At 64.0% G+C, this 112,936-nt stretch carries 107 protein-coding genes and 2 tRNA genes (1 of these 109 running past the window's edge); 62 read left to right on the plus strand and 47 right to left on the minus strand.

What is annotated here, in order from left to right; genetic code table 11:
- Nucleotides 1–468: the 3' end of a TDT family transporter gene (locus F3J43_RS06485; protein ID WP_166883991.1), read on the plus strand. It extends 672 nt beyond the left edge of the window; the window shows 468 of its 1,140 coding nt (coding positions 673–1,140); its start codon lies off the left edge, out of view; the stop codon is at nt 466–468.
- Nucleotides 469–679: 211 nt separating this feature from the next.
- Complete coding sequence (locus F3J43_RS06490; RefSeq protein ID WP_166883992.1) at nt 680–2,554, plus strand: MFS transporter; 1,875 nt, start codon at nt 680–682, stop codon at nt 2,552–2,554.
- Nucleotides 2,555–2,572: 18 nt separating this feature from the next.
- Here the strand turns inward: F3J43_RS06490 and sugE are convergent, their stop codons facing one another.
- The 3 genes from sugE to rdgC all read right to left on the minus strand — a co-directional run bounded on the left by sugE (nt 2,573) and on the right by rdgC (nt 5,047).
- A complete protein-coding gene (gene sugE / locus F3J43_RS06495; protein ID WP_166883993.1) occupies nt 2,573–2,890 on the minus strand; it encodes a quaternary ammonium compound efflux SMR transporter SugE in 318 nt (105 codons plus the stop codon).
- A gap of 157 nt (nt 2,891–3,047) precedes the next feature.
- Nucleotides 3,048–4,007: a bile acid:sodium symporter family protein gene (locus F3J43_RS06500; protein ID WP_166883994.1), complete on the minus strand. Its 960-nt coding sequence runs from the start codon at nt 4,005–4,007 to the stop codon at nt 3,048–3,050.
- Nucleotides 4,008–4,126: 119 nt separating this feature from the next.
- Complete coding sequence (gene rdgC, locus F3J43_RS06505) at nt 4,127–5,047, minus strand: recombination-associated protein RdgC (protein ID WP_166883995.1); 921 nt, start codon at nt 5,045–5,047, stop codon at nt 4,127–4,129.
- 217 nt (nt 5,048–5,264) lie between these two features.
- Here rdgC and F3J43_RS06510 point away from each other — a divergent pair.
- Nucleotides 5,265–5,340 (plus strand) — tRNA-Val (locus F3J43_RS06510).
- A gap of 13 nt (nt 5,341–5,353) precedes the next feature.
- Nucleotides 5,354–5,430, plus strand: a tRNA-Asp gene (locus F3J43_RS06515).
- A gap of 124 nt (nt 5,431–5,554) precedes the next feature.
- On the opposite strand, the gene map is transcribed toward F3J43_RS06515, so the two are convergent.
- Together map and F3J43_RS06525 are read right to left on the minus strand one after the other, a co-directional pair.
- Nucleotides 5,555–6,331 (minus strand): type I methionyl aminopeptidase, encoded by a 777-nt coding sequence (gene map, locus F3J43_RS06520; protein WP_166883996.1) that lies wholly within the window; start codon nt 6,329–6,331, stop codon nt 5,555–5,557.
- Nucleotides 6,328–6,531, minus strand: coding sequence for a ParD-like family protein (locus F3J43_RS06525; protein WP_166884396.1), 204 nt, complete (start codon nt 6,529–6,531; stop codon nt 6,328–6,330). Before F3J43_RS06525 ends, map begins: the two co-directional genes overlap by 4 nt.
- 343 nt (nt 6,532–6,874) lie before the next feature.
- Between F3J43_RS06525 and bamJ the strand changes: the two genes are divergently transcribed.
- From bamJ to F3J43_RS06545, 4 genes are all read left to right on the plus strand, one after another.
- A complete protein-coding gene (gene bamJ / locus F3J43_RS06530; protein WP_166883997.1) occupies nt 6,875–7,609 on the plus strand; it encodes a BamJ family beta-barrel-assembly machinery protein in 735 nt (244 codons plus the stop codon).
- A gap of 282 nt (nt 7,610–7,891) precedes the next feature.
- Complete coding sequence (locus tag F3J43_RS06535) at nt 7,892–8,332, plus strand: YkvA family protein (protein ID WP_166883998.1); 441 nt, start codon at nt 7,892–7,894, stop codon at nt 8,330–8,332.
- Between the two features lie 101 nt (nt 8,333–8,433).
- On the plus strand, nt 8,434–8,775 hold the full coding sequence (locus tag F3J43_RS06540) for a helix-turn-helix domain-containing protein (RefSeq protein WP_166883999.1): 342 nt from the start codon (nt 8,434–8,436) through the stop codon (nt 8,773–8,775).
- Nucleotides 8,772–9,140, plus strand: coding sequence for a hypothetical protein (locus F3J43_RS06545; RefSeq protein ID WP_166884000.1), 369 nt, complete (start codon nt 8,772–8,774; stop codon nt 9,138–9,140). Before F3J43_RS06540 ends, F3J43_RS06545 begins: the two co-directional genes overlap by 4 nt.
- 60 nt (nt 9,141–9,200) lie before the next feature.
- On the opposite strand, the gene F3J43_RS06550 is transcribed toward F3J43_RS06545, so the two are convergent.
- Nucleotides 9,201–10,946 (minus strand): bifunctional diguanylate cyclase/phosphodiesterase, encoded by a 1,746-nt coding sequence (locus tag F3J43_RS06550; protein WP_166884001.1) that lies wholly within the window; start codon nt 10,944–10,946, stop codon nt 9,201–9,203.
- Between the two features lie 107 nt (nt 10,947–11,053).
- Nucleotides 11,054–13,135, minus strand: a complete 2,082-nt coding sequence (locus F3J43_RS06555; RefSeq protein WP_502706598.1) for a carboxy terminal-processing peptidase — start codon at nt 13,133–13,135, stop codon at nt 11,054–11,056.
- Between the two features lie 142 nt (nt 13,136–13,277).
- Here F3J43_RS06555 and F3J43_RS06560 point away from each other — a divergent pair, with 142 nt between their 5' ends.
- Nucleotides 13,278–14,240 (plus strand): NAD(P)H-quinone oxidoreductase, encoded by a 963-nt coding sequence (locus F3J43_RS06560; protein WP_166884003.1) that lies wholly within the window; start codon nt 13,278–13,280, stop codon nt 14,238–14,240.
- A gap of 117 nt (nt 14,241–14,357) precedes the next feature.
- Here the strand turns inward: F3J43_RS06560 and F3J43_RS06565 are convergent, their stop codons facing one another.
- The 6 genes from F3J43_RS06565 to F3J43_RS06590 all read right to left on the minus strand — a co-directional run bounded on the left by F3J43_RS06565 (nt 14,358) and on the right by F3J43_RS06590 (nt 19,635).
- Nucleotides 14,358–15,011: an HAD family hydrolase gene (locus tag F3J43_RS06565; RefSeq protein WP_166884004.1), complete on the minus strand. Its 654-nt coding sequence runs from the start codon at nt 15,009–15,011 to the stop codon at nt 14,358–14,360.
- A gap of 13 nt (nt 15,012–15,024) precedes the next feature.
- The gene (locus F3J43_RS06570; protein ID WP_166884005.1) at nt 15,025–16,014 is read right to left on the minus strand and encodes an ABC transporter ATP-binding protein; all 990 of its coding nucleotides are present in this window, start codon (nt 16,012–16,014) and stop codon (nt 15,025–15,027) included.
- 1 nt (nt 16,015) lies between these two features.
- Nucleotides 16,016–16,810 carry an ABC transporter permease gene (locus F3J43_RS06575; protein WP_166884006.1) on the minus strand — a complete coding sequence of 265 codons (795 nt, stop codon included), beginning with the start codon at nt 16,808–16,810 and terminating at the stop codon, nt 16,016–16,018.
- Complete coding sequence (locus F3J43_RS06580) at nt 16,800–17,648, minus strand: ABC transporter permease (protein WP_166884399.1); 849 nt, start codon at nt 17,646–17,648, stop codon at nt 16,800–16,802. Before F3J43_RS06580 ends, F3J43_RS06575 begins: the two co-directional genes overlap by 11 nt.
- Nucleotides 17,649–17,650: 2 nt before the next feature.
- Complete coding sequence (locus tag F3J43_RS06585; protein WP_166884007.1) at nt 17,651–18,457, minus strand: alkaline phosphatase family protein; 807 nt, start codon at nt 18,455–18,457, stop codon at nt 17,651–17,653.
- A gap of 119 nt (nt 18,458–18,576) precedes the next feature.
- A complete protein-coding gene (locus F3J43_RS06590; RefSeq protein WP_166884008.1) occupies nt 18,577–19,635 on the minus strand; it encodes an ABC transporter substrate-binding protein in 1,059 nt (352 codons plus the stop codon).
- Nucleotides 19,636–19,962: 327 nt separating this feature from the next.
- Here F3J43_RS06590 and F3J43_RS06595 point away from each other — a divergent pair, with 327 nt between their 5' ends.
- The gene (locus F3J43_RS06595) at nt 19,963–20,676 is read left to right on the plus strand and encodes a UTRA domain-containing protein (protein WP_166884009.1); all 714 of its coding nucleotides are present in this window, start codon (nt 19,963–19,965) and stop codon (nt 20,674–20,676) included.
- A gap of 26 nt (nt 20,677–20,702) precedes the next feature.
- On the opposite strand, the gene F3J43_RS24280 is transcribed toward F3J43_RS06595, so the two are convergent.
- From F3J43_RS24280 to minC, 7 genes are all read right to left on the minus strand, one after another.
- Nucleotides 20,703–22,841, minus strand: coding sequence for a mechanosensitive ion channel domain-containing protein (locus F3J43_RS24280; protein ID WP_166884010.1), 2,139 nt, complete (start codon nt 22,839–22,841; stop codon nt 20,703–20,705).
- 44 nt (nt 22,842–22,885) lie between these two features.
- Nucleotides 22,886–23,056, minus strand: a complete 171-nt coding sequence (locus tag F3J43_RS06605; protein WP_166884011.1) for a hypothetical protein — start codon at nt 23,054–23,056, stop codon at nt 22,886–22,888.
- Between the two features lie 167 nt (nt 23,057–23,223).
- Entirely contained in the window at nt 23,224–24,513 is a 1,290-nt protein-coding gene (locus F3J43_RS06610; RefSeq protein ID WP_166884012.1) for a M18 family aminopeptidase, read from the minus strand.
- A gap of 139 nt (nt 24,514–24,652) precedes the next feature.
- The gene (locus F3J43_RS06615; protein ID WP_166884013.1) at nt 24,653–25,288 is read right to left on the minus strand and encodes an RluA family pseudouridine synthase; all 636 of its coding nucleotides are present in this window, start codon (nt 25,286–25,288) and stop codon (nt 24,653–24,655) included.
- Between the two features lie 115 nt (nt 25,289–25,403).
- Complete coding sequence (minE, locus tag F3J43_RS06620; protein ID WP_134689299.1) at nt 25,404–25,658, minus strand: cell division topological specificity factor MinE; 255 nt, start codon at nt 25,656–25,658, stop codon at nt 25,404–25,406.
- A gap of 3 nt (nt 25,659–25,661) precedes the next feature.
- Nucleotides 25,662–26,474, minus strand: a complete 813-nt coding sequence (gene minD / locus F3J43_RS06625; protein ID WP_110736460.1) for a septum site-determining protein MinD — start codon at nt 26,472–26,474, stop codon at nt 25,662–25,664.
- 96 nt (nt 26,475–26,570) lie between these two features.
- A complete protein-coding gene (minC, locus tag F3J43_RS06630) occupies nt 26,571–27,326 on the minus strand; it encodes a septum site-determining protein MinC (protein ID WP_166884014.1) in 756 nt (251 codons plus the stop codon).
- Nucleotides 27,327–27,426: 100 nt separating this feature from the next.
- On the opposite strand from minC, the gene F3J43_RS06635 reads away from it, so the two are divergent.
- Entirely contained in the window at nt 27,427–28,362 is a 936-nt protein-coding gene (locus tag F3J43_RS06635; protein WP_166884015.1) for a lipid A biosynthesis lauroyl acyltransferase, read from the plus strand.
- 88 nt (nt 28,363–28,450) lie between these two features.
- The gene (locus tag F3J43_RS06640; protein ID WP_166884016.1) at nt 28,451–29,593 is read left to right on the plus strand and encodes a patatin-like phospholipase family protein; all 1,143 of its coding nucleotides are present in this window, start codon (nt 28,451–28,453) and stop codon (nt 29,591–29,593) included.
- Between the two features lie 70 nt (nt 29,594–29,663).
- Here F3J43_RS06640 and F3J43_RS06645 read toward each other — a convergent pair whose 3' ends face one another.
- Nucleotides 29,664–30,479, minus strand: a complete 816-nt coding sequence (locus tag F3J43_RS06645; protein ID WP_166884017.1) for an MlaA family lipoprotein — start codon at nt 30,477–30,479, stop codon at nt 29,664–29,666.
- Complete coding sequence (gene mlaY, locus F3J43_RS06650) at nt 30,472–31,770, minus strand: lipid asymmetry maintenance lipase MlaY (RefSeq protein ID WP_166884018.1); 1,299 nt, start codon at nt 31,768–31,770, stop codon at nt 30,472–30,474. Before mlaY ends, F3J43_RS06645 begins: the two co-directional genes overlap by 8 nt.
- 216 nt (nt 31,771–31,986) lie before the next feature.
- On the opposite strand from mlaY, the gene F3J43_RS06655 reads away from it, so the two are divergent.
- On the plus strand, nt 31,987–32,343 hold the full coding sequence (locus tag F3J43_RS06655; protein WP_166884019.1) for a hypothetical protein: 357 nt from the start codon (nt 31,987–31,989) through the stop codon (nt 32,341–32,343).
- Between the two features lie 23 nt (nt 32,344–32,366).
- Here the strand turns inward: F3J43_RS06655 and F3J43_RS06660 are convergent, their stop codons facing one another.
- On the minus strand, nt 32,367–33,902 hold the full coding sequence (locus F3J43_RS06660) for a glycoside hydrolase family 17 protein (RefSeq protein ID WP_166884020.1): 1,536 nt from the start codon (nt 33,900–33,902) through the stop codon (nt 32,367–32,369).
- A 253-nt stretch (nt 33,903–34,155) separates the two neighbouring features.
- Here F3J43_RS06660 and F3J43_RS06665 point away from each other — a divergent pair, with 253 nt between their 5' ends.
- From F3J43_RS06665 to F3J43_RS06675, 3 genes are all read left to right on the plus strand, one after another.
- Nucleotides 34,156–34,998 carry a glycine betaine ABC transporter substrate-binding protein gene (locus F3J43_RS06665; RefSeq protein ID WP_502706599.1) on the plus strand — a complete coding sequence of 281 codons (843 nt, stop codon included), beginning with the start codon at nt 34,156–34,158 and terminating at the stop codon, nt 34,996–34,998.
- Between the two features lie 192 nt (nt 34,999–35,190).
- Nucleotides 35,191–35,502, plus strand: a complete 312-nt coding sequence (locus F3J43_RS06670) for a DUF485 domain-containing protein (protein WP_166884022.1) — start codon at nt 35,191–35,193, stop codon at nt 35,500–35,502.
- Entirely contained in the window at nt 35,499–37,163 is a 1,665-nt protein-coding gene (locus F3J43_RS06675) for a cation acetate symporter (RefSeq protein WP_166884023.1), read from the plus strand. Before F3J43_RS06670 ends, F3J43_RS06675 begins: the two co-directional genes overlap by 4 nt.
- Nucleotides 37,164–37,224: 61 nt before the next feature.
- On the opposite strand, the gene F3J43_RS06680 is transcribed toward F3J43_RS06675, so the two are convergent.
- Nucleotides 37,225–37,377: a DUF3309 family protein gene (locus tag F3J43_RS06680; RefSeq protein WP_166884024.1), complete on the minus strand. Its 153-nt coding sequence runs from the start codon at nt 37,375–37,377 to the stop codon at nt 37,225–37,227.
- Between the two features lie 207 nt (nt 37,378–37,584).
- Between F3J43_RS06680 and F3J43_RS06685 the strand changes: the two genes are divergently transcribed.
- The gene (locus F3J43_RS06685; RefSeq protein ID WP_166884025.1) at nt 37,585–38,394 is read left to right on the plus strand and encodes an SDR family oxidoreductase; all 810 of its coding nucleotides are present in this window, start codon (nt 37,585–37,587) and stop codon (nt 38,392–38,394) included.
- A gap of 122 nt (nt 38,395–38,516) precedes the next feature.
- Entirely contained in the window at nt 38,517–38,729 is a 213-nt protein-coding gene (locus F3J43_RS06690) for a carbon storage regulator (RefSeq protein WP_166884026.1), read from the plus strand.
- Between the two features lie 204 nt (nt 38,730–38,933).
- On the opposite strand, the gene F3J43_RS06695 is transcribed toward F3J43_RS06690, so the two are convergent.
- The 5 genes from F3J43_RS06695 to mnmC all read right to left on the minus strand — a co-directional run bounded on the left by F3J43_RS06695 (nt 38,934) and on the right by mnmC (nt 46,200).
- Nucleotides 38,934–39,161: a YheU family protein gene (locus F3J43_RS06695; RefSeq protein ID WP_166884027.1), complete on the minus strand. Its 228-nt coding sequence runs from the start codon at nt 39,159–39,161 to the stop codon at nt 38,934–38,936.
- 76 nt (nt 39,162–39,237) lie between these two features.
- Complete coding sequence (locus F3J43_RS06700) at nt 39,238–40,422, minus strand: osmoprotectant NAGGN system M42 family peptidase (RefSeq protein ID WP_166884028.1); 1,185 nt, start codon at nt 40,420–40,422, stop codon at nt 39,238–39,240.
- Nucleotides 40,423–40,502: 80 nt separating this feature from the next.
- Nucleotides 40,503–42,248 carry an N-acetylglutaminylglutamine synthetase gene (gene ngg, locus F3J43_RS06705; protein ID WP_166884029.1) on the minus strand — a complete coding sequence of 582 codons (1,746 nt, stop codon included), beginning with the start codon at nt 42,246–42,248 and terminating at the stop codon, nt 40,503–40,505.
- Nucleotides 42,249–42,251: 3 nt separating this feature from the next.
- Nucleotides 42,252–44,039 (minus strand): N-acetylglutaminylglutamine amidotransferase, encoded by a 1,788-nt coding sequence (locus F3J43_RS06710; RefSeq protein WP_166884030.1) that lies wholly within the window; start codon nt 44,037–44,039, stop codon nt 42,252–42,254.
- Between the two features lie 187 nt (nt 44,040–44,226).
- Nucleotides 44,227–46,200 carry a bifunctional tRNA (5-methylaminomethyl-2-thiouridine)(34)-methyltransferase MnmC2/FAD-dependent 5-carboxymethylaminomethyl-2-thiouridine(34) oxidoreductase MnmC1 gene (gene mnmC / locus F3J43_RS06715; protein WP_166884031.1) on the minus strand — a complete coding sequence of 658 codons (1,974 nt, stop codon included), beginning with the start codon at nt 46,198–46,200 and terminating at the stop codon, nt 44,227–44,229.
- Between the two features lie 124 nt (nt 46,201–46,324).
- Here mnmC and pap point away from each other — a divergent pair, with 124 nt between their 5' ends.
- Both pap and F3J43_RS06725 read left to right on the plus strand, forming a co-directional pair.
- The gene (gene pap, locus F3J43_RS06720) at nt 46,325–47,815 is read left to right on the plus strand and encodes a polyphosphate:AMP phosphotransferase (protein ID WP_166884032.1); all 1,491 of its coding nucleotides are present in this window, start codon (nt 46,325–46,327) and stop codon (nt 47,813–47,815) included.
- Nucleotides 47,816–47,981: 166 nt separating this feature from the next.
- On the plus strand, nt 47,982–48,941 hold the full coding sequence (locus F3J43_RS06725) for a DMT family transporter (RefSeq protein ID WP_166884033.1): 960 nt from the start codon (nt 47,982–47,984) through the stop codon (nt 48,939–48,941).
- A 63-nt stretch (nt 48,942–49,004) separates the two neighbouring features.
- On the opposite strand, the gene F3J43_RS06730 is transcribed toward F3J43_RS06725, so the two are convergent.
- Entirely contained in the window at nt 49,005–50,399 is a 1,395-nt protein-coding gene (locus F3J43_RS06730; protein WP_166884034.1) for a class II fumarate hydratase, read from the minus strand.
- Nucleotides 50,400–50,551: 152 nt separating this feature from the next.
- On the opposite strand from F3J43_RS06730, the gene F3J43_RS06735 reads away from it, so the two are divergent.
- The 7 genes from F3J43_RS06735 (at nt 50,552) to F3J43_RS06765 (ending at nt 58,399) form a co-directional block, all read left to right on the plus strand.
- Entirely contained in the window at nt 50,552–51,076 is a 525-nt protein-coding gene (locus tag F3J43_RS06735; protein ID WP_166884035.1) for a DUF2059 domain-containing protein, read from the plus strand.
- Nucleotides 51,077–51,086: 10 nt separating this feature from the next.
- The gene (locus tag F3J43_RS06740; RefSeq protein WP_166884036.1) at nt 51,087–51,383 is read left to right on the plus strand and encodes a BolA family protein; all 297 of its coding nucleotides are present in this window, start codon (nt 51,087–51,089) and stop codon (nt 51,381–51,383) included.
- Nucleotides 51,384–51,574: 191 nt separating this feature from the next.
- Nucleotides 51,575–52,507: an oxygen-dependent tRNA uridine(34) hydroxylase TrhO gene (gene trhO, locus F3J43_RS06745; RefSeq protein WP_166884037.1), complete on the plus strand. Its 933-nt coding sequence runs from the start codon at nt 51,575–51,577 to the stop codon at nt 52,505–52,507.
- Nucleotides 52,508–52,510: 3 nt separating this feature from the next.
- The gene (locus tag F3J43_RS06750) at nt 52,511–53,143 is read left to right on the plus strand and encodes a DsbA family protein (protein ID WP_166884038.1); all 633 of its coding nucleotides are present in this window, start codon (nt 52,511–52,513) and stop codon (nt 53,141–53,143) included.
- Nucleotides 53,144–53,186: 43 nt separating this feature from the next.
- Nucleotides 53,187–54,968, plus strand: coding sequence for an ABC transporter ATP-binding protein (locus F3J43_RS06755; protein WP_205297686.1), 1,782 nt, complete (start codon nt 53,187–53,189; stop codon nt 54,966–54,968).
- A 150-nt stretch (nt 54,969–55,118) separates the two neighbouring features.
- Nucleotides 55,119–57,575, plus strand: a complete 2,457-nt coding sequence (locus F3J43_RS06760) for an EAL domain-containing protein (protein WP_166884040.1) — start codon at nt 55,119–55,121, stop codon at nt 57,573–57,575.
- Between the two features lie 71 nt (nt 57,576–57,646).
- Nucleotides 57,647–58,399, plus strand: coding sequence for an iron-containing redox enzyme family protein (locus F3J43_RS06765; RefSeq protein ID WP_205297687.1), 753 nt, complete (start codon nt 57,647–57,649; stop codon nt 58,397–58,399).
- Between the two features lie 72 nt (nt 58,400–58,471).
- Here the strand turns inward: F3J43_RS06765 and F3J43_RS06770 are convergent, their stop codons facing one another.
- From F3J43_RS06770 to F3J43_RS06785, 4 genes are all read right to left on the minus strand, one after another.
- On the minus strand, nt 58,472–59,212 hold the full coding sequence (locus F3J43_RS06770; protein ID WP_166884042.1) for a YciK family oxidoreductase: 741 nt from the start codon (nt 59,210–59,212) through the stop codon (nt 58,472–58,474).
- 82 nt (nt 59,213–59,294) lie between these two features.
- Nucleotides 59,295–59,966 carry an N-acetylmuramic acid 6-phosphate phosphatase MupP gene (mupP, locus tag F3J43_RS06775; protein ID WP_166884043.1) on the minus strand — a complete coding sequence of 224 codons (672 nt, stop codon included), beginning with the start codon at nt 59,964–59,966 and terminating at the stop codon, nt 59,295–59,297.
- Nucleotides 59,967–59,968: 2 nt separating this feature from the next.
- Nucleotides 59,969–60,667: a bifunctional 2-polyprenyl-6-hydroxyphenol methylase/3-demethylubiquinol 3-O-methyltransferase UbiG gene (ubiG, locus tag F3J43_RS06780; protein ID WP_166884044.1), complete on the minus strand. Its 699-nt coding sequence runs from the start codon at nt 60,665–60,667 to the stop codon at nt 59,969–59,971.
- Nucleotides 60,668–60,730: 63 nt separating this feature from the next.
- A complete protein-coding gene (locus F3J43_RS06785) occupies nt 60,731–62,056 on the minus strand; it encodes a TRZ/ATZ family hydrolase (protein WP_166884045.1) in 1,326 nt (441 codons plus the stop codon).
- Nucleotides 62,057–62,167: 111 nt separating this feature from the next.
- Between F3J43_RS06785 and mtnA the strand changes: the two genes are divergently transcribed.
- The 23 genes from mtnA (at nt 62,168) to F3J43_RS06900 (ending at nt 91,051) form a co-directional block, all read left to right on the plus strand.
- Complete coding sequence (gene mtnA, locus F3J43_RS06790; protein ID WP_166884046.1) at nt 62,168–63,244, plus strand: S-methyl-5-thioribose-1-phosphate isomerase; 1,077 nt, start codon at nt 62,168–62,170, stop codon at nt 63,242–63,244.
- A 295-nt stretch (nt 63,245–63,539) separates the two neighbouring features.
- Nucleotides 63,540–66,302 (plus strand): DNA gyrase subunit A, encoded by a 2,763-nt coding sequence (gyrA, locus tag F3J43_RS06795; protein WP_166884047.1) that lies wholly within the window; start codon nt 63,540–63,542, stop codon nt 66,300–66,302.
- Nucleotides 66,303–66,503: 201 nt separating this feature from the next.
- On the plus strand, nt 66,504–67,589 hold the full coding sequence (gene serC / locus F3J43_RS06800) for a 3-phosphoserine/phosphohydroxythreonine transaminase (protein WP_166884048.1): 1,086 nt from the start codon (nt 66,504–66,506) through the stop codon (nt 67,587–67,589).
- A complete protein-coding gene (gene pheA / locus F3J43_RS06805) occupies nt 67,589–68,683 on the plus strand; it encodes a prephenate dehydratase (RefSeq protein WP_166884049.1) in 1,095 nt (364 codons plus the stop codon). The genes serC and pheA overlap by 1 nt, the downstream gene beginning before the upstream one ends.
- Nucleotides 68,684–68,800: 117 nt before the next feature.
- Nucleotides 68,801–71,041: a bifunctional prephenate dehydrogenase/3-phosphoshikimate 1-carboxyvinyltransferase gene (locus F3J43_RS06810; RefSeq protein ID WP_166884050.1), complete on the plus strand. Its 2,241-nt coding sequence runs from the start codon at nt 68,801–68,803 to the stop codon at nt 71,039–71,041.
- Nucleotides 71,038–71,724, plus strand: coding sequence for a (d)CMP kinase (cmk, locus tag F3J43_RS06815; RefSeq protein ID WP_166884051.1), 687 nt, complete (start codon nt 71,038–71,040; stop codon nt 71,722–71,724). The genes F3J43_RS06810 and cmk overlap by 4 nt, the downstream gene beginning before the upstream one ends.
- 124 nt (nt 71,725–71,848) lie before the next feature.
- Entirely contained in the window at nt 71,849–73,525 is a 1,677-nt protein-coding gene (rpsA, locus tag F3J43_RS06820; protein ID WP_166884401.1) for a 30S ribosomal protein S1, read from the plus strand.
- 230 nt (nt 73,526–73,755) lie between these two features.
- The gene (gene ihfB, locus F3J43_RS06825) at nt 73,756–74,055 is read left to right on the plus strand and encodes an integration host factor subunit beta (protein WP_166884052.1); all 300 of its coding nucleotides are present in this window, start codon (nt 73,756–73,758) and stop codon (nt 74,053–74,055) included.
- Between the two features lie 19 nt (nt 74,056–74,074).
- Nucleotides 74,075–74,299: a LapA family protein gene (locus tag F3J43_RS06830; protein ID WP_166884053.1), complete on the plus strand. Its 225-nt coding sequence runs from the start codon at nt 74,075–74,077 to the stop codon at nt 74,297–74,299.
- 368 nt (nt 74,300–74,667) lie between these two features.
- Nucleotides 74,668–75,717 carry a Wzz/FepE/Etk N-terminal domain-containing protein gene (locus F3J43_RS06835; protein ID WP_166884054.1) on the plus strand — a complete coding sequence of 350 codons (1,050 nt, stop codon included), beginning with the start codon at nt 74,668–74,670 and terminating at the stop codon, nt 75,715–75,717.
- A 140-nt stretch (nt 75,718–75,857) separates the two neighbouring features.
- Nucleotides 75,858–77,231, plus strand: coding sequence for a Wzz/FepE/Etk N-terminal domain-containing protein (locus F3J43_RS06840; protein ID WP_166884055.1), 1,374 nt, complete (start codon nt 75,858–75,860; stop codon nt 77,229–77,231).
- A gap of 63 nt (nt 77,232–77,294) precedes the next feature.
- Nucleotides 77,295–78,545, plus strand: a complete 1,251-nt coding sequence (locus tag F3J43_RS06845) for an oligosaccharide flippase family protein (protein ID WP_166884056.1) — start codon at nt 77,295–77,297, stop codon at nt 78,543–78,545.
- A 49-nt stretch (nt 78,546–78,594) separates the two neighbouring features.
- Nucleotides 78,595–79,602: a glycosyltransferase family 2 protein gene (locus tag F3J43_RS06850; protein ID WP_166884057.1), complete on the plus strand. Its 1,008-nt coding sequence runs from the start codon at nt 78,595–78,597 to the stop codon at nt 79,600–79,602.
- A complete protein-coding gene (locus tag F3J43_RS06855; protein WP_205297689.1) occupies nt 79,599–80,615 on the plus strand; it encodes an EpsG family protein in 1,017 nt (338 codons plus the stop codon). Before F3J43_RS06850 ends, F3J43_RS06855 begins: the two co-directional genes overlap by 4 nt.
- 29 nt (nt 80,616–80,644) lie before the next feature.
- Complete coding sequence (locus F3J43_RS24285; RefSeq protein ID WP_166884059.1) at nt 80,645–81,841, plus strand: glycosyltransferase; 1,197 nt, start codon at nt 80,645–80,647, stop codon at nt 81,839–81,841.
- Between the two features lie 14 nt (nt 81,842–81,855).
- Nucleotides 81,856–82,890 carry a polysaccharide biosynthesis protein gene (locus F3J43_RS06865; RefSeq protein ID WP_166884060.1) on the plus strand — a complete coding sequence of 345 codons (1,035 nt, stop codon included), beginning with the start codon at nt 81,856–81,858 and terminating at the stop codon, nt 82,888–82,890.
- Between the two features lie 4 nt (nt 82,891–82,894).
- The gene (gene wbjC, locus F3J43_RS06870; RefSeq protein ID WP_166884061.1) at nt 82,895–84,010 is read left to right on the plus strand and encodes a UDP-2-acetamido-2,6-beta-L-arabino-hexul-4-ose reductase; all 1,116 of its coding nucleotides are present in this window, start codon (nt 82,895–82,897) and stop codon (nt 84,008–84,010) included.
- A 22-nt stretch (nt 84,011–84,032) separates the two neighbouring features.
- Nucleotides 84,033–85,163: a non-hydrolyzing UDP-N-acetylglucosamine 2-epimerase gene (wecB, locus tag F3J43_RS06875; RefSeq protein ID WP_166884062.1), complete on the plus strand. Its 1,131-nt coding sequence runs from the start codon at nt 84,033–84,035 to the stop codon at nt 85,161–85,163.
- Nucleotides 85,164–85,167: 4 nt separating this feature from the next.
- The gene (locus F3J43_RS06880) at nt 85,168–86,427 is read left to right on the plus strand and encodes a glycosyltransferase family 4 protein (RefSeq protein ID WP_205297690.1); all 1,260 of its coding nucleotides are present in this window, start codon (nt 85,168–85,170) and stop codon (nt 86,425–86,427) included.
- On the plus strand, nt 86,427–87,392 hold the full coding sequence (locus tag F3J43_RS06885) for a UDP-glucose 4-epimerase family protein (RefSeq protein WP_166884063.1): 966 nt from the start codon (nt 86,427–86,429) through the stop codon (nt 87,390–87,392). The genes F3J43_RS06880 and F3J43_RS06885 overlap by 1 nt, the downstream gene beginning before the upstream one ends.
- The gene (locus F3J43_RS06890; RefSeq protein WP_166884064.1) at nt 87,389–88,399 is read left to right on the plus strand and encodes an MraY family glycosyltransferase; all 1,011 of its coding nucleotides are present in this window, start codon (nt 87,389–87,391) and stop codon (nt 88,397–88,399) included. Before F3J43_RS06885 ends, F3J43_RS06890 begins: the two co-directional genes overlap by 4 nt.
- 95 nt (nt 88,400–88,494) lie before the next feature.
- Entirely contained in the window at nt 88,495–90,480 is a 1,986-nt protein-coding gene (locus F3J43_RS06895) for a polysaccharide biosynthesis protein (protein ID WP_205297691.1), read from the plus strand.
- A gap of 238 nt (nt 90,481–90,718) precedes the next feature.
- The gene (locus F3J43_RS06900; protein WP_166884066.1) at nt 90,719–91,051 is read left to right on the plus strand and encodes a ComEA family DNA-binding protein; all 333 of its coding nucleotides are present in this window, start codon (nt 90,719–90,721) and stop codon (nt 91,049–91,051) included.
- A 55-nt stretch (nt 91,052–91,106) separates the two neighbouring features.
- On the opposite strand, the gene F3J43_RS06905 is transcribed toward F3J43_RS06900, so the two are convergent.
- Nucleotides 91,107–91,274, minus strand: coding sequence for a DUF2897 family protein (locus tag F3J43_RS06905; protein WP_166884067.1), 168 nt, complete (start codon nt 91,272–91,274; stop codon nt 91,107–91,109).
- A gap of 179 nt (nt 91,275–91,453) precedes the next feature.
- On the opposite strand from F3J43_RS06905, the gene pyrF reads away from it, so the two are divergent.
- Entirely contained in the window at nt 91,454–92,155 is a 702-nt protein-coding gene (gene pyrF / locus F3J43_RS06910) for an orotidine-5'-phosphate decarboxylase (RefSeq protein WP_166884068.1), read from the plus strand.
- A gap of 78 nt (nt 92,156–92,233) precedes the next feature.
- On the opposite strand, the gene F3J43_RS06915 is transcribed toward pyrF, so the two are convergent.
- A complete protein-coding gene (locus F3J43_RS06915) occupies nt 92,234–93,235 on the minus strand; it encodes an NADP-dependent oxidoreductase (protein ID WP_166884069.1) in 1,002 nt (333 codons plus the stop codon).
- A gap of 175 nt (nt 93,236–93,410) precedes the next feature.
- Here F3J43_RS06915 and F3J43_RS06920 point away from each other — a divergent pair, with 175 nt between their 5' ends.
- Nucleotides 93,411–94,172, plus strand: coding sequence for an SDR family oxidoreductase (locus tag F3J43_RS06920; RefSeq protein WP_166884070.1), 762 nt, complete (start codon nt 93,411–93,413; stop codon nt 94,170–94,172).
- A gap of 32 nt (nt 94,173–94,204) precedes the next feature.
- Here F3J43_RS06920 and F3J43_RS06925 read toward each other — a convergent pair whose 3' ends face one another.
- Complete coding sequence (locus F3J43_RS06925; RefSeq protein ID WP_166884071.1) at nt 94,205–95,362, minus strand: MFS transporter; 1,158 nt, start codon at nt 95,360–95,362, stop codon at nt 94,205–94,207.
- A gap of 119 nt (nt 95,363–95,481) precedes the next feature.
- On the opposite strand from F3J43_RS06925, the gene F3J43_RS06930 reads away from it, so the two are divergent.
- Complete coding sequence (locus F3J43_RS06930; protein ID WP_166884072.1) at nt 95,482–96,879, plus strand: aminotransferase-like domain-containing protein; 1,398 nt, start codon at nt 95,482–95,484, stop codon at nt 96,877–96,879.
- A gap of 117 nt (nt 96,880–96,996) precedes the next feature.
- Nucleotides 96,997–98,931, plus strand: coding sequence for a methyl-accepting chemotaxis protein (locus F3J43_RS06935; RefSeq protein WP_166884073.1), 1,935 nt, complete (start codon nt 96,997–96,999; stop codon nt 98,929–98,931).
- Between the two features lie 64 nt (nt 98,932–98,995).
- On the opposite strand, the gene F3J43_RS06940 is transcribed toward F3J43_RS06935, so the two are convergent.
- On the minus strand, nt 98,996–100,186 hold the full coding sequence (locus F3J43_RS06940; protein WP_166884074.1) for a benzoate/H(+) symporter BenE family transporter: 1,191 nt from the start codon (nt 100,184–100,186) through the stop codon (nt 98,996–98,998).
- Between the two features lie 144 nt (nt 100,187–100,330).
- On the opposite strand from F3J43_RS06940, the gene F3J43_RS06945 reads away from it, so the two are divergent.
- A complete protein-coding gene (locus tag F3J43_RS06945; RefSeq protein ID WP_166884075.1) occupies nt 100,331–100,933 on the plus strand; it encodes a glutathione S-transferase family protein in 603 nt (200 codons plus the stop codon).
- 70 nt (nt 100,934–101,003) lie between these two features.
- Here the strand turns inward: F3J43_RS06945 and F3J43_RS06950 are convergent, their stop codons facing one another.
- The 5 genes from F3J43_RS06950 to F3J43_RS06970 form a co-directional block, all read right to left on the minus strand.
- On the minus strand, nt 101,004–101,375 hold the full coding sequence (locus F3J43_RS06950) for a glutaredoxin family protein (protein ID WP_166884076.1): 372 nt from the start codon (nt 101,373–101,375) through the stop codon (nt 101,004–101,006).
- A gap of 59 nt (nt 101,376–101,434) precedes the next feature.
- On the minus strand, nt 101,435–101,980 hold the full coding sequence (folE, locus tag F3J43_RS06955) for a GTP cyclohydrolase I FolE (RefSeq protein WP_166884077.1): 546 nt from the start codon (nt 101,978–101,980) through the stop codon (nt 101,435–101,437).
- Nucleotides 101,981–102,049: 69 nt separating this feature from the next.
- Nucleotides 102,050–102,610, minus strand: a complete 561-nt coding sequence (locus F3J43_RS06960; protein ID WP_166884078.1) for a Smr/MutS family protein — start codon at nt 102,608–102,610, stop codon at nt 102,050–102,052.
- Between the two features lie 91 nt (nt 102,611–102,701).
- On the minus strand, nt 102,702–103,022 hold the full coding sequence (locus F3J43_RS06965; protein ID WP_166884079.1) for a hypothetical protein: 321 nt from the start codon (nt 103,020–103,022) through the stop codon (nt 102,702–102,704).
- Nucleotides 103,023–103,108: 86 nt separating this feature from the next.
- The gene (locus F3J43_RS06970) at nt 103,109–103,699 is read right to left on the minus strand and encodes a cysteine hydrolase family protein (protein WP_166884080.1); all 591 of its coding nucleotides are present in this window, start codon (nt 103,697–103,699) and stop codon (nt 103,109–103,111) included.
- 179 nt (nt 103,700–103,878) lie between these two features.
- Here F3J43_RS06970 and prmB point away from each other — a divergent pair, with 179 nt between their 5' ends.
- The gene (gene prmB / locus F3J43_RS06975) at nt 103,879–104,787 is read left to right on the plus strand and encodes a 50S ribosomal protein L3 N(5)-glutamine methyltransferase (RefSeq protein ID WP_166884081.1); all 909 of its coding nucleotides are present in this window, start codon (nt 103,879–103,881) and stop codon (nt 104,785–104,787) included.
- Nucleotides 104,788–104,846: 59 nt separating this feature from the next.
- Here the strand turns inward: prmB and F3J43_RS06980 are convergent, their stop codons facing one another.
- Together F3J43_RS06980 and F3J43_RS06985 are read right to left on the minus strand one after the other, a co-directional pair.
- Complete coding sequence (locus F3J43_RS06980) at nt 104,847–105,629, minus strand: hypothetical protein (RefSeq protein ID WP_166884082.1); 783 nt, start codon at nt 105,627–105,629, stop codon at nt 104,847–104,849.
- A gap of 203 nt (nt 105,630–105,832) precedes the next feature.
- Nucleotides 105,833–106,795, minus strand: coding sequence for an alpha/beta hydrolase (locus F3J43_RS06985; RefSeq protein ID WP_166884083.1), 963 nt, complete (start codon nt 106,793–106,795; stop codon nt 105,833–105,835).
- A gap of 166 nt (nt 106,796–106,961) precedes the next feature.
- Here F3J43_RS06985 and aroC point away from each other — a divergent pair, with 166 nt between their 5' ends.
- From aroC to F3J43_RS07000, 3 genes are all read left to right on the plus strand, one after another.
- Complete coding sequence (gene aroC / locus F3J43_RS06990) at nt 106,962–108,053, plus strand: chorismate synthase (protein WP_166884085.1); 1,092 nt, start codon at nt 106,962–106,964, stop codon at nt 108,051–108,053.
- A 71-nt stretch (nt 108,054–108,124) separates the two neighbouring features.
- Nucleotides 108,125–109,279 carry an MFS transporter gene (locus tag F3J43_RS06995; RefSeq protein WP_166884087.1) on the plus strand — a complete coding sequence of 385 codons (1,155 nt, stop codon included), beginning with the start codon at nt 108,125–108,127 and terminating at the stop codon, nt 109,277–109,279.
- On the plus strand, nt 109,279–109,815 hold the full coding sequence (locus tag F3J43_RS07000; protein ID WP_166884089.1) for an oxidase: 537 nt from the start codon (nt 109,279–109,281) through the stop codon (nt 109,813–109,815). Before F3J43_RS06995 ends, F3J43_RS07000 begins: the two co-directional genes overlap by 1 nt.
- 39 nt (nt 109,816–109,854) lie before the next feature.
- Here the strand turns inward: F3J43_RS07000 and F3J43_RS07005 are convergent, their stop codons facing one another.
- Nucleotides 109,855–110,127, minus strand: a complete 273-nt coding sequence (locus F3J43_RS07005; RefSeq protein ID WP_166884091.1) for a DUF3509 domain-containing protein — start codon at nt 110,125–110,127, stop codon at nt 109,855–109,857.
- Between the two features lie 269 nt (nt 110,128–110,396).
- On the opposite strand from F3J43_RS07005, the gene F3J43_RS07010 reads away from it, so the two are divergent.
- On the plus strand, nt 110,397–110,918 hold the full coding sequence (locus tag F3J43_RS07010) for an ankyrin repeat domain-containing protein (protein ID WP_166884093.1): 522 nt from the start codon (nt 110,397–110,399) through the stop codon (nt 110,916–110,918).
- 61 nt (nt 110,919–110,979) lie between these two features.
- Nucleotides 110,980–111,510 carry a hypothetical protein gene (locus F3J43_RS07015; RefSeq protein ID WP_166884095.1) on the plus strand — a complete coding sequence of 177 codons (531 nt, stop codon included), beginning with the start codon at nt 110,980–110,982 and terminating at the stop codon, nt 111,508–111,510.
- Nucleotides 111,511–111,566: 56 nt separating this feature from the next.
- Here the strand turns inward: F3J43_RS07015 and F3J43_RS07020 are convergent, their stop codons facing one another.
- Nucleotides 111,567–112,505 (minus strand): ZIP family metal transporter, encoded by a 939-nt coding sequence (locus tag F3J43_RS07020; protein WP_166884097.1) that lies wholly within the window; start codon nt 112,503–112,505, stop codon nt 111,567–111,569.
- 128 nt (nt 112,506–112,633) lie between these two features.
- Between F3J43_RS07020 and F3J43_RS07025 the strand changes: the two genes are divergently transcribed.
- Nucleotides 112,634–112,825 (plus strand): PLDc N-terminal domain-containing protein, encoded by a 192-nt coding sequence (locus F3J43_RS07025; RefSeq protein ID WP_166884099.1) that lies wholly within the window; start codon nt 112,634–112,636, stop codon nt 112,823–112,825.
- Nucleotides 112,826–112,936: the final 111 nt, after the last annotated feature.

Here is a 112,936-nt window from a genome sequence, read left to right on the forward strand (position 1 = left end):
CACAAGTTGCCTCCGGCCAATATGGCGGCCTCCAGCTGGCTGGCGCTGGGGCCGATCGGTACCGGGGCGCTGGGCATGCTGGTGCTGGGTGGCGATGCACCGGCAGTGTTCGCCGCCAATGGCTTGGGCGGGCTGGGCGAGGTAGCCAAGGGGCTGGGGCTGGTGGCCGGGATTGTGCTGTGGGGGGCGGGGTTGTGGTGGTTGCTGACAGCCGTACTGATCACCCTGCGCTACATGCGCCAGGGCATGCCGTTCAACCTGGGCTGGTGGGGCTTCACGTTCCCGCTGGGAGTGTACTGCCTGGCGACCCTGAAGCTGGCATCCTGGCTGGAACTCGGTTTCTTCAGTGTGTTCGGCCAGGTGCTGGTGGTGGCGTTGGCGCTGCTCTGGGCACTGGTGGCCAGCCGTACCCTGCGCGGCGCCTGGCGCGGCGAGCTGTTCGTCTCGCCTTGCATTGCCCAGCGCTGATGATTGCCTGACATCTCTGGGGCATGGGATCGTGGGAGCGGGGCTTGTGAGGGCAAGCCCACTCCCTCGTAGGTCATTTCCCGTAAGGCTTGCTTCCGCGGTCTGCTCCCGCGTCCTATAAAGGTTGTGCCCGCGAGCATTCCCGTGCAGATTTGTGGCCTTGCGCGCTGTACGTGCCTCCAATGACAAAGCCCAATCAGGTACAAGGACGATGAGTCACCCCTCGCAATTCACCCTGCTCGGCAAGCGGCGCTTCTTGCCGTTCTTCATCACCCAGTCGCTGGGCGCCTTCAACGACAACCTGTTCAAGCAGTCGTTGATCCTGGCGATCCTCTACAAGTTGAGCCTGGAGGGCGACCGCTCGATCTGGGTCAATCTTTGCGCCTTGCTGTTCATCCTGCCGTTCTTCCTGTTCTCGGCGCTGGCCGGGCAGTTCGGCGAGAAGTTCGCCAAGGATCGATTGATCCGCGTCATCAAGCTGGCCGAGATTGCCATCATGGCCATCGGCGCCACTGGTTTCGTTACCCACCACCTCGAACTGATGCTGCTGGCGCTGTTCGCCATGGGTACTCACTCGGCGCTGTTCGGTCCGGTGAAGTACTCGATCCTGCCCCAGGCCCTGCGCGAGGAAGAGTTGGTCGGCGGCAACGGCTTGGTGGAAATGGGCACCTTCCTGGCGATTCTCGCCGGCACCATCGGCGCCGGGGTGCTGATGTCGTCGTCCAGCTATGCCACGCTGGCCGCGGCTGGGGTGGTCGGCACCGCGCTGCTCGGCTATTTCGCCAGCCGTTGGATCCCGCGGGCCGCCGCGGCCGCGCCGGACATGAAGCTGGACTGGAACATCTTCAAGCAATCCTGGGCGACCTTGCGCCTGGGGCTGGGGCAGACGCCCGCGGTGTCGCGCTCGATCGTCGGCAACTCGTGGTTCTGGTTCGTCGGCGCCATCTACCTCACGCAGATCCCGGCCTACGCCAAGGACTGGCTGCACGGCGACGAAACCGTGGTGACCCTGGTGCTGACCCTGTTCTCGGTTGGTATCGCCGTGGGTTCGCTGCTCTGCGAGCGTCTCAGTGGGCGCAAGGTGGAGATCGGCCTGGTGCCGTTCGGCTCGTTCGGCCTGACCCTGTTCGGCCTGCTCTGGTGGTGGCATTCGGGTGACGTACCGGCTGGCGTAGCCCCGCATGACTGGCTGGCCCTGCTGGGCATGAGCCAGGCCTGGTGGATCATGGCCTCGATCATCGGCCTCGGGGTGTTCGGCGGCTTCTACATCGTGCCGCTGTATGCCCTGATCCAGGCACGCACCGCCGAGGGCGAGCGGGCTCGGGTGATCGCTGCCAACAACATCCTCAATGCGCTGTTCATGGTGGTGTCGGCGCTGATCACCATCGTCCTGCTGAGCGTGGTCAAGCTGAGCATCCCAGAGCTGTTCCTGGTGGTGTCGTTGCTCAATATCGCGGTCAACGCCTACATCTTCCGGATCGTTCCGGAGTTCACCATGCGCTTCCTGATCTGGCTGCTCAGCCACTCGATGTATCGGGTCGAGCACCGCGAGCTGCAGCGTATCCCTGACGAAGGCGCGGCGCTGCTGGTGTGCAACCATGTGTCGTTCGTCGATGCGCTGCTGCTCGGTGGCGCCATCCGCCGGCCGATCCGCTTCGTCATGTATTACAAGATCTACAACCTGCCGGTACTCAACTTCGTGTTCCGCACCGCCGGGGCCATTCCCATCGCTGGGCGTGGCGAGGACGAGGCCACCTACGAGCGAGCCTTCGCGCGCATTGCCCAGTACCTGGCCGATGGCGAGCTGGTGTGCATCTTCCCCGAGGGCAAGCTGAGTTCGGATGGCGAGATCGATGTGTTCAAGGGGGGCGTCAGCCGCATCCTGGAGGAAACGCCGGTGCCGGTGATTCCGCTGGCGTTGCAGGGGTTGTGGGGCAGCTTCTTCAGTCGCGATCCGAACAAGGGCTTTTTCAAGCGCCTGTGGTCGCGGGTGACCATCGTGGCTGGCACCGCCATCCCGGCGGAGGCGGCGCAGCCTGAAGCGCTGCGCGAACAGGTAAGCCTGCTGCGCGGCGCGATGCGTTGAGACGGTAGGGGGTGAAGGTCAGCTGGCGCTGACCTTCAGGCCGACCAGGCCGCAGATGATCAGCGCAACGCTGACCAGGCGCACCAAGGCCATCGATTCGCCGAACAGGATGATCCCGGCGATTACCGTGCCGACCGCGCCGACCCCGGTCCAGATGGCATAGGCGGTACCCAGCGGCAGTTCTTTCATGGCCAGGCCCAGCAGGCCGAGGCTGATGACCATGGCGCCGACGGTGAGCACGGTAGGCAAAGGGCGGGTGAAGCCGTCGGTGTACTTGAGGCCGATAGCCCAGCCGACCTCGAACAGGCCGGCGAAGAACAGGATGATCCAGGACATGGTGAGTCTCCATCGTATGAATGATGGGGCCGTCCCCGGAGTGGTCACGCGCTGCGTCGTGAGGTCGTCCTCACAGTGCGCACTATAGTGCACATTTTTCAGCGGGCCGGCAAGTGCTGCCCTCTGTGGGCGCCGGGAAGGCTGGCGCCTGTGCAGGTCATGGCGCTGGCGTGTGTTGTTCGGCGCCGGCGGGTTCTTCCATACGCCTGAACCAGGTCGACAGCAGTGCCCCCGAGATGTTGTGCCACACGCTGAACAACGCACTGGGCACCGCCGCCAGTGGCGAGAAATGCGCCGCCGCCAGGGCCGCGCCGAGCCCCGAGTTCTGCATGCCGACCTCCAGCGCCAGCGACTTGCGCTGGGCCAGCGGCAATTTGCACAGCTTGCCGGTCAGGTAACCGAGCAGGAAGCCGAAACTGTTGTGCAGGATCACCACCGCCATGATCAGCAGGCCTGACTCGGCGATCTTCGCCTGGCTGGCCGCGACCACCGCGCAGACGATCATCACGATGCTCACCACCGACACCAGCGGCAGTACCTGCACCGCCAGCTGTACCCGTGCACCGAGCAGACGCTGGGCCAGCACGCCGAGCACGATCGGCAGCATCACCAGTTGCAGGATCGACCAGAACATGTCCAAGAACGAGACCGGCAGCCAGGCCGAGGCCAGGAACCAGATCAACGTCGGGGTCAGCAGCGGGGCGAGCAAGGTGGTCACCGCGGCGATTGCCACCGCCAGCGCCAGGTCTCCGCGAGACAGCCAGACCATCACGTTGGACGCCGTGCCGCTCGGGCAGCAGCCGACCAGGATCACACCGACGGCGATCTCGGGCGGCAGTTGGAACAGTTGGCACAGCAGCCATGCCATGCCCGGCATGATCACGAAGTGCGCCACTACCCCCAGCGCCACCCGCCAGGGTTGACGAGCGAGAGCGGCGAAATCGTCGAGCTTGAGGGTCAGGCCCATGCCGAACATCACCAGCCCCAGCAGCGGCACGATGGCCACTTTCAGGGCGATGAACCATTGCGGCATGAGAAAGGCCAGGCAGGCGAACAGCAGTACCCACAGGGCGAAGGTATTGCCGACGAAGCGGCTGAGGGCGGCGAGGGCGCGCATGGGGGCAGGTCCTTGTTCTATTTATGGTGACCCGTAGGCGCCAGCGTCAGACGTCGCAGCGTCTGGGGAGGGCCAGTATTCGCCGGCAAGGCCGGCGCCTACAGTGAGCGCGGCTGCGATCAGACGCCTTGCGGGATCTCTTCGCCACCCAGCGCTTCGAACAGCACCGGCAGGAACTCGGTGAAGGTCATCATCATCAGCATGAAGCTGGCGTCGAACTGTTGCTGTGCTTCGTCGCCACCGTCCTGTTCGGCCTGCTCCTGCAGCAGCTCCTCGAACTTCAGGCGTTTGATCACCATCTTGTCGTCGAGCACGAACGACAGCTTGTCCTGCCAGGCCATGGCCAGCTGGGTGACCACCTTGCCGGTGCTCAGGTGCAACTGGATCTCCTCGCTGGTCAGGTCCTGGCGTTTGCAGCGCACGATGCCACCATCTTCGGCGGTATCGCGCAGCTCGCATTCGTCGAGCACGTAGAACCCTTCGGCGGCCTGCTGCGACTTGACCCAGTCGGTCATGGTCGCGCTGGGCGCGATCTTCACGGTGGCCGGACGGACCGGCAGCGAGCCGATCACTTCGCGCAGGGTCGACAGCAGGTCTTCGGCGCGCTTGGCGCTGGCCGAGTTGACCAGGATCATGCCCAGGCGCGGGGCGATGGCGGCGAAGATCATCGAGCGGCGGATGAACGCGCGCGGCAGGAAGGCCTGGATGATCTCGTCCTTGATCTGGTCGCGTTCCTTCTTGTAGACCTTGCGCATCTGCTCGGTCTCGATCTCTTCGACCTTCTCCTTGACCGCGTCGTTGACCACGCTGCTGGGCAGGATGCGTTCTTCTTTACGCGCGGCGATCAGCATGAACTCGCCACTGACGTGGACCAGCGGGGCGTCTTCGCCCTTGCCGAACGGCGCGACGAAACCGTAGGTGGTCAGTTCCTGGCTGGCGCAGGGGCGGGCCGGCTTGCTGGCCAGGGCGGCTTCCAGCGCTTCTGCCTCGAACGGTACTTCCTGGGTCAGGCGATAGGACAGCAGGTTCTTGAACCACATGAGGGGGAATCTCTCCTTAATACATAAGGCGGGCATTATTCTCCGAGCAGTGCTTCCAGGCCAACCCTGTCAGAGGGCCAGCAGTGGCATAAAGGAAGAAGGAACGCCCGGCGCTGCTAGGTCTTTGAAAGGCCTGAGAATTTTTTTTAAAAAAGTTGAAAAAAGTGCTTGCCAGGGTGGCAGCCCCTCCGTAGAATGCGCGCCACACCGAGACGAAGGGTGATTAGCTCAGCCGGGAGAGCATCTGCCTTACAAGCAGAGGGTCGGCGGTTCGATCCCGTCATCACCCACCACTCGATGTATAGCGCAGCGGTAGTTCAGTCGGTTAGAATACCGGCCTGTCACGCCGGGGGTCGCGGGTTCGAGTCCCGTCCGCTGCGCCATATTCAAGCTTCCAGGGCCCACTGAACACCCGGAAGCCACAGAGAAAGCGACCTTAGGGTCGCTTTTTTTGTTTCTGCCCCTCATGCAGGGCAATCCTGCGGGGAGCCCCTGCAGGATTGCCAGTCAGGCCTGCCGTTCTTCCCCGCGCAGCGTCAGGATCTCGTATCCCGTCTCGGTCACGGCTACCGTATGTTCCCATTGCGCTGACAGGGAATGGTCGCGGGTGATCACCGTCCAGCCATCCTTCAGGCCGCGAGTGCCCCGTCCGCCCTGGTTGATCATCGGCTCGATGGTGAACACCATGCCTGGTTGCAGCTTCAGGCCCATCCCGCGTTGACCGTAGTGCAGCACCTCCGGTGCCTCGTGCATCTGTGTGCCGATGCCATGCCCGCAGTACTCGCGGACCACGCTGTAGCCTGCTGCTTCGGCATGGGTCTGGATGGCATGGCCGATATCGCCCAGGGTCGCCCCGGGTCGTACCTGCTCGATGCCTTTCCATAGGGCGGCATACGTGGTCTCGACCAGTCTGCGGGCCTCTTCGGTGATCTGACCGATGCAGTACATCTTCGATGAATCGGCGATGTAACCACCTTGTTCGAGGGTGATGTCCACATTGACGATGGAGCCTTCCTTCAGTATCTCGTCGGCCTTGGGCATGCCGTGGCATACCACGTGGTCCACCGAAGTGTTCAAGGCGAAGGGGAAGCCATACTGGCCCTTGCTTGCCGGACGCGCCTTGAGCGTCTCGACGATGAACGCTTCGGCGCGGTCATTGATCTGCAGGGTGGTCACGCCGGGGCGGATGAAACCGTCGAGGTCGGCGAACACCCGTGCCAGCAACTGGCCGGCGCGGCGCATCAGTTCCAGTTGCGCGGCGTCCTTGAGTATCACCTTGCTCATTGCAGCAGTTCCTTGAGGTTGGCCTGTTCCTGGCGCAGCAATTGACGCAGCAACTCCTGATAGGTGGCCTGAGGGTGCAGTTCGGCGAGCATGCCGATGCGGATCCAGTGTTCGGCCTGGGCGTTGATCGAGCGCGACAGCGCGGTACTGGCCACGCGCAGGTCTTCGTGGAGGTCATCGGAGATCTTGACGATACCCATGGTGTAATAATCCATATATGAAACGTACTCGAATCATATGCTCTTGTGCCTGCGCGAGCCAGCCTTGGGTGAATGGTTTCCTGGCTAGGGTGCAGGCACATGCCGATATCCAGGCCATCGGGCAGCTGCACGATGGCCTGGATATCGACGAAAAATCACCCGGCAGCCCCCACAAAAACAGTCAATACTGGCCACTGGCTGCAAGCCTGTAGATGAACATCCTTTAACCCAGGAACTTCCAGCCCACAACCCGCTCTTATGCCGGTAGCCATTGGTCACAGCTGCCTGTTAAGCTCGCGGCTTTACCCTGATTGCCCTTATGGCGCATGAACAAGGAAATAGCATGAAACAGCATCGTTTGGCGGCTGCGGTTGCCCTGGTAGGCCTGGTCCTGGCGGGCTGCGACGCCCAGACCAGCAGCGTCGAGCTGAAGACTCCGGCACAGAAAGCCTCCTACGGTATCGGCCTGAACATGGGCAAGAGCCTGGCTCAGGAAGGCATGGACGACCTGGACTCCAAAGCCGTCGCCCAAGGTATCGAAGACGCTGTCGGCAAGAAAGAACAGCGCCTCAAGGACGAAGAACTGGTAGAGGCCTTCAGTGCCCTGCAGAAACGTGCCGAAGAGCGCCTGGCCAAGGCCAGCGAGGAAGCGGCCAGCGCCGGCAAGAAATTCCTCGAGGAAAACGGCAAGAAGCCTGGCGTGGTCACCACCGCTTCCGGCCTGCAGTATGAAGTCGTGAAGAAGGCCGACGGCCCGCAGCCCAAGCCGACCGACGTGGTCACCGTTCACTACGAAGGCAAGCTGATCGATGGCAAGGTCTTCGACAGCTCCGTCGAGCGCGGCGCACCGATCGACCTGCCGGTCAGCGGCGTGATTCCGGGCTGGGTCGAAGGCCTGCAACTGATGCACGTTGGCGAGAAGTACAAACTGTACATCCCTGCCGAACTGGCCTATGGCGCCCAGAGCCCGAGCCCGCTGATCCCGGCCAACTCGGTTCTGGTGTTCGATCTGGAACTGCTGGGCATCAAGGACATGAACCAGGCGGACGCACCGGCCGACGCAGCACCGGCCAAGTAAGTCTCCTGCGTTCAACGCGACGCCCCGTTTCGACGGGGCGTCGTCGTTTCTGTCGTCCGCTTCACTGAACGGCGACAGTCTTTCAGTGTCGCAAGTCAGGCCCGGGGGTAAACTCGGGTGCGGCTGTCGCAAAACGTTTGCGCGGTTGAAACGACTGTGTAAAAAATGCCCGATCCGTACCCGGCCCTTGCCTGGCGGGCACCACGCGGCCTCAAGGTCGCCCTGTTCACAAGGTTATCCACAATAAATGTGGATAACCTTCCCGGCTCCTCTGGAGGTCTCATGAGCGCACCCTGGAACTTCACCCGCTTCCTGCCGCTGGCCGAGCGTCTGCTCAGTCGCGGTCGCCTGCCGGCGCTGCTGTTCGCCGTGGCCCGCAAGGGGCCAAAACTGGGCCAGTTGCGGGAAGATGTCCGGCTGATGCAGGCCCTGTGCCTGGCCTGGTGGCGGGGCGAGTATCGCGCTGTGAGTCCCAAGGCCCTGGTGACCATCGTTGCGGGCTTGTTGTACTTCGTCAGCCCGCTGGATGCGATCCCCGACTGGTTGCTGGGCGTCGGCCTGCTCGATGACATCGCTGTGCTGGGCTGGGTGCTCAAGACCGTGGCCGATGAACTGGCCCGCTTCAGAACCTGGCGTGAAAACCAGGCGCCGGAAAGGCTGCGGGTCGTCGAGCGTCTGCCGGCCACTGCCGAAGCCCTGCGCCTGGAGCGCAGCGAACACTGATTCTCGCGCTACCCGCACAGACCCCCGAGGTTGGTAATATAATTGGCATAAGCGTTATGCCTACGGATTACATGCCGTAATCCAATGTTAAGGGGGTTGTAATGGGGATTCAGGTCATCAGCCGGGACGGTCAGCCCGAGTACGCAGTAGTTCCCTGGGAGCAGTATCAGGCGCTGCTCGCCGCCGCAGGCCAGGCCCCGGTACCTGCGCCAGTTGCCAGCAGCCATGAAGACAACGACACAAGCGCCAGCTTGTCCTCTCTGGACCAGCTGGCGTCGTTGCGTCAGGCCAAGGGCCTGGCGCCCGAACAGTTGGCGCGCAGTGTCGGCATCAGCCCGGTCTACCTGGCCATGATCGAGTCCGGCGAACGGCGCCCGGATGCGGCGATCCTGCGCAGCCTGGCCTGGCACCTGGGTATTGCCGGTTGGAGCGAGCCGTCATGAGCCAGGTCAGGATCAGCCGTCAGCACTGGGAGAGCCTGCTGATCGAGCTCGACCTGGCCCGCCGGCAACGCCACCTGCTGACCTACCGTGCGCTGCTCGAGCGCCTGCAACTGCCCAGCCCGGCGATGCAGACCCTGACTGCTGCCCTGGAGTATCTGGCGGTGATCGATGCCCGTGCCGAGCAGCCGTTGCGCAGTTCGTTGGTGATCAGCCAGGGCGCCAGCCGCCTGCCACGTACCGGGTTCTTCGAGTGCGTCGAGCGGCTGGGGCGTTTCTCCGGGCCGGCGGACGGGCTGGAGGCGGCATCCTGGCATGCCTCGGAAGTGGTGCGGGTGTTCGAGTACCGTTATCCCGAACAGGCCTGAGCGCTACTGCGGCGCAAGGTTCGCCAGCCAGGCGGATGCCTGCCGCTAGTGCGTCGGTGTTCAGGCCTCGATCAGGCTGAGGCTCGAACCGCGGTTTTCCTTGGCCTGGCGCTTGGCCTGGGAGGCCAGTTCGGCCAATTGTCCCGCATCCAGCCGAGCGCCGCTCTGCGGCGTCAGCCACACCACGCCGATGGACAATGACAGCAAGGCGAACGTCTCGCGTTGACCCTGACGGTCATGGGCGAGGAAGCATCCAGCTTCGAGGTGTTCGCTACGGTAGAAGCGCCGGCATTGTCGAGCGAACGCTTCCACCAGCAACTGCAGGCGCTCGCGCCAGCCGGCCGTGCCCAGTACCAGCATGAAGTCATCCCCGCCGATATGTCCGACGAAATCGCGGCTCGGGTCCACGCAGTCGTTCAGGCATTGTGCCAGGCATAGCAGGACCTCATCGCCACGGGCATAGCCATAGATGTCGTTGAAGGGCTTGAAACTGTCGATGTCCACATAGCACACCGCGGCCTCGCGGCGTTGCTGCAGCAGGCGTGCCAGACACTGCTGGATCGGTACGTTGCCCGGCAGCAAGGTCAGCGGGTTGGCGTGCCGGGCCTGCTGGATCTTCTGCTCGGTGATCAGCTTGAGCACATCGATCACCCGCCCCAGGCCCAGGTAGCGACCGCTCTGGGTAATGATGAAGTCTTCCTCGATACGCTGCCGGGCCCGGCTGGTGAGCAGGCGGCTGACTTGCTGCAACGATTGCCCGCGTTCCACGGCGAGGAAATCCTGGCTCATCAACCGGCTGATCGGCTTGCGCGCGAACAGGTCGGTACCGAACGGCTGCAGCAATGCATCGGCCAGTGAGTGCCGGTGGACGATGCCGCACGGCTTGCCGCGTTCATCCAGCACCGCGAGGGAGTTGAGGTTGGCCTGACGGCGAAAAGCCTCGAGCACCTGCTGTGTGGCGGTATCCAGGGAGACGGCCGGTTGTTCCATGAGCAGGGCATTGAGGTCACCGCTGTCTTCGCCCAGGGCCACCACGCAGGCGCTGGGCTGGGGCAGCAGGTTGGGATTGTCACCCAGCGGGAACTCCTGCGGACGGCCGAGCAGGTAGCCTTGTACCAGGTCCACGCCCATGTCTCCCAGCACTGCCAGCTCTTCGCCCAGCTCGATGCCTTCGGCGATCACCTGGGCTCGGGACGCGCGAGCGATCTGCAGGATCGAGCCGACGAATTCACGCTTGAGCGGATCCTGGTGGATACCGTCGATGAAGTGGCGGTCGATCTTCACATAGTCGGGACGTAGCTCCGACCACAGGCGCAGGCTCGAATACCCAGCCCCCAGGTCGTCCAGGGCAATGGAGAAGCCCATGTCCCGGTAGTGGTGCAGGGCGTTGAACAGCAGTTGGAAGTCTTCGGTAGGGGTCTGCTCGGTGAGCTCGATGACCACCCGGCTGGGGGGCAGGCCGACCGCTTCGAGCATCTTCAGGGTGCGCCCGGAAGGGTAGTGGGGCTCGAGCAAGGATTCGGGCGAGACGTTGAGAAACAGCTTGCCGCTCAGGTTCAGTTCGCTGAAGCGCCGGCATGCGGTTTCCCGGCACAGCACCTCGAGCTCGCTCAAGCGGCCAGCCTGGCGGGCGACGGCGAACAGGTTCAGGGGAGAGTGCAGGGGGCTGTTGGAGGGCCCGCGGCTCAAGGCTTCATAGCCCAGGATGCGACGTTCGGAGAGACAGACGATGGGCTGGAACAGACAGTGGACGCTGCGTTGAGCCAGGATGGCGCTCAATGCGCTGAGCTGTTCGTTGACGGTCATGGACTGCTTCCTGAATGAAAAAAGGCCGGACGCTTGCACGTCCGGCCCTTCTATTTCACGACAGTCCGATGACTGTTTGATGACAGGTCACATTAATTTGCCATCATTCAGTGCTTGGCCACCGAGGTGCTCAGGCTGAGGTAGTCGAGCAGGATGCGACCGGTTTCCGACAGGTAGGCGTCGTCCTCCGGCTTGCTGTCGTCCGGCTCGGCTGGCAGCGCATCTTCGTCTTCCTTCTTGAGCTCCTTGAGCGGCTCCTCGCCCTTGGCCTTGCGGCGGATATTCTCGAGCGCCAATTGCTTGGCCTCGATCTCGTCGTGGCGTGCACGGCGCTCCTGCTCGTTGAGGCTGACGGTCTTCTCGTTCATCAGCTTCTGGGTCAGGGCCAGGCGGTCGCGGATGTAGACGAACTCGGCATCCTTGTCGCTGCGCGCGTCATGCTGGGCCTTGAGCTGGGTCAGGAACGGCTTGAACGGATCGGAAGCCGGCTTGATCACGGGGCGGATGGTGTCCCACGGCATGGCTTCGGGCAGGGCGCTTTCGCCGATTTCCTTGGTGTCGATGATCGACGGGTAGGCGATGTCCGGCAGTACGCCCTGGTGCTGGGTGCTCTGTCCGGAAACCCGGTAGAACTTGGCCAGCGTGAGCTTGAGCTCGCCATGGTTGAGGGGCTGGATGGTCTGCACGGTGCCCTTGCCGAAGGTCTGGCCGCCGATGATCAGTGCGCGGTGGTAGTCCTGCATGGCGCCGGCGAAGATCTCCGAGGCCGAGGCCGAGAGGCGGTTGACCAGCAGCGCCAGCGGGCCTTTGTAGAAGGCGCCGGGGTTCTCGTCCTCGAGCACGTCGACACGGCCGTCGGCATTGCGCACCAGCACGGTCGGCCCTTTCTCGATGAACAGGCTGGTCAGCTCGGTGGCTTCCTGCAGCGAGCCACCGCCGTTGTTGCGCAGGTCGATGACCACGCCGTCGACTTTTTCCTTCTGCAGCTCGGTCAGCAGCTTCTTCACGTCGCGGGTGGTGCTCTTGTAGTCCGGGTCACCCGCGCGGTAGGCCTTGAAGTCCAGGTAGAAGGCCGGGATCTCGATGATCCCCAGCTTGTAGTCGCGGCCATCCTGCTTGAGCTTGAGCACCGACTTCTTCGCCGCCTGCTCCTCGAGCTTCACCGCTTCGCGGGTGATCGAGACGATCTTGCTGGTCTGGTCGTTCGGCGCATTGCTCGCCGGGATCACCTCGAGGCGTACCACCGAGCCTTTCGGGCCGCGGATCAGCTTGACCACTTCGTCCAGGCGCCAGCCGACCACGTCGACCATTTCCTTGTTGCCCTGGGCCACGCCGATGATCTTGTCGGCAGGGGCGACCTGCTTGGTCTTGGCTGCCGGGCCCGCCGGCACCAGGCGCACGACCTTGACCTGGTCGTTGTCGCTTTGCAGCACTGCGCCAATGCCCTCGAGGGACAGGCTCATGTTGATGTCGAAGTTCTCGGCGTTGTCCGGCGAGAGGTAGTTGGTGTGCGGATCGTAGGACTGCGCAAAGGTGTTGATGTAGGCCTGGAAGATATCTTCGGCACGGGTCTGGTCCAGGCGCGCCAACTGGTTCTTGTAGCGCTTGGTCAGGGTGTCCTGGATCTGCTTGGGATCCTTGCCGGCGATCTTCTGGCGCAGTACCTCGTCCTTGACGCGTTTGCGCCACAGCTCGTCGAGGGCAGCCTGATCCTTCATCCACGGCGCGTCCTTGCGGTCGACCAGCAGGTCTTCCTTGACGGTGAAGTCGATCTTGTCGACGCCCTTGTTCAGCTCGCCGAGGGCGTAGTCCAGACGCTGCTTCACGCGGTCCAGGTAGCGCTTGTAGATGGTGAAGCCAGGGTCGAGGTTACCGCTCTTGAGGAAGTCGTCGAACTGGGTCTTCCACTTGTCGAACTCGGCGATGTCGGCGGCGGTGAAGTAGCTGCGCGACGGGTCGAGCAGCTTGATGTAGCTGTCGTAGATGATGACCGAACGGGCGTCGTCCAGCGGCGGCTTGCTGTAGTGGTGGCGCTTGAGCAGCTCGACGATGTTGAGGCTGGCGACCACCTCGTCGCGGTCTGGTTGCAGGCTGTCCCACTTGTTGGCGGCGGCCGCATTGCCACCGAGCGTGAGGCTGCCCAGGCCGATCATGAGGGCGAGGGCGGTGCTGGGGAGGAAATGCTTCATGCTGATTCGACGTGGAGGCAATTGATCACGCATAGTAGGCCGTCTTTTCCGTTCGCCGGTTCCATGGAGCCGGACGCATACTGCAAAAAGCCTGGGACGTGCACGCCCAGGCTCAGTCATATGATTCAACTATGGAGGCACTGTGAAGGCATTGCAAGGCGTTGACGGACATGTGGCCTGGGTCGAGGCCGATCGCCCGGCCTGTGATGCGGGCCAGGTGCGCATCCGGGTGGCCGCTGCCGGGTTGAACCGTGCCGACCTGTTGCAAATGAAAGGGCTGTATCCGCCACCGCCAGGCGCCAGCCCATACATGGGCCTGGAGTGCGCCGGCGTGGTCGAGGAAGTGGGCGCCGGTGCCGACTGGCGCGTGGGCGACCGGGTATGCGCGTTGCTCGCCAGCGGCGCCATGGCCGAGGAAGTGGTGGTCGATGCCCGCCATGTGCTGCCGGTGCCCGAGGGCTTGAGCCTGCACGAGGCGGCGGCGTTGCCCGAGGTGTATGCCACGGCCTGGTTGAACATCTTCCAGCTCGCTGGCCTGAAGGCTGGCGAGAAGGTATTGGTGCATGCCGGCGCCAGCGGCGTAGGCTCGGCGGCCATCCAGTTGTGCAAGGCCTTCGGCAGCCCGGTGTGGGTGAGCGTGGGTTCCCCCGAGCGTCTGGCCTACTGCCAGGGCCTTGGCGCTGCGGGAGGCGTGGTGCGCAATGCCAACCTAGACGAACTCGAGCAGCTTGGTCCGTTCGACGTGATTCTCGATCCGGTGGGGGCCAGCTATGGGGCGTTGAACCTCAAGGCACTGGCGCGCGATGGGCGTTGGGTGATCATCGGCCTGATGGGGGGGCGCAAGGTCGAGCTGGACCTGGCGCTGGTGCTGGGCAAGCGCTTGCAGATTACCGGCTCGACACTGCGCAACCGTGACGATGACTGCAAGGCCGAGTTGCTGCGCGAACTGCAACAGCAGGTGTGGCCATTGTTCAGCGAAGGGCGGTTGTCAGCGCAACTGGTCGATACCTACCCGGTCGAGTTCGCCCAGGCGGCGTATGCCGAGCTTGAGAGCAACCAGGTGTCGGGCAAGTTGGTGATGGTGATCGACCCTTCATTGGTTTGAGACTGTCGGGGCTGCCTTGCAGCCCTTCGCGACACAAGGCCGCTCCTGCTGGGTGTGTGATTTCCTGCAGGAGCGGCCTTGTGTCGCGAAAGGGACGCAGCGCGCGCCCTGTGGCATTCAGCTCCAGTTCAGAATCGGCCAGCCATTGGTCTGGGCATGCTCGCGCAGCACCGGATCCGGGTTCACCACATTGGGCTGGTCTACCTTCGACAGCAATGGCAGGTCATTGCGCGAATCGGAGTAGAAGCTCGCTCCCTCGAGGTTCTCCTGCTCCTGGTCCAGCCACTCCAGCAAGCGGGTGATCTTGCCCTCGCGGTAAGTCAGCACGCCGTGGGTCTTGCCGGTGAACACCCCGTTGTGCGCCTCCAGCTCGATGGCCAGGTATTCGTCCACCCCCAGCCGTGCCGCGATCGGCCCGACCAGGTGGGCGCCCGAGGCCGAAATGATCAGGACCCGGTCACCACGCTTGCGGTGTTCGGCGATGCAGCGGCAGGCATCGCCGTAGATGATCGGTTCGATCACATCCTCCACCCAAGGCTCGACCAGGTGTTCCACTTCTTCCAGCGTGCGCCCGGCGATGGGTTCCAGGCTGAAGGCCATGTAGTCTTCCATCGCCAGGTGGCCCTTGCCGTAGGCTTCCATCAATTCCTGGTCACGCTTGAGGAACGTCTTGGCGTCGACCCAGCCCAGCCGGGCCATCTGCTCGCTCCACAGCGACGCGCAGTCGCCGTGGATAAGGGTTTCGTCCAGATCGAAAATTGCCAGTGCCATGCGTTGAATCTCCTTAGGCCACTTCTCGTAGCGCCGTGGGGTCGATCGACAAGGATACCCGTTGCCCGTCCGCATGCAGGTCGGCCGCGCAGCGGTTGAGCACGTCTACCACCAGTTCCACCTCGCGCACCAGCACGCGGTAGCGGATGACGTTGCCGAGCAGGCTGTGGCTGCGGATTTCGCCGTCCAGTTCGCCGTTCAGGCTCAAGGTGATGGATTCCGGGCGAATCGCCAGGCGGCTGGCCACCGGGCGTTGCAGCACCCGGCTGGCGCTGTCGGCGTCGAGCAGGTTGTAGTTGCCGATGAAACCGGCGGCGAACAGGTCCACGGGCGCGGTGTAGAGCGTTTCGGCGTCGCCGCTCTGGACGATGCGCCCCTGGTTCATCAGGACGATGCGGTCCGACATCGTCAGCGCTTCTTCCTGGTCATGGGTGACGAAGATGGTGGTCAGTCCCAGCTCGCGCTGGATCGCGCGAATCTGCTCGCGCAGGTGCTTGCGGATGCGTGCGTCCAGCGCCGACAGCGGCTCGTCGAGCAACAGCAGGCGCGGCCGGGTGACCAGCGAGCGGGCCAGGGCCACGCGCTGGCATTGTCCGCCCGACAACTGATGCGGGTAGCGGCTGGCGAAGCTGCCCAGCTCGACCAGCTCGAGCGCCTCGCGCACCCGTACCTGGCTTTCGGCGGCCTTGACCTTCTGCATGCGCAGGCCGAAGGCGACGTTCTGTTCCACGGTCATGTTGGGGAACAGCGCATAGCTCTGGAACACCATGCCGATCCCGCGCTTCTGCGGGCTCAGTGGCACGATGTCCTGGCCATCGAGCAGGATCTGCCCGCCGTCCACCGGCGTCAGGCCGGCGATGCAGCGCAGCAGGGTGGATTTGCCACAGCCCGAGGGGCCGAGCAGGGTGACGAATTCGCCGCGCTCGATCTGGCAGTCGATGTTCTCGAACACCGGGCTGCCGGCGTAGCTCTTTTGCAGTTTCTGTACGCTGACGAAGCTCATGTCAGGTCTTGTCCTTGTTCAAGCGATTGGCAACCCATGTCAGTACCAGCACGAAGGCGAAGTAGGAAATCACCAGGGCGCTGTTGAAATGACCGCTGCTGTTGCGCATGTTGTTCAGGTACACCTGCAGGGTCTCGTAGCGGGTGCCCACCAGCAGGTTGGCGAACACGAACTCGCCGAACAGGAACGAGAACGACAGCAGCAATGCCACCATCAAGCCCTTGCGCAGGTTGGGCAGCACCACTTGCAGCGCCGCCTGCCAGGGGCTGGCGCCGAGCAACTGGGCAGCGTCCATCAGGTCGCGCAGGTTGATGGCTTGCAGGTTGTTGGTGATCGCCCGGTACATGAACGGCAGGGCGATGGTGAAGTAGCAGCCGATCAGGATCCACGGCGTGCCGACCATCGCCAGTGGGCCGCTGCCGTACAGCTGCAGCAGGCCTACCGCCGAGACCACCGGCGGCACCGCGAACGGCAGCAGGATCAGCACGTTCATCAGCGCGTCGAGTTTCGGGAAGTGGTAGTGCACCACGAACAGCAGCGGCAGGATCAGCACCACCGACAGCAGCAGGGCGCCGACGCACACCAGCAGCGACTGGCCGAAGGCGGCGAGAAAACGTGGTTCGCTCCACAGCGCCAGGTACCACTTGAAGGTCAGGCCGCTGGGCAGCAGGGTCGCCGACCAGCTGGTGGCCAGCGAGTAGAGCAGGGTGCCGGCCAGCGGCAGCAGCAGGATGAGAAACAGCAGGTACACCACCAGCCGATGGTAGAGCCCGGCGGAGGTTTTTTCAGCGCGCATGGTAGCTCCTCTTGAGCAGCCATTGATGGGCCACGGTGACCACGGTCATCAATCCGACCAGGACCATGGCCAGGGCGCTGGCCAGGTTCGGGTCGAGGCTGATGTCGCCCGCCACCAGGCCGGCGATGCGGATCGGCAGCACGTTGAAGTTGCCGGTGGTCAGGGCATAGACGGTGGCGTAGGCCCCCAGGGCGTTGGCCAGCAGGATGACGAAAGTGCCGAGCAGCGCCGGCGTGAGGACCGGCAGGCCGATGTATCGCCAGAACTGCCAGTGGCTGGCGCCGAGCAGCGCGGCGGATTCGCGCCAGTCCGCGCGCAGGGCGTCGAAGGCCGGGTACAGCAGGAGCACGCCGAGCGGGATCTGGAAGTAGGTGTAGACCAGGATCAGCCCGGTCTTGGAGTAGATGCTGAAATCGCCGAGCAGGCCCATCTGCTTGAGCAGCAGGGTCAGCGCGCCATTGAACCCGAGCAGGATGATGAAGGCGAAGGCCAGCGGCACCCCGGAGAAGTTGCTGGTCATGTTGGCGAAGGCGCTGACGAAGTCGCGCAGTTTCGAGTCGACCTGACGCAGCGAGTAGGCGCCGAGGGTGGCGATGACGATGCCGAACAGGCTCGACCAGAAGCTGATCTCCAGGCTGCGCTGCAGCGCCTGCAGGTAGAACTTCGAGGCGAACACCTTGTGGAAGTTGGCCAGGCCCCAGCCACTGTCGCTCTGCAGGCTGTTGACGGCGACCCAGGCCAGCGGGGCGATCTGGAACACGACGAAGAACACGGCGAACGGCAGCAGGCAGAGCAGGGCCAGGTAGCGGCCTCGGGGGCTGTTGCGCTTGGGGGACATGGTCACTTGAGCAACTCCCGGCACAGCGGTTTGTCGTGGGTGGCGCCAAGCAACTCGCAGACGGTGCCGCACAGTTCGGTCTGCAGCGGCTTGGCCGCCGGATCGAGGCTGAACGCCTCGCCGAAGACGAACAGCGGGACTTCGCGCTCCTCGGCCAACAGTCCATTGTGCGAGCGGTCGTTGTTCATGCCGTGGTCGGCGGTGACCAGCACCTGGTAGCCCTCCTCGAGCCAGCGCGGCAGGTAGTCGGCCAGCAGGATGTCGGCGCTGCGTGCGGCGTTGCGATACTGGCTGCTGTCCAGGCCATGGCGATGGCCGGCGTCGTCGATGTTCATCGGGTGCACCAGCAGGAAGTTCGGCGCATGGCGCCGGCGCAGGTATTCGGCATCGGCCAGCAGGTGCGAGTCGGGGTAGTGGTCGGCGTAGTAGAACAGGCCGTGCTGGATCGGCAGTTTCGGCGCGTGGGTGTGGCGGTCGCGCAGTGGGTCGAACGGCGAACGGTTGTACAGCTCGCTGATCCAGTGATAGGCCGCCGCGGCGGTGCCCAGCCCGGCCTCGCGGGCGTAGTGGAACACGCTGCGCTGGTTGGACAGGCGGTTGACGTTGTTGTGCACGATGCCGCTGTCGATCGGCGGCACGCCGGTGAGGATGCACTCGTACAGCGGGCGGGACAGCGACGGCAGTTCGCATTCCAGGCGGTACAGCGCGGCGCGGTCGGCCTCGACGTAGGCGTGCAGGTGGCCCATGGCATGGTGGGCGACCTGATGGTTGAGGCCGTCGAGCAGGACCAGGATGACGTTGTGATTCATGTGTTACTCCGCAAGAAACCCGGGGAGGGCTTTGCCCTCCTTTCGCGCCACAAGGCCGATCCTGCAGGAGCGGCCTTGTGGCGCGATGGGCTGCGCAGCAGCCCCGGGAGGGTAGAGCCTTATTCCATCTCGATGATCACTTGCTCCTGCCACTTCTGCGGCAGGGCCTTGGAGGTCGCTTCCCAAGCCTCGGCGTTCTTGATCGGCTGGGCCGCCTTGTACTGCTCGTTGGGCAGCAGCTTGGCCTGGACCTCGGCCGGCAGCTTCAGGTGCTCGGCGCGGATTGGCCGGGCATGGCCGATGGCCAGGTTGGTCTGGCCGGCATCGCTGAAGATGTACTCGCGGGCCAGCTTGGCCGCGTTCGGATGCTTGGCGTACTTGTTGATGAGGGTGGTGTAGCCCGAGGTGACCGAGCCGTCGGACGGAATCAGTACTTCGAAGCGTTTCGGATCGATCTGGTCGCGATAGCTCAGGCCATTGAAGTCCCACACCACGCCGACTTCCACCTCGCCTTTCTCGAGGGTCTGGATGGTCGGGTTGGCCAGCGACAGGCGCTTCTGCTGGGCCAGCTTGGTGAACAGCTGCAGACCCGGTTCGATGTTGCTTTCGTCGCCCTTGTAGGCGATGGCCGCGGCGAGCACGCCATTGGCGGCCTGGGCCGCGGTGCCGACGTCACCGATGGCGACCTTGTACTTGCCCTTCTCCAGGTCGTGCCAGCTGCTTGGGCGCTCGCCTTCCTTGACCAGGTCCTTGTTGATGATGAAGGCGATGGTGCCGGTATAGGCCAGCGCCCAGTGGCCGTCCTTGTCCTTGGCCCATTCCGGGACCTGGTCCCAGGTGCTCGGCTTGTACGGCTGGGTCACGCCCTTGGTGGCGGCGATCGGCCCGAAGGCGGCTCCGACGTCGCCGATATCGGCGCTGGCGTTGTCCTTCTCGGCGTCGAACTTGGCGATTTCCTGGGCCGAGCTCATGTCGGTGTCGCTGTGCTTGAGGCCGTATTGCTTCGCCAGGTCTTCCCAGGTGCCTTTCCAGTTGGCCCAGGCATCGGGCATGCCCACGCTGTTGACGGTGCCCTCCTTGCGGGCGGCCTCTTCAAGGGCTTTGAGGTCCTGGGCCATGGCCGAAGTGCAAAAGGCGATGGCCGAGCCGAGCAGTGACGCCATGAACAACTTTTTCATCCGAAGCTCCTTGGGTGGGGTGCCTTGCTGTCGTTGTTATGAGGAAATCCGTGCCTGCCAACCGTTGGTCTAGGTCAGCAAACCTCGAGCCAAAGTAGGCCTGTTGCGTGACAGTTTGATGTAAGGGAAGGGGGGCGAGGCCAGGCTGGAGGCCCTGGAAATACAGCGTAGACCACATCGAAAGCCTTGAACTGCGTGGGCTGGCCCGGATCTGGCAGGTGTTCTTGGGCGGCTTTGTCACAGGATGTTCATCGGCCTTGCCTAGGCTTTCAGCCATCTCCACATGCCCTGTTCTGGGGCTGGACTAGTCCAGATAGGTAACCTTTGATGCAAGCGACGCCACCGCGTGCGGTAACAGCCATCTGCCACGCCCTGCAGGAGCAGATCGAACACGGCCTGCTGGCTCCGGGTGGCAAGCTGCCGGCCGAGCGCAGGCTCAGCGAGGTATTCGCCACCACCCGCATCACCTTGCGCGAGGCACTGGTGCAACTGGAGGCCCAGGGGTTGATCTACCGCGAGGAGCGGCGTGGCTGGTTCGTCGCGCCAGAACGGCTGACCTATGACCTGATCGAGCGTAGCCATTTCCACGCGATGGTCCGTGAACAGGGGCGGGCGCCCAGCACCGAGCTGCTGTCGGCGCGCTTGCAGCCGGCGCCGGCGGCCATCTGTGCGCGCCTGCGCCTGCCGGCGTTGTCCAGCGTGGTGCGCATCTGCCGGCTGCGGCGGATCGATGGGCGGGCGGTGCTGTATGCCGAGCACTACCTGAACCCGCGTTATTTTCCCGGGATTCTTGCATTGGACCTGGCCCAGTCGCTGACCGAGGTCTATGCGCGGGAATACGCCATTCATTACGGGCAGGTGTGCTTCGAGATCCTGCCGACGGCCTTGCCGGCCGAGGCGGCGGCGGCCCTGAAGGTGTCGGCGGGCAGCCCCGGGCTGCATATCACCCGGGTCAACAGCGACCAGCACGGGCACCTGATCGACTGCGACCTGGAGTATTGGCGGCACGATGCGATCCGTATCCGTGCCGAGGCGGGGTAGGCCGCTCCTGCTGGGGACAGTGCGGGCTATTCAGCGGCAGCGCCGCCCCCGGCCGTCACCACCTGCACCGACAGGCGCGGCGTCGCCAGGTCGAGCCCGGCTTCATCGAGCTGGCGCTTGAGCGCCAGGTTGAACGCCCGCGACACCTCCCACTGCTTGATCGGTGCGGTCTTGAACCGCGCCCGCAGGACCGCCGACCCCGACTCGAAGCTCTCCACCCCTTGCAGTTCCAGCGGCGACCAGATATTGCGACGCATCAGCGGGTCGTTGCGCAGTTTCTGCCCGACCTCGCGAATCAGCGTGATGGCCTGGTCGATGTTCATGCTATGGGGAATCGCCACGCGGAAGATCGCATAGCCGAACTCGCGGGAGTAGTTCTTGATGCTCTTGATCTCGCTGAACGGGATGGTGTGCACGATGCCGTCGATATCCCGCAGGCGCACGGTGCGGATGGTCAGGCCCTCGACCGTGCCGAGGTGGCCGCCGACATCGACGTAGTCGTCGATGGCCAGCGAGTCCTCGATGATGATGAACAGTCCGGTGATCAGGTCGGCCACCAGCGACTGGGCGCCGAAGCCGATGGCCAGGCCGATGACACCGGCACCGGCCAGCAGTGGGGTGACGTTCATGCCCATGTTGGCCAGGGCGACGATCACCGCGATGATGAAGATCACCACGAACATCACGTTGCGGATCAGCGGCATCATGGTCTGCGCCCGGGCGTTGGCCAGGCCGCGGCGCGAGCGCACCAGGGCGTGGTGCACGGCGGTGTCGGCGAGGATCCACACCAGCCAGGCGACGATCAGCGTGCCGGCCAGGCCCAGCAGGCGCAGGCTGACCTCGTGGCCGTCGCCCTCGGCGAAGCTGATCATCGACAGGCCCCACACCCGCAGGCCCAGTTCGATGAACACCAGCCAGATGAGCAGGTGCACCAGCAGGTAGCCGAAGTTGCGCAAGCGTTCGGCGTACACCGCCTGGCGCTTGTTGGCGCGCTTGGGGCTGGCGGCGTGACGGCGCACCAGGCCGTTGAGCACCATGCACACCACCACCAGCACCGTGCACATCAGTGACTGGCGCAAGGCGGTGCTGGTGTCGCCGGCGGAGACGAAGGTGGCGAACAGCGAGATCGCCACCAGTATCAGCGCCGGGATGTACCAGAAACTGCCGAGGATCTCGATGGTGTCGCTCAGGGTGCGCCGGGTCAGGCGCCGCGACAGCGGCTGGTTGCGGATCAGGTGGGCGATCGGTCGGCGGAAGCGCAGGATGAACAGGCCGGTGCACAGTGCCGCCACCACGTTGGCCAGGGTTGCCAGGGCGTGGGCGAGGTGGCTGCCCAGGGCGGTGGTCATGCGTGGGTCGCTCATCGCCTCGCCGAAGGCGGCGAAGCTGCCGATCAGCCACAGCGGACGGAACGCCTGGTGGCGCAGGATGTGCAGGGCGCGATGGCGATGGGGGCCGTCGAGCAGCGAGAAGGCAATCACGCAGATCGCCGAGAACAGCGTGCCGACCACCAGCGCGTAGGCCAGCACCATGGCCATCGACTTGCCCAGCGAGGAGGGCAGGGCGAAGCTCAGGTAGACGGTGAATACCAAGGCCACCAGCCAGGGGCCGAGCTTGCGCAGGGCGAAGCGCACCAGGTCCCAGGTGCGTGGGTGTTGCGGCAGTTCCTCGGTCAGGCCGAACCGCACCCGCACCCGATGACCGATCCAGTTGAAGGCGTAGGCCAGCAGGCTCCACACCGCGATCACGCCGGCGAAGCCGAACAGGATTGCTGGCCACTGGTGCACCGGGACCACCAGCGCGGCCAGTTCGTCCTGGGCCTGGTCGATTTCCTGCGACCAGCGCTTGAACGGGCTGGCGTCGCCGCTGAACTGTTGTTCGAAATCGTTCAGGGCGCCGCCGATCAGGCCGAGCACGCCCTGTTCGACGGTGGGTTGGGACTGCTTGGTGGCATCACGCAGCTTTTTCAGGTCGGCCAGCAACTTGGCGCGTTGCTGGTCGTTCTCCAGGTTCTTGATCACCTCGTCCAGCGACTTGCCCAGCGGCTCGCTGGCCTCTGGCTGGGCGGGGGCGCTGGAGCCGAGCAGGCCCGGCAGGCCGGCGGCGTGCACCGGGGTGACGAACAGGAGGAACAGCAGCGTGATGCAACGAAGGAGGGCAGGCACCGGAAAATCTACCTCAGGTCAAACGATTGCCCGAGTGTAGAGGTTTATGAAGGGAGTTTCTCCAGGATCTTCCAGCAGGTCAGACCGAAGATGCCGAGGGTACCGATCCACATCATCAGTACGCCGACATTGCGCTCGCGCATGCTGAAACCGACGGTCAGCAGCATGAGGAACAGGAAAACCGGCACGAACAGTGACAGGAACGGCGATGACATGGACAGGATCCTTCTGTTTTCGGGGGCATGTATCAAGCATAGCGGCTTGTGGGCGAAGCGGCTTGACCAGGGGCAGTTGTCAGGCGAGTCGCTTGGCAAGCCTCCACCGCGAGCCGGTATCCACGTCTGGCGGGTACAGGCTCGCGGGGGCGTCTGGCGACAGGCTGTCAGGGCAGGTCGCGGCTGCGGTAGAAGGCGGTGAGTACCTTGACCAGGTGTGCCAGGTCGTGGCTGCCGCACAGTTCGCGGATCGAGTGCATGGCGAAGGTCGGCAGGCCGATATCGACGGTGCGCACGCCCAGGTGGCTGGCGGCGATCGGACCGATGGTCGAGCCGCAGCCCATGTCGCTGCGCACCACGAAGCTCTGCACCGGCACTTCCTCGGCCATGCACAGGTGGCGGAAGAAGCCGGCGGTCTCGCTGTTGGTGGCGTAGCGCTGGTTGTTGTTGACCTTGATCACCGGGCCGGCGTTGAGCTTGGGCCCATGGTTGCCGTCATGCTTGTCGGCGTAGTTGGGGTGTACGCCGTGGGCGTTGTCGGCCGAAACCATCAGCGAGCGCTGGATGGTGCGCACGTAGGCATCGCCGTCCGGCAGCAGGCGCTGCAGGGTCTGCTCGAGCATCGGGCCGTCGGCGCCGCAGGCCGAGCAGGAGCCGACTTCCTCGTGGTCGTTGCACACCAGCACGCAGGTCTCGTCGCTGTCGGCGGCCAACAAGGCCTGCAGGCCGGCATAGCACGACAGCAGGTTGTCCAGGCGCGCGGCGGCGATGAAGTCGCCGTTCAGGCCGATCAGCGCGGCGTCCTGGGTGTCGTAGAAGCTCAGCTCGTAGTCGAGCACCACGTCGGCGTTGAGTTCGTGCTCGCGGGCCAGTTGCTCGGTGAGCAGGGCGCGAAAGTCGATGCGCTCGTCGCCCGCCACCTGGGCCAGGATCGGCGGCAGTTCGTTCTGCGGGTTGATCGTCCAGCCTTCGTTGGCGGTGCGGTTGAGGTGGATCGCCAGGTTGGGGATCACCGCGATCGGCAGCTTGAAGTCGATCAGCTGGCTTTCGACCTTGCCGTCGCGACGGAAGGTGACCCGGCCGGCCAGCGACAGGTCGCGGTCGAACCAGGGGGCGAGCAGGGCGCCGCCGTAGACTTCGACGCCCAGTTGCAGGAAGCCCTGGCGCTGTAGCTCGGGTTGCGGCTTGACCCGCAGGCACGGGCTGTCGGTGTGGGCGCCGACCATGCGGATTCCGCTCATCAGCGGCGAATGCTTGCCGAGCTTGATGGCGATGATCGAGGAGTCGTTGCGGGTCAGGTAGTAGCGACCGCCGGGCACCGTGGCCCAACTGTCGCGCTCGTCCAGGCGCTGGTAGCCGGCGGCCTCGAGGCGTTGCGCGAGGCTGGCGGTGGCGTGGAAGGGCGTCGGGGAGGCCTTGAGGAATTCGATCAGGCCGGCGTTCAGGGCATCGCGCATAAGTCACTCCAGACAGCAGTGGCGCGAGTTTAGCGCAGTTGGTCGGGAATTTGTGCGGGCGCCATCGCCGGGCAAGCCCACGCTCACGCCGGTATCAATCTCCGTGGGCGCGGGCTTGCCCGACGATGGGCCTATGGCCTCAAAACGGTGCCGGGCACTCGAACTTCAACCGCTGCCCGGACACCGGGTGGGTGAAGCTCAGCATCGACGCATGCAGGCACAGGCGCTCGTGGGCGGCCAGCGCCTCGGGGTTGGCGTACAGCCGGTCACCGAGCAGCGGATGGCCGATCGACAGCATGTGCACGCGCAACTGGTGCGAACGTCCGGTGATCGGCGTCAGTTCGACCCGGCAATGGTCGGCACAGCGTTCGACGATGCGCCAGAAGGTCAGCGCGTGCTTGCCCTGTTCGTGGTCCACCACGTGGCGTGGCTTGGTCGGCGGGTCGTAGCGCAGCGGCAGGTCGATGCTGCCGCTGTCCAGCTGCGGCTGGCCCCAGCACAGTGCGGTGTAGGCCTTTTCCGTCTCGCGGTCGTGGAACTGGCGCGATAGCTCGCGGTGGCTGTCGGCGTCGCGGGCCAGCAGGATGATGCCTGAGGTTTCCCAGTCCAGGCGGTGGACGATCAGGGCGTCGGGATAGCCGTTGTCCTGCAGGCGGGTGATCAGGCAGTCCTTGTTGTCCTCGGCGCGACCCGGCACCGACAGCAGCAGGGTCGGCTTGTTGATCACCAGGATGGCGGCGTCTTCGTGAAGGATCTGGATGTTCGACAGCGGCATGTTTACAGGGTCTCTGTACAAAGCATTGTGGGAGCGGGCTTGCCTCGCGACGGCCATATAGCGGCAATCGCGGGGCAAGCCCGCTCCCACAAGGTAACCCTGAGCGACTGAGGGATCAGCGCTCGGGCAGGGTGATGTTCAGCTCCAGGATCGAGCAGCTGCCCTGGTTTTCCAGTTCGATCTGCACGTCATCGTTGCCGATATTGACGTACTTGCGAATGACTTCGACCAGCTCTTTCTGCAGGGCCGGCAGGTAGTCCGGGGTACTGCGCTGGCCGCGCTCGTGCGCCACGATGATCTGTAGACGCTCTTTCGCTACCGACGCGCTGCTCTGTTTCTGTCTGCCACGAAAGAAGTCAAAAAGGTTCATGGTTTATTTGCCTCCAAACAGGCGCGCGAAGAATCCTTGCTTCGGCACTTCGATGAACCGCAGCGGCTTTGGCTTGCCCAGCAGGCGGTCGACGGTGTCGCTGTAGGCCTGGCCGGCATCGCTCTGGTCGTCGAGGATGACCGGGATGCCCTGGTTGGAAGCCTTGAGCACGGCCTGGGATTCGGGAATGACACCCAGCAGTTCGACCGAGAGGATTTCCTTGACGTCTTCGACGCCCAGCATTTCGCCTTTCTCGACACGCTCGGGGTGATAGCGGGTGATCAGCAGGTGTTCCTTGATCGGGTCTTCGCCTTGCTCGGCACGACGCGACTTGCTGGACAGCAGGCCGATCATGCGGTCGGAGTCGCGGACCGACGAAACTTCGGGGTTGGTCACGACGATGGCTTCGTCGGCGAAGTACATCGCCAGGTGAGCGCCTTTCTCGATACCGGCCGGCGAGTCGCAGACGACGAAATCGAACTGCTCCTTGAGCTCCATCAGGACTTTTTCGACGCCTTCCTTGGTCAGCGCGTCCTTGTCGCGGGTCTGGCTGGCGGCCAGCACGAACAGGTTCTCGAGGCGCTTGTCCTTGATCAGGGCCTGTTGCAGGTTGGCTTCGCCATTGACCACGTTGACGAAGTCGTACACCACGCGGCGTTCGCAGCCCATGATCAGGTCGAGGTTACGCAGGCCGACGTCGAAGTCGACGATGACCGTCTTGTGCCCACGCAGTGCGAGGCCGGTACCGATGGCGGCGCTGGTGGTGGTCTTGCCCACTCCCCCCTTGCCGGAAGTAACCACGAGAATCTTGGCCAAGGTGTTTCACCCCTAAATAAACGGGACAGGCGTCCCTGCAAATACATGAAAATGGCAACAGGAAAAAGTTGCGCTAAAAATGCCGGCAAGTATCCGTTAAAGACGGGTGATGTTCAACACGTCGCCGGACAGGCTGACCTGCACGCCCGAGCCCCACAGCGGGTCGCGGCGCAGGTCTTCGCAGACCTTGTACTGGCCGGCGATGGAGACCATTTCCGCGGTCATCTGCAGGCAGAAGATGCGTGCCTTGGTATTGCCCTTGATTCCGGCCAGGGCACGACCGCGCATGGCGCCGTACACATGGATGTTGCCATCGGCGAGAAGTTCCGCGCCCGGGCTGACCGAGCCGGTGACCACCAGGTCGCCGCCCTGGGCGTAGATCTGCTGGCCGCCGCGCACGGTGGACGTGATGATCCGTGTAGGGCGCACCTCGGGCTCGGCAGGCACCGGCGGCGGGGCAGGCTCGGGTGGCTTCACCTCCGGTTCCGGCTCGACCGGCCGCTCGCGGGCACCGGACGGCGGCAGTACCGGCAGGTCGATGGCGATCGCCGCGGCGATGTCCTCGATGCGGCTGGCGCGCAGCGCCAGGGTGCGCAGGCCGTGGTGGCGGCAGATGCGCATCAGCCCGGGCAGGTCGATGGCGCCCTCGTCGCTGGGCAACTTGTCCAGGGCCAGCACCAGCGGGGTGTTGCTGAAGAAGTTAGGCGCCTGCGCCACCTTGGCCGCCAGCTGGCGGTCGAGGGATTCGAGGTCGTTGCGCGCCAGTTCCAGCACGGTGATGGCAAGCATGCTGCCCTTGAGCTGGAACACGGGGGCGTTGTCGGGTGTCTGGTTGAGGCTCATGGTCTGCATAGACGGCTTGTTGCGAAAAAAGTGCCCTGACTTATAGCGATAAGACCGTTTGCCCGCAACCGATGTAGAATGCCCGGCCCTTGTCTTGCCGGAAGTACCCATGGAACGCCCGCGTTTTCGACCCTCATTCCTTCACCCGCGATTCTGGGGCCTGTGGTTGGGCCTGGGCTTGCTGTGGCTGGTCGTCCAGTTGCCTTATCGCGTCCTGCTCGGGCTGGGGCGTGCCCTGGGCGCGGTGATGTACCGGGTAGCCGGCGAGCGTCGACGCATCGCCGCGCGCAACCTGGAGCTGTGTTTCCCCGAGCGTTCTGTCGACGAACGGCAACGCCTGCTCAAGGAAAACTTCGCTTCCACCGGCATCGCCTTCTTCGAGATGGCCATGAGCTGGTGGTGGCCCAAGGCCCGCCTGGCGCGCCTGGCGCATATCGAAGGCATCGAGCACCTGCAGGCCGCCCAGCGTGAGGGCGAGGGCGCGATCCTGATGGCCGTGCACTTCACCACCCTGGAGATCGGCGCCGCGTTGCTGGGCCAGGCCCATACCATCGACGGCATGTACCGCGAGCATGGCAACCCGGTGTTCGACTTCGTCCAGCGCCGTGGGCGCGAGCGCCACAACCTCGATTCGCTGGCGGTGGAGCGCGACGATGTGCGCGGCATGCTCAAGCTGCTGCGCAAGGGGCGGGCGATCTGGTACGCGCCGGACCAGGACTACGGCATCAAGCAGAGCATCTTCGTGCCGCTGTTCGGCATTCCGGCAGCCACTGTCACCGCCACCAGCAAGTTCGCCCGGCTGGGCAAGGCGCGGGTGATTCCGTTCACCCAGAAGCGCCTGGAGGACGGTAGCGGCTATCGTCTGGTAGTGCACCCGCCGCTCGAGGGCTTCCCGGGTGAGACCGAAGAGGCCGATTGCCTGCGCATCAACCAGTGGGTCGAGGGTGTGTTGCGTGAGTGCCCCGAGCAATACCTGTGGGCGCACCGGCGCTTCAAGTCGCGCCCCGAGGGCGAGCCGCGGTTGTACGACAAGAAGAACAGATGACAGCAATCGCGGGGCCAGCCCGCTCCCACGTAGATGCGCAGGGCGTGGGAGCGGGCTGGCCCCGCGATAGGAACTTCAGGGAGGAGCAATGCCCCCGACCACTGGTCTGATCCTCTCCGGCGGTGGAGCCCGCGCCGCCTATCAGGTCGGCGTGCTCGCCGGCATCGCCGAGCTGCTGCCGCCCGACGCCGCCAACCCGTTTCCGGTCATCGTCGGCACTTCTGCTGGCGCGATCAACGCGGTCAAGTTGGCCAGTGGGGCCACCCGTTTCAACGAATCTGTCCAGCAACTGACCCGCTTCTGGCAGCGCTTTCGCAGCGATCTGGTACTGCGCAGCGACTGGCCCGGGGTGATCCGCCAGGCCAGCCGCTTCGTCGGCCACAGTCTGCTGGGGCTCGGCAGCCACGTGCCGGTAGCGCTGCTCGATAGCCGCCCGTTGCGTCGTCTGCTGCACGAACACCTGGACCTCGACGGCATCGCCCACTCGCTGGCGGCCAATCAGTTGCGCGCGGTGGCGGTGACGGCCTTCGGCTACGAGTCGGGGCAGGCGGTGACCTTCTACCAGGGACGCGACACCATCGAACCCTGGCTGCGCCACCGACGGATCGGCATGCCCACGTCACTGAGCATCGACCACCTGCTGGCCAGTTCGGCAATCCCGCTGCTGTTCGCCCCGGTGCGCCTGGGCGAGGAATACTTCGGCGATGGCGCGGTGCGCCAGTCGGCGCCGATCAGCCCGGCCCTGCACCTGGGGGCCAGCCGTGTGCTGGTGGTGGGCGTCAGCGGCAACCCGCAACGCCCGGCGCCGCCGTTGCCAACCCAGCGCGTGTTCAGCGGCCAGCAGCCGAGCCTGGCGCAGATCGGCGCGCACATGCTCAACAGTACCTTCATCGACAGTCTCGAGGACGATATCGAGCTGCTGCAGCGGCTCAACCACCTCAGCCACCTGCTGCCCAGGCACCTGGACATCCGGCGCCTGGGCCTGGCGCCGATCGAGGTGCTGGTGGTGGCGCCCAGCCAGCCGCTGGACGAAATCGCCGCCCGTCACCGGCGCGAGCTGCCGGCGGCGCTGCGTCTGTTCCTGCGCGGCCCGGGAGCGACCAAGACCAGTGGCGCAGGGGTGCTGAGCTACCTGCTGTTCGAGGCGAGTTATTGCAGCGAGCTGATCGAGCTGGGGCGCAAGGATGCCTTGGCCAAGCAGCGCGAGCTGCGCCACTTCCTGGGGATCTGATGTGTTCGCATGGGGCTATTGCCGGGCCAGTTCGCGCCCATGAGTGGAGGCGAACTGGCCCGGCAATCAATCACTCGGCGATCTGCAGCTTGCGTGCCTGGGTATAGACGTAGCGCACCTTCTCGTATTCGAACGGCGAGTTGGTCTGGCCGTAGCGGAAGTTGGTGGTATAGCGCTTGTCCACCGCCCGTAGCACGCTGATCTCCGGATGATCGCTGGCATTGTCGGGCACATCCAGGTAGTTGATTTCCTTCTCGCCGACGTAGTCCACCACCAGCCCGGTGGTGTCGCGCAGGTTCGAGGGGCCGAGGATCGGCAGCATGATGTACGGCCCCTCCGGCACTCCGTAGAAGCCCAGGGTCTGGCCGAAGTCCTCGCTCTGCCTGGGCAGCCCCATGTGGGTCGCCGGGTCCCACAGGCCACCCACGCCGATGATGGTGTTGAACATCAGCCGCGCGGTGATTTCCGCCGAGCGCTTGGCCTTGAGCTGCAACACGCTGTTGAACAGGTTGGGGACATCGCCCAGGTTGCTGAAGAAGTTGCTCACCCCGGTACGCAGGAAGCTTGGAGTGACATAGCGGTAGCCATCGAGCACCGGCAGGAACACCCACTCGTCGAAGCGGTAGTTGAAGTGGTAGATGCGCCGGTTCAGCGACTCCAACGGGTCGTACACGTTCAGCGCGGCCAGCGTCGAGCGTTCGAATTCGCGCTGGTCGAGGCCGGGGTTGAATTTCAGTTCGCGCAGCGGATCGATGAAACCGTCGGGCTCCGCGGCCAGGGTGCCGACAGTGTCGGCTTCGACCGCGCTGGCACGCGGCGCGATCTCCTCGGCCAGGGCGTGGCCGCTGGCGAGCAGGGCAGTGACGAGCAGCAGTCTGTTAACCACGGAAGAACTCCAGCATGGCGTCGCTGTTGACGCGGTAGTTGAGGTTGCCGCAATGGCCACCGTGGGGGTACAGGGTCAGGCGGTCGCCGAACACCCGGCGCAGGAAACCGATGTCGCCGGGGCCGAGGATCACGTCGTCGGCGTTGTGCATCACGGCGATCTTCGGGTTGTCGTGCAGGTAGCCTTCCAGGGCATACAGGCTGACCTGGTCGATCAGTTGCAGCAGGCTGTTGCCGTCGGTGCGCGCGCGCCACATAGGGATCACCTGCTCGGTCAGGTAGCAGTCGAAATCGCACTGCAGGGCCCGCTTGAAGTACGGCGTGAGGCTGGTGCCCTCGGTGATCGGCAGTTTTGGCGGAATGATCAGGCCGCGGCGGTTGATCAGGTCGGAGGTGAAGGCGATATCGGCCGCCGAGAAGCGGAACGAGGTGCCGATCAGCATGGCCATCTGTTCGTTGGACAGGTGCTCGCGGGACTTCTGGAAGTCGTAGAGCAAGGCTTCGTTGAGGTCGATGTAGCCCTTGTCCTGGAAGTAGCGGGTGAGCTTCTCCAGCATCAGTTCATAGAACGTGGTGCTCTTGTCGATGCCTTTGACCCGGGTCTGCACCATCTTGTCGAGGTTGGTGATGGAGGTGTACAGGTTCACCGGTGGATTGAGCAGCAGCACGCGCTTGAAGTTGAAGCTGCGGCGGGTCTCGTCCAGCTGGCTGACGAACGCCGCATCCAGTGCGCCGAGGCTGTAGCCGGTGAGGTAGTAGTCGCTGACCGGCAGGCGCGGGTGTTGGGCGCGTACGGCTTGCATGACCCGGTACAGGTCCTCGGCGTCGTCGCGGCTGACACCTGGGGTGGCAAAGCGCGAGGCGGCGCTCATGAAGTCCCAACTGGTGGGCGAGGACAGTTGCACCACGTGGTAGCCGGCCTGGTAGAACAGCTTCTTCAGGTATTCGTTGATGCTGCTGGAATAGGGGGCACCGGTGCCGGCGATGAGGAAGATCAGCGGTGCCTGGTGGTCCTGCCTGGCCAGGCGGTAGCGCAGCTTCTTCACCGACCAGAAGTTGTCGGGCAGGGTGAACTGGCGCTCCGGGCGCAGGTTGAGGCTGTAGTCGGCCTGGTCGATGTCGTCGTCGCTGGGCAGCGTCGGGCGCTGGTCCGGCGGCGTGGTGGCGATGGTCGCCTCGAACGGGTTGGTCAACGGATAGCCGTAGCTCGCCGCGTCGATATCCCGCGCCGAAGCGGCCACAGCCATGAGCAGGCCACCGAGCAGGGCGGCGAGGCGCAAAGATCGAAGCATGTAGTCCCCCAAGGAAAACGCAAGGTCGTGCAGTACGCAGGCTAGGACCATGGCAGGACGGGCAAAGTTGCCAGCCGTTCATGCCTTTGTCGCGCCAGATGTTGCCGCGCCGGGCAACGTTTGTCTTGTGCAACATAGCTGCGAAGCGTTGATTTTGCCTTACAGCAGCCCTTGGGCGATCATGCGCGCTTTCGCTGAGCGCTATTGGAGAACCGGATGTCTCGTGGGTGGGCCGTGCCATTGTTGCTGGTATTGCTGCTGTTGTTGCTGGTGGGCAGCTATGGCGTGCGCTACCAGTTGATGGAGGAGGCCAGCTGGGTCGGTGTGTGCAGCACGCAGGGGGCGCCTTGGCCGTGCGAGGTGCGTTCGCTGCTGGGACTGGCGATCCACCACCAGGTGATGGCCTGGGCTGCCTTGGGCCTGGCACTGCTGGCCCAGTTGCTGCGAGGACCAGGCGGCAAGTGGCTGGCGGGGCTGGCGCTGGTGTGCGGGGTTCCGGCGCTGGTGTTGTACACCGCGAGCATCGCGGCGTTTGCGCTGGTATTGGCGGGGTTGCGTCTGGTCAGGTCCTGAGCTGGCCTTGACCTGCGCTGGCGTCATGCCTGGCGCAGTCTGAGGCTGCGCCACAGCGCCCCGACCATCAGCACGCTGACCAGTGCCCAGCCCCAGGCCTGCTGGTTGGCCAGCCCCTCGTGCCACAGCTGGGGCGCCACCCCGGCGCCGATGATAAAGGCCAGCAACGCCACCTCTGCCCGACGCGCCGGCACCGGGCGCAGCAGGTAGACCAGCGCCGGCAGCAGCAGCGCCGCGCTGGGGAAGCTGCGATAGCGCGGGTCGAACACCATCGCCAGCATGCTCACCGCCGCCGCGAACCCTGCCGCCAGCAGCCAGGTACCGGCGTGCGCCTCGAGCCAGGCAAACCCGCGCTGGCGCCAACCTTCGCGACGGGCCAGCGCCAGTGCGCCATGGGCCAGCACCAGCAGGTTCAGGCCCGCCAGCGCCACCGCCCACAGCCATTCCCCGGCGAAACGGGCATTGCTGCGCATCAGCTCGCCCCATAGGCCCAGGCTGCCGGCACCCAGCGCCGCCAGCAGGGGCAGCAGCAGGGCGGCCCGGGCATTGGCCGGGCGCCCGGCCAGGGCCAGGGTGGCTAGCGCCAGCAGTGCGCTGGCCAGCAACCATTGGCGCCACAGGGCCAGGTTGCTCACCGGCCCTTCGAGTACGCCCTTGTCCTGGCGGTCGGCGTCGTACAGTCCCCAATAGCCGCCTACCGCGCCTTCGCTGGCGCGCTTCCACGGCTGGTCGAAGGCCTCGATCAGGTTGTAGTGCCAGCCATTGGCCTCGGCCAGGGCGACGAAGCCGCGGATGAAGCGCGCTTCGTTGACCCGGCTCGGCAGCGCCGTTTCACGCTGGCGGCCTTCGCTGGGCCAGCCGGTCTCGCCGATGAGGATGTCCTTGGGCGCGAAGCGGTTGCCGAACACCCGACGCACGTCGGCGACGTGGGCCAGGGCCGCGTCGATGCCGCGAGGCTCGTCTTCCCAATAGGGCAGCAGGTGGATGGTGAGAAAGTCCACCGCCGGTGCGATCTGCGGGTGTTGCAGCCAGAACTCCCAGACATCGGCGTAGGTCACCGGCACCGAGACCTGCCGTTTCACCTTGCCGATCAGCGCGGCCAACTGGTCGCCGGTGACCTCCTTGCGCAGCAGGGTCTCGTTGCCGACGATCACGGCGCTGACCACGTCCGGGTTGGCGTTGGCCGCAGCGATCAGCAGCTCGATTTCCTTGCCGGTGTCTACCGGGTTGGCGTTGACCCAGGCACCGAGCATCACCTTCAGCCCGTGCTTGCGTGCCAGAGCGGGAATGGCTTCGAGGCCGGTCATCGAATAGGTGCGGATGCACTGGAAACGCTCGGCCAGCAGGGCCAGGTCAGCGTCCATGCGTGCCGGGCGCAGGCGAAAGGGTTGGTCGAACGGCGACTGGTCCTTGTCGAACGGTGTGTAGGAGGCGCATTGCAGCTTGTGCGTCGGGCTGGCGGCGTCAGGCAGGTGCACGGGCTTGCCCAGGCCGTACCAGAAGGCAGCGAGGCCGAGGAGGGCGAGCAGGCAGGCGAGCAGATAGGTGGTGCGGAACATCGGGCGGTCCATCGTCGAATTCAGGAGCCGGGGCTGCGCAGCAGCTCCAGGGGCCAGTGATAGTAGCCCGACGCCAAGCCTTTGGCATGCAAGGATCGCGCAGATCCACGACAGACGATGGCGTTAATGGCACAGTGCTGTCGCTGATCGCTGGGTGAAGGTCGTTGACAGAGCAGGTCGCCGGGAGGGGCAGGTCGATGATGCAAGTTCCAAGACCTGACGAGGGGATGCATCGATGGCGACCATTACAAGAATGCGACGTTTCCTGGGGGTGGGCACCGCCCTGGTGCTGGCCATGAGCACGGCGCAGGCCATGGCCAAGGAAGTGAGCATCGGCTACGTGGACGGCTGGTCCGACAGCGTGGCGACCACCAACGTGGCAGCGGAAGTGATCAGGCAGAAACTCGGCTACGACGTCAAGCTGCAGGCCGTGGCCACCGGCATCATGTGGCAGGGCGTGGCGACCGGCAAGCTCGATGCCATGCTCTCGGCCTGGCTGCCGGTGACCCACGGCGAATACTGGGCCAAGAACAAGGACAACGTGGTCGACTACGGCCCCAACTTCAAGGACGCCAAGATCGGCCTGATCGTCCCCGAATACGTCAAGGCCAACAGCATCGCCGACCTCAAGACCGATGCGAGCTTCAAGCAGAAGATCGTCGGTATCGATGCCGGCTCCGGGGTGATGCTCAAGACCGAGCAGGCGATCAAGGACTATGACCTGACTGGCTACAAGCTGACCGCCAGCTCCGGCGCGGCGATGACTGCCGAGTTGGGCCGCTCCTACGCCAAGCAGCAGCCCATCGCCGTGACCGGCTGGGTGCCGCACTGGATGTTCGCCAAGTGGAAACTGAAGTTCCTCGAGGATCCGAAGGGCGTGTATGGCGCGGCCGAGACGGTCAACAGCATCGGCAGCAAGGAGCTGGCGGGCAAGGCGCCGGAAGTGGCGGAGTTCCTGAAGAAGTTCCAGTGGCAGTCCAAGGACGAGATCGGCGAGGTGATGCTGGCGATCCAGGAAGGGGCCAAGCCGGAAGTGGCGGCCAAGGACTGGGTGGCCAAGCACCCGGAGCGGGTCAAGGAGTGGACCGGCAAGTAACGCCTGGCCATCACGCCCCAAGCCCGCGTCCATGGCGCTCATGGACACGGGCTTGGGCGGCGGTGCCATCACGGTTGTTACCGATTCTGTAAAACACCGTTGCATCTAATACTAAGGTCGTCTGGTTGGCGTCCAACGGCAGCATAAAGTGGAGTCGGGTACTCCCTAATCTGTGCTGCTAGGACAAAAACAATGAACGACAGCATTTACCTCTCGATACAGAACAGTCCGCGCTTCAAGGAACTGGTCACCAAGCGCGAGCGCTTCGCCTGGATCCTCTCGGCGATCATGCTCGGCCTCTACTGCGCCTTCATCCTCCTCATCGCCTATGGCCCGCACCTGCTCGGTGCCAAGCTCAGCCCTGGCTCGTCGATCACCTGGGGCATTCCCCTGGGCGTCGGCCTGATCATCTCGGCGTTCGTGCTCACGGCCATCTACGTGCGTCGCGCCAATGGCGAGTTCGACGAGCTGAACAAGGCGATCCTCGAGGAGGCCAAGCAATGATCCGACACGTCAAAGCCCTGGCTGTCCTGGCCTGCGGCGCTTTCGCACCCGCCGTGTGGGCCGCCGATGCGCTCACCGGCGAGGTGCACAAGCAGCCGTTGAACGTATCGGCGATCGCCATGTTCGTGGCCTTCGTCTGCTTCACCCTGGGGATTACCTACTGGGCTTCCAAGCGCAACAAGTCGGCCTCCGACTACTACGCTGCCGGTGGGCGCATCACCGGTTTCCAGAACGGCCTGGCGATTGCCGGCGACTACATGTCGGCGGCCTCGTTCCTGGGGATCTCCGCGCTGGTGTTCACCTCGGGCTACGACGGCCTGATCTACTCCATCGGCTTCCTGGTCGGCTGGCCGATCATCTTGTTCCTGATCGCCGAGCGCCTGCGCAACCTGGGCAAGTACACCTTCGCCGACGTTGCCTCGTATCGCCTCGGGCAGAAGGAGATCCGCACCCTGTCGGCTTCCGGCTCGCTGGTGGTGGTGGCCTTCTACCTGATCGCGCAGATGGTCGGCGCGGGCAAGCTGATCCAGCTGCTGTTCGGCCTGGACTACCACGTCGCGGTGATCCTGGTCGGTATCCTGATGTGCCTGTACGTGCTGTTCGGCGGCATGCTGGCGACCACCTGGGTGCAGATCATCAAGGCGGTGCTGCTGCTGTCCGGCGCCAGCTTCATGGCGTTGATGGTGATGAAGCACGTCGGCTTCGACTTCAACACCCTGTTCTCCGAGGCGATCAAGGTGCACGCCAAGGGTGAGGCGATCATGAGCCCGGGCGGCCTGGTCAAGGACCCGATCTCGGCGTTCTCCCTGGGCCTGGCGCTGATGTTCGGCACTGCCGGCCTGCCGCACATCCTGATGCGCTTCTTCACCGTCAGCGACGCCAAGGAAGCGCGCAAGAGCGTGCTGTACGCCACCGGCTTCATCGGCTACTTCTACATCCTGACCTTCATCATTGGCTTCGGCGCGATCCTGCTGGTCAGCACCAACCCGGACTTCAAGGACGCCACCGGCGCCCTGCTGGGCGGCAACAACATGGCGGCGGTGCACCTGGCCGATGCCGTGGGCGGCAGCATCTTCCTCGGCTTCATCTCGGCGGTGGCCTTCGCCACCATCCTTGCAGTGGTCGCCGGGCTGACCCTGGCCGGTGCCTCGGCGGTGTCCCATGACCTGTATGCCAGCGTCTGGCGCAAGGGCAAGGCCAACGACAAGGACGAGATCCGTGTGTCGAAGATCACCACCGTCGCCCTGGGCGTGCTGGCGATCGGCCTGGGCATCCTGTTCGAGAACCAGAACATCGCCTTCATGGTCGGCCTGGCCTTCTCCATCGCTGCCAGCTGCAACTTCCCGGTGCTGCTGCTCTCGATGTACTGGAAGAAACTGACCACCCGCGGCGCGATGATCGGCGGCTGGATGGGCCTGATCAGCGCGGTGACGCTGATGGTCCTCGGCCCGACCATCTGGGTGCAGATCCTCGGGCACGAGAAGCCGATCTACCCGTACGAGTACCCGGCGCTGTTCTCGATGATCATCGCCTTCGCCGGTATCTGGTTCTTCTCGGTCACCGACAAGTCCAAGGCTGCCGAGGACGAGCGCGCGCTGTTCTTCCCGCAGTTCGTCCGCTCGCAGACCGGCCTGGGAGCCAGCGGCGCGGTCTCGCACTGATCCTTTCGTGGTTGAACGCCAACGCCCCGGCCTGTGCCGGGGCGTTGGCGTTTTCATGAGGTCATATGCGCCCCAGCAGCACCAGGATCAGCAGGACCACCAGCACCACGCCGACGATACCGGACGGGCCGTAGCCCCAGGCGCGGGAGTGAGGGAAGACCGGTAAGCCGCCGATCAGCAGCAGAATCAGGATGATGATGAGGATCGTGGTCATGGCGGAGTCCTTGCGTGATGGAAGGGCCGGGAGCGCACGATTGGGCGCTTACTGTTTCCGACTGGTGGCCTGGCGCAAAGATTCAATCGGCTTGCTGGAGGTGTCAGCCATTGCGGATAGCGCCTCATTCAGCAAGCTGATGCCGCAGCGCCGCCGAGCGGGTTCTGGCTAGACTCCAGCCCATTCCCACTGTTCAAGGCGCCACACATGCACAACCGAATGATGATCACCGGCGCCGGTTCGGGCCTGGGTCGCGAGATCGCCCTGCGCTGGGCGCGCGAGGGCTGGCAGCTGGCGTTGGCCGACGTCAACGAGGCGGGGCTGCGAGAAACCCTGGAGCAGGTACGCCAGGTGGGTGGCGAGGGCTTCACCCAGCGCTGCGACGTGCGCGACTACAGCCAGCTCACTGCCCTGGCCCAGGCCTGCGAAGAGAAGTTCGGCGGTATCGATGTGATCGTCAACAATGCCGGCGTGGCGTCGGGTGGATTCTTCGCCGACCTGTCCCTGGAGGACTGGGACTGGCAGATCGCGGTCAACCTGATGGGCGTGGTCAAGGGCTGCAAGGCGTTTCTGCCACTGCTCGAGCGCAGCCGTGGGCGGATCATCAACATCGCCTCGATGGCGGCGCTGATGCAGGGGCCGGGCATGAGCAACTACAACGTCGCCAAGGCCGGGGTGCTGGCGCTGTCGGAAAGCCTGCTGGTGGAGCTGCGTCAGGTGGAGGTGGCGGTGCATGTGGTGTGCCCGTCATTCTTCCAGACCAACTTGCTCGATTCTTTCCGCGGTCCGGATCCGGCAATGAAGGCCCAGGTCGGCAGGCTGCTGGAGGGGTCACCGATCAGCGCCAGCGATATTGCCGAGTACATCCATGCCCAGGTCGCGGCGGGTGAATTTCTCATTCTGCCCCATGAGGCCGGGCGTCAGGCTTGGCAGTTGAAGTGCCAGGCACCTCGGCGGCTCTACGATGAAATGGCCGAGATGGCGGTGAAGATGCGGGCGAAATCACGTCACAGATAGGCTTTGTCTGTAGGAGTATTTACCGCCAAATGTAGGCCTGATCTGTTTGTCTGTGGAGCCGTTGTGTAGGTCATGGCTACCCGGGCAGTCTCCGATTTTCCCTTGAGCTGGAGGATCGGAGCATGTTGGTAATCGGGCGACTAGTCGGCGAGGCGATCGTCATCGGCGACGACATCAGGATCGAGGTGATGTCGTTGGAGGGGAAAGAGGGGAGGCATGTCCGGTTCGGCATTACAGCACCCCTTGAGGTGACGGTAGACCGTTCCGAGGTGCACCAGAGGCGGATCAAGGAACAGAAACTGCGGGCCGAAACGACCTGCTCGGTTCTACGCTGAGGTGCGATTCACCTTAGGCGATCATGCTGTCTTCCTGACTGCTGCGCTGGTGCACAGGAAGACAGTGCCGTAGGTCTCATCGCGATCACCGGCAAATCCGGCGCCAGGCATCGCATCGCGGGGCAAGCCCGCTCCCACGTTATTCCTGTGAGTCAGGGCATCACCTCAGCAGCGGGCGGGCCAGTGTGGTGACGTTGCTGTCGCCTATTCCAGCAACTCCTTCGGCACTTCATGCCGTGCCAGCAACTGGCACTGCTGGCTTTCCATATCGAACAGAATGAACGCCTGCCCCTTGGCCAGCGCCTGGCGAACCCGCAGCACGCGGGTTTCCAGCGGGGTGTCGTCGCCGTTGTCGGTGCCATCGCGGGTAACGAAGTCTTCGATCAGGCGAGTCAGGGTTTCGGCTTCCAGTTGGTCGTGGGGGATCAGCATGGTCAGGGCAACGGTGATGGGAATGGCTGCATGCTACGTGAAATCGGTCGCCATGCGCAGTGCTGCGCCTCGGCGCTCAGCCCTTGTTGCCTACCAGGCTGTCCACTGCCGGCACCCGGGTATCGCTTTCCATCTGCGTGTCGTGTTCCAACTGGTGACTGAAACGTTCGAGCGAGGCGCTGGCAGGCTGCGAGTCGCTGGCGAACACCGGGGGGCTCAGCAGGTAGCCGGCCAGTAGCCGGCTGAGGGCCGACAGGCTGTCGATGTGGGTGCGCTCGTAGCCATGGGTGGCGTCGCAACCGAAGGCTACCAGGGCGGTGCGAATGTCATGCCCGGCGGTCACCGCCGAATGGGCATCGCTGAAGTAGTAGCGGAACACGTCGCGGCGCACCGGCAGGTCCTGGTCGCCGGCCAGCTTGAGCAGGTGGCGTGACAAGTGATAGTCGTAGGGGCCGGACGAGTCCTGCATGGCCACGCTCACCGTGTGCTCGCTGGAGGCCTGTCCCGGGGCGACCGGGGCGATGTCGATGCCGACGAACTCGCTGACGTCCCAGGGCAGGGCGGCGGCGGCACCGGAGCCGGTCTCCTCGGTGATGGTGAACAGCGGGTGGCAGTCGATAAGCGGCTGGCGGCCACTTTCCACCACGGCCTTGAGCGCGGCCAGCAGGGCCGCGACCCCGGCCTTGTCGTCCAGGTGTCGGGCGCTGACATGACCACTTTCGGTGAATTCGGGCAGTGGGTCGAAGGCGACGAAGTCGCCGACGGCGATCCCCAGCGCCTCGCAGTCGGCGCGGGTGGTGCAATAGGCGTCCAGGCGCACCTCCACATGCTCCCAGCTGATCGGCATCTGGTCGATGGCGGTGTTGAACGCATGCCCGCTGGCCATCAAGGGCAGCACGCTGCCGCGAAACACGCCGGTGTCGGTGAACACGCTGACCCGGCTGCCCTCGGCGAACCGGCTCGACCAGCACCCCACCGCCGCCAGGGCCAGGCGGCCGTTGTCCTGCAACTGGCGCACGCTGGCGCCGATGGTGTCCAGGTGCGCCGAGACCGCGCGATCGGGCGAGTTCTGGCGCCCCTTGAGGGTGGCGCGGATAGTGCCGCGGCGAGTCAGTTCGAAGGGAATGCCCAGTTCGTCCAGGCGTTCGGCGACGTAGCGCACGATGGTGTCGGTGAAGCCAGTGGGGCTGGGGATGGCGAGCATCTCCAGCAGGACCTTTTTCAGATAGTCGAGATCGGGTTCGGGGTGTCGTTCAGGCATGGGGGACTCCTCGATGCATCAGGGTTGCTGCATTGGGCGCGCGATGCGGCCAAGCGCCGGTCTTGCCAGCGCCCGCAGGTTCAGGTCAGCGCGCGGCTATGCGGGAACAGCAGGTCGACGAAGCGCTCCGCCGTCGGTTGCGGCTCGTGGTTGGCCAGGCCGGCGCGTTCGTTGGCCTCGATGATCACGTAGTCCGGACGCTCGGCGTCGCGGACCATCAGGTCCAGGCCGACCACGGGAATCTCCAGGGCCCGGGCCGCGCGCACGGCGGCGTCGGCCAGCACGGGGTGCAGGCGCGCGGTGACATCCTCGAGGGTGCCGCCGGTGTGCAGGTTGGCGGTCCGGCGCACGGCCAGGCGCTGGCCGGCCGGCAAGACGTCGTCGTAGCCCAGGCCTGCGTCCTTGAGTGTGCGCTCGGTCTCCTCGTCCAGGGGGATGCGGCTTTCACCGGCGGTGGCCGCCTGGCGTCGGCGGCTCTGGGCCTCGATCAGCGCACGGATGCTGTGCTTGCCGTCACCGAGCACCTGGGCCGGATGCCGGATCGCGGCCGCCACCACTTCGTAGCCGATCACCACCACGCGCAGGTCGCTGCCGGCATGGAAACTTTCCAGCAGCACGCGGCCGTCGAACTGACGGGCCTGCTCCACCGCCCGGGTGATGTCCTCGATACGGCCCAGGTTCACCGCCACGCCCTGGCCTTGCTCGCCGTTCACCGGCTTGACCACCACCGCGCCGTGCTCTTCGAGAAACGCCAGGTTGTCGTCGGCGTTGCCGGCCAGTTGCTGCGCCGGCACCTGCAGGCCGGCCTGGTGCAGGGCTGTGCGGGTCAGGCGCTTGTCCTGGCACAGGGTCATGGTGACGGCGCTGGTCAGGTCGCTGAGCGACTCCCGGCAGCGGATACGCCGTCCGCCGAGGCTGAGGGTGAACAGGCCGCCCTCGGCATCGTCTACCTGGACCTCGATGCCACGGCGCAGGGCCTCGTCGACGATGATGCGCGCGTAGGGATTCAGCCCGGCCTCCGGACCTGGGCCGAGAAACAGTTGCTGGTTGATACCGTTGCGGCGCTTGACCGCGAAGGTCGGCAGGTTGCGAAAACCGAGCTTGCCGTAGAGACGCTTGGCCTGGCGGTTGTCGTGCAGCACCGAGAGGTCGAGGCAGGCCAGCCCACGGCTCATGCAGTGCTCGATCAAATGGCGCACCAGCACTTCGCCGACGCCCGGGCGGGTGCAGTGCGGGTCGACGGCCAGGCACCACAGGCTGCTGCCGTGCTCGGGGTCGGCAAAGGCCTTGTGGTGGTCCAGGCCCATGACACTGCCGATCACGGCCTGGGTATCCTCGTCTTCGGCGAGCCAGTACACCGGACCGCCGAGGTGGCGGGGCGTCAGCAGCCCGGGGTCGACCGGCAGCATGCCGCGTGCCTGATACAGGGTGTTGATCGCCTGCCAGTCCGTCGCGCTCTGCGCACGGCGGATGCGAAATCCGCGGAACACGCGTTGTGCCGGACGGTAGTCGGTGAACCACAGGCGCAAGGTGTCGGACGGATCGAGGAACAGTTGCTGTGGCGCCTGGGCCAGAACCTGCTGGGGCGCGGCCACGTACAGGGCGATATCGCGCTCGCCGGCCTGCTCGTCCAGCAGGTCCTCGGCGAGGCTGGCCGGGTCGGGGTAGGTATGGCCGATCAGCAGGCGTCCCCAGCCGCAATGCACGGCCCGGGGCTGGTCATGGGGCTCGCTGCCGTCTCCGGCCAGGCGCGCCTGCAGGCGCTCGTAGGAGGGCGCCTGACCGCGTAGCAGGCGTTGCCCATAGGCGATTTCGTGGGCTTTCATCGATCAGATTCCTTGTTCGCTGAGCCACAGGTTCAGGGCCGCCAGTTGCCACAGCTTGGAGCCACGCAATGGCGTGAGCTGGCCCTGGGGATTGCTCAGCAGGCGGTCGAGCATCGCCGGCTTGAACAGCCCACGGTCCTGACTCGGATCGGTGAGCAGTTCGCGCACCCAGTCCAGGGTCGCGCCTTGCAGGTGCTTGAGGCCAGGAACCGGGAAGTAGCCTTTCTTGCGGTCGATCACCTCATGGGGAATGACCCGCCGCGCGGCCTGCTTGAGCACCTGCTTGCCGCCATCGGGCAGCTTGAAACGCGCCGGAATGCGCGCCGACAGCTCGACCAGGCGGTAGTCGAGGAACGGTGTGCGCGCCTCCAGCCCCCAGGCCATGGTCATGTTGTCCACCCGCTTGACCGGGTCGTCGACCAGCATCACCGTGCTGTCCAGGCGCAAGGCCTTGTCCACCGCGTCCGAGGCGCCGGGGCGGGCGAAGTGTTCGCGGACGAAGTCGCCAGCGGCGTCGGTCTCCAGCAGCCAGGGGGCCTGCACGGTGTCGCGGTATTCGGCATGGCTGCGGTCGAAGAAGGCGTCGCGGTAGGCCGACAACGGATCATCGGCGCCGTCGACCTGCGGGTACCAGTGGTAGCCGGCGAACAGCTCGTCGGCGCCCTGGCCGCTTTGCACCCCCTTGCAATGCCTGGCCACCTCCCGTGACAGCAGGTAGAAGGCGATGCAGTCGTGGCTGACCATCGGCTCGCTCATGGCGCGGAACGCTGCTGGCAACTGCTCGATGATCTCGCTTTCGGCAATGCGCAACTGGTGGTGGCGGGTGCCGTAGTGGCGGGCAATCAGGTCGGAATACTGAAACTCGTCGCCACGTTCGCCACCGGCGTCCTGAAACCCGATGGAGAAGGTTGACAGGTCGTCGACGCCGGCTTCGCGCAGCAGACCGACCAGCAAGCTGGAATCGACCCCGCCGGAGAGCAGCACGCCGACATCCACCGCCGCGCGCTGGCGGATCGCCACGGCATCGCGGGTCGCGTCGAGCACGCGGCTGGTCCAGTCTTCCAGGTCGAGATCCTGTTCGTCGGGGTTGGGGCCGTAGTGCAGTTGCCACCAGGCCTGGCGTTGCACTTCGCCGTGGCGGTCGATACGCATCCAGGTGCCAGGCTCGAGTTTCTGCACATTGGCCAGCAGGGTGCGCGGTGCCGGGACCACGGCATGGAAGTTGAGGTAGTGATTGAGGGCCACGGGGTCGAGCATCGGGTCGATGTCGCCGCCCTTGAGCAGGGCTGGCAGGGTCGAGGCGAAGCGCAGGCGTTCGCCGTTGCGCGACAGGTACAGCGGCTTGACGCCGAGGCGGTCGCGGGCCAGGAACAGGCGTTGGCTATCGCGCTCCCAGATGGCCAGGGCGAACATGCCGTTGAGCTTGGGCAGCAAGGCCGCGCCCCAGGCGTGATAGCCCTTGAGCAGCACTTCGGTGTCGCCGTCGGAGTAGAAGTTGTAGCCCAGGTCCTGCAGCTCCTGGCGCAGTTCCGGGAAGTTGTAGATGGCGCCGTTGAAGGCCAGAGCCAGGCCCAGGGTGTTGTCGACCATCGGCTGCGCCGAGCCGTCGGACAGGTCCATGATCTTCAACCGGCGATGGCCGAGGGCGATCGGTCCCTGGCTGTGAAAGCCCCAGGCGTCGGGGCCGCGAGGTGCCAGGTGATGGGTGATCCGTTCCACTGCGGCGAGGTCCGCCGGGCGTGGTGCTTGGTCGATGGGGGTGAAACGCAACTCTCCTGCTAATCCGCACATAAGTCCTTACCGGTTTTGCCGTTGGGGAGGTGTGCACCAAAGGTGGGCACTTAGGTAGTGACCGGGGTGGTTTGCGAGAGTTTTAGATCAATCTGTTATATGGATGAGTGGTGCTGCCGTTGCCCTGCTCCGCGGCGCCTGGTTCGTCAGCAAGGCTGGCTCCTGCGCAACGGAGCAGGACGGCTAGCTAAGGCTTGCCGCGAACCAGGCGGCGCAGCGCGAACCGGTTGGGGTGGCATGCCTCGGCTACGGCTCTGGGCACCGGCAATGGCTCGCCACAGGCCCAGGCCGCGATCAACTCACCGCACAGCGGCGCGGTGATCAGCCCGCGTGAGCCATGCCCGCTGTTCACATACAGGCCTGCCAGCCATGGGCATTGCACTGCCGGCACCTGCCGCGCGTCCTTGCCCAGTACGGCATAGCGTTCGGCGAACGCCTCGGTGTCCGCCAGCGGCCCGACGATGGGCAGGTAGTCCGGGCTGGTGCAGCGAAACGCCGCGCGGCCTTCGAGGCACGCTGGGTCCAGTTCGGCGGCGCCCAGGCGCTCGGCCAGGTCGGTGGAGATCTCGTCGAGCAGCGCCAGGTTGCCCTGGTGCTCGGCGGCGGTGGGGGTGGTGTCCTGGCTGTGGAAGTCGAAGCTGGCGCCCAGGGTATGTTCATCGTCGCGTGGGGGCGCCACATAGCCCTCGGCGCAGACCACCGTACGCAGTTCCCGGCTGGCCGGGGTGACCGGCAGGCGGGTGATCTGTCCGCGGATGCGCTTGAGCGGCAAGTCGCTGCTGGCCGGGAAGTGACGGATGTCGGCAGCCCCGGCCAGCACCACCAGCGGCGCGCTGGCCAGCAGGCGCTCGCCGTCCCAGGCTTGCCACAGGCCATCGGCCTTGCGCAGCTCGATGACGTTGGCATGGGCGAGCAGGCGGATATGCGGATGATCCAGCTGGGCTTGGCACAGCGCGGGCGGATGCACCCAGCCGCCCTCGGGGTAGAACAGGCCGCCACTGGCCAACGCCACGCCGGCCACGGCTTCGGCCTGGGCGCGGTCGAGCTGGCGCAGCAGGCTGTCATCGAAGGCGGCGGCCAACTTCGCCTGGCGCTCGCCTTCCTTGTCGTCGAAGGCCAGTTGCAGCACGCCACAGTCGTCCCAGTCCTGACCGCGCTGCAGGCGTTCGAGCCAGCGGCGGGTGTAGCCGAAGCCGGCAAGGACCATCTGCGACAGTGCGGTGCCGTGGGCGGACAACTTGAGGTACAGCACCCCCTGTGGATTGCCCGAGGCCTCTTGTGCCGGACCTGCGTGGCGCTCCAGCACGCTGACCTGCCAGCCGCGCCCGGCCAGGCTGCGGGCCGTGGCACTGCCGGCCAGCCCGGCACCGATCACCAGCGCCTGGCGGGGCCCCGGCAACTGTGGCGGGCGGGCGTACCAGGGCGCGGCGGATGGGCTTGGCCGGGCACTGTAGACCCCGTGCATGACTTCCCATTTCTTGCCGATGCCCGGCACCTTCTTCATGGTGAAACCGGCGTCGACCAGTGAGCGGCGCACCCAGCCGGTGGTGGTGAAGGTGCCCAGCGTGGTGCCAGGGCGCGACAGGCGCGCCAGCTGAGTGAACAGCTCGGGCGTCCACATGTCGGGGTTCTTCGCCGGGGCGAAGCCGTCGAGGAACCAGGCGTCGATGGGGGCGTCGAGCTGCGGCAACTGCTCGAGCGCATCGCCGATCATCAGGGTCAGGGTGACGCGGCCGTCGGCGAAGCTGAACTGCTGAAAACCCGGATGGATCGCCACATACTGCTCGAGCAGCGGTTGGCTGAAGGCCGCCAGCTCCGGCCACAGCAGCAGTGCACGGGCAAGGTCGTCGCGGGTCAGCGGGTATTTCTCGACACTGACGAAGTGCAAGCGTGCCTCGGCAGGGGCCAGTTCGGCGAACAGCCGCCAGGCGCAGTAGAAGTTCATGCCGGTGCCGAAGCCGGTTTCGCCGATCACCAGACAGGCGTGCGGCGCCAGGTCGGCGAAACGCTGGCGCAGCTGGTTCTGCTCGATGAACACATGCAGCGTCTCGTCGATGCCTTCGTTCTTGGCGAAGTAGACATCGTCGTATTGCCGCGAATAAGGGCGGCCCTGGTCGTCCCAGTCGATCTGGGCGTGCAGCGGGAGGGGGGTATCGGACATGGTCATGTTCAAGCCGCAAGTCGCAAGCTTTGAGCTGCAAGAAAAAAGCGAATAGTGGCACGACCTGCTATTTCTTGCAGCTTGAAGCTTGTAGCTTGTAGCAGATCCAATGAAGGAGCCTTCCATGTTCGAATCCGCCGAAATCGGTCACAGCATCGACAAGGACACCTACGAAGCCGAAGTCCCCGCCCTGCGCGAGGCGCTGCTCGAGGCCCAGTACGAACTCAAGCAGCAGGCGCGGTTCCCGGTGATCGTGCTGATCAACGGCATCGAAGGCGCCGGCAAGGGCGAGACGGTCAAGCTGCTCAGCGAGTGGATGGACCCGCGCCTGATCGAGGTCCGCACCTTCGACCAGCAGACCGACGAGGAGCTGGCCCGTCCGCCGGCCTGGCGCTACTGGCGGGCGCTGCCGCCGAAGGGGCGGATGGGCGTGTTCTTCGGCAACTGGTACAGCCAGATGCTCCAGGGCCGGGTACACGGTGAGTTCAAGGACGCGGTGCTCGATCAGGCCATCGCCGGCGCCGAGCGCCTGGAGCAGATGCTCTGCGACGAAGGCGCGCTGATCATCAAGTTCTGGTTCCACCTGTCCAAGAAACAGATGAAGGCGCGGCTCAAGGCGCTCAAGGAAGACCCGCTGCACAGCTGGCGGATCAGCCCGCTGGATTGGCAGCAGTCGCAGACCTACGACCGCTTCGTGCGTTTTGGCGAGCGCGTGCTGCGCCGCACCAGCCGCGACTATGCGCCGTGGCATGTGGTCGAGGGCATCGACCCGCACTACCGCAGCCTGGCGGTCGGGCGCATCCTGCTCGAGAGCCTGCAGGCCGCGCTGGCCAACTCGCCGCGCAAGCGCCAGGGCAATGTCGCGCCGCTGGGGCACAGCATCGACCAGAAGAGCCTGCTCGGCGCACTGGACATGACCCTGCGCCTGGACAAACGGGACTATGAAGAGCAACTGGTCACCGAGCAGGCACGCCTGGCCGGCCTGCTGCGCGACAAGCGCATGCGCCGCCATGCCCTGGTCGCGGTGTTCGAGGGCAACGATGCGGCAGGCAAGGGCGGGGCGATCCGCCGTGTGGCGGCTGCGCTGGACCCGCGCCAGTACCGCATCGTGCCGATCGCCGCGCCCACCGAGGAGGAGCGCGCCCAGCCTTACCTGTGGCGGTTCTGGCGGCATATTCCGGCGCGTGGCAAGTTCACCATCTTCGACCGTTCCTGGTACGGCCGGGTGCTGGTGGAGCGGGTCGAGGGCTTCTGCAGCCCTGCCGACTGGATGCGCGCCTATGGCGAAATCAACGATTTCGAAGAGCAGTTGAGCAATGCCGGAGTGGTGGTGGTCAAGTTCTGGCTGGCCATCGACCAGCAGACCCAGCTGGAGCGTTTCGAGGAGCGCGAGCAGATACCGTTCAAGCGCTACAAGATCACCGAGGAGGACTGGCGCAACCGCGAAAAGTGGGATGTGTACAGCGAGGCGGTGGGCGACATGGTCGATCGCACCAGCACCGAGATCGCGCCGTGGACGCTGGTGGAAGCCAACGACAAGCGCTGGGCACGGGTCAAGGTGCTGCGCACGATCAACCAGGCACTGGAAGCGGCGTTCGCCAGGCACAAGAAATAGGTGAATCCTGCCTGGGAGCGGGTTTGCCCGGCGAGAGGGCAAGCCTGCTCCCAGGCAACGGTGTCCATGCGCTCTGGGAATGACCTGATGAAATCTTTTCCCGTCACACGCCCCCCTTCGACCCCGTAGACTGCATCCTTTCCCACCGGCAGGATTCGAGGACACCATGCATATTTCTTCCGGACGCTGGGTCCATGGCCTGCTGCTGGCGCTGTTGACCGCGTTGCTCTGGGGCATCCTGCCGATCAAGCTCAAGCAGGTGCTGCAGGTGATGGACCCGGTGACCGTGACCTGGTACCGCCTGGCCGTTTCCGGCGGCCTGTTGTTCGCCTGGCTGGCCGCCAACCGACGCTTGCCGTCGTTCAGCCGGCTCGGCACCAAGGGCAAGGGCCTGGTGGCCGTCGCGGTGGCGGGGCTGGTCGGCAACTATGTGCTGTACCTGGTCGGCCTCAGGCTGCTCAGCCCCGGCACCGCGCAACTGGTGGTGCAGTTGGGGCCGGTCTTGTTGCTGGTGGCCAGCGTGTTCGTGTTCAAGGAACGCTTCAGCCTGGGGCAGGGCATGGGCCTGCTGGTGCTGCTGGCGGGGTTCGGGTTGTTCTTCAACCAACGCCTCGAAGAGCTGCTGACCTCCCTGGGCACCTACACCACCGGGGTACTGACCATCATCCTCGCCACCAGCATCTGGGTGTTCTATGCGTTGAGCCAGAAGCAGTTGCTGACGGTGTGGAACTCGCAGCAGGTGATGATGGTGATCTACCTGTGCTGCGCCTTGCTGCTGACACCGTGGGCGCACCCGCTGGAAGCCCTGCAACTGAGCCCGTTGCAGGGCTGGCTGCTGCTGGCCTGTTGCCTGAATACCCTGGTGGCCTACGGCGCGTTCGCCGAGGCCCTGGCACATTGGGAGGCGTCGCGGGTGAGCGCCACGCTGGCGCTGACACCGCTGGTGACGTTCATCGCGGTGGCCGTCGCGGCCTGGCTGTGGCCGGACCATGTGCATGCCGAACAGATCAACGCCCTGGGCTATGTCGGCGCGGTGACGGTGGTGCTGGGCTCGGCGCTGGTGGCCTTGGGGCCGTCGTTGATTGCCGGGTGGAAAGCGAAGAGGGCGCGTTTCCAGGCCCAATGATCCGACGCGTTACCTGCAGGAGCGGCCTCGTATCGTGAAAGGGCCGCTCCTGCAGGTCATTAGTCAGCCCTTGCCGCCGGGCGCCAGCATGTTCTCCGGGCGTACCCACTGGTCGAACTGCTCGTTGCTCAGGTACTTCAACTCCAGCGCCGCTTCGCGCAGGGTCTTGCCTTCGCCGTAGGCCTTCTTGGCGATTTCCGCCGCCTTGTCATAGCCGATATGCGGGTTGAGCGCCGTTACCAGCATCAGCCCGCGCTCCAGGTGCGCGGCCATCTGCCCGGCATCCGGCTCGATGCCGGCCACGCAGTGCAGCTGGAAGTTGCGACAGCCATCGGCCAGCAGTTCCACCGACTGCAGCAGGTTATGAATGATCACTGGCTTGAACACATTCAATTGCAGGTGCCCCTGACTGGCGGCGAAGCCGATCGCCGCGTCGTTGCCGAGTACCTGGCAGGCCAGCATCGACAAGGCCTCGCACTGGGTCGGGTTGACCTTGCCAGGCATGATCGAACTACCCGGTTCGTTGGCCGGCAGGCGTACCTCGGCCAGCCCTGCCCGAGGCCCGGAACCGAGCAGGCGCAAGTCGTTGGCGATTTTCATCAGCGCCACGGCGAGGGTTTTCAGTGCGCCGGCCAGGCTGGTCAGCGGCTCATGGCCGGCGAGGGCGGCGAACTTGTTCGGCGCGGTGACGAAGGGCAGGCCGGAGAGGGCGGCCAGCTCTGCCGCGACGGCTTCGGCGAAACCGTGCGGGGCGTTCAGCCCGGTGCCCACGGCAGTGCCGCCCTGGGCCAGTTCGCACACCGCCGGCAGCGTGGCGCGGATCGCCCGCTGGGCATAGTCGAGCTGGGCGACGAAGGCCGACACTTCCTGGCCGAAGGTGATCGGCGTGGCGTCCATCATGTGCGTACGGCCGGTCTTGACCAGGTGGGTGTGGCGCGCCGACAGCTCGGCCAGGCCTGCGGACAGCTCGGCGATGGCCGGCAGCAGCTTGTCGTGCACAGCCTGGGCGGCGGCGATGTGCATGGCGGTGGGGAAGCAGTCGTTGGAGCTCTGCGAGCGGTTGACGTGGTCGTTGGGGTGCACCGGCGCCTTGCCGCCCCGGCCTTTGCCGGCCAGCTCGTTGGCGCGTCCGGCGATCACTTCGTTGACGTTCATGTTGCTCTGGGTGCCGCTGCCGGTCTGCCACACCACCAGCGGGAACTGGTCGTCGTGCTCGCCGTCGAGCACCTCGTCGGCGGCTTGCTCGATCAGCCGGGCGATGTCGGCGGGCAGGTCGCCGTTGCGGTCATTGACCCGTGCCGCGGCTTTCTTGATCAGCGCCAGGGCGTGCAGCACCGCGAGCGGCATGCGTTCCTTGCCAATGGCGAAGTTGATCAGCGAGCGCTGGGTCTGCGCGCCCCAGTAGGCGTCCTCCGGAACTTCGACCGGGCCCAGGCTGTCTGTCTCGATACGGCTCATGCTGCGCTCACTCCTTTGTGGTTCGAATCCGCAGTTTAGGCCCTGAATCGCTAGAGCGGTTCCGTCGCTCGTCGTGCCACTTGAGCACTTCGCCAGCACGGCGCAGAATGCTCTACTCTGATGTCTCCGCCCCCTTTCTTGAAGGAATTGCAATGACCCGTCTCCGTGTCCTCTGTGCCGCCGTCGCCCTGGTCTGTGCCAGCGGCCAGGTACTCGCTGCCACTGCCAGCCACAACGCTGCTGCCGAGAAATTCCTGACCCTGGCCAATGCCGACAAGCTGGGCACCCCGGTGTACATGCAGGTCCAGCAGATGTTCGCCCAGCGCTTCGAGCAGACCAAGGCGCCGGCCTCCAAGAAAGCCGTCCTCGACAGCTACCAGGCCAAGGCCAACGCCGCCCTGGACAACGCCATCGGCTGGAAGAAGCTCAAGCCACAGATGGTCAACCTGTACACCGCCACCTTCACCGAGGGTGAGCTGAACGACCTGGTCAAGTTCTACGAATCGCCGCTGGGCAAGAAGGTCCTGCGCGAAATGCCCAAGGTCACCCAGCAGTCGGCCCAGCTCACCCAGCAGAGCCTCGAGCCTGCCGTGCCGGTGGTCAACAAGCTGCTCGACGACATGACCAAGGAACTCGACCCGAGCGCCGGCAAGGCCGCCGCCCCGGCGAAGAAGTGAGCCGGTCGCGATGAGCATGCAGCAACGCATCGAGCAGCAGCTGGCGCCGCTGGGCGACCAGCACCTTGAAGTGCGCAACGAAAGCCACATGCACAGCCGTGGCCAGGAAACGCACTACAAGGCCGTGCTGGTCAGCGAGCAGTTCGCCGGGCTGAACAGTGTCAAGCGCCACCAGAAGGTCTACGCGACCATGGGTGAGCTGATGGGCGAGATCCATGCCCTGGCCATTCACACCTACACCCCGGCCGAATGGGCCGCAGTCGGGGCCGCGCCGGCCTCGCCGGTGTGCGCCGGCGGCGGGCACTGAATCCTTTCCGGGATTCTGGTAGACTGCACGCCACTCAAAAACGTGTCGACGCCATCGCGGGGCAAGCCCGCTCCCACGCCAGCCATGCAACGCTGCGTGGGAGCGGGCTTGCCCCGCGATGGCGTCGACACGATTGCTTTTGTCATTCCGGTCCGCCCCTTACGAGGGCGACCACCTGGAGATCCGATTTCATGACCCAACCGATCGTCGTGGCGGCGCTGTACAAGTTCGTCACCCTCGAAGACTACGTCGAACTGCGCGAGCCGTTGCTCCAGACCATGCTCGACAACGGCGTCAAAGGCACCCTGCTGCTGGCCAACGAAGGCATCAACGGCACCGTGTCGGCCACCCGCGAAGGCATCGATGCGCTGCTGGCCTGGTTGCGCAACGACCCGCGCCTGGTGGACGTCGATCATAAAGAGTCGTACTGCGACGAGCAGCCGTTCTACCGCACCAAGGTCAAGCTCAAGAAAGAGATCGTCACCCTCGGCGTGCCAGGCGTGGACCCGAACCAGGCCGTCGGCACCTATGTCGAGCCCAAGGACTGGAATGCCTTGATCAGTGATCCGGAAGTACTGCTGATCGACACCCGCAACGACTACGAAGTGGCCATTGGCACCTTCAAGGGGGCCATCGATCCGAAGACCGAGACCTTCCGCGAGTTTCCCGACTACATCAAGGCCAACTTCGATCCGAGCAAGCACAAGAAGGTCGCCATGTTCTGCACTGGCGGCATTCGTTGCGAGAAGGCTTCCAGCTACATGCTCGGTGAGGGTTACGAAGCGGTCTATCATCTCAAGGGCGGCATCCTGAAATACTTCGAGGAAGTACCACAGGAAGAGAGCCTCTGGGATGGCGATTGCTTCGTCTTCGACAACCGCGTCACCGTGCGTCACGACCTGAGCGAGGGCGAGTACGACCAGTGCCATGCCTGCCGTCACCCGATCGATGCCAAGGACCGTGAGTCCGAGCACTATTCGCCAGGTGTCAGCTGCCCGCACTGCTGGGACACCCTGAGCGAGAAGACTCGCCGCAGCGCCATGGACCGGCAGAAGCAGATCGAGCTGGCCAAGGCGCGCAACCAGCCACACCCGATCGGTTACAACTACAAAGCCGAGGCCTGATCCATGTCCGCACGCCTGCTCTATGTGATGGACCCGATGTGCTCCTGGTGCTGGGGCTTTGCCCCGGTCGCCGAAGCGCTGATCGCCCAGGCCCAGGCGGCCGGCGTCGCCACCCGCCTGGTACCGGGTGGCTTGCGCAGTGGTGGCAGCGAGCTGGACGCCTCGACCCGCAAGTACATCCTCGAGCACTGGCAGGCGGTGCATGATGCCACCGGGCAGGCGTTTCGTTTCGAGGGCGCGATGCCCGACGGCTTCGTCTACGACACCGAGCCGGCATGCCGCGCCCTGGTCGCGGCACGCGAGCTGGACGAGTCGCGGGTCTGGGGCTTGCTCAAGCTGATCCAGTCGGCCTTCTACGAGCAGGGCGTGGATGTCACTCGCGCTCCGCAGTTGGTCGAACTGGCCGTTCAGGCCGGCTATGAGCGCGAGGCATTCGCCCAGCGTTTTGCCTGTCACGATACCCGCGCCGCCACGACCGCCGACTTCGCCTGGGTACAGGACCTGGGCATCGCCGGGTTCCCGACCCTGCTGGCCGAGCGCAATGGCCAGCTAGCGTTGCTGACCAACGGTTACCAGCCGCTGGAAAGCCTGCAGCCGTTGCTTGCACGCTGGTTGCAGCAGGCCGCCTGTGCTTGATCTGCCTGGGTCGGCAGACCCTGTGCCAGGGAAATCCCCCGCTGTGCCCGATCGCTTGAGCTGGGCAGAGATTCGCCGCCTGGCCCTGCACCATCGCAAGGCCCTGTGGAGCGCCAATCTGGTGGCGGTGCTCGCTGCCCTGTGCAGCGTGCCGATCCCCTTGCTGTTGCCGTTGCTGGTGGATGAGGTGCTGCTGGGGCATGGCGATGCCGCGCTGAAGTGGATGAACCACTTCCTGCCGGCCGGCTGGCAGGTGGCCGCTGGCTATATCGGCCTGATGCTGTGCGCCACCCTCTGCCTGCGCCTGGCCGCGTTGGCGTTCAATGTGGTCCAGGCCAGGCTGTTCGCCGGTCTGGCCAAGGACATCGTCTATCGCCTGCGCATCCGCCTGATCGAGCGGCTCAAGCGGATCTCGCTGAAGGAATACGAAAGTCTCGGCAGCGGCACGGTGACCACGCACCTGGTCACCGACCTGGATACCCTCGACAAGTTCGTCGGCGAGACCCTCAGCCGTTTCCTGGTTGCCGTGCTGACCCTGACCGGTACTGCGGCGATCCTGATCTGGATGCACTGGCAGCTGGCGCTGTTGATCCTGTTGTTCAATCCTTTGGTGATCTACTTCACCGTGCAGTTGGGCAAGCGCGTCAAGCACCTGAAGAAGCTGGAGAACGACAGCACCGCGCGGTTCACCCAGGCGCTGAGCGAAACCCTCGATGCCATCCAGGAGATCCGCGCCAGCAATCGCCAGGGGTACTTCCTGGGTCGCCTTGGCCTGCGTGCCCAGGAGGTGCGCGACTACGCCGTGGCCTCGCAATGGAAGAGTGACGCCAGTGGCCGTGCCAGCGGGCTGCTGTTCCAGTTCGGCATCGATATCTTCCGTGCCGCGGCGATGCTCACCGTGCTGTTCTCCGACCTGTCGATCGGCCAGATGCTGGCGGTGTTCAGCTACCTGTGGTTCATGATCGGTCCGGTGGAGCAATTGCTGAACCTGCAATATGCCTACTACGCCGCCGGTGGCGCCCTGAACCGGCTCAACGAGTTGCTGGCGCGGGCTGACGAGCCGCACTACCCGGCGGCCAGCGACCCGTTCGGCGGACGAGAGACGGTGGGCATCGAAGTGCGTGACCTGTGTTTCGCCTATGCCGACGAGCCTGTGCTCGACCAGCTGAACCTGACCATCGCCCCGGGCGAGAAGGTCGCGATCGTCGGTGCCAGCGGGGGCGGCAAAAGTACCCTGGTGCAACTGCTGCTCGGGTTGTATGGCGCCCAGGCCGGGACTATCCGCTTTGGTGGCGCAAGCCTGCAGGAGATTGGCCTGGAGACCTTGCGCGAAAACGTCGCGGTGGTGCTGCAGCACCCGTCGCTGTTCAACGACAGTGTGCGCGCCAACCTGACCATGGGACGCGAAAGCACTGACGAGGCCTGCTGGCAGGCGTTGCGCATCGCCCAGCTGGACACGACCATCGCCGCGTTGCCCCGGGGCCTGGACAGCGTGGTCGGCCGCTCCGGCGTACGCCTGTCCGGTGGCCAGCGCCAGCGCCTGGCGATCGCCCGCATGGTGCTGGCCGAGCCCAAGGTGGTGATCCTCGACGAGGCGACCTCGGCGTTGGACGCCGCTACCGAATACAACCTGCACCTGGCCTTGGCGCGTTTTCTCAGTGGACGCACCACCCTGATCATCGCCCACCGGTTGTCGGCGGTGAAGCAGGCCGATCGGGTACTGGTGTTCGACGGCGGGCATGTCGCCGAAGAGGGTGGGCACCAGCAACTGATCGCCGAGGGCGGGCTGTACGCGAAGCTTTACGGCCACCTGCAGCAGAGTTGAACCCGGCCTGCAGGGGCTGGCCTGTCGGTTCGCTGCGGCCGGTGCGCGCGTTCGCCGTCATCAAAAAGCGCATCGCGGCAATGGCAAATGGCCTACGCTGTGCTTGTCTAGGTCGATTCGTGCCTTATCTGCCGCCATGACAGGGACTACATGAAGGGAAATCGGACTCTCGAAGCGCCAAGGCTGCCGGGTATCATCTGGCCCTTCGTCGCTGTTGTGGTCTTCCAGGTGCTGCTGGGTAGCCTCAGCTTGTACGCCCTGTCTGCCGTGCGCGCCTATGTGGCGGGCGAGAGCCTGTGGTCCAAGGCGCAGAAGGATGCCATCTATTACCTGAGCCTGTACGCCGACGACCGGGACCCGCGTACTTACCAGCGCTACCAGCGGGCCATTCTCGTGCCCAAGGGCGATCACGACCTGCGCCTGGCTCTCGATCGTCCGGAACCCGACCTGGAGGCGGCACGCCGAGGCATCCTGCAGGGTGGCAACCATCCTGACGATGTCGCCAGGATCATCTGGTTCTACCGCAACTTTCGCCACATCAGCTATATGGAAACCGCCATAGACTATTGGGACATCGGTGATGAGTACCTGCGCCAGCTCGATGTGCTCGCCGGTGAGATGCGTGAAGGTTTCGCCACTGGGGCTGGCGACGCCCGCCAGGTCGAGGCATGGCGGGCCCGTATCGTTGCCATCAACGATGGTGTGACGCCTGCGGCGAAGGCTTTCAGCGATGCGCTGGGGGAAGGCTCGCGGGTACTGCTCAAGGTACTGATGCTCACCAACCTGGCCACTGCGCTGTTTCTCATCGCCGTGGCCTGGCGCCGCTCGAGCAAGCTGCTGGCCCAGCGTCAGGCTTTCGCCTTTGCCTTGCAGGAAGAAAAGGAGCGGGCGCAGGTCACCCTGGCGTCGATCGGCGATGCGGTGATCACCACCGATGTCGATGGCTGCATCGCTTACATGAATCCTGCCGCCGAGCAGTTGACCCACTGGCAGGCCGTCCAGGCCCAGGGGTTGCCGCTGGCGGCGTTGTTCAGCCTGCTCGACGAGAACGCCGAGAAAGACAGCCGCACCCTGGTGGAGCAAGTGCTCAGTGGCAGCCTCACCGGAGGCGTCGAGCATGCCCGGTTGATCCAGCGCCTGGATGGCAGCACGGTGTCGGTCAACCTGGTCGGTTCGCCGATCCTTACCGAAGGCCAGGTCAGTGGCACTGTCGTGGTGCTGCACGACATGACCCAGGAGCGCCAGTACATCGCCAACCTGTCCTGGCAGGCGACCCATGACGCCTTGACCGGGCTGGCCAATCGCCGTGAGTTCGAATACCGCCTGGAGCAGGCGCTCAATGCCCTGGCGCGCCAGCCAGGCCGCCATTCGCTGATGTTTCTCGACCTTGATCAGTTCAAGCTGGTCAACGACACCTGTGGCCATGCGGCGGGCGATGAACTGCTACGGCACATCTGCGCCGTGTTGCAATCGGGGTTGCGCGAGGGGGACACGCTGGCACGGCTGGGGGGCGACGAGTTTGGTGTGTTGTTGGAGAACTGCCCGCCAGATCAGGCCGAGCGCATTGGCGAGCAGTTGCGCCAGGCTGTCCAGAGCCTGCATTTCGTGTGGAAGGGGCGGCCTTTCGTGACCACCGTCAGCATCGGCCTGGTGCATATCGCCCAGACGCCCGGCACGCTGGAAGCGTCGTTGCGGGCGGCGGACATGGCTTGCTACATGGCCAAGGAGAAGGGGCGCAACCGGGTCCAGGTGTATCACGCCGACGACAGCGAGCTGTCCATGCGATTTGGCGAAATGGCCTGGATTCAGCGCCTGCATGTCGCCCTGGAGGAAAACCGGTTTTGCCTCTATGCCCAGGAGATCGCCCCGTTGCGGCCCAACGAGGGCGCGGGGCACCTCGAGATCCTGTTGCGTCTGCACGACGAAGGTGGCCGCACCATCCTGCCCGACAGCTTCATTCCGGCGGCGGAGCGCTATGGCCTGATGACGGCCCTCGATCGCTGGGTGGTGCGCAGTGTTTTCCAGGTGATTCGCCAGTCCCTGGACGAGGGGCGGGAGGGGCCTCTGGCGATGTGTGCGATCAATTTGTCGGGCTCGAGCATCGGCGATGACAATTTTCTCGAGTACCTGCAGCGGCTGTTTGGCGAGTTCGATATCCCGCCCCGGCTGATTTGTTTTGAAATTACTGAAACCAGTGCGATCGCCAATCTCGGCAGTGCCATTCGATTCATCAATGAATTGAAAGGATTGGGCTGCAAATTCTCTCTGGATGACTTCTGCGCCGGGATGTCGTCATTCGCCTATTTGAAGCATTTGCCTGTAGACTTCCTGAAGATCGACGGAAGTTTCGTCAAGGACATGCTCGATGATCCAATCAACCGGGCGATGGTCGAGGTGATCAACCACATCGGCCACGTCATGGGTAAGCGGACCATCGCCGAGTTCGTCGAGACTCCGCTGATCGAGCAGGCTCTGCAGGAGATCGGCGTGGACTACGCCCAGGGATACCTAATCGAACGTCCGCAAGTCTTCACCTGTGACAGCCTGCAGCGCCAACGGATTGCTGCCAGGCCCCTGTTGCACCGGGCACCGGGGACCTTTCGCTGACCCTCGCCCGGTGATCACAGGGAATCAAGGAGCTGACAGTGATTGACGCGTTCGTAAGGATCGGACCCTTGATGGATCCGGCCAGTTATCCTGATTGGGCCCAGCAACTGATCGAAGACTGCCGTGAGCGCAAGCGCAGGGTGGTCGAGCATGAGTTCTACCAGCGTCTGCGCGATGGTCAGCTACGTCCGGCGACCATTCGCCAGTACCTGATCGGTGGCTGGCCAGTGGTCGAGCAGTTTTCGCTGTACATGGCCCACAACCTCACCAAGACCCGTTATGCGCGCCACCCCGGCGAGGACATGGCGCGGCGCTGGCTGATGCGCAATATCCGCGTCGAGCTCAACCACGCCGACTACTGGGTGCAGTGGTGCCAGGCCCATGGCATTCACCTGCACGAGCTGCAGAGCCAGGAAGTGCCGCCGGAGCTGAATGGGCTGAATGACTGGTGCTGGCGGGTATGCGCCACCGAGTCGCTGGCCATCGCCATGGCGGCTACCAACTACGCCATCGAAGGGGCGACGGGGGAATGGTCGGCGGTGGTCTGTTCGGACGACACCTACGCCCAGGGTTTTCCCGAGGACACTCGCAAGCGGGCGATGAAGTGGCTGAAGATGCATGCCCAGTACGATGACTCGCATCCATGGGAGGCGCTGGAGATCATCTGCACGCTGGCCGGCGAGAACCCCACGCTGGGGCTGCGCACCGAACTGCGCCGGGCGATCTGCAAGAGCTACGACTGCATGTTCCTGTTCCTGGAGCGCTGCATGCAGCTGGAGGGGCGTCAGCAGGGGCGGCTGCGCCCGACCCTGGCGGCAGGCTGAAATCATCGCGGGGTAAGCCCGCCCCTACGCCGGTCATGCAGGCCGGCGTAGGGGCGGGCTTGTCGCGAGCGCTTACTGCGCGTTCAGCGCCTGGCCGTTCACGGCCTTGCTGTCCGGACCCATGAGATACAGGTAGACCGGCATGATCTCCTCGGGCAGCGGATTGTTCTGTGGATTCTCGCTTGGGTAGGCCTGGGCCCGCATCGCCGTGCGCGTGGCGCCCGGGTTGATGCTGTTGGAGCGCACCGGCGCCACGCCTTCGAGCTCGTCGGCCAGGGTCTGCATCAGGCCCTCGGTGGCGAATTTCGACACGCCATAGGCACCCCAGTAGGCCCGGCCCTTGCGTCCGACGCTGCTGGAGGTGAACACCACCGAGGCGTCCTCGGAGAGCTTGAGCAGCGGCAGCAGGGTGCTGGTGAGCATGAAGGTGGCGTCGACGTTGATGTGCATCACGCGCATGAAGTTGTCACCCGACAACTGCTCCAGCGGCGTGCGTGGGCCGATGATCGAGGCATTGTTGAGCAGGCCGTCGAGGCGGCCGAACTGCTCCTCGATCATCACCGCCAGCTCGTCGTACTGGTGAGGCAGGGCGGTTTCCAGGTTGAACGGAATGACCACTGGCTGCGGGTGGCCGGCGGCCTCGATCTGGTCGTAGACCTCGTTCAGGTTCGCTTCGGTCTTGCCCAGCAGCAGCACGGTGGCGCCGAGGGCGGCGTAGGCTTTGGCGGCGGCGGCGCCGATGCCGCGACCGGCGCCGGTGACCAGGATGATCCGGTCCTTGAGCAGGTCGGGGCGAGCGGTGTAGTCGAACATTTCCAGTTCCCTGTAGTTGAGGGCGATTTGCGCGTGGGAGCGGGCCAGGCCCGCTTCCACGGTACCCGTTACTGTTGAGCCATCAGCAGCCGCACAGCGCGCCGTCGATCACCTTGCGCAGTTCCAGCGGGTGGTCCACCACCACGTCGGCGCCCCAGTTGTTGGGGTTGTCCTGCGGGTGGATGTAGCCATAGCGCACGGCCGCGGTACGGGTGCCAGCGTCACGGCCCGACTCGATGTCGCGCAGGTCGTCGCCGACGAACAATACGCTGGCCGGATCGAGGTCGAGGGTCTTGCAGGCCAGGATCAGCGGTTCGGGATCCGGCTTGCTGTTCTTCACGTGGTCCGGGCAGATCAGCAGGGCCGAACGCTCGGCCAGGCCGAGCTGCTGCATGATCGGCTCGGCGAACCGTACAGGCTTGTTGGTCACCACGCCCCAGAGCAGGTTACCTTTCTCGATGTCGGCGAGCAGTTCCGGCATGCCGTCGAACAGCTTGCTGTGCACTGCGCAGTCGCGCTGGTAGCGCTCGAGGAACTCCAGGCGCAACGCCTCGAAGCCTTCGGCCTCGGGGGCGAGGTCGAAGGTCGTGGCGACCATGGCGCGGGCGCCGCCGGAGATCACGTCGCGGATGCGTGCGTCGTCGACGGCCGGCAGGCCGCGATCGGCGAGCATCGCCTGGCAGATGGCGATGAAGTCCGGCGCCGTGTCCAGCAGGGTGCCGTCCATGTCGAAGAGTACTGCTCGCAGGCGCATGCTCATTCCTCGCGCAGGGTCTGGATCATGTAGTTGACGTCGACGTCGTTGTTCAGCTTGTAGTGCTTGGTCAACGGGTTGTAGGTCAGGCCGACGATATCCTTGACCTCCAGGCCGGCGGCACGGCTCCAGGCACCCAGCTCGGACGGGCGGATGAACTTCTTGAAGTCATGGGTGCCGCGGGGCAGCAGCTTCATGATGTACTCGGCGCCGATGATGGCGAACAGGTAAGCCTTGGGGTTGCGGTTGATGGTCGAGAAGAATACCTGGCCGCCCGGCTTGACCATGCGGTAGCAGGCGCGGATCACCGACGATGGATCCGGCACGTGCTCGAGCATCTCCAGGCAGGTGACCACGTCGAACTGCCCGGGCATCTCCTCGGCCAGGGCCTCGGCGGTGATCTGCCGGTAGGTGACGTCGACACCGGACTCCAGCTGGTGCAACTGGGCCACCGCCAGCGGCGCCTCGCCCATGTCGATGCCGGTCACGGTGGCGCCGCGCTGGGCCATCGACTCGCTGAGGATGCCGCCGCCGCAGCCTACGTCCAGCACTTTCTTGCCGGCCAGGCCTACGCGTTCGTCGATCCAGTTGACCCGCAGCGGGTTGATGTCGTGCAGTGGCTTGAACTCGCTCTCGCGGTCCCACCAGCGATGGGCCAGGGCCTCGAACTTGGCGATTTCGGCGCGGTCGACGTTGCTCATTTGAACAGTCCTCTGAAGCTTCGATGAAAGTGTCACGGGGCGGCAGTCGTGGCTGCCGACCGGTTATTCGTTGTGTCCGTTGATGCGTGCGCCCCATTGGCGCGCGGTGGCGGCCAGCGCCTGTTCGTCCATCTGGGTCAGGCGGCGGTCCTGTACCAGTGCGCGGCCAGCGACCCAGACATCCTTCACGCAGTCGCGGCCAGTGGCATAGATCAGTTGCGAGACGGGGTCGTGCACCGGCTGTTGCTGCAGGCCGGAGAGGTCGAACGCGACCAGGTCGGCGGCCTTGCCTGTCTCGAGCGAACCGGTGACGGCCTCCAGCCCCAGTGCCCGGGCGCCGTTGAGCGTGGCCATGCGCAGCGCGCGGTGGGCGTCAAGGGCGGTGGCGCTGCCGGCGATGGCCTTGGCCAGCAATGCCGCGGTGCGGGTCTCGCCGAGCAGGTCGAGGTCGTTGTTGCTGGCCGCGCCATCGGTGCCGACCGCCACGTTGACTCCGGCCTGCCATAGGCGCTCCACCGGGCAGAAGCCGCTGGCCAGTTTGAGGTTGGACTCGGGGCAGTGGATCACGCTGGTATTGCTTTCTACCAGCAGCGCCAGATCCTCGTCGCTGATCTGGGTCATGTGCACCGCCTGCAGGTTCGGCCCCAGCAGGCCAAGGCGGGCGAGCCGCGCCAGGGGGCGCTCGCCGCTGTCCTTGAGGGCCTGCTCGACTTCACTGGCGGTCTCGTGGATATGCATGTGCAGTGGCGCGTCGAGCTGGTCGGCGATGATCCGGATCTTTTCCAGGCTGGCGTCGCAGACCGTGTAGGGCGCGTGCGGGCCGAGGGCGATGGTGATGCGTGGGTGGTAGCGCAGGTCGCCGAACAGTTCGATGGCCAGATGCAGGCCTTCTTCCGGGGTGCGCGCGCCCGGGATGGGGAAGTCCAGCAACGGCACGGCGACCTGGGCGCGGATGCCGCTACGGTGCACGCGGTCGCAGGCTTCGCGGGGGAAGAAGTACATGTCGGCGAAGCAGGTGATGCCGCCCTTGAGCTGTTCAGCGATGGCCAGGTCGGTGCCGTCGCGCACGAAGCCCTCGTCGACCCAGCGGCCCTCGGCCGGCCAGATGTGCTCCTTGAGCCAGGTCATCAGCGGCAGGTCGTCGGCCAGGCCACGGAACAAGGTCATGGCGGCGTGACCGTGGGCATTGATCAGGCCGGGCGTGAGCAGGCAGTCGGGCAGTTCGCGTACTTCATTGGCCCGGGGCGCGCGCTCGCGTGGGCCGAGCCAGGCGATACGCCCCTCGCGGATGCCCAGGGCATGGCCTTCCAGCACCACGCCGGCCGGCTCCACGGGCACCAGCCAGTGCGGGGCGAGCAGCAGGTCGAGGGGCGGGGTGGTGGTGGGCATGCGCGGCATATACCTGGATCGGTTCGGCGAAACGCGCAGTATACCCGAGCGTCCGGGGCTGAGGGTCGCTATAATCGCCGGCTTTTGAAGCCTGGGTGACGGGGAGCGGCGATGCGCGAGCAACTGATGGCGGCGGAAACGGTGGTGGGTATCGAGTGGCGCGACGGCGCATTGCACCTGCTCGACCAGCGCCTGCTGCCGCTCGAGCAGCTCTGGTTGACCTGCACCGATGTCGCCGAGGTGGCCGAGGCGATCGGCGACATGGTCGTGCGCGGCGCGCCGGCCATTGGTATCTGCGCGGCCTATGGACTGGTCCTGGCGCTGCGTCAGCGTCTGGCTGAGGGCGAGGGCTGGGAAGAGGCGCTGGAAGAGGATTTCCTGCTGCTGGGCGAGGCTCGGCCAACGCCGGCCAACCTGTTCTGGGCGCTCAACCGCATGCGTGAGCGGTTGCAGCGCCTGCGTCCGGGCGAGGATGTGCTGGCGATCATGGAGGCCGAGGCCATCGCCATTCACGAGAGTGATCGCGAGGCCAACCTGACCATGGCCCAGTACGGTGTCGAGCAGATCCGCAAGCACCTGGGCAGCGAGCAGGCGCTGCTGACCCTCGGCAATGCCGGGGCGCTGGCTACCGGTGGCTTCGGGACCGCCCTGGGGGTGATTCGTGGCGCTGCCCTGGAAGGTATGGTCGAGCAGGTCTATGCCTGCGAGTCGCGACCCTGGTTGCAGGGCTCGCGCCTGACTGCCTGGGAGTTGGCGGCCGATGGCGTGCCAGTGACCGTGGTCGCCGATGCGGCGGCGGGGCACCTGATGCGGACCAAGGGCATCACCTGGGTGGTGGTCGGCGCCGACTGCATCGCGGCCAATGGTGACGTGGCGGCGAAGATCGGTACCTACCAGACCGCAGTGGCGGCCATGCATCATGGCCTGCGCTTCATGGTGGTGGCACCGAGCACCAGCATCGACCTGAACCTGGCCACTGGCGACGATATTCCGCTGGAGGTGCGTGGCGTCGAGGAACTGCTGGAGGTGGCCGGTATCCAGGTGACGGCGGATGTGGAGGCGTACAACCCGGTGGTCGATGTCACGCCGGCCGACCTGATCGATGTCATCGTCACTGAAAAAGGCATTGTCGAGCGGCCGGATGCGGCGAAAATCGCCCAGCTGATGTGTCGCAAGCGTCTGCATTGAGGCGCTGTCCGCACGGGTGCGCATGAAGTGCTCTCTGGTTGTTTTTCCATCCGCCCGGAGGGGCCGTGCACGCTGCTCGACGGCATCCTGCCATCTCTCCCATGCGCCCTGTGTTTGTGATACCATCCGGCAGTTTCCAAGGCCGCTCGTTGAAGCGGCCTTCATTGCGCAGATCCATGGCACAACTCATTGATTTGTCGTATGTCGTCGCACCCTGATGCGCTGCGGCGGCGAGCTTCGTTCGTCCTTCGAGGGATCAGGCGAAGTTTCACCAGAAAAAGGAATCAGGCTTCTCATGGGCGAACTGGCCAAAGAAATCCTCCCGGTCAATATCGAAGACGAACTGAGACAGTCTTACCTCGACTACGCGATGAGCGTGATTGTCGGGCGAGCGCTGCCCGATGCGCGTGACGGCTTGAAGCCCGTGCATCGTCGCGTTCTCTATGCGATGAGCGAACTGGGCAACGACTGGAACAAGCCGTACAAGAAATCCGCCCGTGTGGTCGGTGACGTCATCGGTAAGTACCACCCCCACGGCGACACTGCCGTGTACGACACCATCGTGCGTATGGCGCAGCCATTCTCGCTGCGCTACCTGCTGGTCGATGGCCAGGGCAACTTCGGTTCGGTGGACGGCGACAACGCCGCCGCCATGCGATACACCGAAGTGCGCATGGCCAAGCTGGCCCACGAGCTGCTGGCCGACCTGCACAAGGAAACCGTCGACTGGGTGCCCAACTACGACGGCACCGAGCAGATCCCGGCGGTCATGCCGACCCGGATCCCCAACCTGCTGGTCAACGGCTCCAGCGGTATCGCCGTGGGCATGGCGACCAACATCCCGCCGCACAACCTCGGCGAGGTGATCGACGGTTGCCTGGCGTTGATCGACAATTCCGACATCACGGTCGATGAGCTGATGCAGTTCATCCCGGGTCCGGACTTCCCGACCGCCGGCCTGATCAACGGCCGCCAGGGCATCATCGAGGCCTATCGCACCGGCCGTGGTCGCATCTACATGCGCGCCCGTTCCGAAGTCGAGGACATCGACAAGGTTGGCGGTCGCCAGCAGATCGTCGTCACCGAGCTCCCTTACCAGCTGAACAAGGCGCGTCTGATCGAGAAGATCGCCGAGCTGGTGAAAGAGAAGAAGATCGAAGGCATCACCGAGTTGCGCGACGAGTCCGACAAGGACGGCATGCGCATCGTCATCGAGCTGCGTCGCGGCGAGGTGCCGGAGGTGGTGCTCAACAATCTTTACCAGCAGACCCAGCTGCAGAGCGTGTTCGGTATCAACACCGTTGCGCTGATCGATGGTCGCCCGCGCCTGCTGAACCTGAAAGACCTGCTCGAGGCGTTCGTCCGCCACCGCCGCGAGGTGGTGACCCGGCGCACCGTTTTCGAGCTGCGCAAGGCCCGCGAGCGTGGCCACATCCTCGAAGGCCAGGCGGTCGCGCTGTCCAACATCGACCCGGTCATCGCCCTGATCAAGGCTTCGCCGACGCCGTCCGAGGCCAAGGAAGCGCTGGTCAGCACTGCCTGGGAGTCCAGCGCCGTGCAGGTCATGGTCGAGCGCGCCGGTGCCGAATCCTGCCGTCCGGAAGACCTGCCGGAGCAATACGGCCTGCGTGAAGGCAAGTACTACCTGTCGCCGGAGCAGGCCCAGGCCATCCTTGATCTGCGCCTGCACCGCCTGACCGGCCTGGAGCACGAGAAGCTGCTGGCCGAGTACCAGGAGATCCTCGAGCAGATCGGCGAGCTGATCCGCATCCTCAGCAGCGCCCAGCGCCTGATGGAAGTGATCCGCGAGGAGCTGGAGGCGATCCGTGCCGAATACGGCGACGCGCGTCGTACCGAAATCCTCAATGCCAGCCACGACCTCAACTACGGCGACATGATCCCGGAAGAAGAGCGTGTGGTAACCATTTCCCATGGCGGTTACGCGAAAACCCAGCCGCTGTCCGCCTACCAGGCCCAGCGCCGTGGCGGCAAGGGCAAGTCGGCTACCGGCGTGAAGGACGAGGACTACATCGAGCACCTGCTGGTCGCCAACAGCCACGCCACCCTGCTGCTGTTCTCCAGCAAGGGCAAGGTGTACTGGAAGAAGACCTACGAAATTCCCGAGGCCTCCCGCGCCGCTCGCGGTCGACCGCTGGTCAACCTGCTGCCGCTGGAAGAAGGCGAGCGCATCACCGCGATGCTGCAGATCGACCTCGAGGCCCTGCAGCAGAGCGCTGGCGTCGACGAAGAGCTGGAGGACGCGGAAGAGACCGTGCTCGAAGGCGAAGTGATCGAGGCCGAGGAGGTCGATGAGGAAGACGGTGATACCCCTGAGTGGATCGCCGAGCCGACGGGCGCCTACATCTTCATGGCGACCGCCTCCGGTACCGTGAAGAAGACCCCGCTGGTGCAGTTCGCCCGCCCACGCTCCAATGGCCTGATCGCCTTGAAGCTCAAGGAAGGCGATACCCTGATCGCCGCGGCCATCACCGACGGTGCCAAGGAAGTCATGATGTTCTCCGACGCCGGCAAGGTGATTCGTTTCGCCGAGGGCGTGGTTCGCGAAATGGGCCGTAACGCCCGTGGCGTGCGTGGCATGAAGCTGGGCAAGGGGCAGCGGATCATCTCCATGCTGATTCCCGAGTCGGGCGCGCAGATCCTCACCGCCTCCGAGCGTGGCTTCGGCAAGCGCACCCCGCTGTCCAAGTTCCCGCGTCGCGGGCGTGGCGGTCAGGGCGTGATCGCCATGGGTACCAAAGGACGCAACGGTCTGCTGATCGGCGCGATCCAGGTGCAGGAAGGCGAAGAGATCATGTTGATCTCCGACCAGGGCACGCTGGTGCGCACGCGGGTTGGCGAGGTCTCCAGTCTGGGTCGCAACACCCAGGGCGTGACGCTGATCAAGCTGGCCAGCGACGAGACGCTGGTCGGCCTGGAGCGCGTCCAGGAGCCATCCGAGGAAGAGCTCGACGAGATGCTCGAGACGGACGAGGAGGGCGCCCCGCTCGACGCGGTGGGCGAGGACGGCGCGGATACCGAAGAGGCGCCGCAGGAATAAGCGCAGCAACAACCCGAACGGGGCGACCAAGGTCGCCCCGTTTGACTGATTAGAGGGGCCCTTCGTCGGCAAGGCCGGCTCCTGCAGGCATGACGCACCGCCTGCAGGAGCCGGCCTTGCCGACGAAGGGCCGCACAGCGGTCCCGATCCAGGCGGGCCGATGAATGACGATTTGTTCTATTTGTCAGAGCGAGAGTGGATGTGAGCAAACGAGCCTTTAACTTCTGCGCCGGTCCTGCCGCGCTTCCCGATGCAGTCCTGCAGCGCGCCCAGGCGGAAATGCTGGACTGGCGCGGCAAGGGCCTGTCCGTGATGGAAATGAGCCACCGCAGCGACGACTATGTGACCATCGCCGAAAAGGCTGAGCAGGACCTGCGCGACCTGCTGTCTGTCCCCTCCAACTACAAGGTGCTGTTCCTCCAGGGCGGTGCCAGCCAGCAGTTCGCCGAGATTCCGCTGAACCTGCTGCCGGAAAACGGCATTGCCGACTATGTCGAGACCGGCATCTGGTCGAAGAAGGCCATCGAAGAGGCTCGTCGCTTCGGTAGCGTCAATGTTGCCGCCAGCGCCAAGCCTTACGACTACCTGGCCATTCCGGGCCAGAACGAGTGGGTGCTCAGCAAGAATGCCGCCTACGTCCACTATGCGTCCAACGAGACCATTGGTGGCTTGCAGTTCGACTGGGTTCCCGAGACCGGCGAGGTGCCGCTGGTGGTCGACATGTCCTCCGATATCCTCTCGCGTCCTATCGATGTGTCGCAGTACGGCCTGATCTATGCCGGTGCGCAAAAGAACATCGGCCCGAGCGGCCTGGTGGTGGTCATCGTTCGCGAGGATCTGCTTGGCCGTGCCCGCAGCAGCTGCCCAACCATGCTCGACTACAAGATCTCGGCCGACAACGGTTCGATGTACAACACCCCGGCGACCTATTCCTGGTACCTCTCTGGCCTGGTGTTCGAGTGGCTCAAGGAGCAGGGTGGCGTCGAGGCCATGGAGAAGCGCAATCGGGCGAAGAAGGACCGTCTGTACGGTTTCATCGATGCCAGCGACTTCTACACCAACCCGATCAGTCACAACGCCCGTTCGTGGATGAACGTGCCGTTCCGCCTTGCCGACGAGCGCCTGGACAAGGCCTTCCTGGCGGGCGCCGACGCCCGTGGCCTGCTCAATCTCAAGGGCCACCGTTCGGTTGGCGGCATGCGCGCTTCCATCTACAACGCCCTGGGCCAGGAGGCTGTCGAGGCGCTGGTGCAGTACATGGCTGAATTCGAGAAGGAGCACGGTTGATGTCCGAGCAGGAACTCAAGGCTCTGCGGGTGCGTATCGACAGCCTCGACGAGAAGATCCTCGAGCTGATCAGCGAGCGCGCCCGTTGCGCCCAGGAAGTGGCCAAGGTCAAGACCGCCACGCTGGCTGAGGGCGAGAAGCCGGTGTTCTATCGTCCCGAGCGTGAGGCTGCAGTGCTCAAGCGGGTCATGGAGCGCAACAAGGGGCCGCTGGACAACGAAGAGATGGCGCGGCTGTTCCGCGAGATCATGTCGTCCTGCCTGGCCCTGGAAGAGCCGCTCAAGGTCGCCTACCTCGGCCCGGAGGGCACCTTCACCCAGGCTGCCGCAATGAAGCATTTCGGCCACGCCGTGGTCAGTCGCCCGATGGCGGCGATCGACGAAGTGTTCCGCGAAGTGGCGGCTGGTGCGGTCAACTTCGGCGTGGTGCCGGTGGAGAACTCCACCGAGGGCGCGGTCAGTCACACCCTGGACAGCTTCCTCGAGCACGACATGGTGATCTGCGGCGAGGTCGAGCTGCGTATCCACCATCATCTGCTGGTGGGCGAGAATACCAAGACCGACAGCATTAGCCGCATCTACTCCCATGCCCAGTCGTTGGCCCAGTGCCGCAAATGGCTGGATGCCCATTACCCGAATGTCGAGCGCGTGGCGGTGTCGAGCAACGCCGAGGCGGCCAAGCGGGTCAAGGGGGAGTGGAATTCGGCGGCGATCGCCGGCGACATGGCGGCGAACCTGTACGGGCTGACCCGCCTTGCCGAGAAGATCGAAGACCGTCCGGACAACTCCACGCGCTTCCTCATGATCGGCAGCCAGGAAGTGCCGCCGACCGGCGACGACAAGACCTCGATCATCGTCTCGATGAGCAACAAGCCGGGAGCGCTGCATGAGCTGCTGGTGCCGTTCCATGAGAATGGCATCGACCTGACTCGTATTGAGACGCGTCCTTCGCGCAGTGGTAAATGGACCTACGTGTTCTTCATCGACTTCGTTGGTCATCACCGTGACCCGCTGATCAAGGCGGTGCTCGAGCAGATCAGCCAGGAGGCTGTGGCGCTGAAGGTGCTGGGCTCGTATCCGAAAGCGGTGCTCTGAGGAAAGCTTCAGGGGCTGTCCCTGTGTCGGCCCGCTTCCATGGCCAAGGCGTGGACGCGGGCTTGTCCGGCGATGGGGCTCACAGACTGTCTTGATTTCTGAACAGGGTTCGCACTCGTGGTTAATGCTGTAACAAACAATCCCGCACCGATCATCGACCGTCTGGTGGTTGTGGGCCTGGGCCTGATTGGCGGCTCCTTCGCCAAGGGGCTGCGCGAAAGCGGCCTGTGCCGCGAAGTGGTCGGTGTCGACCTGGATGCCGAATCGCGCAGGCAGGCGGTGGCTTTGGGTGTGGTCGACCGCTGCGAGGCGGATCTGGCTGTGGCCTGCGTCGGTGCCGACGTGATCCAGCTGGCCGTGCCGATCCTGGCCATGGAGAAGCTCCTGGCACGCCTGGCGCAGTTGGACCTGGGCGCGGCGGTGATCACTGATGTTGGTAGTGCCAAGGGCAACGTCGTGCGTGCCGCCCGCGAGGCCTTTGCCGCGAACCTGTCGCGTTTCGTGCCCGGCCACCCGATCGCCGGCTCCGAGCAGAGCGGGGTGGAGGCATCCAATGCCGCGTTGTTCCGTCGCCACAAGGTGATCCTCACGCCGCTGGCGGAAACCGATCCGCAGGCCTTGGCGCTGGTCGACCGCCTGTGGCGTGCGCTGGAGGCCGATGTCGAGCACATGTCGGTCGAGCGCCATGACGAAGTATTGGCGGCGACCAGTCATTTGCCGCACCTACTGGCCTTCGGCCTGGTCGATTCGCTGGCCAAGCGCAATGAAAACCTGGAGATCTTCCGGTACGCTGCGGGAGGTTTCCGCGATTTCACGAGAATTGCCGGCAGCGACCCGATCATGTGGCATGACATCTTCCTCGCCAACCGGGAAGCGGTCCTGCGCACTCTCGATACATTTCGCAGCGATCTCGACGCCTTGCGCGACGCGGTCGATGCTGGGGACGGGCACCAGTTGCTGGGTGTGTTCACTCGCGCCCGGGTTGCCCGCGAGCATTTCAGTAAAATCCTGGCCCGTCGGGCCTATGTGGACGCTATGAACGCCAACGACCTGATTTTCCTGGCCCAACCTGGTGGCCGCGTGTCCGGACGGATCCGCGTACCAGGCGACAAATCGATCTCCCATCGTTCGATCATGCTTGGCTCGCTGGCCGAGGGTACCACCGAAGTCGAAGGCTTCCTCGAGGGCGAGGATGCCCTGGCCACGCTGCAGGCCTTCCGCGACATGGGGGTGGTCATCGAAGGTCCGCACCATGGTCGGGTGACCATCCATGGTGCCGGTCTGCATGGCCTGAAGCCGCCGCCTGGGCCGCTGTACGTGGGTAACTCCGGTACCTCGATGCGTCTGCTCTCGGGGCTGCTGGCTGGCCAGTCGTTCGACGTCACCATGACGGGCGATGCCTCGCTGTCCAAGCGTCCGATGAACCGCGTGGCCAACCCGTTGCGGGAAATGGGCGCGGTGGTCGAGACTGGTCCGGATGGTCGCCCGCCACTGACCATTCGTGGCGGGCACAAGCTCAAGGCATTGACCTACACGCTGCCGATGGCCAGTGCCCAGGTCAAGTCCTGCCTGCTGCTGGCGGGGCTGTACGCCGAAGGCAAGACCACGGTCACCGAGCCTGCGCCGACCCGCGATCACACCGAGCGGATGCTGCGTGGCTTTGGCTATGCCGTCGAGACCAATGGTCCGGTCGCCTCGCTGCAATCTGGCGGCAAGCTCGTCGCAACCCGCATCGAAGTGCCGGCGGATATTTCCTCCGCTGCGTTCTTCCTCGTCGCCGCTTCGATCGCCGAAGGCTCCGAGCTGGTGCTTGAGCATGTCGGCATCAACCCGACCCGCACCGGTGTGATCGACATCCTGCGTCTGATGGGCGGCGACATTACCCTGGAAAACCAGCGTGAAGTCGGCGGTGAGCCGGTGGCTGACCTGCGTGTGCGTGGGGCCAGGCTCAAGGGCATCGACATTCCCGAGCATCTGGTGCCGCTGGCCATCGACGAGTTCCCGGTCCTGTTCGTCGCTGCTGCCTGCGCCGAAGGGCGCACCGTGCTGCGTGGCGCCGAAGAGCTGCGGGTCAAGGAGTCGGACCGTATCCAGGTCATGGCCGACGGCCTGATCACCCTGGGCGTGAAGTGCGAGCCAACCCCGGACGGGATCATCATCGAAGGTGGTCGGATCGGTGGTGGCGAAGTCCATGGCCATGGCGATCACCGTATCGCCATGGCGTTCAGCGTGGCCTCGCTGCGTGCCAGTGCGCCTATCGTCATCCATGATTGCGCCAACGTCGCCACGTCGTTCCCGAACTTCCTGGCGTTGTGCGCCGAGGTCGGCATTCGTGTCGCAGAAGAGGGCAAGTCGTGAATTCGCAAGCACCGGTCATCACCATCGATGGGCCGAGTGGCTCGGGCAAGGGTACTGTCGCCGGGCTGCTGGCCCGCGAGCTGGGCTGGCGTCTGCTCGACTCCGGCGCCCTTTACCGATTACTGGCGTTCAATGCCAGCAATCACGGTGTCGATCTGACCAACGAAGAGTTGCTCAAGGCCCTGGCTGCGCATCTGGATGTGCAGTTCATCGCCGCCGAGCCGGGCAAGCTGCAGCAGATCATTCTCGAAGGCGAGGATGTCAGTCATGTCATCCGCACCGAGACGGTGGGTGCCGGCGCCTCGATGGTCGCCTCGCTGCCGGCGGTGCGTGAAGCGCTGCTGCAGCGCCAGCGTGCCTTCCGCGAGGCGCCAGGCCTGATCGCCGATGGGCGCGACATGGGTACCGTGGTGTTCCCGGATGCACCGCTCAAGGTGTTCCTCACCGCCAGCGCCGAGGAGCGGGCCCGTCGACGCTACCTGCAGTTGAAGGGCAAGGGTGAAGATGTTAGTCTGTCAAGTCTGCTAGATGAGATCCGTGCGCGCGACGAGCGTGACACCCAGCGCGCAGTGGCCCCGCTCAAGCCGGCGGCCGATGCGATTCAGCTGGATTCCACGGAGTTGTCCATCGAGCAGGTGCTGCAACGCATCAGAAGTGAGCTCGCCCTGCGCGACCTGGTCTGATGGAGAGGAGGGCAGGCAGGGGCACCAGTCAACGTCCTGTCGGCGCTTCTTTACTTAAACGAAACCCACATTGTCTGGAATGTGGCTATGGGCGTCTGTTTCGCCCGAATCTACAGGAATTAAAATGAGCGAAAGCTTTGCAGAACTCTTTGAAGAAAGCCTGAAAACCCTCAATCTTCAGCCGGGTGCCATCATCACCGGTATCGTTGTCGACATCGACGGCGACTGGGTTACCGTTCACGCTGGCCTGAAGTCCGAGGGCGTCATCCCGCTCGAGCAGTTCATCAACGAAGCTGGCGAGCTGACCATCAAGGTCGGTGACGAAGTTCACGTTGCGCTGGACGCGGTCGAAGACGGCTTTGGCGAAACCAAGCTGTCCCGTGAAAAAGCCAAGCGCGCCGAGTGCTGGATTGTTCTGGAAGCTGCTTTCGCTGCCGAAGAAGTGGTCAAGGGCGTTATCAACGGTAAGGTTAAGGGCGGCTTCACTGTCGACGTTAACGGCATCCGTGCGTTCCTGCCGGGCTCCCTGGTTGATGTCCGCCCAGTGCGCGACACCACCCACCTGGAAGGCAAAGAGCTGGAATTCAAGGTCATCAAGCTGGACCAGAAGCGCAACAACGTTGTCGTTTCCCGTCGCAGCGTCCTGGAAGCCGAAAACAGCGCCGAGCGCGAAGCTCTGCTGGAATCGCTGCAGGAAGGCCAGCAGGTCAAAGGTATCGTCAAGAACCTCACCGACTACGGTGCGTTCGTTGATCTGGGCGGCGTCGATGGCCTGCTGCACATCACCGACATGGCCTGGAAGCGTATCAAGCACCCGTCGGAAATCGTCAACGTTGGTGACGAGATCGACGTCAAGGTCCTGAAGTACGATCGTGAGCGCAACCGCGTTTCGCTGGGTCTGAAGCAACTGGGCGAAGACCCATGGGTTGCTATCAAAGCCCGCTACCCAGAAAGCACTCGCGTCATGGCTCGCGTCACCAACCTGACCGACTACGGCTGCTTCGCTGAGCTGGAAGAAGGCGTTGAAGGTCTGGTGCACGTCTCCGAAATGGACTGGACCAACAAGAACATCCACCCGTCGAAAGTCGTTCAGGTTGGCGACGAAGTGGAAGTCATGGTTCTGGACATCGACGAAGAGCGTCGTCGTATCTCCCTGGGTATCAAGCAGTGCAAATCCAACCCATGGGAAGATTTCTCCGGCCAGTTCAACAAGGGTGACAAGATCACCGGTACCATCAAGTCGATCACCGACTTCGGTATCTTCATTGGTCTGGACGGCGGCATCGACGGTCTGGTTCACCTGTCGGACATCTCCTGGAACGAAGCTGGCGAAGAAGCCGTGCGTCGTTTCAAGAAGGGCGACGAGCTGGAAACCGTCATCCTGTCGGTTGACCCAGAGCGCGAGCGCATCTCCCTGGGCATCAAACAGCTGGAAGACGATCCGTTCTCCAACTTCGTTTCGCTGAACGACAAGGGCGCTATCGTCAAGGGTATCGTCAAGGAAGTTGACGCCAAGGGCGCTATCGTGACCCTGGCTGACGACATCGAGGCTACTCTGAAGGCTTCCGAAATCAGTCGTGACCGCGTTGAAGACGCGCGTAACGTCCTGAAGGAAGGCGAAGAGATCGAAGCCAAGATCATCAGCGTCGACCGTAAGTCCCGCGTTATCAGCCTGTCCATCAAGTCGAAGGACGACGCTGAAGAGCGCGAAGCCATCCAGAGCCTGAAGAACGCTCCGGAAGCGGCTGCCGATACCACCATGGCTGCGCTGCTGCGCGAAGCAATGGCCAAGCAGAACTGAGTTCTGTTTGATCGGTAAAAAGGGTGACCTTCGGGTCACCCTTTTTTTTGCCTGCGATTCTGCTCGAAGCTGTTCGTGACAGGGCGTTTGGGTTGGTTGGCGGCGGCGAGTCGGAAATCCCTGATTTTGAATTTTTTTGTTTAGTCAAGAACCGGCCTGTTCAAAACTGTCGGAGCGTGCTACAAACTGATTAAGCAATGATCTAGCTGCTTGATAACGAAGGGAAAAATATGACGAAGTCGGAGCTGATCGAACGTATTGTCACCCATCAGGGGCTACTCTCATCCAAGGATGTGGAGTTGGCCATCAAGACCATGCTTGAACAGATGTCACAATGCCTGGCCACCGGGGATCGAATCGAGATCCGTGGATTCGGCAGTTTTTCTCTGCACTACAGGGCGCCGCGCGTCGGGCGCAATCCCAAGACCGGGCAGTCGGTCAGTCTCGAAGGCAAGTACGTGCCACACTTCAAGCCTGGGAAAGAGTTGCGGGATCGGGTCAATGAGGAGGATCAGGACCTGCAGCACTGAAATCAAAAGGATTATTTCAATGCGTAATATCAAGCGCGCCGCGATGGTGTTGTTTTTTTTGTTGCTCGTTTCGTTGGTGTTGTTCTTCGTCCTGGAGAATCAGCAAGCGGTCTCCCTGGTGCTGTTTGGGTGGTCGGCGCCCTCCCTGCCGATCGCTGTGTTGTTGATCGCCGCCCTGGTGCTGGGTCTGGCGGTAGGGCCTTTCCTTGGGTTGCTCGGCTATCTGCGGCGCAAGCAGCGCTGAGGTCGAGAGTCGAGCCGGGGCTCTGGTCGCATGCGTCTCGCCTCGATGTTTCCAGCTGATGCAATGACTGCTGGCATTCTGCTTTTGATGGATTTGCGGCAGTCAGGCTTTTCGCCCGACTTGTTTCATCTGCTGTTAGTGCCTGCCACTCGTCAGGTACGTGGCGATAACTGTTTCAGTAAATGATTCTGCGTATGTCCATGGTGAACTTTCGGGTTGGCCTGGGTTCTACTTCACCTGTTTTCCTTCGGGTTGGATTGCCCGCCTTTCATGGCGGCGGGCGCTATACTTCTGGGGTGGCATATTGATGTTGCGAATCAAAATTTTGACAACACAGTCAGAACTGCTGGAAAGGAACGCTGAAATACATGAATAAAGAGCCGCAGAGCCCTCGTCACGAAACTGAAATCGATCTGCTGGAAATTCTGCGTGGAGTCTGGAAACAAAAAGCCATCGTTCTTCTGGTCTTTATTCTGGTTCTGGCCGGCACGATCTTTTATCTGCGCACTGCGCCTGTCATCTATGAAGCGAAAATCCGTGTCATGCCCCCGTCGCTGGGCGATATCGTCGAGTTGAACCTTGGGCGTGCCGGCGCCACTGATCTTTCTCCCCTGACGCCGCAAAAGGTATATGGCTTCTTCTCCGCCCAGCTGCAGTCCGACTCGCTGCGTCAGGAGTTCTACCGTGATGTCTTCCTTCCTTCGTTGTCCGAGGCCGAGCGCGGCCTGGCTCAGGATGTGCTCTATGCGAGACTGCAGGCCTCTCTTGTCGTGCAGCCGGTTGTGGGTGCGGACCATCTGTTCGCGGTAACGGCGTCCACGACTGACCGGGTTCGGTCGGCCGATTGGGTTGTCGCCTATACGGCGCTGGCGGCGCGAAAGGCGGGCGAACTGCTGCTCAAGGATACGCGCAGCGAAATTGACGTAGCGGTCAAGGGGCTGGAGTTGCGCATCGCCGGTGCGCGCAAGGTTGCCCATGAGCGGCGGGACGACAAGCTAGTCAAGCTCCGGGAGGCGCTTTCCATTGCCGAGGCCATTGGTCTGAAGCAGCCTTCCGGCATGTTCAAGGGCGCGCCCGACAGCGGTGTGGGCACCATGAACGGTGAGCTGACCTACTTCCGTGGTGCGCACGCCTTGAAGGCCGAAATAAGCGGCCTGGAGCAGCGCGGTTCGGATGATCCGTTCGTGCAGAGCCTGAGGGAGATGGAAGCTTCGCTGGATACCTACAAGGATCTGCTCGGCCGTGAACCGAAGTTCGAGGTGTATCGCCAGGATGGCGAAGTGGTGGTGCCCGATACACCGGTCAAGCCACGAAAACTGCTGATTATTGTCGCGGGTACCTTCCTGGCTTGCCTGGCCGGGTTTGCCAGTGGCTTGCTGTTCTATGCCCTGCGCAGCGCTCGCGAGCGCAGGGGGTAAGGGGCGTGGGCGTGGCAGGCATTGTGTGGCGGGGGCTGGTTCTCGATTGGGGAAGATGACACAATCTTCGTTTGTCCATCTGCAAATAGCCATGGAGGCATCCGCCAGGATCTGGGGGCGTGCCAGCTTTGGATGGAACCATGCTGAACGGATTATGGGCCTCGATCGTGACAAATGTGTTCCAAGCCAGTGCTGTTCCTGTTACCGATGAAATCGACCTGCTTCAGCTGATCAAGCACCTGTTTGCGCGCAAGCTGTTGATCGCCTGCGTGATGCTGGCAGGTGGCCTGCTGGCGGGGATCTACGCCTATTCGCTGACTCCCATCTACGAGACCAGCACGATACTGCGCCCTGCCGCCTTGAATGACCTCGACCAACTGAACCGCACCGAGGTCTATTCGCTTCCGCCTGCAGAGGCCTTGCGACGGGTTGGTGCGGCGCTGGACTCCTACGATACCCGCCTGAGCTTTTTCATGAGCAACCCCGAGCTGGCCAAGGCTTTCACGCGGCCAGGGATGTCGTTCGACCAGGCGTTCGATCAGTTTAATACCAGTGCGCTGTCGCTGTTCCAGCCTGATGACAAGCGCAGGGACTTGCTGTCGATCTACATCGGCCTGAATCTGCGCTACCCCAAGGGGGTGGATGGCGCAACGCTCCTGAACAATTTCGTGCAGTTCGCTATCAATCGTGAAAAGGAACAGGTCGCATCGGACCTGCGCATCATTGTGCAAAACCGCCTGACCGAAATCGATTCGAAGCTGGATGCGTCGCGAGAAGCCTACAAGGTGGGCAAGGCGGGTGAGGTCGCGCTTTTGCTGGAGGCCGATTCGATCAAGCGGGCCGAGTTGCAGGATGAACTGGTTGCTCTGCGGGCGCAGTTGAAGCGCCAGCGCGAGAACCGGATCGCCCAGCTCACCGAGGCGATTTCGGTGGCCCATTCGCTGGGCATCGTCACACCCTCCACGCCGTCCGCCATGGCGGCGGAAAGCACCTCCGGGCAGGCCAGCGTGATGCGGACCGAGGTGAATAATCAGTCCATCCCGCTGTACTTCATGGGCACCCAAGCGCTGGAGGCGGAGAAGAGGGTGTTGCTGCAGCGCAAGAACGATGACTTTGCCGATGAGCGGGTTGCCAGCATCTACCGAGAGCTGAAGCTCCTGGAGAACAATCGTCGCTCGCAGTTCCTGCAGCAGCGTCAGAACGAAGATATCTACATCAAGGGTATCAAGGAGCTTCGTTCGGAAAAGACGCGCTTGCTCTCCATCAATACCAATATGAACAATCTCGGCCTGGTCAGTGTTGATCGTCAGGCGTTCGAGCCGGCGTATCCGGTCAGTCCGAGAAAGGCGTTGTTCGTTGCCATTGGGGCGCTGCTTGGCCTGCTGTCAGTGACCGGTATCCTGGTCCTGCAGTTCCTGGTGGGGGCGTCCGAGCGTCGTGCATTCGTCAGTGGCGAAGCGCTGGTTGCCCGTCCGGTCGGGCAGGACGCGGCAAAGAACGTCATTGCTAATTGATATCCATCCTGTCGCTGTGCCAGGAAGACAGTCGGCGCATGGTTCTATGTACAGGGGTGGATTGTGAATTTATCGGTTATTAACCGGTCGTTGAAGGCCAACATAAAAGTCGTCAGCACGTATTTCCATATGACGGCGCTGCAGGTGATGAACTCGTTCTTCTACCTGCTGATCTATCCCTATGTCATCAAGTCGCTAGGGGTCGAGGGCTTCGGCCTGTTCGTCTTTGCCACCAGTGCCGCTGCCTATTTCATGGTCTTCGTGACCTTTGGCTTCGACATCCATGCGGCCAAGGAGGTCTCGGTCCGGCAGGAGGATCATCGGGCACATGGCGAGCTGATCTGCGTGATTACTGCAGCGAAACTGCTGCTGGCCGCACTGGCACTGATCGTGTTCGCGGTCATCCTCAATCTGGTGCCGTTCATGCAGCAGCATGCACTGCTGTTCTGGGTCTGCTTCGCCAATGTGCTTTCGAGTATTTTTCTGCCAGTCTGGTACTTCCATGGCCAGCAGCGGATGAAATTGGTCACGGTGGTGCAACTGCTGCTCAAGCTGGCCTCGCTGCCAGTGATCTTCGTGTTGGTGAACAACGAAGCGGACGTGCTCATGTACGCCAGCATTGTGGTCGGTGCGAACGTGCTGTCGGCGTTGGTGCTGTTCTTCTTTGCTGTGCGGGCAACGCAATGCCAGCTGGTCTGGCCTGAGTGGCGGCGGATTACCAAGGGCCTGGCGGATGTCCAGCCGTTCTTCTGGTCCACTGCGACCAATACCCTGAAGCAGAAGAGTGTCGAGCTGATCATCGGTGCCTGTTTCGGTATGCGCGAAGTGGCGATCTACGACCTGGCCAACAAGATATTCTCGGTTCCGAGCCTGCTGGTTTCGAATATCAATGCCGCGCTGTTCCCGGCTTTGGTCAGGTCGTCCACTCGCAGCCTCATCAACCGGATCATCAAGATCGAGATCCTGCTGGGTATCGTGTGCGTCGGCTCGGTGGCGGTGTTCGGCTACTGGATCGTGGATTTCGTGTCGCATGGCCAGATGGATCAGGCTTACCCGCTGGCGGTATTGCTCAGTCTCAATATCCTGACCGTGCTGATCGTGGGTAGCCACATCTACTTCATCTATGTGCCACGCCAGCGCTACGACTGGGTTCTGCGCAACCAGTTGGTGTCGGTCGCGGTTTTCTACGCTTGCTGTGGTCTGTACCTGTGGATTTCGTGGAGCGTGTACGCTGTCGTGCTCGCACTTTCCACTTCCGCGTTGATCGAGATCGCATACAGTTGCTCGCTGGTGCGCAAGATCAAGGATTATTAATGAAGGCCGGTACAGGCTGCGCGAAGACGGTCATTATTGGGGGCACCTTGTGAAGCAGTTTGAAATCCCTGTCGTGTTGTTGCTGTTCAAGCGCGTCGACAAACCGTTGAAGGTTCTGGAGCAGATCGCCAAAGTGGCGCCGGCCAGGCTCTACCTGTTGTCGGACGGCGGCCGCACGGTGGAGGAGCATCAGCAGGTCGAGGCCTGTCGCGCAGCAATCGAAGCGGCCATCACTTGGGACTGTGAGGTCATCAAGAAATACGAACCGAGCAATATCGGCGTCTATGCCAATATTGGCGAGGGTGCCAAGTGGGTGTTCCAGCGCGAGGAAATGGCCATCTTCCTGGAGGATGACAACTTCCCGGAGGTGACATTCTTCCGTTTCTGCCAGGAAATGCTCGAGCGCTACCGCGACGACAGTCGCGTACTGTGGATCTGCGGCACCAACTACCTGAAGGACTACCAGCCGGCCGACGGCGCGAGCTACCTGTTCACCCAGAACATGATGCCGTGTGGCTGGGCGTCATGGTCGAAGAAGTTCTCCGAGTGCTACGACGGCGAGTTGCAGCTCTGGCAGGATCCGTACATCCGCAATCGCATCAAGGCCGAGTACCGTTATCCTGCGTTGTACTGCCAGGACAAGTACAACATCGAATATGAGCTCGACGCCAAGGCTGCCACCGGCAGGTTCTACTCCTGGGACTACCAGATGAGTTTCAGTGTGCGCGCGCACAACATGTACGCCATCGTGCCGAGCGTGAACCAGATCACCAATATCGGCGTGGACAACGATTCGACGCACGGCGGCAACAGCCTGGACAACGTCATGGTCGAGCGGTTCTGTGGCCTGCCGACCAAGCCTGTGTTGTTCCCGTTGGTGCACCCGAAGACCTTGCTGATCGACCTGCCGTTTGAAACGCAGGTGGCGAAGATCATCCTCAGTCCGGACTTCTTTTCGCTGAAGTCGAGGGTTTCCCGCTGGCTTCGCGAGGTGCTGGGCATTCCCAAGGTTGAGAGCGTTGGCGCCTACCTCAAGAAGCGCATTGGCTTGAAATGATGCTCAAGCTGACCCGGCACCGCCTTTCCATTGCCCTCACATTGCCCCTGCTCGGGGTGATGTGGTTGCTGTTTGGCTGGAATGCCTGGAACGGTGATCGCGACGGATACGAGCTGTACTACACCCGAGAGATCTCGGAGTGGGGCGTCGAGGTGGGCTATGGCTACCTCAATGTACTGGGCAACCAGTTGGGGCTTGGCTTCCAGGCCTTCCAGATCGCGTTTGCGGCGTTGACCCTCGGATTGTTGTGGCGTTACCTGCTGGTGCAGACACGTGCGCCATTCCTTTCGTTGCTGATGTATGCCCTGTGCTTCTTCGCCCTGGACTATGTATTGCTGCGCAACTTCCTGGCCTTCGTGATCATCCTGCAGGCGCTGGTGTGCCTGTTCAGGGGTGGGCTCGGCGGGCGCTTCATGTACGTATTGCTGATTCTCCTGGCCACCACTGTCCATCAATCGTCGTTTGTCTATCTGGCGTTGGTCATCGTACCGTTGCAGCGCGCGTACAACATCTGGCGTTTTCTCTTCTGTCTGCTCGCGTTCTATACGGTGTATGTGCTGGGGCGTAACTACCTGCCACTGCCTGCCAGTGTCAGTGCGCATTTCGATTACTACTCGGTGTCTCTCAAGAGCTCGTTGTTCAGTGTCTGCGTGCACGCGCTTTCGGTGCTGCTCATGGGGTTGGTCGTGGTCTGTGAGCGGCGTGACATTCTGCGCTTGCGGGCTGCCACCTTGCGTGAGCGGGAGATGGTCTTCGTACTGAACATCAATTTGTTGTCGCTGTTCTTTGCCGTGCTCTACTTCGAGTCGGAAATTTTCATCCGCCTGCTGCGCACGCTGGTGTTCATCAATATGTTGTACTGCGTCAACGCCCTGGTGCTGGTGCGCCGGACGTACTTTTTCATCTTTGCGTACTTGCTGCTGTTTTCGGCGTTTCTGTTTCTTTATTTCATCTGGCCGACAGCAGAGCTTTCGCTCCAGCCGTTATTTTTCCGGAATCTGATCCTCGGTTAGGTCTGGACTTCTGAGAAGGGTGTTTGACAGTGAATGTGTTTTTTCTGGGTGGTGTATTCGGTGAGCGCGACAAGGATGTCGTGCTGCGCCATTCTCGTGGCGTGGTGCAGATGGCTGCAGACACCTTGCAGAAGAATTACCTGCGAGGCTTTTCCGAGGCGCAGGTAGTGAAGCGGCTCACGGTGGTGAACCTGCCGTTCATCGGCGCCTACCCTCAGCGCTATGACAAGATGTTCTTCGAGCCGGCTGTCGAGGTGGAGACATTGGGGCGGGCCGAGGTTCGCACCCAGGGGTTCTTCAATCTTTCCCTGGTCAAGAACCTGCATCGCGCCTATCTGGCGGGCAAGGTGCTGTTGCAGCAACTGCGTGCGGTGCCGCAGGGCGATAACTATGTGGTCTGCTACTCCATGCACTTGCCATTCTTGTTGGCCTGTCAGGTAGTGAAGTGGCTGCGTCCAAGTACCCATTTGTGCATTATCGTGCCGGATCTGCCGGAATACATGGCGGTACGTACCGGTATCGTGAAGTTGCTGTTCCAGGCCATGGCGAAAGTTTCCTATGCCATTGTCGGTCGTGCCGACAGTGTTGTGGCGATTACCCAGCCCATGCTTGACAAGTTCGAGACTCCGGTAAAGGTCGTTATCGAAGGTATTGTCGATCCGCTGCACTCTGCAGAGACAGTCGGCGAGCAAGCCAAGCCTTATTTTCTCTATGGCGGCACCTTGGACAGGCGTTATGGTATCCGCAATCTGGTGGATTCTTACTTGCAGTCCGGGATTACTTCTCATGCCTTGTATATTTGCGGGGCTGGCGATGATCAAGCCTATGTAGAGCGCGCCGCTGCAGGTTGTGAAGGTATTAAATACCTGGGGCAGGTGTCGCGCGCCGAAGTATTGAAACTGCAGCGCGAGGCAAGCTTGCTGGTCAATCCGCGTGGTAATGACTCGATTTATACTAAGTATTCGTTTCCGTCAAAGGTCATTGAGTACATGTCCTCCGGCGTACCGATATTAATGTACAGGCTTGACGGTATTCCTGAGCAATATTATGATTTTTGCTATTTGGCCTCGCCCGCCGCAGGCGGCATGGGCCAGGCTCTGCTCACGATCGTCGGGCTGGACCCCGCCGAGCTGCGCCAGATGGGGCAGCGTGCCAAGGACTTCGTTACCGAGCATAAAATGCCCGCAATGCAGGTCGAAAAGTTGTTGAATGCTATCAAGCGTTAAAGGGAAATAAACAAATGTTCAATGGTAAGAAACTTCTCATTACGGGCGGCACTGGTTCCTTTGGTAATGCGGTGCTGAAGCGCTTCCTGGATACCGATATCGCCGAGATCCGCATTTTCAGCCGTGATGAAAAAAAGCAAGACGACATGCGCAAGCGGTATGCGAACCCGAAGCTGAAGTTCTATATCGGTGACGTTCGCGACTACCAGAGCATCCTCAACGCCTCCCGTGGCGTCGACTACATCTTCCACGCCGCCGCCCTCAAGCAGGTGCCTTCCTGCGAGTTCCACCCGCTGGAAGCAGTCAAGACCAACGTGCTGGGCACCGAGAACGTACTCGAAGCGGCGATCCAGAACGAAGTGAAGCGCATCGTTTGCCTGAGCACCGACAAGGCCGTTTACCCGATCAACGCCATGGGTATCTCCAAGGCGATGATGGAAAAGGTCATGGTCGCCAAGTCGCGCAACGTCGACGACGAGAAGACCGTCATCTGCGGTACCCGTTATGGCAACGTCATGGCTTCCCGTGGTTCGGTGATCCCGCTGTTCATCGATCAGATTCGCGCCGGCAAGGCCCTGACCCTGACCGACCCGAGCATGACCCGTTTCATGATGACCCTGGCCGATGCTGTCGACCTGGTGCTGTACGCCTTCGAGCATGGCAACAACGGTGACCTGTTCGTGCAGAAAGCCCCGGCCGCGACCGTCGAAACCCTGGCCAAGGCCCTGACCGCGCTGGTCGGCAAGCCTGAGCATCCGATCCAGGTGATCGGTACCCGCCATGGCGAGAAACTCTACGAGGCCCTGCTGAGCCGCGAAGAGATTGCCTGCGCCGAGGACATGGGCGACTACTTCCGTGTACCGCCAGACCTGCGCGACCTGAACTACGCCAAGTTCGTCGAGGAAGGCGAGACCAAGATCTCCCGTACCGAGGACTACAACTCGCACAACACCGAGCGCCTGGACGTGGAAGGCATGCAGAAGCTGCTGCTCAAGCTCGACTTCATGCGCGCTATCCAGCGCGGCGAGCACGCCACGCCCGAGGAGTGATCTGATGAAAGTTCTGATTACCGGCGCCAATGGCTTCGTCGGTCAAAACCTCATCGCCCACCTGAGTGAGCGCAGCGACGTCGAAGTGCTGCGCTTCACCCGTCAGGATGCTCTTGAGGACCTGCCACGCCTGGTTGCCGAAGTCGACTTCGTGTTCCACCTGGCGGGTGTCAATCGTCCGCAGAATCCCGCGGAGTTCGAGGTCGGCAATGCCGACCTCACCCGCGTCTTGTGCGACGCCATCGTCGCTTCGGGGCGCAAGACGCCGGTCATCTACACCTCGTCGACCCAGGCCGAGGCGGACAACCCGTACGGCATCAGCAAGCGCCACGCCGAGGAGGCGCTGCTGGCGCTGAAGGCACAGGGCGTACCGGTTCACGTCCTGCGCTTGCCGAACGTTTTCGGCAAGTGGGCACGTCCGAACTACAACTCGGCCGTGGCGACTTTCTGCCACAACATCGTCCGCGACCTGCCGATCACCATCAACGATCCGAGCGCCCGCCTGAACCTCGTCTACATCGACGATGTGGTGCGGCACTTTATCGAGGTGATGGACGGCAAGCTGCAGGGTGAGGCCGCCGATGCGGTCGAGCCGGTCTACAGCACCACCGTCGGGGAGATGGCCGGGTACCTCGAGGCCTTCCGCGACAGCCGTGCCTCGATGATCACCGAGCCGGTCGGTACCGGGTTGGTCCGCGCGCTGTACTCGACCTACCTGAGCTACGTGCCTCCGGAGCGCTTCACCTATGAAGTGCCCAAGCACGGCGACCCGCGTGGCGTGTTCGTGGAGATGCTCAAGACCAAGGATTCCGGCCAGTTCTCCTATTTCACCGCACATCCTGGCATTACCCGTGGCGGTCATTACCACCACTCGAAGACCGAGAAGTTCCTGGTGATCAAGGGCGAAGCCCGTTTCTGCTTCCGCCACATCACCTCTGGCGAGTTCTACGAGCTGCGTACCACCGGGGACAAGCCTGAGATCGTCGAGACCGTGCCGGGTTGGACCCACGACATCACCAACGTCGGCCAGGACGAGATGATCGTCATGCTCTGGGCCAATGAAATCTTCGATCGCGAACGTCCGGATACTTACGCCCGCCCCGTCGGCACCGAAGCTTGACTCGCCGCTTCAGGAATCTGCAATGAAAAAAATGAAAGTCGTCACCGTGGTGGGTACTCGCCCGGAAATCATCCGTCTGTCGCGGGTCATGGCCGCGCTCGACGTGCACTGCGAGCATGTGCTGGTGCACACCGGGCAGAACTATGACTATGAGCTGAACGAGATCTTCTTCCAGGACCTCGGTATCCGCAAGCCTGACCACTTCCTGAACGCCGCCGGCGCCACCGGTGCCGAGACCATCGGCAACGTGATCATCGCCGTCGACCGTGTCCTCGCAGAAGTGCAGCCCGAAGCGGTACTGGTACTGGGCGATACCAACAGCTGCATGGCGGTATTGCCGGCCAAGCGCCGCAAGATCCCGACCTTCCACATGGAAGCGGGCAACCGTTGCTTCGACATGCGTGTGCCTGAGGAAATCAACCGCCGTATCGTCGATCACACTGCGGATGTGAACCTCACCTACAGCACCATCGCCCGCGACTATCTGCTGCAGGAAGGCCTGCCGGCGGACCGTGTCATCAAGACCGGCAGCCCGATGTTCGAGGTCCTCAATCACTACCGCCCGGGTATTGACCAATCCGATGTCCTGACACGCCTGGGCCTCGAGCCTGGCAAGTTCTTCGTGGTCAGTGCGCACCGTGAAGAGAACATCGACTCGGACAAGAACTTCCTCAAACTGGTGGATGTGCTCAACACCGTTGCCGAACAGTTCGATCTGCCGGTGATCGTGTCCACCCACCCACGCACCCAGAAGCGCGTGGATGCCATGGGCGTCACCTTCCACCCCAACGTGCGCCTACTCAAGCCGCTCGGCTTCAAGGATTACAACAAGCTGCAGCTCGAAGCCAAGACGGTGCTGTCCGACAGCGGCACGATCAACGAGGAAGCGTCGATCCTGAACTTCCCAGCCCTGAACATCCGCGAAGCCCACGAGCGTCCGGAGGGGATGGAGGAAGCTGCAGCGATGATGGTTGGCCTGGAGGTCGATCGTGTGCTGCAGGGCTTGGCGATTCTCGAGAGCCAGGCCCGTGGCGACGAGCGCAGCCTGCGCCTGGTGGCCGACTACAGCATGCCGAACGTATCGGACAAGGTGGTGCGGATCGTCCATAGCTACACGGACTACGTGAACCGCACTGTCTGGAAAAGATACTGACTTCGTGGAGCACCTGACAGAGAAGCCGCTGAAGGTACTGGTAGTCACTCAATACTTCTGGCCCGAAAACATGCGGATCAATGACCTGGTCCGCGATTTCGTCGACAGGGGGCATGAGGTCACCGTGCTGACCGGTATCCCGAACTACCCCGAGGGTGAGGTGTTCGCGGACTACCAGCGTGACCCGCAACGGTTCGCCACTTACCACGGGGCCCAGGTCGTGCGCGTGCCCATGCGCGTGCGCGGCAAGGGCAGCCTGCGACTGGTGCTGAACTACGCCTCGTTCTTCCTCAGCGCGTCGACCATCGGCGCGTTCAGGTTGCGCGGCCGGCCTGCCGATGCGCTGTTCGTCTACGCCGTTTCGCCGATCATGGCGGCCATCCCGGCGATCGTGATCGGGTGGCTGAAGCGTGCTCCGGTGTTTGTCTGGGTGCTGGACCTGTGGCCGGAAACCCTGCGCGCGGTAGGTGTGATCAAGCACCCGCGGGTGCTCGGTCTGGTGGGGCGGATGGTGTCGTGGATCTACAACCGCACCGACTACCTGCTGCTGCAGTCCCATGGCTTTTTCGAGAACGTCCGACGCTACTGCACGCGGCCGACCAGCGAAGATCGCCTGGTCTACTTCCCCAGCTGGGCCGAGGATGATTTCTCGGCGGCCAGCGCGCCCTGCACGCTGATCGAGGCGGATGCCACGCAGTTCACCGTGGTCTTTGCCGGCAACCTGGGCGAGGCGCAGGACTTTCCCGCGATCCTCGAGGCTGCCGAGCAGTTGCGCGGCAGTGTCGCCGTGCGCTGGGTGATCGTCGGTGATGGCCGGATGAGCGAGTGGCTGGCCGAACAGGTGCGCGTACGCGGGCTGGACAATGTCCATCTGCTTGGGCGGCATCCGCTGGAGGCCATGCCGGGGCTGTTCGCACTGGCCGATGCGTTGCTCGTGTCGCTCAGGACCAATGACGTGTTCGAGAAGACCATTCCCGGCAAGGTGCAGGCGTACCTGGCGTCGGGTCGTCCTCTGCTGGGCATGATCAATGGCGAGGCCGCCCGGGTCATCGACGAGTCGGGGGCGGGCCTGAGCTGCAATTCCAGTGACGCGCAGGGCCTGGCGGGCATCGTAAGGCAGATGGTCGAGCGCTCGCCGGCGCAGCGCCAGGAAATGGGCGAGGCCGGGCGTCGTTACTACCTCGAACACTATTCGAAGTCCCGTTTGATGGACCAATTGGAGTCGCTGTTTCGCAAGGCGACCCGACGCAAGGGAATCCAATGATGTCGCATAGAGTGTTGTTGACCGGTTCTACCGGGTTCGTCGGCAAGGCGGTGCTGCAGCGCCTGCTGGAGCGAGGCGACAGCGTGGTGGCGGCGCTGCGCCAGAGCTCGGCGCCGGTGGACGGCAAGGCCGAAGTGTTCCGCTTCGCCGAGCTGGATGAGGCGTGCGACTGGCAGGCCGGCGTGGCGGGCGTGGGCACGGTGATTCACTCCGCGGCTCGGGTACACGTGATGAACGACACCGAGGCCGACCCGCTGGCGGCGTTTCGCCGGGTCAACGTGGCTGGCACGCTGAATCTTGCACGTCAGGCTGCAGCGGCCGGGGTTCGGCGGTTCATCTTCATCAGTTCGATCAAGGTCAATGGCGAGGGCACCCCGAAGGGCCAGCCTTATACCGCCGATGATCGCCCGGCGCCGGCCGACCCTTATGGGGTCTCCAAGCGCGAGGCCGAGGATGGCCTGCGCGAGATCGCCAGGCAAACCGGCATGGACGTGGTCATCATCCGTCCGGTGCTGGTCTATGGCCCGGGGGTCAAGGCCAACTTCCTGGCCATGATGCGCTGGCTGGACAAAGGCGTGCCGTTGCCGTTCGGTGCCATCGACAACCGTCGCAGCCTGGTCGCCCTGGACAACCTGGCAGACCTGGTGGTGACCTGCGTGGATCACCCGAACGCCGCGAACCAGACTTTCCTGGTCAGCGATGGCGAGGACCTTTCGACCACCGGACTGCTGCGGCGCATGGCCCAGGCCCTGGGGCGTCCGGCACGGCTGTTGCCGGTACCGGGCAGCCTGCTGGCGCTGGCGGCCAACGCCCTGGGGCGGCGTGCGCTGTCCCAGCGTCTATGTGGCTCGTTGCAGGTGGATATTCAGAAAACCCGATCGTTGCTCGATTGGACGCCGCCGCTGAGTGTCGATGCGGCATTGTCCCTGACGGCACGCGATTATCAGGAAAAGACAGGAAAATGACTCAAGGGTGGCTGATTCCACTGGTCGTGTTGCTATCCTTCGGCTTGACGGCGTTGCTGCGTCGGTATGCCCTGGCGCGAAGCATCATGGACATTCCCAATGCACGTAGTTCCCATGCCGTGCCGACTCCTCGTGGCGGTGGCGTGGCGATCGTCCTGGCGTTCCTGCTGTCTCTGGCCGCGCTGGGCGCCTTGCAGGTGGCAAGCTTCGACACGTTGGTCGCGCTGGGCGGGGCAGGTGGCCTGATCGCGCTGATCGGTTTCATGGATGACCATGGGCACATCGCCGCGCGCTGGCGCTTGTTGGGGCATTTCGCCGCGGCCGGCTGGGCGCTGTTCTGGCTGGGCGGGCTGCCGCCACTGGACGTTTTCGGCATCCGCCTCGAGATGGGCTGGGTCGGCACGGTGCTGGCTGCGTTCTACCTGGTGTGGTTGCTCAACCTGTACAACTTCATGGATGGCATCGACGGCATCGCCAGCATCGAAGCTATCTGCGCCTGTCTCGGGGCTTGCCTGCTGTACTGGGTAAGCGGTCACGAGCAACTGGCCGTGCTGCCGCTGTTGCTGGCGGCGGCCGTCTGCGGCTTCCTTTATTGGAACTTCCCACCGGCGCGGATCTTCATGGGCGATGCTGGCAGCGGTTTTCTCGGGATCGCGCTGGGTGTCCTGTCGCTGCAGGCAGCGTGGGTGTCTTCGCAGCTGTTCTGGGGCTGGCTGATCCTGCTGGGGGTGTTCATCGTCGATGCGACCTTCACTCTGGGCCGTCGGCTGGCGCGTGGTGACAAGGTCTACGAGGCGCACCGCAGCCATGCCTACCAGTTCGCGTCGCGCCAGTACGGCAAGCACCTGCCGGTGACCCTGGCGGTTGCGGCGCTGAACCTGTTCTGGTTGTTGCCGTTGGCCTTGTGCGTCATGCTGCTGAAGCTGGACGGCCTGCTGGCGGTGATCATCGCCTACGCGCCGCTGGTGCTGCTGGCCGTACGCTACCGCGCCGGCGCGCTGGAATAGTTGTTGATTATCGCTGTCTGGCAGGTCCTGCGACCCGTTCAGGGTGCAGTTTCATTTTTGGAGCGGTAAAGGTGTTCGAAGGGCTTATGGATAGAATGCGATCATTTCTGCTGGGGTTGCCGCGTCGGCAAAAGCGTCTTCTGCAAGTGGCCACCGATGTGCTGCTGGTATGGGGCGCCTTGTGGCTGGCTTTCGTCGTGCGTCTGGGAATCGACGAACTGGCAGACCCTCTGCGAGAGCATTTCTGGCTGTTCCTGGCGGCCCCGATCGTGGCGGTACCGTTGTTCATCCGTTTTGGCATGTACCGGGCGGTCATGCGCTACTTCGGCAATGACGCCCTGATCGCCATCATCAAGGCAGTCAGCCTGTCGTCACTGATCCTCGGTGTCCTGGTCTACTGGTACAGCAACCACCAGAACGTCGTGCCTCGCTCGATCATCTTCAACTACTGGTGGTTGAGCCTGGTCATGGTCGGCGGCCTGCGCCTTGCGATGCGCCAGTATTTCCTTGGCGACTGGTTCGCGGCGGCCCAGCACATGCCGTTCACCAACCGCGACAATGGGCTGCCGAAGGTCGCCATCTATGGTGCGGGCTCGGCCGGAAACCAGCTGGTGGCGGCCTTGCGCCTGGGCAAGGTGATGCGTCCGGTTGCTTTCATCGATGACGACGACAGCATCGCCAACCGGGTGATCTCGGGCCTGCAGGTGTACAAGCCCAAGCACTTGCAGCAGATGATCGACCACACCGGCGCCGAGGAAGTGCTGCTGGCGATTCCTTCGGTGAGCCGTGGCCGTCGCCGGGAAATCCTTGGCTTCCTCGAAGGCTTCCCGCTGCATGTGCGCAGTGTCCCCGGCTTCATGGACCTGGCCAGCGGGCGAGTCAAGGTCGATGACATCCAGGAAGTCGATATCGCCGACTTGCTGGGCCGTGATGCGGTGCCGGCCCAGGAAGGCCTGCTGCAGCGTTGCAACACCGACCTGGTGGTCATGGTCACTGGTGCCGGCGGCTCGATCGGCTCAGAGCTGTGCCGCCAGATCCTGTCGCTCGGCCCGCGTACCTTGCTGCTGTTCGAGCACAGCGAGTTCAACCTCTACAGCATCCTGTCCGAGCTGGAACAGCGCGTGGTGCGTGAGTCCCTGCCGACCCGGGTGTTGCCGATTCTCGGCTCGGTACGCAATCAGTCGCAGCTCGTGGACATCATGCGCACCTGGCGTGTGGACACCGTCTACCACGCCGCGGCGTACAAGCACGTACCAATGGTCGAGCACAACATTGCCGAGGGTGTGCTGAATAATGTCATGGGCACGCTGTACACCGCCCAGGCCGCTCTTCAGGCAGGTGTCGCCAACTTCGTGTTGATCTCCACGGACAAAGCCGTACGCCCGACCAATGTCATGGGCAGCACCAAGCGCCTGGCAGAAATGACGCTGCAGGCATTGAGCTGCGAAATGGCGCCAGTGCTGTTCGGTGAGAGTGGCAATGTTTCGCAGGTCAACAAGACACGCTTCACCATGGTGCGCTTCGGCAATGTACTGGGGTCGTCCGGCTCGGTCATCCCGTTGTTCCACAAGCAGATCAAGGCCGGTGGCCCGCTGACGGTCACGCACCCGAAGATCACGCGCTACTTCATGACCATTCCGGAGGCTGCCCAGTTGGTCATCCAGGCCGGCTCGATGGGGCAGGGGGGAGATGTCTTCGTGCTCGACATGGGGGAGCCCGTGCGAATCGTCGAACTGGCGGAGAAGATGATCCATCTCTCCGGGTTGAGCATCCGTTCGGAGCGTAACCCCCATGGCGACATTTCGATCGAGTTCAGCGGGCTGCGTCCAGGCGAGAAGCTCTATGAGGAGTTACTGATCGGTGACAATGTCGCCGCGACTCAGCATCCCATGATCATGCGCGCCAACGAGGACTATCTGTCCTGGGACGTGTTGAAGGGGCTGCTCAATGAGCTGATGGCGGCGCTGGCGATCGATGATTATGCGCGGGTCCGCCAGTTGCTCCGGGAAATGGTGAGTGGCTATGCCCCGGATGGCGAGATTGTCGACTGGATCTACCAGCAGCGTCGATTCGATCCTTGATGGGCGAATGCGGCCTGATGGTTTTTCCTGGAGCCCATGCACCTTGCATGGGCTCCTTTTTTATATGGGGAATTCCCTTTCGTTTGCCAGATAAAACTTAGGAGGTTAGAGGGGCAATCCTGAGAGCGCAGGCGGTTTAATTTGGTAATCATTGCCGCGTATCCAGGCAGACATCCAGGGGTTAGGTTGGAGCGGCAACCAAGGAAAAGTTGCCCAACTTACTTCAAGGAGTCGTTATATGCGCAATATCGTGTTTTCCTACTTGCTATTGCCGCTTTTCGCTGGTCTCTCCCTCACGGCCAATGCCGCTTCGATCCCCCAGGCGGCCAATGCGCCACTCACCGCGCAGCAGGCTGGCGCCAGCGAAGGCAGCCCGAAGATCGACCTCAACAGTGCCGATGCCCAGACATTGCAGAAGCATCTGGAGGGTATCGGCAAGGCGAAGGCCGAGGCAATCGTGGCTCATCGCGAGGCGAGCGGGCCTTTTGCATCGGTTGATGAATTGCTGGAGGTCAAAGGTATCGGCAGTACCTTGCTGGAGCGTAATCGCGACAAGGTGAGGGTGGAATAGCCCTCCGGGTCGATGACCGGTTGGCCTTCTGCCAGCCGGCCATCGCTTCAGGCTTTCAGCGATCCTGGCGCTCCTTGGCATCCATTTCGGCATTGCGCTCATGGACTTTTCTCAACTGTTCCTCGGTCAGCGGCAGCTTCTTGGCCGTGTCCCGAAGCAGCATCAGGCCCCCGATGATCGAGCCGAGGGCTATGATCAATATCAACCAGGCATACCAAGGCATTGTGTTCTCCTGTGTCTTGGGGCTTGAGTTTCGGCTGTACAGGTTCGAACCTGACCGGAACGCGATAGTTCAATTATAGAAGCGCCCGCCGGGCTGGCCAATTCTCCACGTCCGTGGCCCCAAAACGCACCACTTCGTTTACAATGCGCGCCGTTTTCGACTTGCCAAGAGACCTGACCATGTCCGCCTGCCAGACGCCCCTGATCGTTGCCCTCGACTTCCCTACCCGCGAGGCCGCTCTGAAGCTGGCTGACCAGCTCGATCCAGCCCTGTGCCGGGTAAAGGTCGGCAAGGAGCTGTTCACCAGCAGCGCCTCCGGGATCGTCGAAACGCTGTGTGACAAGGGCTTCGAAGTGTTCCTCGACCTCAAGTTCCACGATATTCCCAACACCACCGCCATGGCCGTAAAGGCTGCGGCAGAGATGGGCGTGTGGATGGTCAACGTGCACTGCTCCGGTGGTTTGCGCATGATGTCGGCTTGCCGTGAAGAGCTGGCCAAGCGCAGCGGCCCGCAGCCGTTGCTGATCGGCGTGACCGTGCTGACCAGTATGGAGCGCGAGGACCTGGCAGGTATCGGTCTGGATGTCGACCCGCAGGAGCAGGTATTGCGCCTGGCGGCATTGGCGCAGAAGGCCGGTATGGACGGCCTGGTGTGCTCGGCTCTGGAGGCTCCGGCGCTGAAGGCGGCGCATCCGTCGCTGCAGTTGGTAACCCCGGGTATCCGCCCGGCCGGCAGTGCCCAGGATGACCAGCGCCGCATCCTGACCCCGCGCCAGGCCCTGGACGCGGGTTCCGATTACCTGGTGATCGGGCGTCCAATCAGCCAGGCGGCAGATCCGGCCAAGGCACTGGCGGCAGTGGTCGCCGAAATTCGCGGCTGATCCCAGACAGTGGGAGCGGGCTTGTTCCGCGATGGCGATTGCCTGAGCTGACGCCATCGCGGGGCAAGCCTGCTGATCTCAGACCTTCAATACCAACTTGCCGAAATTCTCCCCGTTGAACAGCTTGAGCAGGGTTTCGGGGAAGGTTTCCAGCCCCTCGACCACATCCTCCTTGCTCTTCACCTTGCCGCTGGCCAACCAGCCGGCCATCTCCTGCGCGGCCTTGCCGTACTCCTTGACGTAGTCCATGACCACGAAGCCCTCCATGCGTGCGCGGTTCACCAGCAGCGACAGATAGTTGGCCGGGCCCTTGACCGCCTCCTTGTTGTTGTACTGGCTGATGGCGCCGCAGATCACCACCCTGGCCTTGAAGTTCAGCCGCGAGAGCACGGCGTCGAGGATGTCGCCGCCGACGTTGTCGAAGTACACGTCCACCCCTTTGGGGCATTCGCGCTTGAGGCCGGCCAGCACGTCCTCGGCCTTGTAGTCGATCACGCCATCGAAGCCCAGCTCGTCGATCAAGTACCGGCACTTCTGCGCGCCGCCGGCGATACCGACCACGCGGCAACCTTTGAGCTTGGCGATCTGCCCGGCGATGCTGCCGACGGCGCCGGCCGCGCCGGAGATCACCACGGTTTCCCCGGCCTGCGGTTGGCCGATGTCGAGCAGGGCGAAGTAGGCGGTCATGCCAGTCATGCCCAGGGCTGACAGGTAGCGGGGCAGGGGGGCGAGGCGGGGATCGATCTTGTGCAGGCCCTGGGGCTCGCCGGTGAAGTAGTCCTGCACGCCGAGGGCGCCGCTGACATGGTCACCGGGCTTGTAGTCGGGGTGCTGGGAACTGACCACTTCGCCGACGCCGAGGGCTCGCATCACCTGGCCCAGGCCGACGGGCGGAATGTAGGACTTGCCTTCGTTCATCCAGCCGCGCATGGCCGGATCCAGCGACAGGTAGAGGTTTCTCACCAGCACCTGGCCGGCGCCGGGCTCGTCGGCGGCTACCTGCTCATAGGTGAAGTCGTCACGGCGCACGGCGCCGACCGGGCGCTTGGTCAGCAGGAAACGGCGGTTGGTGTGGGGCATGGCGAGTTCTCCTGAACGAGGGACGTGGGGGGGATCATCGGCCGGTCGCGGCATGGCGTCACGCAAGATCACCGCGAACGATAGTAGTCCAACCGTGCTCCTGATGATGCTGCCCAGCCCGGTACTGGTCTGACTAGACTCAGCCGCGTCTTTCCAACCTATTCAGGAGCCAGTGATGAGCATGACTTTCGCAGGCCAGGTCGCCCTGGTCACCGGTGGCGCGGCGGGTATCGGGCGGGCAACGGCCCTGGCGTTCGCTGCCGAGGGTCTCAAGGTGGTGGTGGCCGACCGCGACGCGGCGGGCGGCGAGGCCACGGCGACGCTGATCCGCCAGGCAGGCGGCGAGGCACTGTGCGTGGCTTGCGACGTGACCCAGGAGCGCGACGTGCGCCAGTTGCACGAGCAGGTCATCGCCGCTTATGGACGACTGGACTATGCCTTCAACAACGCCGGCATCGAGATCGAGCAGGGCCGCCTGGCCGAGGGCAGCGAGGCACAGTTCGATGCGATCATGAGTGTCAACGTCAAGGGCGTGTGGCTGTGCATGAAACACCAGATACCGCTGCTGCTGGCCCAGGGCGGTGGGGTGATCGTCAACACGGCTTCGGTGGCCGGGCTGTCGGCTGCACCGAAGATGAGCATCTATGCCGCTTCCAAGCACGCTGTGATCGGCCTGACCAAATCGGCGGCCATCGAGTATGCGAAGAAAGGCATCCGGGTCAACGCGGTATGTCCGGCGGTCATCGATACCGACATGTTCCGCCGCGCCTACGAGGCCGATCCGCGCAAGGCCGAGTTCGCTGCGGCGATGCACCCGGTCGGGCGTATCGGCAAGGTCGAGGAAATCGCCAGCGCCGTGCTGTACTTGTGCAGCGATGGTGCCGCATTCACCACTGGGCACAGCTTGACCGTCGATGGTGGCGCTTTGGCGATCTGAGCACCATCTGGCTTGCGCAATGTCGCTACTCTTCAGCCATGGGCCAGTGCAAGGGCCCTGGATGATTTCCACAACGCCAGGGCCACTGCCGCGCATCCGAGTACCAATACTCCCCCGAACAACACCAAGGCCATTCGCGATCCCAGGTGGTCACTGAGCAGGCCGGTGAAGATCACCGGCAGGCTGAACCCCAGGTAGGCGAGCAGGAAGAACCCGGCACTGGCACGGGTTTTCTCGTTGCCGGCCAGTTGATTCACCGCCGCCAGCCCCCCCAGGTAGATGAAGCCGTAGCAGGCGCTGCTGGCAGCGAACGCGCCCAGCAGCACGCCCGCAAGTTGACCACTGTCGGCGCCCCAGGCCAGCAACGCGTAGCTGCACGGCAGGATCAGCAGCCCCAGCAGAGTGGCGTGGCTGCTGGCCATGCGCCGGGCCATGGGTTGGAACAGCAGCCCGCAACTGATCACGCAGAACGTCGAGAAGCCCGACCAGGCACTGAGCCCATGCTGGCGCAGGATACCTGGCAGCAGGGCGATCACCAGGCCGACACAGGCCCAGGCCAGCAAGATCGCCAGGCCATAAGCCAGGCTGCCGGCGGGGTAGAACGGCAAGCGCAGCATGGCGCTGCGCGCGGCCTTGCGCGGCTCCGGCAGGCGCCAGACCAGGCATAGGGCGATGGCCGCCAGGACCAGTTGCAGGTGGAAGCTGCCGGGGGCCAGTGTCGGGCCACTGAGCAGGAACAGGCTGGTCAGTGCCGCGCCCAGGCCGAAGCCGAGCGATGTGCTGGCGGTCACCCAGTTGGCCGCGCGGCTGCTGTGCTCCGGAGCCATCAGCTCGCCCATGTAGGCGGTCGCCGTGGCCGAGGCCAGCCCGGTGCCCAGGCCGAGGAACAGGCGCGCGATACCCAGCGCTTCAAGGCTTGGCACCAGCAGCATGATCAGGGTGGCGATCATCGACAGGATCAGGGCGGTGAGAATCAGCGGGCGACGACCGACCCGGTCCGCCAGCCCCCCCAGCGCCAACAGCACCGGCAGCACGCCCAGTACATAGCCAGAGAAGGCCACGGCCGTGGCGGCCGCGCCTTGGCCGGAGAGGTCGGCGTAAGTGATGTACAGCGGGGCCTGCAGGTTTACCGCAAGGGTGATCAGGCACAGTGCGAAGGCCAGCAGGGCCGGGGCATGGCGCGTGGGCATGAGAGCTCCGTTGGATCTGTTGAGGTCGTCGCAGCATCGGGCCTGGTGAGCTGTGCCACAAGGTACACTCCGGTCGGATTTATGCTTAACTGTTCGCTCGAAATTACCGAACACTTGCCATGCACCTGACCCTCGACCGTCACCAGCGCACGCCGTTGGCCCAGCAACTGACCGAGCAACTGCGCCACTGGATCGGGCAGCAACGCCTGCGCCCGGGCGCGCGGCTGCCCTCGATACGTGCGATGGCTCGGGAACAGGCGGTGAGCCCGTCATGCGTGATCGAGGCTTATGACCGGTTGGTGGCCGAAGGTTGGCTGGTGGCACGACACGGCGCTGGCTTCTTCGTCGCCGAGCGGCAACCGGGAGCACCTGACAGCGCCGATGTGATCTGGGGAGAACATGCCGCTGGCAACTGGCGACAGTTTCGCGAAGGGCATGATGAATTGCTCAAGCTCGGCTGTGGCTGGTTGCCGGTGGCCTGGCGCGCCGAGGCCGAGCTGGCCCAGGCTGTGCGCCAGGTCAGCCGTGGCGCTCCTGAAGCACTGTTCGACTATTGCCCGCCGCAAGGCCTGGCCAGCCTGCGTCTGCAATTGCACAAGGGCCTGGCCCGCCTGGATATCGCCGCTGCGCCGGAGCGCATCCTCACCACCCAGGGCTCCAGCCATGCCCTCGACCTGCTGGTGCGCACGTTGCTGGCGCCGGGTGACACGGTGCTGGTGGAGCGCCCGGGCTACTACAACCTCTACAACCTGCTGCGTCATCACCAGGTGCGCATGCTCGAGGTGCCGCGCACGCCCACCGGGCCGGATCTCGAGGTGCTGCAGGCGTTGCTCGTGGCGCATCGCCCGCGTTGTCTGTTCGTCAACAGCCTGTACCAGAATCCCACTGGTACCAGCCTCACGCCGAAGGTCGCCTATCGGTTGCTCGAACTGGCCCGCGAGCATGACCTGCGCATCATCGAGGATGATCTGTACGCCGACTTCCAGGAAGGGGCGGCAACACGCCTGGCGACCCTCGACAGTGAACAGCGGGTGATCTACCTGGGCAGCTTATCCAAGACCCTGAGCAGTTCGCTGCGGGTCGGCTATGTGGTGGCGGATGCGCCGCTGATCGCGCGTCTTGCCGAGCTGAAGATGATCAGCAGCATCGGCACTTCACGCTTTGCCGAACAAGTCGTGTTGCAGATGCTGACCACAGGCAGCTATCGCAAGAGCATACAGCGCCTGCGCCTGCGGCTTGGACAGCACATGGCCAAGGCCCTCGGGCAGTTGGAGGCTTGTGGCTGGGAGGTGTTCTGCGAGCCGTCCGGGGGCATGTTCGTCTGGGCCAGGGTGCCCGGGCGCAGCTTCGAAATGCTGGAGCAGTTGGCCCTGGAGCACGCCGTGTTGTTGACACCTGGCAGTGCCTTCGACCCGCAGGGACGGCCAGACGACTGGTTGCGCATCAATGTCGCCTATGGGCAGGATTCCCGTGCCCAGGCGTTCTTCCGGCATGCAGGGCGACCTGTGACGGCCTGAAAGCGACACGATCATGGCTAAATGACACCAACGAGGCTTTCCCCCCTTGTGAGGGGCGTCGCGCCATTGTCACTCTTGCCCTTAGGTGAGATCCGACAACGCGAAGGGGGATTGCTGATGCGCGTGTGGTCTGCTGTTCTGGCCAACCTGGGCATGGCCCGCAAGCTCGGCCTGGGTTTTGCCCTGGTGCTGCTGTTGACACTGGCAGTGGCGGGTATCGGCGTCTATGCCCTGGCGAGTGTGGGGCAGCACTTCGACGAGTTGCGCCAGATGGCCCGGTTCAACACTGACCTGCTGCGCCTGCGCCAGCACGAGCAGGCTTTCGCCCTGCGCTCGGACATCAAGGAGGCCGATGCGTTGCGGGCTGGCCTGCCGGAACTGGAGGCACGTGCTCGCGAGCTGCCCGCGCTGGTTACCGTCATGGATGACCTGGAGGCCTACGGACAGGCCTTCGAGGCCTTCGTCCAGGCGGTGCAAGCCAAGGAACTGGCCTTGGACACGGCCAGCTGGTCGGTGTCCAGCGTGGCCAACAACCTCGATGTGCTGCAAGCCGGTCTGGCCGACGATGGTACCTACACCCTCAAGCAGTCCCAGGGGCAGCACGGCGAGGCATTCATCGAACAGGCCGGGCAGGTGGCGCAGGTCTCGCGGCTGATGCTGCAGGCCATGGATGAGGCTCGGGTGCGCCTGGAACTGGCCCGCAAGGGCGGCGAGGCCCCGCAGGGGCGCATCGCCCAGACCGTGGAGGCGGCCAGCCTGGTCGAACAGCTCAAGACCACGGTCGTCGATCCGGGTTATCAGGGCGTGCTGGGCGAAGTGGCCGGGCATATCGCCAGCTTTGCCGAAAAGCTCAACGAATACACCGATCTGCTGGGTCATGAGCAGGGGCTCAAGGGGCAGTTGCAGGCACGTGCCGAGCAGGCTACCGCCAAGGTCGAGCAAGCCTACGCCAGCCAGGAAGCGGCCATGCAGGCGCAGTTGGAGCGTCATGCCCTGGCCATCGCCGTGACCACGGCGATGGCGTTGCTGGTCGGGCTGCTGGCGTCTTGGTCGATCACCCGGGCCGTGGTCGGACCGCTCAGGCGGGTCATTGCCCGGGCGCGTCGTATCGCTGCGGGGGAGCTGCTGGTCGAGGCGCAGGCGCCACGTGGCGACGAGGTCGGTCAGTTGCTGCTGGCGATGCAGCAGATGGCTGAAGGTCTGTCCGGTATCGTCAGCGGCTTGCAGCGAGGCGTCGAACAATTGGCAGGTAGCGCCCAGGCGTTGTCGACGGTGACCGAGCAGACGCATCGTGAACTCGACACGCAGAAGGACGAGACCGAGCAAGTGGCGACCGCCATGCAGCAGATGACCGCCACCGTCCACGATGTGGCGCGCAATGCCGCACAGGCGGCGCAGGCCGCCCAGGTTGCAGATGACAAGGTCATGGCCGGGCGGCAGGTGGTGCGCCAGAGCCAGCAGCGCATCGAGCAACTGGCGCAGTCCGCCGAGGCGGCGAGCGGCGGTATCGACAGCCTGAGCGCCGAGATCCATACCATTGGCGATGTGCTGGAGGTGATCAAGAGCGTCTCCGAGCAGACCAACCTGCTGGCCCTCAATGCCGCCATCGAGGCGGCGCGGGCCGGTGAACAGGGCAGGGGGTTCGCAGTGGTCGCCGACGAAGTGCGGGCGCTGGCGCGGCGCACCCAGCACTCAACCGGGGAGATCGAGCGCCTGGTCGCCAGCCTGCGGGGCAACGCCGGGCAGTCGGTGGCGCAGATCCGTGGCAGTGCCGAGCTGGTGCGCCTGGCGGTGGCGGATGTGGTACAGACCGAAAACGCATTGGATGGCATTGCGACGGCGGTGTCGTTGATCCAGCAGATGAGCCAGCAGATTGCCGCAGCGGCCGAGCAGCAGGGTTCGGTGGCCGAGGAGATCAGCCGCAGTGTCACGCAGATTCGTGGCAGTGCCGATCAGACGGCCATGGCGATGGAGGGCAACGCCCGCTCGAGCGTCGAGTTGGCGCAGTTGGGCAGCGACCTCAAGGGCATGGTCGGCCACTTCAGGCTGTGATCTGCCCTGTAGGAGCGGCCCTTTCGCGGCGCAAGGCCGCTCCTACAGGGCCGCGTGCTGGGCTTCAGCTTTTGCGCGGGCTCAGGATCATCAGGGTCAGCACCCCGGCGACAATCCCCCAGAACGCCGAACCGATCGAGAACAAGGTAAGCCCCGAGGCCGTCACCATGAAGGTGATCAAGGCGGCCTCGCGCTCGCGGGCCTCGCCCATGGCCACGCTCAGACCGTTCATGATCGAGCCGAACAGCGCCAGCGCAGCGATCGACAGCACCAGCTCCTTGGGCAGTGCGCCGAACAGCGCCGCCAAGGTGGCACCGAAGATCCCGGCGATGCCATAGAAGATCCCGCACCACACCGCTGCGGTATAGCGTTTGTTCGGGTCTTCATGGGCATGCGGTCCGGTACAGATGGCTGCGCTGATGGCGGCCAGGTTGATGCCATGGGCACCGAACGGTGCCAGCAGCAGCGAGGCCAGGCCGGTCGCCGAGATCAGCGGCGAGGCCGGCACCTGGTAGCCGTCGGCGCGCAGCACGGCGACGCCGGGCATGTTCTGCGAGGTCATGGCCACGACGAACAGCGGGATGCCGATGCTGATGGTCGCCGCCAGCGAGAAGCTTGGCGTGGTCCACACCGGGGTCGCCACTTCCAGCTGGAAACCGCTGAAGTCCAGCAGCCCCAGCATGCCGGACAGCGCGGTACCCACCAGCAGCGCGGCCAGCACGCAATAGCGCGGAGCCAGGCGCTTGGTCAGCAGATAGCTGATGAACATCGCCAGCACCAGCAGGGTCTGGTGCTGCACGGCGACGAAGATCTCGCTGCAGATGCGGAACAGGATACCGGCCAGCAACGCCGAGGCCAGCGATGCCGGGATGCGTCGCACCAGACGCTCGAAGCTGCCTGTCACGCCGCAGATCAGCACCAGCAAGGCACAGATGATGTAGCCGCCGATGGCCTCGCCGTAGCTCACCCCGCCCAGGCTGGTGATCAGCAGCGCCGCGCCCGGCGTCGACCAAGCCACGGTGATCGGCGTGCGGTAGCGCAGCGACAGGCCGATGCTGCACACCGCCATGCCGATCGACAGCGCCCAGATCCACGAGGAGATCTGACCCTGGGTCAGACCGGCGGCCTGGCCGGCCTGGAACATCAGCACCAGAGTGCTGGTATAGCCGGTGAGCATGGCGATAAAGCCGGCGACCACCGCTGACGGGGAGCTGTCTGCCAGGGGGCGCAGGCGCGCGGAGGTGACATCGGTCATGGAGCGTTCCTTGTTCTGGTGTAACTATTTTTTGCAGGCTACCGCGCAACGGCTTGGTCCTTGCGGTACAGCAGGCATTGCATTTAGCCGTACAGTCGCCAACTATTGGCCATTACCATGCAACTGCGTGACAGGGGAGGGGCAATGTACAAGGTCTATGGGGACTACCAGTCGGGCAACTGCTACAAGGTCAAGCTGATGCTCAGCCTGCTCGAGCGTCCGTATGAATGGCATCCGGTGGATATTCTCAAGGGCGAGACCGAAACGCCGGAGTTCCTGGCGATGAACCCCAACGGCAAGGTGCCGGTGCTCAAGCTCGAGGACGGTACCTGCCTGTGGGAGTCCAACGCGATCCTCAACTACCTGGCCGATGGCAGCGAGTTCCTGCCCAGCGAGCCGCGCCTGCGCACCCAGGTGTTGCAGTGGCAGTTCTTCGAGCAGTACAGCCATGAGCCGTACATTGCCGTGGCGCGCTTCATCCAGTTCTACCTGGGGCTGCCGGACGAGCGGCTGGAGGAGTACCGCAAGCTGCACAAGGGTGGCTACAAGGCGCTCAAGGTGATGAACAAGCAGTTGGAGATGACGCCGTACCTGGTCGGGGAGCATTACTCGATCGCCGACGTGGCGCTGTATGCCTATACCCATGTGGCGCACCAAGGCGGGTTTGATCTTTCTGCCTATCCGGCAGTGCAAGCCTGGCTGGCGCGCGTGGCCAGTCATCCACGGCATGTGCCGATGGTGGATTGAGCCGGGAAGGTTTTAGCAGGAGCGGCCCTTTCGCGACACAAGGCCGCTCCTGCAAAGCGTGTGTGCAGGGTCAGACCGCCGCGAAACGCTTGTCCAGATAGGCAATGATGTCCTTGGACTCATACATCCAGGTCACCTTGCCTTCTTCTTCGATACGCAGGCATGGCACTTTCACCCGACCGCCGCCCTCGAGCAGCGCCTGGCGGTGCTGCGGGTCGTTCTTCGCATCGCGCAGCGCCACCGGCACGTTCAGGCGGTGCAGGGTGCGGCGGGTCTTGACGCAGAATGGACAGGCGTGGAACTGGTACAGCGCCAGGCCCTTGGCTTGCTGCTCGACGAGCGCCTGGGCGGCGGCTTCGCGTTTCTGCTTGGCCGGGCGGCTGATCCAGTCGCCGAACACGATGAGCTGGCCGAGGCCGACCCGCAAGGCTTTGACGATCATGGACAACTCCTGAAAATGAAAAAGCCGACCGCGAAGGGTCGGCTCGGGTCACGCCTCGATCACTTGATCAGGCTGAGGAACTCGCTGCGGGTCGCAGGATTGTCGCGGAACTCGCCGAGCATCACCGAAGTGAGCATGGTCGAGTTCTGCTTCTCGACGCCGCGCATCATCATGCACATGTGCTTGGCCTCGATGACCACCGCAACGCCGGCGGCACCGGTCACCTGTTGCACGGCCTCGGCGATCTGGCGGCTGAGGTTTTCCTGGATCTGCAGGCGGCGGGCGTACATGTCGACGATCCGCGCGACCTTGGACAGGCCCAGCACCTTGCCCTTGGGCAGGTAGGCCACGTGGGCCTTGCCGATGAAAGGCAGCATGTGGTGTTCGCACATCGAATACAGCTCGATGTCCCGGACCAGCACCATTTCGCTGTTGTCGGAGGTGAACAGCGCGTTGTTGGTGACTTCTTCCAGCGTCTGCTCATAACCGCGGCAAAGGTACTTCATGGCCTTTGCAGCCCGCTTGGGCGTGTCGAGCAGGCCCTCGCGGGAGACGTCCTCGCCCAGTTGGCTGAGGATCTCGGTGTAGTTCTGTTCCAGGGACATGGATCTACCTGTGGAAAATTTCGCAAAGACGAAGGGTACGGCGGCAAGCACGGCGCTGCAAGCGCGATGTCACTCGTCGCGTCCTTCGAGCATGGTTCGCTTGAGCATCACGTACACCGCGCCAGTACCGCCATGGCGGGCCTGGCAGGAGGCAAAGCCGAGAACCTGCGGGTGCTGGCGCAGCCAGGTGTTGACGTGGCTCTTGATCATCGGGCGCTTGCCGTCGAGGCGCGCGGCCTTGCCATGGGTGACCCGCACGCAGCGCACTTCCAGCCTGGTCGCCTCGGCGATGAAGTCCCACAGCGTCTGGCGGGCCTTCTCGACGCTCATGCCGTGCAGGTCGAGGCTGCCCTCGAAGGCGATCTGGCCAAGCTTGAGCTTGCGGATCTGGGTTTCCTGAACACCATCGCGGCGCCACAGCAGCTCGTCCTCGGCGGCAACGTCGATGACGAACTGGTCGGACAGGCCGTCGATCACCAGGGGCTGGTCGCTGCGGATGGTCGCGGCCTGGCGCAGGTCGGCCAGTTGCTGGCGGTCGGCCTTGGGTTTGCCGACGTCGGCGCGGTCGTGCTTGATCGGCTTGACGCCGCGCACCTCGGCGCTGAACAGGGAAAAATCGTCGTCTTGCATGCTGCCTCCACGTGGGCGGCGTAGTTTACGCGAGTCCTGCCCTGAGTGAAGTCCTGTGTTTCGCGCTCCTGCAAGGGGAGGTGCCAATCTGTCAGTCGTGTTTTTTCATCAGGTGCGGCGACAGGTTCAGCTCGCGTCCGCGGCGCAGGCGGATACGGCTGCGTCGCCACAGGCGCACGCCGAAGTACAGCAAGGCCAGCCCCAGTACGCTGAGCACGGCGGCCAGTGGGCGGTTGGCGTTGAGTTCGGCCAGGGCCGCATAGTTGCCCAGCAGGCCGGAGATGCCGGCCATGGCCAGCAGGATGCCCAGGGTGGCGAGCAGGACGGACAGGGCGGCGGCCAGCCGCGCGCCCCAGTTGCTCGGTTCGCGTTGGCGCAGGCGTCTGGCGTCGAAACTGCCTTTGAGCTTCATTCGAGTTCCTCTGGATCGTGGAGCTGATCCGGGTTTCGACCTGCGCGTGACCTTCAGGTTCCGCCCGTCCGCCGGGCGGTCGCGGCTCAGACCAGGCTGGCGGTGGGCGCCACGCAGGCGAAGTTGTCGGCCATCACGGCCATTTCGCACTGGTGGATCTGCGCGGCGGGGATCACCTGGTCCTTGAACGCCAGGTCGCGGGTCGCCGAGGCGTCTTCCACCAGGGTGCAGCGATAACCATAGTCCTTGGCGCGACGCACGGTGGTGCTGACGCTGGAGTGGCTCATGAAACCGCAGACGATCAGGTCCAGTGGACCGAATGCCTGCAGCGTCTCGTGCAGCTTGGTGTTCTTGAAGGCGTTGGGCATGCGCTTTTCGATGACGACTTCGCCTTCGTGCGGCTCCAGGCCGGGGATGAACTCGCCTGCCGGGCCCTGGGGGTCGAAGCGGCCGCCAACGGTGCCGAGGTGGCGGACATGGATGATCGGACGGCCGGCCTTGCGGGCGGCGTCGAGCAACCTGGCAATGTTCGCCACGGCCTCGTCCATGCCCGACAGCGCCAGCGGACCGCTCAGGTATTCCTTTTGCGCGTCGATGACGATCAGGCTGGCTTGGCTCAGCTTGGCCGGCGGGTAGTCGCGGCCAGTGAGGCGGAACATCGTGGTTGGAACGGACATCAAGGGCTCCTTGGATAGGGCTTTTGTATACCTATTCTCCCTTGCCTTGGCGCCAATGTGAATGGTTGACATTGCAGGCGGCATGGTTACTGGCCTGGGGCTATCCATTCGGCTATCGGGGGGGACATTTGCAGGGCGTGGGCTGTTAGACTTTTGTCCTGTCTGAAAAGGAGTCCCCCGTGATCACATCCCGCCTGCGCACCCTGCGCGACCACATCCGCTGGGCGGTCAGCCGCTTCCATGAGCATGAACTGTTCTTCGGCCACGGCGCCGACAATGCCTGGGACGAGGCCCGCCTGCTGGTGCTCGGCGCCGTGCACCTGCCGTGGGAGGTAGCCGACAGCTACCTGGACTGCCAGTTGGAGGATGATGAGCGGGTTCGCCTGCAGCACCTGCTCAAGCGCCGTATCGAGGATCGTGTGCCGACGGCCTACCTGCTGGGCGAGGCATGGTTCTGCGGGATGTCGTTCATTGTCGATGAGCGCGTGCTGGTTCCCCGCTCGCCGATCGGCGAGCTGATCGAGAAACGCTTCGAGCCCTGGCTGGCCGCCGAACCGGCGCGCATCCTCGATCTGTGCACCGGCTCGGGTTGCATCGGCATCGTGGCCGCCGATGTGTTCCAGAATGCCGAGGTCGTGTTGTCCGACCTGTCCTTCGAGGCACTGGAGGTGGCCAACCAGAACATCGAGCGCCATGGCCTGGACGAGCGCGTATACACGGTACAGGGCGATGGTTTCGCCGGGCTGCCGGGGCAGCGGTTCGACCTGATCCTGTCCAACCCTCCGTATGTCGACGCCGAGGACTTCGACGACATGCCGGCCGAGTACCACCACGAACCCGAGCTGGGCCTGGCCTGCGGCCATGATGGCCTGGACCTGGTGCGGCGCATGCTCGCCGAGGCAGGCGATCACCTGACCGAAAAGGGCCTGTTGATCGTCGAGGTGGGCAATAGCCAGGTGCATGTCGAGTCGCTGTACCCGGAGGTGGATTTCACCTGGCTGGAGTTCGAGCGCGGCGGGCACGGGGTGTTCATGCTGACGGCCGAGCAGTGCCGCCAGCATCAGGAGCTGTTCGCTTCACGGGTTTGAGACGAAGCCCCTCGCCGGCCTTGTCGGCGAGGGGCGCGCAACGCGGCCTTGGCGTTGTATCAGCGTGTGGCGATCCAGATCAGCAGGCCAGCCTGGAACACGGCGAACGCCACCAGGCAGGTGATGGTGAAGCGCAGGCCGCTGTCCTCGCGCCGGTACTTGGCCACCCGTTCGTCGCGTTCGCGCAACTGGGCTTCCTTCTCCAGCAGGTTCTGTTCGGCCTGCTGCAGCATGCCGGCGGCTTCGAGGATATCGACGCGCTGGACCTTCTCGGTGTTCCAGCCTCCCTTGAGCTGCCCCACTGCCGTTTCCACCACGCGCCCCTTGAGCAACTGGCCGTCGGCATACTCCACGGGCAGGCCGACGCTGGCCAGTACGTGGTCGCGGCGCAGGCGAGTGTCCTCGTTCAGTGCGTCCTTGTTCGGCAGGCTCATGCCTTCGATGCGGTAGTGCGAGCAGTGCTGCTGCAGCCACTGCACCGCCTGGGCCAGCAGGAAGCGCCCGAGACCGCGATTGAGCGGCTCGAGCTGCAGGCCGCTGTCGTTGCCGATGCGCACCAGGCGTTGCTCGTGGTCGACCCGGACGTCCAACTGGTTCTGTTCCTTGCGGACTTTCTGTCCGGGCAGGCGAATCTCCATGCGCAGCAGGCTGTGGGCCTTGTCGTGGCGCTCGGCGTAGCCGAACTGGACGAAGCGCAGTGGACGCGCGCCGCTGTTGCGATCGGTCGGCAGTGGCGCCAGGCGCAGCAACTGGAAGTGCTCGGCGGCCAGGTCCGCCCAGGGCTGCGGAGCGCTTTCCGGGGCTTGTTCTTCGGTCGCCTCGGCGGCGGGGGCATCGGTCATCAGGCTATTCCTCAGGTGCACGGCGGCCGGGTGATCGAGGGGCGCATGCAACATCGCCATCCGCAGGACCAGCCCGCCCCCTCAGGTCTTGGGTGGCACCTGTGGGGGCGGGCTGGTCCTGCGCCGGGATGTATGGCGGCCCCTGATCACCGCCTTGATACCCGCGTTATCGGCAGCCCTTTGCAGGACCTGAGCCACAAACGTCAGGCCGACGTCACCCGCCGTATGAACGCGACGATCCGTTCCCCCAGTTCGTGTGCCAGGGGCAGGTTCGGATTGCCATCGCTGTCGTGTTGCTGGCGCATGCCTGACGGACTGATGCGCAGCATATGGTTCATGCCGCCGATCAGCACCAGTTCGGCGTCGGGCTTGGCGGCCTTGAGCCGTTCGGCATCCGTCACTTCCACCTGCAGGTCGTTGCGCCCCTGGATGATCAGGGCCGGCATCGTGAGGCGGGCGAAGGCCGCCGCCGGGTCCTGACGCAGCAGCGAGATCAGGTAGGGCTGCACGCTGGGGCGCAACACCTGGCGTAACGGCGCGGGTACATCGATGCTGGTCTGCCCGGCCTGCAGCCGGTCGATCAGCGCCATGCCGGCGTTCAATTGCGCGGGTGGCAGGCGCTGGGTCAGCTGTTCGCGCAGCACATCGGCCACCGGCCGGCCACTGCCGGCCAGGGTGATCACCGCGCTGGCGCCGGCCGGCTCGGCGGCCAGGGTGGCGATCAGCGCGCCCTCGCTGTGGCCGACCAGAATCAGTGGGCCGAAGCGCGGGTCCTGGCGCAGTGCGCGGCCCCAGGCCACGGCGTCGGCGACATAGCGCTCGACGCTGAGGTCGCGCTCGTCGGGCGTGGCCGGCAGGCTGGCGGCCACGCCGCGTTTGTCGTAGCGCACGCTGGCGATGTGCTTGCTGGCCAGCAGCAGGGCCAGGCGCCTGAGGTTGTCGATGCGTCCTGTGGCGGGGTTGTTGCCGTCACGGTCGGTGGGGCCGGAGCCGGCGATGATCAGCACCACCGGTGGCGGGGTGTCCTGCTGGGGCAGCAACAGGCTGCCGTGCAGCACGCCCTGGCCGGTGTCCAGGTCGATGGGGCGTTGCAGCACGGTGGGAGCGGCGGCTTGGGCGAGGCTGGCGCAGAACAGCAGGAGCAGGGCGGCGAGGCGCGACTTCATGGAGGGGACTACATGGTGGAGTGAGCATTGGACCGGGCGCAAAGGCAAAGGTTCGTGGGACGAGCCCCGCTCCCCGATCGTTCCTGGCCAGTGAAATCTACCCAAGTGACTGGCTTTCCGTATACTGGCCGCCTCCTTCACATTCAGGCTGATTCGCGGAGCGTCCATGTCCGGCAATACCTACGGCAAGCTGTTCACTGTCACCACCGCTGGCGAGAGCCATGGTCCGGCGTTGGTCGCCATTGTCGATGGGTGCCCGCCCGGGCTGGAAATCTCCCTGGCCGACCTGCAGCACGACCTCGACCGCCGCAAGCCGGGCACCAGCCGGCACACGACCCAGCGCCAGGAACCGGACGAGGTGGAGATCCTTTCCGGGGTGTTCGAAGGCCGTACCACCGGTTGCTCGATCGGCCTGCTGATCCGCAACACCGACCAGAAGTCCAAGGACTACTCGGCGATCAAGGACCTGTTCCGCCCGGCCCACGCCGACTACACCTACCACCACAAATACGGTATCCGCGACTACCGTGGCGGTGGCCGCAGCTCGGCACGTGAGACCGCCATGCGCGTCGCAGCTGGCGCCATCGCCAAGAAGTACCTGGCCACCCAGGGCATCCGCGTGCGCGGCTACATGAGCCAGCTCGGCCCGATCGAGATCCCGTTCAAGACCTGGGATTCGGTTGAGGACAACGCCTTCTTCAGCCCTGATCCGTCCAAGGTGCCGGAGCTGGAGGCCTACATGGACCAACTGCGCCGTGACCAGGACTCGGTCGGGGCGAAGATCACCGTGGTCGCCGAAGGCGTGATGCCCGGCCTGGGCGAGCCGATCTTCGATCGCCTCGACGCCGAGCTGGCCCATGCGCTGATGAGCATCAACGCGGTCAAGGGCGTGGAGATCGGCGCCGGCTTCGCCAGCGTCGCCCAGCGCGGTACCGAGCACCGTGACGAGCTGACCCCGGAAGGCTTCCTCAGCAACAACGCCGGCGGCATTCTCGGCGGGATTTCCTCGGGCCAGCCGATCGTCGCCCACCTGGCGCTCAAGCCGACCTCGAGCATCACCACCCCGGGTCGTTCGATCGATGTCGACGGCAACCCGGTCGAGGTGATCACCAAGGGGCGTCACGATCCTTGCGTGGGCATCCGCGCCACGCCGATTGCCGAGGCGATGATGGCCATCGTGCTGATGGACCACCTGCTGCGCCACCGTGCACAGAATGCCGAAGTGCGGGTCGGCACGCCGGTACTGCGCCAGCTCTGACGGCGGTGTCGGCGCCAGTGCGGGACAGGCCTGCTGCCACAGCGAGTGGTCCGGTGGCAGTGGATCGGCTGATGTCCCCTATCCCTTACTGGCGCCTGTCCAGCTTCTACCTGTGCTATTTCGCCCTGCTCGGCGGTACGGCGCCGTTCCTGGCCCTGTATTTCGACCATCTGGGTTTTTCTCCGGCGCGTATCGGCGAGTTGGTGGCGATCCCCATGCTGATGCGCTGCATCGCCCCGAACCTGTGGGGCTGGCTCGGCGATCGCAGCGGCAGGCGGCTGTTGATCGTACGCTTGGGCGCCTTGTCGACGCTGGCGAGCTTTTCGCTGATCTTTTTCGCCAAGAGCTATGCCTGGCTGGCCCTGGTCATGGCGCTGCATGCGTTCTTCTGGCATGCGGTGCTGCCGCAGTTCGAGGTGATCACCCTGGCCCACCTGCACGGCCAGACCTCGCGCTACAGCCAGGTGCGGCTGTGGGGCTCGATCGGCTTCATCCTCACTGTGGTTGGCCTGGGCCGACTGTTCGAATGGCTGAGCCTGGATATCTACCCGGTGGCGCTGGTGAGCATCATGGCCACCATCGTCGCCGCCAGCCTGTGGGTGCCTAACGCGCAGCCGCTGGAACACGCCGAGCAGGGCAGGGCAGGCGGCTTCCTGCGCCAGTTGGCGGCACCGGGCGTGGTGGCGTTCTACCTGTGCGTGGCGCTGATGCAGCTCAGCCACGGGCCGTACTACACCTTCCTCACCCTGCACCTGGAGCACCTGGGCTATAGCCGCGGCGCCATCGGCCTGCTGTGGGCGCTGGGGGTGGTGGCCGAAGTGCTGGTGTTCATGGTCATGAGCCGGATCTTCGCGCGGGTCTCGGTGCGCCGGGTGCTGCTGGCCAGCTTCCTGCTGGCCGCGTTGCGCTGGCTGCTGTTGGGCAACCTGGCGCAGGAGCCGGCAGTGCTGGTGCTGGCCCAGGTGCTGCATGCCGCCACCTTCGGTTGCTTCCACGCCGCCAGCATCGCCTTCGTGCAAGCCAGCTTCGGCGCTCGCCAGCAGGGCCAGGGCCAGGCGCTGTACGCCGCGCTGTCGGGCACCGGCGGTGCATTGGGTGCGTTGTATTCGGGCTACAGCTGGAATCTGCTGGGGCCGCACTTCACCTTTGGTATGGCCAGCGTCGCGGCACTGGCGGCAGCCGTTATCATTGCCCTTTGTCTGAAAGAAAGCAGGAACGACCCCTGATGAGCATCCTCAGTGTTTTCGACCCGTCCAGCCCGGAACTGCCGAACAAGGTGCTGACCCACCACGACGACATCGTCGCGACCCTGGCCGAGCACGGCGTGCGCTTGCAGCGCTGGGCGTCCGGTGCCCGCCTGCGTCCTGGCTGCGTCCAGGACGAGGTACTGGACGCCTGCCGCGTGCCGTTGGACCGCCTGATGAGCGAGCACGGCGCCAGTGCGTTCACGGTTTTCAGTCGCGATGGCGTCGACCCGATCCAGGCCGACCTGAGTGACGAGCATGTGCACGACGGCGATGAGGTGTTCGCGGTGATCAGTGGACGTGGCCAGGTCAGCCTGCGGTTCGATGGCGTGGTCTTCGCGGTGGTGTGCGAGAAGGACGATGTCCTGGTGATCCCGGCCGGCACCCGACGCTGGATCGACCTGGGCGACAATCCGTTCTGCCTGGCGGTGCGCCTGTTCGGCAGCGAACAGGGCAAGACGCCGCGCTTTACCGGCGATCGCGCCTGCCGTCAGTTTCTGGGTATCGACGAGCTCTGACTGTTCCGGCACGGTCAGCCGGAACGGTTCGCGAGGCGATCAGCGATAGGTCGGCAGGGCGAAGCGCTGCTGGCTCTGCAGCTTGGAGATCACCGGCAGCTCGTTCGGCTGTCCGGCCAGGTCGCGGCGGATCGCGCTGATCGCCCAGGACAGCTGTTCGGCACAGTGCAACTGCGCGTAGGACAGCACCCGGCGGGTCACCACGCCATCGCTGGCACGCAAGGTCAGCAGGATGCCGCCGTCAGGGCGTGACTGGGTGGTGACCTGGTAGGCCGAAAAGACCGATGCGAATTTTTCCTGGATGAGGTCCATGGCAACTCCTGGCTGGTGTACGGGCAGACATGAGTAACCTGTTGCAGTGGCCGTGCCAGTGTCTTTATTTTGATAAATTCCTTTTAAATCAATGTGTTAAGTTGTTTTTTTTGGATTGTGCCCAGTGCATTTTGCATGACCGTGCATTTTGCACAGTGCAATTTGCACGGTGATAGCGTGGATCTCTGCGCTCGATAGAATCTGAACCTTGGACCTGCGCACGGTGCCTGACCAATACTTGGGCCCAGATAAATGCTAGGAGGTTCCAGATGTCCGCCCAACAACCCGCCACCATGACCACTGAAGAAGCTGCGGCGTTCGCCGAAGAGGTCTTCGACCGTGCCCGCAACGGCGATGCGCAGATGCTTGGCCGCCTGCTGGTCGCCGGATTGCCTGTCGACCTGCGCAACCACAAGGGCGATACCCTGCTGATGCTGGCGAGTTACCACGGCCACCACGAAACCGTGCAGTTGCTTCTGGAGCATGGTGCCGATCCGCTGATCGCCAACGACAACGGCCAGCTGCCGATCGCCGGCGCGGCGTTCAAGGGCGACCAGGCCATGGTCCGGCTGATGCTCGAGCAGGGCGTGCCGGTGGATGCCGCGGCCGCCGACGGGCGTACGGCGTTGATGCTGGCGGCGATGTTCAATCGCCTGGATATCCTCGACTACCTGCTGGCCCAGGGCGCCGACCCGGCGCACCGCGACGCCGCTGGCGCCACTGCCCTGATGGCCGCCCGCACCATGGGGGCCGCCGACGCCGCGGCACGCCTCGAGGCACTGCTCGGCTAACCGTCCAGGGGCGTTTGCGGCTATCCTTGGCAGCTTTTACGCCAATGCGCAGGGCCCCCCAATGAAAGACCAGTTGCTCGAATTCATCAGCCTCATCGGCGCCGGCTGCATGCGCGATGACGTCATCGAGCGCATCGCCGACGAGGCCGCCCAGGCCTATGCCGACCCCGCCGCCTTCCTCGCCGCCAATCCAGACATCAACTACGACGACAGCTTCCCGTTCCCGCTGGGTGAATGGGTGGTGGTCGGTAGTCTGCCGGATACCGTGCTGTTCCAGGCCGACAGCTACCAGGACCTGTTCCAGCAGATCAGCGATTCGTTCGACAAGAGCGTGCCGTTCACCCTCAAGCCCAAGCAGTTGGCACGCACCGAGGCGCTGACCGCGCTGAACCGCATCCAGGTGCAGATGGGCGCGCTGAACAAGGAAGCCGGTGGCTATGTGCTGTTGAACTTCAGCCAGTTGCTCGATGACGAGCTGCAGATGGTGATGGTGGGCCAGCACGACCTGGCACGGGTGGTCGAACTGGGGGCGGCGCTGGGGATCAAGGTCGAGCCGGCACTGGAGGCGTTGAAGGTGGCGGTACACGTCTGAAGGTCCGAGAGCCGGCATCGCCGGCTCCTGGCACTGTGTAGTCGGCCCGGCGCCTGTCAGCCCAGCGCGGTATCGAGGAACATCATCACCGCGAACCCGCCCATCAACCCCAGGGTCGCCGAAGTCTGGTGGCCATTGCGGTGGGTCTCGGGAATCACCTCGTGGGACACCACGAAGATCATCGCTCCCGCGGCCAGCCCCATGCTGATCGGATAGGCCAGGGCGAAGCCCGTTGAAATTCCCAGGCCGATCACCGCGCCCAGCGGTTCCATCAGGCCAGAACCGATCGCCACCAGCGCTGCCTTGAAGTTCGACAGCCCGGTGGCGCGCAGGGCCAGGGCAACGGCCAGGCCTTCGGGAATGTCCTGGATGGCGATGGCGCTGGTCAGCGGCAGGCCGATGCTCATGTCGCCATTGGCGAAGCTCACCCCGATGGCCATGCCTTCGGGCAGGTTGTGCAAGGTGATCGCCAGCACGAACAGCCAGACCCGGCTGATCCGCTCGGCCTCGGGTCCGCAGGGGCCGGTGCTTTCATGCTCGTGCGGAGTGAAGCGGTCGAGGCCAAGCATCAGCAGCACCCCCAGGCCCATGCCCAGCACCACGGTGAATGCCGCGGCCGGGCCGTTGCCGGTGATTTCGCGGGCGGCATCGAGGCCGGGGAGAATCAGCGAGAACGAGCTGGCGGCGAGCATCATCCCCGCGGCAAAGCCCAGCATCACGTCCTGGGTCCGCGCATTGACGTCGCGCAGGACCACGGCCAGCACTGCGCCCAGGGCGGTGGCGGCGAACCCGGACAAGCCGCCGAGCGTGGCCAGGCGCAGGTTGTCGGCATGTTCGCCGTTGACCGCGTTCCACAGGCTGGCCAGCAGCAGGGCGGCGATGGCCAGCAGGCTCAGCAACAGGCCGGCACTGAGCCAGGGCGTGCTCAGGGCCTGTTGCCGCCAGGCGCTGGCCAGTGAAGCAGGGGTGGTGCTTTGCGTGTGGGCTGGGAGCATGCGGACCTCGAGGCTATGAATGAGGGCAGTCTATCCAGTGACCGGCACACCAGGCCAAGGATTCCCCTCTATCGGGACCATAGCCAGCTATGCTCTGCGGCATCGATGCAATTCAAGGGAGCGACGCCATGGGTTCCACTTTCAATGGCCTGGTCGGCCTGATCATCCTGGCCCTGGATATCTGGGCCATCCTCAACGTGGTCAAGAGCAGCGCCGAGATCGGCATCAAGGTGCTGTGGATCCTGCTGATCATATTGCTGCCGGTGCTGGGGCTGATCATCTGGGCGGTCGCCGGGCCGCGGGGCAATGTACGAATCTAGCCGGACTGCGTGTACGCCCGGAGCGGGTTCGCTTCGGGATGCAGGACACCAGTAACCCTGTCGATCCTGGGCAAACTCGTACCTGCAGGCCTGCCGGCGTCCTTGGATGTA

The organism is Pantoea sp. Cy-639, assembly GCF_011752525.1.
Classification (GTDB): domain Bacteria; phylum Pseudomonadota; class Gammaproteobacteria; order Pseudomonadales; family Pseudomonadaceae; genus Aquipseudomonas.

Coding starts and splice junctions, on each gene's coding strand:
- F3J43_RS06490 (WP_166883992.1), top strand. CDS start 680: ATGAGTCACCCCTCGCAATTCACCCTGCTCGGCAAGCGGCGCTTCTTG.
- sugE (WP_166883993.1), bottom strand. CDS start 2,890: ATGTCCTGGATCATCCTGTTCTTCGCCGGCCTGTTCGAGGTCGGCTGG.
- F3J43_RS06500 (WP_166883994.1), bottom strand. CDS start 4,007: ATGCGCGCCCTCGCCGCCCTCAGCCGCTTCGTCGGCAATACCTTCGCC.
- rdgC (WP_166883995.1), bottom strand. CDS start 5,047: ATGTGGTTCAAGAACCTGCTGTCCTATCGCCTGACCCAGGAAGTACCG.
- map (WP_166883996.1), bottom strand. CDS start 6,331: ATGAGCAAGGTGATACTCAAGGACGCCGCGCAACTGGAACTGATGCGC.
- F3J43_RS06525 (WP_166884396.1), bottom strand. CDS start 6,531: ATGGGTATCGTCAAGATCTCCGATGACCTCCACGAAGACCTGCGCGTG.
- bamJ (WP_166883997.1), top strand. CDS start 6,875: ATGAAACAGCATCGTTTGGCGGCTGCGGTTGCCCTGGTAGGCCTGGTC.
- F3J43_RS06535 (WP_166883998.1), top strand. CDS start 7,892: ATGAGCGCACCCTGGAACTTCACCCGCTTCCTGCCGCTGGCCGAGCGT.
- F3J43_RS06540 (WP_166883999.1), top strand. CDS start 8,434: ATGGGGATTCAGGTCATCAGCCGGGACGGTCAGCCCGAGTACGCAGTA.
- F3J43_RS06545 (WP_166884000.1), top strand. CDS start 8,772: ATGAGCCAGGTCAGGATCAGCCGTCAGCACTGGGAGAGCCTGCTGATC.
- F3J43_RS06550 (WP_166884001.1), bottom strand. CDS start 10,946: ATGACCGTCAACGAACAGCTCAGCGCATTGAGCGCCATCCTGGCTCAA.
- F3J43_RS06555 (WP_502706598.1), bottom strand. CDS start 13,135: ATGAAGCATTTCCTCCCCAGCACCGCCCTCGCCCTCATGATCGGCCTG.
- F3J43_RS06565 (WP_166884004.1), bottom strand. CDS start 15,011: ATGGCACTGGCAATTTTCGATCTGGACGAAACCCTTATCCACGGCGAC.
- F3J43_RS06570 (WP_166884005.1), bottom strand. CDS start 16,014: ATGAGCTTCGTCAGCGTACAGAAACTGCAAAAGAGCTACGCCGGCAGC.
- F3J43_RS06575 (WP_166884006.1), bottom strand. CDS start 16,810: ATGCGCGCTGAAAAAACCTCCGCCGGGCTCTACCATCGGCTGGTGGTG.
- F3J43_RS06580 (WP_166884399.1), bottom strand. CDS start 17,648: ATGTCCCCCAAGCGCAACAGCCCCCGAGGCCGCTACCTGGCCCTGCTC.
- F3J43_RS06585 (WP_166884007.1), bottom strand. CDS start 18,457: ATGAATCACAACGTCATCCTGGTCCTGCTCGACGGCCTCAACCATCAG.
- F3J43_RS06590 (WP_166884008.1), bottom strand. CDS start 19,635: ATGAAAAAGTTGTTCATGGCGTCACTGCTCGGCTCGGCCATCGCCTTT.
- F3J43_RS06595 (WP_166884009.1), top strand. CDS start 19,963: ATGCAAGCGACGCCACCGCGTGCGGTAACAGCCATCTGCCACGCCCTG.
- F3J43_RS06605 (WP_166884011.1), bottom strand. CDS start 23,056: ATGTCATCGCCGTTCCTGTCACTGTTCGTGCCGGTTTTCCTGTTCCTC.
- F3J43_RS06610 (WP_166884012.1), bottom strand. CDS start 24,513: ATGCGCGATGCCCTGAACGCCGGCCTGATCGAATTCCTCAAGGCCTCC.
- F3J43_RS06615 (WP_166884013.1), bottom strand. CDS start 25,288: ATGCCGCTGTCGAACATCCAGATCCTTCACGAAGACGCCGCCATCCTG.
- minE (WP_134689299.1), bottom strand. CDS start 25,658: ATGAACCTTTTTGACTTCTTTCGTGGCAGACAGAAACAGAGCAGCGCG.
- minC (WP_166884014.1), bottom strand. CDS start 27,326: ATGCAGACCATGAGCCTCAACCAGACACCCGACAACGCCCCCGTGTTC.
- F3J43_RS06635 (WP_166884015.1), top strand. CDS start 27,427: ATGGAACGCCCGCGTTTTCGACCCTCATTCCTTCACCCGCGATTCTGG.
- F3J43_RS06640 (WP_166884016.1), top strand. CDS start 28,451: ATGCCCCCGACCACTGGTCTGATCCTCTCCGGCGGTGGAGCCCGCGCC.
- mlaY (WP_166884018.1), bottom strand. CDS start 31,770: ATGCTTCGATCTTTGCGCCTCGCCGCCCTGCTCGGTGGCCTGCTCATG.
- F3J43_RS06655 (WP_166884019.1), top strand. CDS start 31,987: ATGTCTCGTGGGTGGGCCGTGCCATTGTTGCTGGTATTGCTGCTGTTG.
- F3J43_RS06660 (WP_166884020.1), bottom strand. CDS start 33,902: ATGTTCCGCACCACCTATCTGCTCGCCTGCCTGCTCGCCCTCCTCGGC.
- F3J43_RS06665 (WP_502706599.1), top strand. CDS start 34,156: ATGCGACGTTTCCTGGGGGTGGGCACCGCCCTGGTGCTGGCCATGAGC.
- F3J43_RS06670 (WP_166884022.1), top strand. CDS start 35,191: ATGAACGACAGCATTTACCTCTCGATACAGAACAGTCCGCGCTTCAAG.
- F3J43_RS06675 (WP_166884023.1), top strand. CDS start 35,499: ATGATCCGACACGTCAAAGCCCTGGCTGTCCTGGCCTGCGGCGCTTTC.
- F3J43_RS06680 (WP_166884024.1), bottom strand. CDS start 37,377: ATGACCACGATCCTCATCATCATCCTGATTCTGCTGCTGATCGGCGGC.
- F3J43_RS06685 (WP_166884025.1), top strand. CDS start 37,585: ATGCACAACCGAATGATGATCACCGGCGCCGGTTCGGGCCTGGGTCGC.
- F3J43_RS06690 (WP_166884026.1), top strand. CDS start 38,517: ATGTTGGTAATCGGGCGACTAGTCGGCGAGGCGATCGTCATCGGCGAC.
- F3J43_RS06695 (WP_166884027.1), bottom strand. CDS start 39,161: ATGCTGATCCCCCACGACCAACTGGAAGCCGAAACCCTGACTCGCCTG.
- F3J43_RS06700 (WP_166884028.1), bottom strand. CDS start 40,422: ATGCCTGAACGACACCCCGAACCCGATCTCGACTATCTGAAAAAGGTC.
- ngg (WP_166884029.1), bottom strand. CDS start 42,248: ATGAAAGCCCACGAAATCGCCTATGGGCAACGCCTGCTACGCGGTCAG.
- F3J43_RS06710 (WP_166884030.1), bottom strand. CDS start 44,039: ATGTGCGGATTAGCAGGAGAGTTGCGTTTCACCCCCATCGACCAAGCA.
- mnmC (WP_166884031.1), bottom strand. CDS start 46,200: ATGTCCGATACCCCCCTCCCGCTGCACGCCCAGATCGACTGGGACGAC.
- pap (WP_166884032.1), top strand. CDS start 46,325: ATGTTCGAATCCGCCGAAATCGGTCACAGCATCGACAAGGACACCTAC.
- F3J43_RS06725 (WP_166884033.1), top strand. CDS start 47,982: ATGCATATTTCTTCCGGACGCTGGGTCCATGGCCTGCTGCTGGCGCTG.
- F3J43_RS06730 (WP_166884034.1), bottom strand. CDS start 50,399: ATGAGCCGTATCGAGACAGACAGCCTGGGCCCGGTCGAAGTTCCGGAG.
- F3J43_RS06735 (WP_166884035.1), top strand. CDS start 50,552: ATGACCCGTCTCCGTGTCCTCTGTGCCGCCGTCGCCCTGGTCTGTGCC.
- F3J43_RS06740 (WP_166884036.1), top strand. CDS start 51,087: ATGAGCATGCAGCAACGCATCGAGCAGCAGCTGGCGCCGCTGGGCGAC.
- trhO (WP_166884037.1), top strand. CDS start 51,575: ATGACCCAACCGATCGTCGTGGCGGCGCTGTACAAGTTCGTCACCCTC.
- F3J43_RS06750 (WP_166884038.1), top strand. CDS start 52,511: ATGTCCGCACGCCTGCTCTATGTGATGGACCCGATGTGCTCCTGGTGC.
- F3J43_RS06760 (WP_166884040.1), top strand. CDS start 55,119: ATGAAGGGAAATCGGACTCTCGAAGCGCCAAGGCTGCCGGGTATCATC.
- F3J43_RS06765 (WP_205297687.1), top strand. CDS start 57,647: ATGGATCCGGCCAGTTATCCTGATTGGGCCCAGCAACTGATCGAAGAC.
- F3J43_RS06770 (WP_166884042.1), bottom strand. CDS start 59,212: ATGTTCGACTACACCGCTCGCCCCGACCTGCTCAAGGACCGGATCATC.
- mupP (WP_166884043.1), bottom strand. CDS start 59,966: ATGCGCCTGCGAGCAGTACTCTTCGACATGGACGGCACCCTGCTGGAC.
- ubiG (WP_166884044.1), bottom strand. CDS start 60,667: ATGAGCAACGTCGACCGCGCCGAAATCGCCAAGTTCGAGGCCCTGGCC.
- F3J43_RS06785 (WP_166884045.1), bottom strand. CDS start 62,056: ATGCCCACCACCACCCCGCCCCTCGACCTGCTGCTCGCCCCGCACTGG.
- mtnA (WP_166884046.1), top strand. CDS start 62,168: ATGCGCGAGCAACTGATGGCGGCGGAAACGGTGGTGGGTATCGAGTGG.
- gyrA (WP_166884047.1), top strand. CDS start 63,540: ATGGGCGAACTGGCCAAAGAAATCCTCCCGGTCAATATCGAAGACGAA.
- pheA (WP_166884049.1), top strand. CDS start 67,589: ATGTCCGAGCAGGAACTCAAGGCTCTGCGGGTGCGTATCGACAGCCTC.
- rpsA (WP_166884401.1), top strand. CDS start 71,849: ATGAGCGAAAGCTTTGCAGAACTCTTTGAAGAAAGCCTGAAAACCCTC.
- ihfB (WP_166884052.1), top strand. CDS start 73,756: ATGACGAAGTCGGAGCTGATCGAACGTATTGTCACCCATCAGGGGCTA.
- F3J43_RS06830 (WP_166884053.1), top strand. CDS start 74,075: ATGCGTAATATCAAGCGCGCCGCGATGGTGTTGTTTTTTTTGTTGCTC.
- F3J43_RS06835 (WP_166884054.1), top strand. CDS start 74,668: ATGAATAAAGAGCCGCAGAGCCCTCGTCACGAAACTGAAATCGATCTG.
- F3J43_RS06840 (WP_166884055.1), top strand. CDS start 75,858: ATGCTGAACGGATTATGGGCCTCGATCGTGACAAATGTGTTCCAAGCC.
- F3J43_RS06855 (WP_205297689.1), top strand. CDS start 79,599: ATGATGCTCAAGCTGACCCGGCACCGCCTTTCCATTGCCCTCACATTG.
- F3J43_RS06865 (WP_166884060.1), top strand. CDS start 81,856: ATGTTCAATGGTAAGAAACTTCTCATTACGGGCGGCACTGGTTCCTTT.
- wbjC (WP_166884061.1), top strand. CDS start 82,895: ATGAAAGTTCTGATTACCGGCGCCAATGGCTTCGTCGGTCAAAACCTC.
- wecB (WP_166884062.1), top strand. CDS start 84,033: ATGAAAAAAATGAAAGTCGTCACCGTGGTGGGTACTCGCCCGGAAATC.
- F3J43_RS06885 (WP_166884063.1), top strand. CDS start 86,427: ATGTCGCATAGAGTGTTGTTGACCGGTTCTACCGGGTTCGTCGGCAAG.
- F3J43_RS06890 (WP_166884064.1), top strand. CDS start 87,389: ATGACTCAAGGGTGGCTGATTCCACTGGTCGTGTTGCTATCCTTCGGC.
- F3J43_RS06895 (WP_205297691.1), top strand. CDS start 88,495: ATGCGATCATTTCTGCTGGGGTTGCCGCGTCGGCAAAAGCGTCTTCTG.
- F3J43_RS06900 (WP_166884066.1), top strand. CDS start 90,719: ATGCGCAATATCGTGTTTTCCTACTTGCTATTGCCGCTTTTCGCTGGT.
- F3J43_RS06905 (WP_166884067.1), bottom strand. CDS start 91,274: ATGCCTTGGTATGCCTGGTTGATATTGATCATAGCCCTCGGCTCGATC.
- pyrF (WP_166884068.1), top strand. CDS start 91,454: ATGTCCGCCTGCCAGACGCCCCTGATCGTTGCCCTCGACTTCCCTACC.
- F3J43_RS06915 (WP_166884069.1), bottom strand. CDS start 93,235: ATGCCCCACACCAACCGCCGTTTCCTGCTGACCAAGCGCCCGGTCGGC.
- F3J43_RS06920 (WP_166884070.1), top strand. CDS start 93,411: ATGAGCATGACTTTCGCAGGCCAGGTCGCCCTGGTCACCGGTGGCGCG.
- F3J43_RS06925 (WP_166884071.1), bottom strand. CDS start 95,362: ATGCCCACGCGCCATGCCCCGGCCCTGCTGGCCTTCGCACTGTGCCTG.
- F3J43_RS06930 (WP_166884072.1), top strand. CDS start 95,482: ATGCACCTGACCCTCGACCGTCACCAGCGCACGCCGTTGGCCCAGCAA.
- F3J43_RS06935 (WP_166884073.1), top strand. CDS start 96,997: ATGCGCGTGTGGTCTGCTGTTCTGGCCAACCTGGGCATGGCCCGCAAG.
- F3J43_RS06940 (WP_166884074.1), bottom strand. CDS start 100,186: ATGACCGATGTCACCTCCGCGCGCCTGCGCCCCCTGGCAGACAGCTCC.
- F3J43_RS06945 (WP_166884075.1), top strand. CDS start 100,331: ATGTACAAGGTCTATGGGGACTACCAGTCGGGCAACTGCTACAAGGTC.
- F3J43_RS06950 (WP_166884076.1), bottom strand. CDS start 101,375: ATGATCGTCAAAGCCTTGCGGGTCGGCCTCGGCCAGCTCATCGTGTTC.
- folE (WP_166884077.1), bottom strand. CDS start 101,980: ATGTCCCTGGAACAGAACTACACCGAGATCCTCAGCCAACTGGGCGAG.
- F3J43_RS06960 (WP_166884078.1), bottom strand. CDS start 102,610: ATGCAAGACGACGATTTTTCCCTGTTCAGCGCCGAGGTGCGCGGCGTC.
- F3J43_RS06965 (WP_166884079.1), bottom strand. CDS start 103,022: ATGAAGCTCAAAGGCAGTTTCGACGCCAGACGCCTGCGCCAACGCGAA.
- F3J43_RS06970 (WP_166884080.1), bottom strand. CDS start 103,699: ATGTCCGTTCCAACCACGATGTTCCGCCTCACTGGCCGCGACTACCCG.
- F3J43_RS06980 (WP_166884082.1), bottom strand. CDS start 105,629: ATGACCGATGCCCCCGCCGCCGAGGCGACCGAAGAACAAGCCCCGGAA.
- F3J43_RS06985 (WP_166884083.1), bottom strand. CDS start 106,795: ATGAAGTCGCGCCTCGCCGCCCTGCTCCTGCTGTTCTGCGCCAGCCTC.
- aroC (WP_166884085.1), top strand. CDS start 106,962: ATGTCCGGCAATACCTACGGCAAGCTGTTCACTGTCACCACCGCTGGC.
- F3J43_RS06995 (WP_166884087.1), top strand. CDS start 108,125: ATGTCCCCTATCCCTTACTGGCGCCTGTCCAGCTTCTACCTGTGCTAT.
- F3J43_RS07000 (WP_166884089.1), top strand. CDS start 109,279: ATGAGCATCCTCAGTGTTTTCGACCCGTCCAGCCCGGAACTGCCGAAC.
- F3J43_RS07005 (WP_166884091.1), bottom strand. CDS start 110,127: ATGGACCTCATCCAGGAAAAATTCGCATCGGTCTTTTCGGCCTACCAG.
- F3J43_RS07010 (WP_166884093.1), top strand. CDS start 110,397: ATGTCCGCCCAACAACCCGCCACCATGACCACTGAAGAAGCTGCGGCG.
- F3J43_RS07015 (WP_166884095.1), top strand. CDS start 110,980: ATGAAAGACCAGTTGCTCGAATTCATCAGCCTCATCGGCGCCGGCTGC.
- F3J43_RS07020 (WP_166884097.1), bottom strand. CDS start 112,505: ATGCTCCCAGCCCACACGCAAAGCACCACCCCTGCTTCACTGGCCAGC.
- F3J43_RS07025 (WP_166884099.1), top strand. CDS start 112,634: ATGGGTTCCACTTTCAATGGCCTGGTCGGCCTGATCATCCTGGCCCTG.